The organism is Nostoc sp., assembly GCF_036917375.1.
GTDB lineage: Bacteria > Cyanobacteriota > Cyanobacteriia > Cyanobacteriales > Nostocaceae > Nostoc.
In genome coordinates this window covers 1-115,343 of sequence record NZ_JBALDN010000017.1, presented here as the reverse complement: position 1 = coordinate 115,343, position 115,343 = coordinate 1, and the positions used below count along the sequence as shown (strand labels likewise).

The window sequence follows — 115,343 nt, the reverse complement described above, 5'->3', positions numbered from 1 at the left end:
AAAGGCAGTTTTCAAAGCGATGCCGCTCATGCCTGACTTGGATGCAAGCTGTCCTTCAATCATGTTGCAACAATCATCTATGACCATAGCCTTTTTGGTCGGGTTCAAAAGTCCGTCGCTAAGTCCCATTTCACTCTTCCTTATCTAAGTACTTAATTCTATTCGACTAATTTTTTTAGCAAGCAGGAAATTACAGAAAATGGTATCAGAGTTAGACGATGTTGTGGATAAGCTGATACGTTTTTAGGCTGCATAGTTGAGAAGGGGCAGAGGGGCAGGGGAGCAGAGGGGCAGAAGAGCAGAGGAGCAGAGGAGCAGAGGAGCAGAGGGGCAGAGGGGCAGAGGGGCAGAGGGGTAGAGGGGCAGAGGAGCAGAGGGGAAAGACCTCTTATCTGCTGCCGTGAATCAGAGCGGAACATGGGGCTGAGTCCATCCACTTCTTAATAAGTGGTTCTTCGTACCCTACGGGAAGCTAGCGCAACAGTGAGGTTAATCCATTTTCTGTTTTATCCCCCCTGCTCCCCTGCTCCCCTGCCCCCTTGCCCAAACTTAGGTTATCCCATCCTCCTGAGACCTAAGTTGCGTCTCTGGCTGACTTGAGCCAGCAGGTAGAACTTCATGTCTAGTTCCCGAAGCTCCATTTGGTGAATCTGGAGGATTTGAACCTCCTCGCTTCCGAGGTAATATAGCCTGAGCCAAGCTCTTAACCAAAATATACAAAATTGGCACTAAGAACAAACTCAAGAACGTGGAAAGCATCAGCCCCCCAAACAGCGCTGTTCCTAAAGACCAACGGCTGCTGGCTCCAGCCCCTTGAGAAATCACCAAGGGCAAAAATCCTAACAACGCTGCAAAGGATGTCATTAAGATCGGTCGCAAACGTTCTTGCCCCGCTTTGACTGCTGCGCGCGTGTAGCTCATACCCTGCTCGTGCAGTTGATTGGCAAATTCCACGACTAGAATCGCGTTCTTGGCAGCTAGACCAATTAAAGTTACCAAACCTACCTGGCAATAGATATCATCCACCACTTTAGGGAAGAGGCTACCTGCCATGAAAATATTGGAGCGCAGCCAAATCGCTGTCATTGCTCCCAAAACTGCTAGGGGAACTGTCAGCAAAATAACGATCGGGTCAATGTAGCTTTCATACTGAGCCGCCAGCACCAGAAAGACAATAACGATCGCTAAGGCAAAAATCAAGCCTGTAGCTCCCCCAGATGTCTTCTCTTGGAGATAAGTGCCTGTCCACTCATAACCAAACCCTTGAGGTAAGTTCTCTGCTGCTAGTTGCTCCATTGCTTTAATCGCCTGTCCAGAACTAGCACCAGGAGCCGGAGCGCCCTGTACTTTGATTGACCTGTACAAGTTGTAATGGGCGATGGTTTTCGGCCCCACAAAGGGAGTAATTTTCACCAAACTGCTCAACGGAATCATCGCCCCACTGGCAGAGCGAACATACAGCTTGCCAATATCATCTGGATTAGAACGGAACACCCCGTCTGCTTGGACATATACCCGATACTGTCGCTGTCCCTGCACGAAGTTATTCACATATTGCGACCCCAGATAAGTTTGCAACGCCCCAAAGATGTCGTTAATTTCGACATTGAGAGCTTTGGCTTGGTTGCGGTTTACCTGAATGTCAAATTGGGGAGTATCTGCGGTGAACTGAGTGAAGACTCCTTGGAGAGCAGGATTTTTACGTGCCGCCCCAATCACTTTTTGAGCAGCCTCAATTAGGGTTTCAATCGGCGCACTGCCGGTTTTGTCTTGAATGATAAACTCAAAACCACCTGTAGTACTTAATCCTCTCACTGGAGGAGCATTGACTGCGATCGCTCTGGCTTCTGTAATTGTAGAAAGTTTTTTGTTCAGCCTCTGAAGTATGCCGTAAACAGATTGAGATTCTTCAGTTCTCTCTTTCCAGGGTTTCAGGTTAGCAAAGGCAATACCTAAATTGGAAGCATTGCCATCGAAACCAAAGCCACTGATCATAAAACTAGCTCTAACTTCGGGAGCCGATGTGACTTCTTTGACCACCTTGTTCATCACAGATTCGGTGTATTTCAAAGAAACCCCGTCAGGCCCCTGGACAATGACAAAGAAGTAACCTTGATCTTCCTCTGGTATAAATCCGGTAGGTACTGCTCTGTACATCAAAACTGTTGCTAATAAACCAGTGACAAAAACGCCAATTACAATCGGTTTTACATGGGTAAGGTAGCTAACAAACCCGACATATCGCCGTGTGAACCAGCTAAATCCCCGATTAAACTGTGTAAAAAACCACCCCAAAGGCCCCCGTGGAGTCTGAGCAGGGCGCATGAGGATGGCTGCCATACTCGGAGAGAAGGTTAAGGCATTGAAGGTGGAGATGCCAATGGAGCAAGCAACGGTTAAGGCAAATTGTTTGTAAACAATCCCAGTAGTGCCTGGAATGAAGGCAACTGGAATAAATACTGCCATGAGTACAAGTGAAGTGGCAATGATTGCCCCAGTTAACTCCTTCATGGCTTCGACAGCCGCCTGAAAGGGCTTCATGCCCTGCTCTAGTTTGACTGCAACTGCCTCGACCACAATAATGGCATCATCCACGACGATCCCGATCGCCAGAACAAAACCAAATAAGGTCAGTGTATTAATTTGAAATCCTAAAACCAACAGAGCCGCACACGTGCCAATCAAGGAAACGGGAATCGCCACAGTCGGAATGATCGTGGTACGCCAGTCTTGTAAAAAGACAAAAATTACCAAGACTACTAGGATAATTGCCTCAACCAGAGTGTGTAGAACTTCTTCTAAAGAAATTTCTACAAACGGAGTGGTATCAAATGCCAACTGGGCTTTGAGTCCAGGTGGAAAACTTTTCTCTAGTATCTTGATCTGTTCTTCAACAGCACGAGCAACGTTGAGAGCATTACTACCCGGAAGTTGATATATCCCTAAACCCACGGCTGCCTTGGGAGCATTTCCTGGAATAGTGAATTTGGCATCAGCCAGATAGTTCTCTGCTCCTAGTTCAACTCGACCGACATCTCTGACTTTAACTAAAATGCTACTAGTGGGGTTATTAGTAGTGTTATTACTGGTGCTATTAGTGCCAGCTGGAGTCACCTTCAGCACCATATCCTCAAATTCAGCCGCATCTTTAAATCGACTGGTTGCCCTTAAAGCAAATTCAAAGCTTTGATTATCTGGTGCTGGTTCCTTACCAATCGCCCCTGCACCCACTTGAATATTTTGTTGTTGCAGGGCAGCTGTCACATCTTGCGGAGTTAGTTGATGTTGGGCAAGCTTGTTGGGATCGAGCCAGAGACGCATGGCATATTTGCGTTCTCCAAAAACCCTGGCACTTCCTACACCAGGGAGCCGTTTGATCTGATCGAAAATATACAGATCGACATAGTTACTGATAAAAATGTTGTCATACTCATTATTTTCTGAGTAAAACCCATAGACAAGTAGCAAACTGCTCGATGCTGTTTCAACAGTCACACCTGTTCGTTGAACAGTATCTGGCAATTGAGGTGAAGCCAGTGCTTCTTTATTTTGAACGTTTACTTGAGCAATATCGCTATTGACATTAGTTGGAAACGAGACAGTTATATTGCTCGAACCATCATTACCCGTATTAGAAGATATATAAGATACATCTTTAACACCATTAATTTGTCGCTCAATAATGTTGGTGACAGTATTTTCTGTTGTTTGAGCATCAGCACCAATATTGTTGGAGCTAACGGTGATTTGCACTGGGGCGAGATCCGGTAGCTGAGAAATGGGAAGAATCGGTATACAGATGCTTCCCAGCAGCAAGATGATGAACGTGCAGACCGTCGTCAGCACTGGCCGTCTGATGAAGGTATTGACAAACATAAATCAAGGAATAAAAGAAAAGTTTCAGACTGGTTAGGAACGTAGGAGCTTTTTATTAATATAAGGATTTATTAAGGCTTAATGTTAAATATTTTCTTTTTCCTATACTCCGTATGGGAATGCATACATTTATGCTGATGACTCACACAAGTCTGAAATAGCTGATTAACTGAGGTTTTAGCGTCAGTTTTACCCCACCCTAGCCCTGCCCTTATAAAGGGGAGGGAACTAGATTTCTTGTTTCCCCCCAATACATCGGGGGGATTAAGGGGGGTAATTCGACTTGTGTGTACACCGTAGCCCTTAATAAAGGGGGTAATTGGACTTGTGTGTACACCGTAGCCGATGCTTTGGGGAGGGGAGCGTTTGCTTTACTCAAATGCGGGATGGGGTTCTTTATTTTTGATTTATGCAAGAGACTTTATGAGCTGCGCTCACAAGAAACAATGAAAATGTCTTTTCCTCCTGCCTCCTGCCTGGTTGTTGAGTTTCGACTACGCTCAACTGCCGCGTAGTCGAAACACTGCTCCCTGCCTTATTTTCAAGGCAGGTTTAATGTAGCTCGATCGCGGGAGAGTTAAAATTTAGTCTCATCAACTGAAAAATGCGGTAATGAATCTAAATTTCTAATTATCTTTGCCATTACTCGAAAAATTTAACAATTGATCCTCATTGACCCAAATTGCTTGTTGAGGTACAGAGATGGAAATTCCCGCTTCGTCTAGGGCAATTTTTAGGCGGCGGCGAAATTCCCGTGCCACATCCCATTGTTTGAGAGGCAGTGTTTTAATCCAGACACGAATAATCAAACCGCGATCGCCAAATTGATCTATTCCCAAAACTTGCGGGGGTTCCAAAATTTGACTCTGCCATTGCATTTCTTGATTCATCTTATCGGCAATAGTTGCAATCAAGTTCAAAGCCTTTTCTGTATCGGCTTGGTAGGCGATGGGAATTGTTAAATCGGCTCGCGACCAACGACTAGAAAGATTGGCAACAACTTTAATTTCACCATTGGGAATTGTGATCAAGCGTCCTTCAGAATCCCGCACTTGGGTCATCCGCAGATTCAGAGTTTCTACTAAGCCTCCCACATCTCCCACGTTAATCACATCGCCTAAAGCATACTGGTCTTCTAAAATGATCAAAAAACCGTTAATCGCATCTTTAATTAAGTTTTGCGATGCCAAAGACAATGCAACACCAACTAAACTGGCACCCGCTAGCAAGGGGACGATATCTATCCCCAAGGATACCAGTGCGATCAAGAAACCTACTCCTACCCAGATAACAGTAGTGATACTTTTAGTTACACCAGAAAATGTGGAAACTCGCAGTTGCAACCGTGCAGAACTTTCTGGGGTGAGGAAAGCACCACTGCTAATCAGGGTGGAGGCGAAGCGGTCAATCAGGGCGTAAGTCAAACGAATTGCTACATAGGTTGCCAGGCATACGACACCTAATCGCACAGGAAATTGGGCAGCTATGAGAATTGCTACCTGAAAACCTCGTGTATAGGGAAATAGACCCAAAATAAAGAAGGTTCCACCTCCCCAAATTCCGGCTTGACTGAGCTGAAACAATCGTCTCTTGGCTTCTTGGAGATGTTGCTGTTGCCGTTGATTTAGTTGTGTTGTAATTGCTCGATCTGCTGGTTTTGCGTAGTTGAAGAGTTCCTTTTGGGGTTGGGAGGCAATGGAGCGTTCTAAATTCTTTTGGGAACGCCGCTGCCAGCTATATACCCCCCAACTCATGACAATCATTGCTAGTCCGATACCGCCAGCAATTTTACCCTGGTCGATTAAAGATTGAATTTGCCTTTCTTGCTTGGCTTGTTGCAAGTCTTCTTCTAACGATTCTTTGACTTGATTTGCCGATGTCGATACATCTACCTGTCGGAGTCCCGCATCTTCAGAAGTAACGGTCATCAGATATTGACCGTTGACATAAATTACTGGTAATTCGTTTACTTTGCGAACATCTACCTTGACTGGTGTGTTTGCTGGTGATTGAAAGTAATTTTGACCAATTTTCTCCAACTTCTTTTGAATATCTTCTGAACGCTCAGGAAAGTTGGTTCTTGTTGCCGCTATTTGAAATAACCGACGACCATCTAAATAAATCCAGCCCGAAACAACTCTGTTATCTGAATCATTACTAATACTGCTGGGAGCTTGCAGTTGCGGTACAAAAGGAATCTGGGCTGTGGCTTTTGGCACAGATACAACGCCTATGGCCATTGAACTGGCGATGCCTACGGCGGGCAAAGCCAACGCCAAAAATTGAAAGCGCACTCAAACACCTCCTTGAGTAAAATCTATTAATTACTACTTTAACTATCCTGCTTAATTCCTTTGGGTAGATGTACCTATCTAAAGTTGAGGTTTTCTCTTGAGTTGATGAAAATTTGATGTTTTTTTCTTTGCCTTCTATCTTTAGACAGATGACAAAATACTGAAAATCAGTATTTAAGTCGAAAAAGAGTCTTACTCTTACCAAAGATAAAACAAAAAGGAAGAAGCTAGAGAGGAAGTTGACATTCCGGCGATCAAACGTCAAGCTAGTTTTGAGGATTATTAGCTAGTGATTTGCTTTCATACAAGCAAAAATCGCCAGTAGTAGAATAACCTAGTAGAGTGCGTAAAACTTACGTAGCTTTTTTAATTTTTTGAGGTAATTTTTGATGACCGCAACTTCTCCCCGATTAAAGCACGAGGTTAAAGACCTCGGCCTAGCTGCCTTGGGAAGACAGCGCATTGAATGGGCTGGACGCGAAATGCCAGTTTTGAAGCAAATCCGCGATCGCTTTGCTATCGAAAAGCCCTTCGCTGGTTTACGCCTTGTAGCTTGTGCCCACATTACAACCGAAACAGCACATTTGGCGATCGCTCTGAAAGCCGGTGGTGCAGACGCGCTTTTAATTGCTAGTAATCCTTTATCAACCCAAGATGACGTAGCCGCTAGCCTCGTCGTCGATCATGAAATTCCCGTCTTTGCTCAAAAAGGCGAAGATAACGCAACTTATAACCGCCACGTCCAAATAGCTTTAGATCATCGCCCCAACATTATTGTTGATGACGGTAGCGATGTGGTTGCAACTTTGGTACAAGAACGCCAACACCAAATTGCTGATTTGATTGGTAGCACCGAAGAAACCACAACTGGGATCGTGCGGTTACGCGCCATGTTTAGAGAAGGCGTTCTCACCTTCCCCGCAGTCAACGTCAACGACGCCGACACCAAGCACTTCTTTGATAATCGCTATGGTACTGGGCAATCAACCCTAGATGGCATTATCCGCGCCACCAATATTTTGTTGGCTGGTAAAAACATTGTTGTCGTCGGTTATGGCTGGTGTGGTAAAGGTACAGCCCTCCGCGCCCGTGGGATGGGTGCTAACGTCATCGTCACCGAAATCGATCCCATCAAGGCAATTGAAGCCGTAATGGATGGCTTCCGCGTCCTACCAATGGCTGAAGCTGCACCCCAAGGTGATATATTTATCACTGTGACAGGTAACAAGCACGTCGTTCGTGGCGAACACTTCGATGTCATGAAAGATGGTGCGATCGTTTGTAACTCCGGTCACTTTGACTTGGAACTTGATTTGAAATACTTGGCTGCACAAGCTAAAGAAATCAAAGAAGTTCGTCCTTTCACCGAAGAGTATAAATTGAAAAATGGTAAATCAGTTGTCGTTCTCGGACAAGGACGCTTGATTAACCTAGCTGCGGCTGAAGGACACCCCAGCGCGGTAATGGATATGAGTTTTGCGAACCAAGCTTTGGCTTGTGAATTCCTGGTGAAGAATAAAGGTAAATTGCAACCTGGTTTGCACTCAATTCCTGTCGAAGTCGATCAAGAAATTGCTCGGTTGAAGTTGCAGGCTATTGGTATCACGATTGATAGCCTAACACCCGATCAAATTGAGTACATCAATTCTTGGACAAGTGGAACTTGATACATTGATTAATTGATTTTTTGAGGGATACGCTTTTGGGCTTATCCCTTTTTTTATTAGTAAAATATCAATTACTCATCTTCCAATCAGATGTACTTAATTATTGAGTTAAACAACAACCTTCAGTAAACTTAGAACTGTTTGCCATTCCTTCATGTAATACTACTTTCCAGTGATTGTTGGAAAATCTATCCCTTAAACGTTCAGCTTCTTCTGATAAAAATTGTCTCACTCGCTCAATGGATTTTGCTTTTATGTGTGTTTTAATACTAGATTGTGTTTCTGATAATACTTCTGGTGAAGCCTTCCGAAATCTTTCTAGCAATTTTAATTTAGTATAATGTGATTTGATTAAACAAAATTGACTATCAGAAATACCACTTGTTTGCATTAAAGAATATTCTGCAATTGGGACATCATCCTTGTAAGAAATAGAAACATTTAAATAACGCTCAGATATCAAATTATCATAGTATAAATTAATTTGTCTGTTGCCTTCTAAATTATTAATAAATACGTTAGATTTGTGCTTATTACAGGTATCGCAGCAAGGCAATAAATTTAAAGAGAAAACTGCAAATTCAGGAAAAATGCTTCTTGGCAAATCACCAAAGATCCATTTATTCTCAAATGGGGTACAAGAGATTTATATATAGACTTAGGTGCAGAAAAACTCATAGCCGCCGAAAAAAGCGGAGAGAAAATAGCAGTCGAAATTAAAAGTTTTATAGGTGCTTCTCCAGTCACCGACCTAGAAAATGCTTTAGGACAATATATCTTATATTACGATATTCTTACTCGCTTAGAACCTGACCGCCGCTTGTATCTGGCTATTCGTCAAGAAACCTACTCAGAACTATTTCAAGAACCAATTGGTAAAATATTATTAGAGAATCAACGCCTTTGTTTACTTGTCTTTGACTCAAAACGAGAGGTGGTATTGCAATGGATACCTTAGATAACTATCGCCAAATAATTCAAAAAATATTAAACGAATACGCCCAACTACCCTACGCCTACGGAGAACTAGAAAGACAGCTAATTATAGACCAAACCGCCAACCATTACCTACTACTAACATTAGGCTGGGAAAATAATCAACGGGTGCATGGTTGTTTAGTCCATATTGACATTATCAACGATAAAATCTGGATTCAAAGAGACGGTACAGAATACGGTATAGCGAACGAACTTGTTAACGCTGGTATTCCTAAAAATCAAATTGTTCTCGCCTTCCAACCACCCGATATCAGACAGCATACTGAATTTGCTGTTACTTAATTAAGCCTAAAAACTACTGCTAAAGCTGCAATAGTAGTTGCTACAACTTAAAACCCTATGAACATGGTGTGCCCCTACTCTTATCCTTCATTTACCTGAATACCCTGTAACTAATTCGTAATTGGGCATTGCTTGTTTCTCCTTGTCCCCCATTCCCTTTAATTTTAATTTGCTCTAAACTCGACCTGAACGCACCTTTATCAGATCATGAAGAATGATTAATTTATCATATAATCATGTATCTAAGCTTTTTTTAGACCTAGATAGTAAATTTTTGAGCATGGAATGAGCATTTATGGTTAGCAGTCTAAAAACCTCCACTAGTAAAGCTAAAAAGGGGCAAGTATCTGTACGGTTGGATTCTGGGAGTATCAAAGCTTGTTTCCCTCGGTCATACTGCAACAAAGGTCAGATTAAACTAGCCACTGGGATATCGGTGGTTAGTGGTTGGGAGTCAAAAGCCAGTCAGTTGCAACGAAGATTACAGATAGAACTAGAGGATGGTAAGTTAGATGACGGTCAAGGGAATTTTGACTTAGGACGCTATCAGGATATTTTGAGAGAGTATGGGTTACAAGCAAAGTTAAGGATATCTAGGGAAGTTTCAAGTTCAGATGACCAACTCCCACCTAAGCCAGAGCTATCCATCCTTGAGGTTTGGGATATGTATTGTGAGTATCGTAAGCCAGGATTAAGAGAAACCACCTTTAAAAATACTTATCAAGGTTCGTTTAAAAATTTTCTTGAAACTGCTATCAAAGAAACCAAGTCAAGTGATGCGATAAAAATTAGAAATTGGTTGGTTGAAAATAGAAATCAAAAGCAAGTTAAAAATATTTTATCTAATCTTTCAAAAGCTTATAGATTGGGTATGAAAAATAAAATATTGACTCACAATCCTTTTGAAGGTATGGCGGAGGAGATAGTTAGTAAAGGAGTGCAAGGCAAAACACAAGATGAAATTGAATCAGAAAATGACGATGATGTGTTGGATAAAAACAAAGCTTATACTTGGAGCGAGGTAGAAACAATATTAAATTATGTCCAGAAAAAAAGTCCTCATTAGTTGAATTTTCTTAAATTTAAATTCTTTACTGGATGTAGAACGGGTGAAGCAATAGCGCTGATGTGGTGTGATATTGATTGGGACAAAGAAAGAGTTTTAATTCGTAGAACGCATGATAGGCAAACTAAAAAGTTTTATCCGCTTAAAAACGATAAAACTTACAAGGGCGAAGAGGTAAGAAGATTCCCAATGCCTAAAGACGGTGAATTGTGGAGTCTTATGAAATCAATTCCACAAGGTGAACCTAACGAGGTAGTTTTCAAAAGCAAACGAGGAAAAATAATTAACAGAATAGGATTCTCTATTGCATGGAAGGGTATAGACAAAGACTCAAGCAATAAACAACGAGGAATAATTACGGAACTAATCAATCAAGGCAAACTTGCAAAGTATTTAAAGCCATACAACACACGACACACTTTCATCACTCATGCAGTTTTTGACCTGGGTATTGATGAAAAAATAGTAAGCAAGTGGTGCGGACATAAGGTAGAAATTTCAAACAAGCATTATCAGGATGTAGCGATATTTGCTGAAAGAATTAACCCAGAAGTACCTCAGCAGCAATCAGAAATTGATTTACTTAAGCAACAAAACAAGTTGCAACAAGAACAGATGGAAGAGATGAAAAAAATGATCGAGAAATTGACTAAGAATGTCTAACTATTTTTAGTCAAAATTAATAATTAATACTCTCTACTTAGAGAGTATTTTTTTATTTAAAAGTATTGAAAGATTTTGATTAAATAGTATTATTAATTTAGTTGAATATAAAACATTAATTAAATAGATAAATTAGAGCGATAGGTTTCATCCCTAATCGTTCAGTAAAGGGCATGACTGAAAAAATAAATATATAAATATGTATAAATATAGTTAATAGAAAATAGAGATATGTAGAGAGATATTCTCGACTCTACTCTAAGTAGAGACTCCAAATAAATTAAAAACCTCTAGGAATAAACCTTCTAGAGGTTTTTTTGTGTATGCCACCTACACTAAATAGCTGCTCAACAACTAAAATCACACTCACCTTTGAGAGTCTTTTTTCTGAAAGGTCTGTGTAGCAAGCATTCTAGACACTGCAAAACTGTAATTTTATTTTTGTTGGCATAACCCTCTTGTTTCACCTTAGTAGAAACCAATCGCTGTAAGCCTTTTGGAGCTTTAATTTCTGGGTTTTGGCTATAAATTCTAGTTTCTGTTAGTAAATAAAGTCTCAAAGCTTGATTCAATCTAAGGTTGAGAATTTTGCTTCGATTATTGTTTTCCAAAAATGACATAACAGGGATAACGACGTAGCGCACGTACCTTGTTCTTGACACTGCGATATTGAAAACGGCTCATCAAGTCCTAGCGTGTAGCTTTCGGTATCACTGCTCAAAGAGAAGGTGTGTGTTCCGGTTCTGGGTCTGGTAACTCTGGTAATTCAATCCCTCGGCTTTGCAATGCTTCAACTATCTGAGATACAGATTTATTTCCCAGATTTTTCAGCGTTTGCAAGCCTGTGACACCATATTTCTTTAAATCTTCTATTGTGTTGACTTGTGCCTCTTTAAGTGCCGTATAAGTATTTCTTTTCAAATTCAATGACTCAATACTGTTTTCATCAACAACATTTATTTCCTGTACAGGATGTACATTACTGTTGGCAACCTCTACAAGCTGATTATCTGGCGAGATTGAGTCTACGCTTTCAGGGATGCTAATTTTGTCAACACTGTCTACATTGTCATCAATAATGCCATTTGGCTTATTGTCCTCAAGTATTTCTAGAACTCTATCTATTTTTGCTAGTTGCTCATAAACAGTATTTACACTCACAGTCGGTTCTACACCAGCATCAACAGAGGCTAACCAGTCATTTTTTATTAGGTTGGATAACTCTGACTTTATATGGTTAGGCTTTAATCTGCCTTCTGTAATTAACTTTTCGATAACAGAATGTGGTACACGGAAGCTTACAATAGGCGATTCCTTGCTTTTTTTCCCCATCTCTATCTCCACGTCGTCAACAACGTACACAGTAAATATAGCATTGTGTATACACTGTTGACAATTATCAATTAACGTCTTTTTGATCAATTCCTAGCGCCTTAAAGCTCTGTGTTAACTGCTGCCATAGCAACTCAATTTCCTCATAGCACTCCTCTGAAGAAATTTTACCCAACGTCTCTTGATTAGAGAGATAACAGACACGTTGAGAAAATTCTTGAAGATTAGCATTGAATAAAAAACTCTGAGGCGTGTACTTACCAAGATATCGATAGCGTGTGTAAGTACCAGAAGCTAATAACGCCGTAAACGAAAAGCTATCATTCAGTGCAGCAGGGTTTTGCTGCCACATAGTAGAATAAAAGCTTGCGGCAACTTGCACGGGGGATAGTGCATTACCGACTAGCACCTTACTTGTATCATGAAAGTGTTGGACTCCTTGAGGTAATAGCTTTTGCAAAGCAATCAACTGTGTTTGCAAATCTTGGATCTGAACTCTTTGATTAGCATTCTCGTTGTTAACATAAGAAATTATTGAGTCTTGGGAATCAACCGCTTGCTTCAATAAATTTACATTTGAAACAAGACCATTAAAATTACTCCAAAGACTATTTTCGGCTACCTCTATATTACCTAGCCTTGTGTTTTGATTAGCCAATTCAGTTGCAATACTTGTGATTGACCCTTCGTTATCTTCTACTGTAGTCTGAAGCGTTGCCAGTGCATTTGTTATTGATGCAATAGCAGCATTTAGTTCTGTAGCGTTAAAGTCAATATTTATACTCGCTGGATATAACGGCATATTGTTTAAGCTTGTTAGACAAGTTACCAAAAGAATCAGACAATTAAAGTTTACTTTATCGCAAATTCAACGCCATCAACTAATGTTAACAAATCACTCTATTTTCAATAGCTAAATTGCTATTTTCTTCTATGCAGTGAGATAATATTCGTTTTACTTAGAGTATTACTTGGAGTATTCCGAGAAACATCTTACTAGAAAGGTATTATGTCGTCAGCACTTATCCAAGTGGGAACAAGAATTAAAGAATCTTCTGACAAAGGCAATACTTTAACACTGTTTGAAATTTCATCTATTTCTAATACTTCACCTTCTCCATATATTCCTGTTTCAGAGTAATATTCAATTGTTTCTCCAATCGACAAAAAAACCGTAAAACTTTCCTCATTTTCCTGTGTAAACAACATTTCTCTTCTTTCCTGTTAAATCAACTAAATTAATCGGTGGAACATTTACCCCAACATTTAGATAAGCGTGTTGAAAGGTTACGACTCCTTCTTTTCCTCTAACTGGTAGTTTTTCTACTTTGCCCCTAATAGTTACCTTTTCAGGGGTTGCACTTATCCCATTAATCGGTTTACTTCCTATTCTCAATAAATCATCATCAACCTTGTGCCCTTGGATGTCTAAAACTTGTTCTACTATCCTCCTAGCCTCTGCTTGGGTTGTCACATCTAATTTAAGTTGATATCCTTTCTCAAAATCACAATAAGTGTAAACCTGCTTTCCTTTGTTTACCTTGAAAGGTGGTGAAGCAAATTTACGATAAATTACATCAGCAAGAGTTTTTAAATAAAAATCATCTGCAAAATCAGTTTTACTTTTATTCATCAATCTGAAAGATATTTGCATTGATAATTTGTCTGTAATTTCTCCTTTTAATGGGTCTTTATTTTGCTTTCTATAAAATTTTAAAACTACCTCTGGTTTATATCTTCTTTCCGGCATATCATCGGCTGGAACTCCATAAACTACCCCTAAATCTCTATCACCTAGTTGGTTGTAAGTAGCAAGAGTTTGGATAATGACAGGTTTTAGAAGTTCTTCACTTCCACCAAGTACAATCTTTTCATCAGGATTATCCCGATTCGGTGTTATTTCTACATATCGCGTATGCCCTAGTGGAGGTACACTTTGCTTTGCAATCATTTGCGCTGATAAATATGTATCAACTGCGTTTGCGACAACGTACCCCGCCTCTACGCAAGCTTCGTCAGCTTCCTCTAAAAACTCTTCTGCAAACTCACGCATTGCCCCATCTGTACCAAAGGTATTGTCGAGAAAATCTTCAGTAGCACTTGCAAAAGACCACGGTTTACTATCCTTGCTTCCCCATGCCTTGACAGCTTTCTCAGCATTTGCACCAAACAACTTCTTTACTAAATTACTATTGCTTTTAATAAGCTTTCGGACATTCTTATATGTTTCTGTAAATAATATTTGAGTACCAAGCCTCAATGCGCTGTTAAGCAATGCTCCTAAATTTTCGAGGAATTCCTCTAAAAATTCCTCACCCACTTTTGCTAGCACCACCGCTCCCAGTGGTTCATTAAATACTGCAATCGCCGCACCGGGAAGAATACCGCAAGCTATATAACCAAATGCATTACCAAGCGTTCCACCAAGTTGACCTGCTAGCGCTGTCCATTGAGAATTGATAGATGCTTCCAATTGTTCATCTGTAGCATTCCAGTTAAAATTCCAGATAAACTGCTTCGCTGCAACGAACCACCCCCAAAAAGTAGACCAAGAAAATTTAAAAAAACCAGTAAGCTTACCTACCAAAAACCCAGTAAGTGACCACGATGCATTAAATACCCATCCTACAAAACTGATAACACCGTTGTCTTCTTTCTTCTTAATTCCCTCCTCCATTCCTTTGATGATTCTAGTACCAACTTTGCTTCTAACAACCCTTGATGTTAACTCTGATAACTCAAAACTTATAGCCATATATTCTCCCCAGAATATCGCCGTGAATGACATACACGATTGTTATTACAACAAAGCTATTTAGCCGTTTCCTTTCCGTCATTGTCGTAGCGTCCTTTCTCGCTTCCTATTTCTCGTATTTTTGGGCGTTCTTTGTAGGGTCTACCCCAAGGATTAACAGTATCGGTAATTCCAGATACTTCGATAAAACCGCGCTCTGCTTGTTCTGTGAAATCATTAAAATCGCCTTGTTCGCCATCCTTGTGAACTTCCTTGATGGCATCAGGATTACCAAACAATTTTTGTTTCAAGGCTTCTACTGGATCTCCTGTAATCTGTCTCCAGTTCTGAGCATTCCACCGAGCAGCCATAGTTTTAAGGATTTTTAAATCATCTTGTAAATCATTTTTATCAGTATTTTCATAAGAAACAATCTCTACATTTTTCTCTTGCAATGTTTTGCTGAGATTTTCACCACCAGGAGTAAACAATGAAGGTACTTCCTTCTTTTTTTGTTCTAGCTTGTACCCCAAAAATTCAGCATTTGCTAAAGCAACATCAAGTGTTTGTACAGCAAGATTTTTTGTCATTCCAGCTTCACCCATAGCCTTGAGTGCTGTAATAAGTGTTGCGTGAGTATCGCGTTTTATTGTAGTTATTAATCCTAAAAGTTCTGCCATTGCTTCTGCTTGATTCGGCAGTGATATTTTTTCGTTTTGATTTCCTTCTTTTACTAAGTCAGAGTCTTCTATCTCTATTTCAATGGGGTAAGCACCCATAAGGGCATCAAGTTGCTTTGTCTGCCAGAGCATAAGTTCTGCTAACGATTCAATATCTATCATCTTGGGACTCTGCTTTGTAAAATTATCAGGAACTTTAGCAGGTAAATCACCAAGTCTTTTTAAAACAAGTTTCAATAAATTATCATTACAAGCCATACAATCACATTTTTCCAATTCTATTTTAGGTGGTGGTGGATTATCGGGTTTAATATAATCACTACAAATAAAATGCCATCTATTTATGCTGTATGCATTTCTCGTTCTTGCAAGAGTAGAATAATTATCAAAAGAAGCCCGATTAATTTTAGTGTTGTAAGTTTCCTTATCAAGAGGTGTTGCACGAGGATTAATAGGATAGCCAGGAAAAACACCTTGCGATAACACTTGAACTATAGGAGTTCCTGACGCATAAGTTGCCCAAAAAAAGCGATAAGTAGAAACACTATTAAGAGTCCACTCTGATTCATCATCGTTCCAGTCGCCAGCAATACCGCCCCTTCCTTCCCAAAAAGTGTAAGCTTCCTCGCAGTCGTAATTAACAAACTCTTTTAAATGACGTGTATTACTAATTTCTGTTACTGTAAATATTGCTTCAAGCATTAAATCAGCTAAATTACCTCTTACATACACATTGTTTTCTAATATTGGATACTTCCAGTTAGTTACTTCTATTCGTCGTGTACCTTGTGATTCAGACGGAGTTTCAGAACCATATCTAGTAATGTCATACCATTGCTCCTCTGCTCCATTTATTTGTAGCCAAACACCTGAATTACATAATGCTGGAGGATTAGGAACAATATTTTCGCCCGTCCATCTCGGAAGGTCTACAGCTTTAATAAGTGGCTGACATTTAGGATTACGATAAACAACTTGAAAAGGAGGTAGTTTAACAAATCCAAGTGTTCCACTAAGTTGAACACCAAAGTTACATTCATCTTGAACAATATTGATATCAAGTGAAATAGGACTGCTTACATCAAAAGGGTTTTTACTACACCAAGGACTATCAGGATATCTATCGCAATCCATTGGATCAGCAGGTGTGTTAGGTGTTGCGTAAATACCACCAAATACAGGTACTAAACTCTCCTGTGGTTCTTCAGGTTCATAAGTGTAGAAAGGAGTATTTTTCTTTTTTCTAGGTGGCTTGTATGCAATTGGTTTATCAGAAAGCATCAAACAAACTCCCTGATATCTATCGCTGTACTTCCATTTTCTACAATTCCATAGTAAGCACCTGTGTACAGTGGGTTTGGTGCTTCGTAATAATCTCCTGGCTCTAATTTCACTAAATGACTAGTAATTGAAACACCTTTAACAGTATCTAGAAAAATATTTTTATTGCTTGAATTGAAAAATATAATTCCTTTTCTGTTCGCATTACTATTTACAATCGTGCTTGCAATTGCGGTAATGTTATTAACAATTTTTACGCTAGTGTCTATTAGTTTTTCTATAATTACGTGCCGAACTAAATTACCGCAAGCTGTAACTTTATCTTGACCCTTAACGCTATTTTGTAATAGTCCATGTCCTACGGCTCTTATTTGTAAACCCAACATTGAATTATTCCCTAACGAATGACTTCCTAACGAATATTCTCTGTATGGGTAAGGGTCACTATTTAGTAAAGAATAAGCCGCTATTCGTTGCCAATTCAAAGTACCGTCAATATTCACAACTATATCAAGTTGAATTCTCGGAGACTTCCACTCTAAGTTAATCGCTGTTAATAGTTGCTTTGATTCGCTATCCTCCAACTCAAAAACAGGAAACGGAACCGGAGGCAGTGAGTAAATCCAGCTAGTTGCTCTTAGGTTTTCCACTTCTAAATATTCATCAATCAATCTGTACCCAGTTTTTGAGTACGGCACATAGTTAAAAATCGGGACAACACTAGCCCCGGAATTAGGGTCAAGCGTGATAGCAATTTTTTGCTTGATTGTTAATTCCTGTATCGTCATATAGCGATAATAATTTTCTAACATCTTAACCTATTAGAAAAAGGTTGTTAAAAAATTCTTTTTAAGGAACTTGACAAGCCCTTAAAAGCATTGCTAGATATTAGCTACATTCGTTTTGATAAAAACTAAAAAACATGGCTACTGTTAGCGATTTAACTTTTTCTGAAATCTCCGCTAAAATCACCGACTCTGCATTAAAAACTTGGTGGGATGGACTTGATTCTCTACCTGCTGGTGTTGACACTGCTGAAATGTTTGCAAAATTATTGCAAGCTGCATACACCGCACAAGTTGCAAAAAACACCGCAGCCGGAACACTTGCAACGGGTGAAGCGTTAAATGCTTATCCTGCTCCGACAACCGGAACAGTCCAAACTGAGCCTACTAGTGGATTGCAATTTTATAACGCCAGTTATGGAGTAAATATTGTTGCGGCTGTAGACCTCAATACCACTGCACCAGCGCGAGTTTAATTCTGATAAGTAGGGTGGTGTTAAATTATTCCCCTACTTATTAAAAATTATTTGGATGAAATAAGATGACAAAACGTTTATATTTCCCACTCAAAAGAAGTACTAGCAATGATACTCAAAGAGAGAACCCCGACCCTCTCGGCAATTTCTCGTGTCTTAGTGTCACTGCAAAATTTCTTGATATAGAGAAGTTTGCAGTACCATTTTTGAAGTCAAAAACTGTTAAGCCGACGAAAGCGAGAACTTTGGTTAGGGCTGATGGTTCTAGCGTTAAGCGTGGAGAAAAAAATGCTGATGGTATTCCTGTAGAACATGAAAGACCCGGCTCCCTCTCAAAAGGGACAAGACGCGTTGTTCTTACAACAGGTAAACAAATCGGAAATTCATCTACTTATCACACTATTTCCTTTCGGTTCCCATCTTTCGCAACGATTATTGTAATTGCTGACGCTCTCGGTACTTTAATTCCTGCGAATAAAATTAAAGCAATTCCGACTGCTAACGATATTTCCCCTTACTTTAAAGTAGTTGGCGGAAGACAATATCCAATCATGCAGAAAGCTGCTGCTGAATCGAGTACTCAAGCACAAGTCCCATTGACTGCTGCTCAGTTAAAACAACTAGCTGGTGCTGGGATAGAAGTTTATCCCGGATTCAATCTTCCTTAGTAAATAATTGATTGTCAAAATGTTTCAACTTGCTAGCGAATGGAAGCAAATCATTAATGAATATCGTTTTAATGAAAAGGCTTCCATTCCTGCAATTGAACCAAAAATAAATTTTACTTCAAACATAATAGGAATTTTTGCAACCTCACCGTCATCTCCTAGCAATTGGTATTCTGCTGGAGACTTTCTACAAATTTATCAAGTAGGGTTTGGTACGGCTGGTTACGCTCAAGGTGAATTTTTAAGGGTAACTTTAAACCGTTATCAGGTTCACCGATTTAACAAGCTTCCATCTGATGAGAATAAATACTTAATATCGTTTATCCCTAAGTTCTACCTGAAAGACATTGATTTAAAGGTTTGGGAGTATATCGGGAATCAAGGAGCAAGCTTAGATTCACTTGAGGCAAGCATTAAGGCTGTACATCAGAGAGTGATATCTGAAACCGCAAGTATCAAAGCACTCTTAATGAAATTACAGCAGACACCATAAGTTCTATTCATTGCAGTATTAACACTGATAATCTACATCAGTGTTAATACTGCAAATACTACATTTTGCATAAATCCACACATTGTCTTAGTAAAACTACATATAAACTTATTTTGTAGTTTTTAAATTGCGTATATACACGCATTTTAAACAGCTTATTACAATTCGTTAACCGATCGGTTGTTAGAAAATGAAATAAGTACTATGCTGAAATTGTTGGAGAAACACTGTAAAAACAAGGGTCAAAAATGAAGGCAGCTAAATCAGACGTAAAAAAATCACTTGTAGCTCAGTTAAGACACGTAGGACTAGAATTAAATTCCCTGGCGACGGAAATTGAAGAATTAGGACAATTGCCTAAAGTAGAATCACGGATACGGGATTTACCAGGACTGCTTGATATCCTGCAAAAAGCTGCATGGGAGATTCAACAGAAGCGATTTGAGAAAGCTTCGTCAATTATTGAGCAAATAAATATTGGTATCGCTCAAGAACAACTCGATGAACTGCAAGTTAGTTAATGTTTGGTCTGGAAGACTTGGAGTAGTACTCCAAGTAAAATCAACTTAAGAGGTGGAGACATGGAAGAGAAGCGCATACACTGGACAGAAATTTTCGGAAATCCTTACAGATTCTCTCTTCACCCTTCAATGCTGACAGAGCAAGGTTACGAGATGAGATTAGTAACCAAGATTAAAGGTGAAAGCAGATACATTGACACTGCTGTGGTCGTGAAATTTGATGAAAGCTATGTGATTGAGTACATAGCGAGAACTTTAGAAAAACTGCAACCACAGAAATACAATGATTGGCAAAAAATTGTCAGCAAAGCGTATAGCTTCTGGGACAACAAAAAAAAGCAAGTGCAACAATAAACCATTTTGGATTAATCCTGCTACCGGGGAAACTTTTCTTGCTGGTTCTCCTCTAACTACAGCACAGAAAAAAAAGCTTCAATTTTGGGATAGCATTCTTGAGTTTAAAGTTTACGGGGAACTTTGCAAAAAGTACGGTGCGGAAAACGTCAAGCGACAACACACGATAGAGATTTTACCAGCAAACTTTTTATTCCCTGCTTTAACTTGGAATATTGATTTTATGGTTGAGACTAGCAACCTGACAGTATTTTATGAAGTTAAAGGACGATGGATATTAGCAGACAAGGAAGCGTTAAGCAATTTTTGTAAGTTGCTTAGAATATTTCAGCGAACATTACCGGGAAGATTCCAAGAGCTAAGAATCATTAGCGATAAACGCTGGAAGATTGGAACCGCAAACATTTACACAATCCCATTTGCAGAGATAAAAGAGTTGAAAGATGAATATTATCTCAATGTTCAATCGAGATGAGTTATGGGATGACTCAACGGTTAAATATGTTGGTCGTTCAGGCAAAGCTTTAGGGCTTGGTAATCCTTGGAGTCACAAAAATGGTAGGCAAGTAAGGTATTACACAAGTACCCCACAAGCTGCACTCGACAATTACAGGCATTGGTTACTCGAAAAGCTTGTTCCACACTACAATTCTGGGTTAAAGTTCATCGGGCTTGAAGATTGGGAGAAAGTGTACTTATCGAGAGTTGTTTTGCTTTCTCAGGAAATTGAATCAGGTAAATATACTTCTCTTGGTTGTTGGTGTATTAATGTCCATGACTATGTACCTGTTCCCGATGGATATGAAAAGTGTCATGCAGAGATACTTTACAAAGCTTGCTTGCAGTTAGTTGAGAAAAAGGAAGGAGCGATAAAACAATGAAAGATTTTTACTACATTGAACCGAAGAAAGATGATAAATTTGCTCTCGTTGGCAATACTGACTGGACACAAGCTTACAGTATTTTTGAGTTTGCAGAATTAGGTTTTTGTTCGGATGATACTTTTTACCACTTGTTCGCGTATGCCACGGGGTTTACTGGGATTAACAAGTTCAGTGAAAAAAATTGGAAGTTTGAACCGCAACTTATAAAGATGAAGGTTGCACGGAAGAATTACCAGAAGGAAGACAAGGAAAAAAATAAGGTTGATGTTGCACAATCCAGGCTTGAAAAGTGGATATGTTGGTTACTCGATAGCATGGACTCAAGCTTGATTTATTCTGGTTTTATCAAGCTGCAAGATGATGCTATGTGCGACATATTTATTTCTGGGATAGGTATATCAGGGGAACAAATTGACCCTACTACTTTAAACCAGATGTTGAAAATGTCAGCAATTTTCAACCCAGTAGCAGAACCACAATATATAAAACCTGAAGATGTACAACTGCCAAAAGGTTTTAGTAACAAGGGTGGTTACAGTGGAAAACCAGCACAAACAGAGCTTGAAAGGTTGCGAGATAGATTAGCTTTTGTTTGTGAGCAAATCAATAAAATGGATGACAGCATTCCTGTTGAAAATCTAGCACAACTAGCTGATGTTCTCTCTATTGCTAAGAACAAAGAAGAAGTACAAGTAGTATTTGACCTTTGTACCTCCTTAATGTCTTAGTCTTCTCCAATCTACTTGGAGTAGTACTCCAAGTAGAATCAACATAAAGGATACACATAATGACTCAAGAGACAGCAATCTATCTCGACCCAAATGATTTTTATAAGCAAGAGATGGAATCTTGGGAAGAGTTATGGAATGATGATTTGACGCTTTATCAAAATGTACGCAGCATTTTATCTCAGTCTGTTTTACTTCCTCAGCGAGATTTAATGCTCCCAATCCTTGCAACTTACATCTTAATCCCTAGTAAGTGGGCGTTAATTTTACCGATACTTTTTAGCTGGGGTGGAAAAGGTAGTGGTAAGAGTACAACAGCAATATTCGCTAATAAATTGCACGGGAAAAATCAAACTTTCTCTTCAACTGATACATTCTCAGCTATTCGTAATGCATTGGATAGCATGAGGTGGATTGACCCCGCAGAAAAAGAGATGGAGAAAGAAGGGGCAATACTGGCATGGGATAATTTACACATTTCTACCCTCAAAAGAGATGAGAGAATTTATCAGTTACTCCTTTTTGGTTATTCAAGGGCAAGTGATAAAATTTCAATTGCTCAACCGGATGGAACTAACAGAGAATTTTTTGTTTTCTCACCTAAGATAATTAGTTCTGTTGATGATATTCATCTTTGCCCTGACTTTGAAGAATTACATAGAAGATTGCTAGTAATCCCTCATAAATCTTTTGAAGAATTTAATAGTGAAGAGAGAAAGCTGTATCAAGATTTTGATATCTTCACTGATAAATTAGACATCGACTCTATCCACTGGGAAGGAATAGAGGAGAAGTTTTACTCTTTCTGGAACAATACCGATAATTGCAAACTTTATGCCAAATATCGGTCAATGCTTACCAGAAAAGGTAAGAAAGAATTTACTCATGAGATGACTAGCAATCAATGGGTAATTACGGTGGATTTGATGGTAACTGGCTTAATTCTTGGTACTTGGAAATCTCCGAGTGAAGCTATAAGCCACATGGATAGTTACTGGAAATATACAGATAAACACATATTTTCGCAGTTAGGAGCAACAACGGAACACTTAAAACAATTCATTGAGGAAGAAGTAGGGACACAGCGAATACTTAACCAGCAATTAATTGAGAAGGGGAAACCAGGGATAAGTTTAGTTATCAGTCCACAAAAGCTAAAAAACAGAATTGCGTATCATCACGCCAGAGGGGAGTTAGAAATTAACCCACGACAACAAGACATCATTATTATCATGTCAAGACTTGGATGGAGGTTAACAAGCAAGGGATGGATGGAGAAAAAATAACAATAGACTTGATGCTTTATTGTCGAGCGTTAATATCTTTGTATGACGCCACTTGTTTGCTAGAAGCAATATCTAGCCGTACAAGAGATGATTGGATGAGTTTTTTACAAAGTAACGCTAGCAATCAATTGCAAGACTTAACAGACGATGAAAAGCAAGAATTGACAGTTTTTTTAGCAGAGGTGAGTAACCATGAATAGTGATAAGAACGAGAATTTTGTACAAGTTACAAAAGAAGAATATGTACTCAATGTAATTGGTTTAGGTTACGCCATTGAGATATTGTCTGGTTGTTCTAAAATGCCGAAAGAATTATGGGCACTAGAGATAGCAACACACGCTAATGATGTACTGGAGGGAATGCCGAAAGAAATAATTGATGCAATAGTCACTAAACACGCTGCATCTTATCAACCATACGAAATTTTTTCATCTTCAACTGTAGATGAAATAAACAATGCAGAAAACAATTGACGAATTAATTGTTGTCCATAGAGAGGACGTTCTCAAGCGAACAATAGCTACTGAGATTATGACGATAAATAAATAATCAAACTTTCTCCCAGAAAAAAGACCTCTAGTAGTTAGGGGTCTTTTATTATTGAAAGTTATTCAAGTAATACTTCAAGAGCTTAGAGATAAAAGAGGGTATAAGATGTAAGTTTGAAGTGATTAGCAGAACTGAATACGCTGGTATTCCACTCAGGAATATTTGGAAGTGTCTGACCAACCAGGTGTTAGGGGTGGCGGCGAGTTTGGCTATGTTGTCACCTGTGACTAGTAATGGTTTAGAGCTAGACACAGATAAAAAACTTGAAATTGATATACAGTATCCCCGTTAGCAGAAACCCATTAATTTCCAACACAGTTAGGGAAATTTACTCTTGTGTTCACCCCCTTTATCTATCTTTTCTCTTTCTCTTTCTTTTCTCTATATTGCCAGAAACTCTTTAAAAGTAGACGTAGACCATATATTAAAAACCCACTGAAACCTATTAAAATTGGGATTTTAAAAAAACTACTAATCATTAGTTTTGAAGGTATAAAAAGTATAATAAATGCAAAAAAAAGATATATTAACCCAGATTTTAATTGATCTCCCCACTCCTTTCTATAATAGATATGTTTATAATGATGTTGTATTTTATGCTCTATATCTATAATTTCAATATTGCTTAGAGGATGTTCACCTAATAATAATTTCTCTCTCAATTCTAAATCCAACTTAAGTGTTGCTCGTGGATTAAACCCATTCTGATATGTAACAGCTATTCCTAATGAAGTAAGAATAAGTGCAATAAGATCCTTTAGCTGTATAAATGATGACTCGGAAGATTTTGACTGTATAGGTGATGATGCAGATGATGGAGATGGTGTACTACTTAATCCAGTTTCCGTATAAACTGTAATTGATAATAGTAAAACTACTAAGAAGGTAGTAATAAATACTATGAAATTTATTTTTTTTTTCATGATGTTAGAAACCGAGTTGAATTGCACAAAAATAATTAAAGTAATATTTTACATTTAATATCTGATAACCAATGATAAGTAATAAGATCAAATTACTTAGTTTTAATAGTCACTACGAGTATTCAACATAGGACTTCCTTTTATATTAAATGTCGGGAAATATGTTATTCACATCAAGCATTGACAAGTTCGCAACCGAAGCTTCTATCTGGCTGTGTCTGGCGATTCCCTGAGATAAGCTTGTCACAACTCGTGTGTTTTGATCAGGCTTTCTAAATTCCTCTGCAACAACTTCACCATTAGACATCTCTTATGCTGAACACGAAAATTCTGCACACTTTACAGCTTTAAGTTGCTCTAATGGCCAAACGAAAATACTGTCTTGGTTATTTTTTATTTCTTGTAATTCTAGTATCATTGCGTCTGGTAATGATGGTGTAATTCTTTCCAGAGCAATTAAAGCTGGAGCGGCACTTAGCAAAACTTCAGTAATGAAATCAATAAAATCTGTCCTCTGTGACATATTTTTAGTTCTGCCATCTAAGTAAAGAGGAATATAGTCAAGAGTAGTTTCAGAAAAACCGGACTGCAATGCCAAGTTAGAGAGTTTTACTCCCACGTTTGGATCTCCGTTTAATTGCTCTTGGTAGCGATTGAAGATTTCCCAGTAAGTTTGAAAAGCTAGACAAGTTGGATGGATATATAAACCTGTATTAAACGCTTCTGTGCAATAAAGATTAGTACCTGATTGCATTATCCGTTTTACCTCTTTGAGGAGGTAGAGGGGATTGTTGATATGTTCTAGAACAAAGCAGATCAACGCACCATCGAAGGATTGATCTGGGAAAGGAAGTACTTCCCCATGAGTAATATGTAGAGATACCCGTCCGGCTTCAATATGCGGCTTGAGAAATTCGCCAGCACGGCTAATCTGCGCTTCGGAAATATCAACACCAGTAATTTTTAAATGCGGAAAATGATTTAATAAAATTTGTATTTGCGCTCCTACTCCACAACCTATTTCAATAATGTGATTGCAATTAGAAAAATCAATCTTATTGTAAATGTAAGATTCTAAAAAAGCGCTTTGTCGGAACAGGCGGTCTTGTTCCTTTCCAGTATAGCCGTGAATATATTTGGTCATAGATAACACGTTAACACTATTTTCAGCTTAATAAAAATGTTGGGAAAGTTAGCTCAATTTATTCACCAGACTTGTGGTTGTAATTTGGTGTTTGTCGGCTGTGGATTACAGGGTCTACAGAGGCACAATGAAAATAAATCGGCACTTAGCGCCAAAGTTCTAACGCAGTCAGAGATACAGCTATAAATTTAAGACTAGAGTCAATTTCCTAACCTAGCCTTAAATCTGTTATGTATATTGCTTTTCAACTATCTGTAGCTTACACAGAATCTTAGAAATAAAGCTCTAATTACTGTTGCCTTCCTTTCTTTTCATCTAGTGCTTTTTGAATAGCTTCTCTACAAAATTCAGGAGGGTCATCTTGTGCTTTGACCGCTTCTTTCATGGATTCTGATACTCGAAAACTGAGGTTAGCCGTTAACGGTTCCTCTCCTTTACGTTGACCAGGTTCTAAATTTTCAGGAGTTCCTCTAGGGTTAGGCATTTATGTAGAAACGTAACTATAGCTTGAATCGATTGCGCGCAACCAAATAGAGTTTTAAGTCGGTAGGTAATTCACCGTGGAAAGTTGTTACCTACCGATACCACTTTTAGAAAATGGCTACTCTATGTTTACACGAACGGAACTCGAAATCAAAACTATCCAGGAGTTACGCGACTTGTGTCGCCGCTACGGTCTTAAGCCGACTGGGAACGCTGGATATAAAACTAGCTACGTTACTTCACTTATAGCCTTCCCTGCGATCGCACTTAACCAGATGCAAGAAGGTAGAGGATTAAGACGGTTAAGTTTTGAAGCTTTCCAAAATATCGGTGCTGCACTCGATCAAATGAATTCTCCAACTGATGAACAAGCAGCGCTTATCAAAATCACGATGGAAAGACGTTCACTTCATCCGCCTCAGTCATGGGAACAGCAAAAGCTTCTCAATCTCTATATAGCTAAACAAAAGCTAGAAGAGGTGATGTATTTATTGGGGGAATAGTTAACTCAAAAGCTTAGTTAATAGCAAGGACTCTAGATAGAGTCCTTTTTTTGTGCATATTTTGGAAATACTTAGAGTACTACTTGGAGTTTTCAGAAGATAACAAGCAGATAGATATCAAAATAATATTTTTGTACTACTTTTTTACTCATTCTCAATAGTGAGTGATAATGACTCTCACGATACTTTGATTAATGCCTAAAATGCTCTATAACCTAGTACTGGTAAGGGAATGATGCAATGTACCAGGAATTAAGAATAGATGCCCTAATGACAGAAATGGCTGCAATGCTTGTATGGTAAGGTGTGAGATAGACTTAGAGCTGTACTTGGAGTTTATACGAGATGATTAGTGTGTGAGCATATATTGAGCATCAATAATTAGTAATAATTTATACCTACTACTGTTAATTTATTACTTAATTTATAATGTTTGAGCATTAAATGAGCATTTTTTATAATTTATGAGCTGAAAGTATTAATTTTCCGTTTATTTTATCAGATCATGAAGAATGATTAAGAAAACAAGTATAGACAAACATGATAAAAATGCTAGCTGAAAACTTGATGGGAATTGAGACAAGCTTACAAATTAATTGGGTTTGGCTAAATGCCAGCTTACAGTTTGCTAGTTGGGCAGTCTTCTCGCTTTTACTTGCTGAGATATTGAGAGACAGCTACCATGCTTTGTGTCACCAAGTCAGTTGGCTTGCTAAATGGCACAACAAGCACCACATGGCTTATCGCCGCGATTTATCAATAGTTTCCCTGAAAATTTATCAAGAATCCCAGCTTTATCACGACATTTTAGAGTCGAGTCTACTGCTGGTGGTATTGGTAGCCGTTGCCTTAATTGTTCAACAACTGGGGTTATGGCTGGGAGTAGCTTATGGTTGTACCTTTTTGTATGGCGCATCTGTGCGATATTTTCAGGGAAAAATTGATACAGATTACAACCACCTACCCGGCCCTTTAGAGACAATTCCATCCATTTGGTGGGTGAATCGGTCTTACCATTGGCGACATCATTTTGATGATGTTAACGCCTACTACAGTGGTGTCTTTCCCCTAGTGGATAAAATTCTGGGCACAGGACTGTCTCTTAAAGGTAAAACCATCGCTTTAACCGGAGCATCAGGAGCGTTGGGGCAAGCGTTGGCGGCTGAACTTGTCAAGAATAATGCTAAAGTCGTAGCATTAACCACTAATCCAGAAAAATTAGTAGAGCAAGTTGGAGTAAAGGTAGTTTCCTGGCAGTTGGGCAATGAAGCCAATCTGAAGGATAGTTTAGAGAAAGTAGATATTTTAATTATCAACCACGGAACCAATGTCTACGCCAGCCGCACACCAGAGGCTATCAACTCCTCTTATGAGGTGAATACCTTTTCAGCATTACGGTTGATAGATATATTTTTGACAACTGTAACAGGCCCACAAGCAAAAGCAACCAAGGAAATCTGGGTAAACACTTCTGAGGCTGAGGTTTCTCCAGCACTGAGTCCGCTTTATGAACTCAGCAAAAGAGCGCTGGGGGATATTGTTACGCTGAAGCGTTTGGATGGGGATTGTGTAATTCGCAAGTTAATTCTTGGCCCATTTAAGAGTCAACTGAATCCTTATGGTGTGATGTCTGCACAGCAAGTTGCACGTGCGATCTTATTTTTGGCACGGCGCGACTTCCGAAATATTATTGTGGCAATAAATCCTCTCACCTATCTGCTGTTTCCCTTAAAAGAAACTAGTACGTCACTATACTATCGAGTCTTCAGCCGGACAGCAAAAAGTAAATAGGAACGCAAACAATAGTCGAAAAAATGATTTTCAGGTAGTATGTCAAGTTCAAATTCATAGGTAAGCAAGTTTGTAGTAAGGACTTTAGTCCTTGTTTTCTAAGCACTAAAGTGCTTACTACAAACCCTCAAAAGTGAAAGTGAGCGCCTTAGCCTTGCAATAGTTTTGACAAACAAGGGCGCAGGCGATCGCTAAATTAAAACAGAATTTGGATAAACTTGAGAAAGCGATCGCTACGGAAGTTCTTACCCAGCAAGTTTATCGTTTTTTAATAGTCATCATCCGAACTTTACCATTAGGAGCAAGGGTAAATCCACGTCGTTGCAGTTTAATTGGTTTATTTTCCACTAAGGTAAGTTGATAATTAGATAAAACTGTTGCCAGGACTAATTTGATTTCTAACTGAGCCAGGGCATATCCTAAACAGCGCCGACTTCCACCACCAAAAGGAATGAACTCCCAAGGGGAATACTGGCGTCCTAAAAAACGTTCGGGATTAAATTGTTGCGGATTAGGATACAAGTCTTCCCGGTAATGCAAGAGGTAGATACTTGCCATTAAGGTTGTGTCAGGAGGAAACTGATATCCTGCAATATTTATGGATGATTTGGTAATGCGTGGGAAAAGCCCTGGAAGGACTGGATACATCCGCAGGGTTTCAAGGCATACTGCGCTTAAGTAAGGAAGTTGGGCAATTTCCATCGGGTTTGGATTTTCTCCCAAGCTGTCGAGTTCCTGCTGCAATTTTGAGAGGACATCTGGATTTTGGTGAATTTGATAGAAAGCCCACGCTAGCGTTGTTGCAGTAGTTTCATGTCCAGCAAATAAAATTGTGAGCAATTCATCTTTTAATTCATTGTCGGTCATTGCTTGCCCATTTTCATCCCGTGCTGCCATCATCAAGCTCAGAACATCGCCTTGGCTGTGATTGTTCTTTGTTCTTTTCTCTTCAATTTCTGCTTGAAGTAGCTGATAAATATAGTTTTGTCTACTTCTCATCTGCCCCCAAGGAGTCCATTTTCCCCAATCTTGTTGTAGGAATCGGAAAAATAGCATACTAGAGCGCAAAGGAGAATCAGTCATATCCAACCAACTAGTAAGTAGAGGTAAAATTAGTTGATAGCGTTCCCCTTCACTCAAACCAAAGACAATTTGTAAAATTACTTCTAGACTAACTTTCTGCATAGCAGACCGAACCACAAAAGGTTGATCGATTTGCCATTGACTGGCGATTTGCTCGGTAATTAAGCAGATTTGTTGAGCATAAGTCTGTAGCCTTTCTCCATGAAAGGGAGGCATTAATAATTTTCGTTCTCGTCGATGGCGGGCACCATCTATTAACATGAGAGAATTTCGCCCAATCAAAGGTTCTGCAATTTTATTACCACGACCAATATCAAATTTAGAATCTTGACTGAAAATTTCTTGAATGGCTTGGGGATGGCTAAGAATTACATAAGAACCGAGTCCACTCAGTTGCATGGAAAAAATATCTCCATACTTTTGACTATACTTTTGCTGAAATCCAATCGGATCGGCAATCCATCCGATCAGTTGCCACCACGAAGGGCTAGTAATGCAATTCGGTAATTGACTAAGCATAATATTTACCTGTGATTCCACTTCACAATCTCAAACAAATACACCTATTATCTCTGAGCGTTGAAGGTTGTCGGGTATACAACTGTTGTTTATTCAACGGTATTTAGAGACTGGCTCATGACCGCATTTATTAAGCTGTCTAGCAAGCGATCGTGCGATCGAGATGTATTTTCTGTGCAAAAAATACTTTGAAAACAAGCGAGGGTCAACCGTTCTATCAACGCTTTAAATAGCCCTTCTTTATCTTGAAAGTGACTGTATATTGTTTGTTTAGATACTCCAGCCGCCGCGCTAACACGATCCATACTTGTTTTAGCGTAACCCTTCTTCAAAAATACCTGTATAGCTCCTTGCAAGATTTGCTTCTGCTTGGGAGCGATCGCAGGTAAAAGATTTTCTAGTTGAAAAGTAGGGTTTATAAGTATGAAGAGTAAACTTTTTGACTTATATCTTGTATTATCATACTAGACAGTCTAGTATATGACATCAATTCTCTTAGACAAAATATTTTCACAATCCAGGGTGATACCATGACTCAGACTATCCCAACATCCCCGGAAAATCTCAAAGATGCAGTATCGAAGCAGCAAAGCCGCAAGAAACCCATCCTTTTAACGATCGGGGTGCTGTTGGTGGCGGGTGGTATTGGCTACGCGGTGTGGCGCTCTCAACCGCAAGTATCAGCAAATGTACTGCAAGTTAGCGGACGGATTGAGGGTTATGAAACCGAGATTGGGATCAAGCGTTCTGGAAGAATTGAGACAATTGCCGTGCGGGAAGGGGCAGCAGTTAAAAAGGGACAAGAGTTAATTAAGTTAGACGACACAGACGATCGATTGCTGCAACAACAACTACTTGGTAGTCAAGCGAGAGTGACATCTGCTAGGTATGATGAACAGCAAGCAGTTTCAGATGTAGAGCGAGTCACCAGAGAAATTCAAGAAATTAACAGCCAAATTAACGAAGCCAAACTGAATTTACGGCAGTCCCAAGGAGATACCCAAGGAAGAATTGAGCAAGCACAAGCAAATGTCGCAGCAGCCAAAGCCACATTAGTGCAAGCACAAGCGCAAGTTAAACAGGCAGCAGCAGAAGTTAATTTAGCAAAAATCAACCGCGATCGCTATGCCCAATTGGTAAAAGAAGGGGCGGTAAATCAACAACAATTCGATCAAGCCCAAACTACTCTAGATACCGCGATCGCAACCCTAGAAGCACGACAGGCAGCAGTGAATGCCGAACGCCAGCAATTAAAGGCTACATCAGGAGCGTTAACTCAAGTTAATACTACAGGTTTTAATCCTGATATTCGCAATGCCCAGTTAACAGCATTAGTCAGAAAGCAGCAGCAAAGTTATGCTCAACTTAAATCTGCACAAGCGAAAGTCAACTCTGCCCGTGCCAAAGTGAAAGATGCCCAGGCATCAAATCAGCAAATCCTCACCCAGATTGCAGACTCCAAAAAAGATTTAAATGTAGTTAGTCCTTTAGATGGAGTAGTGACAGCCCGTAATGTCGAACCAGGTGCAATAGTTAGCAATCAGACTAATATTTTGACAATTGTTGACCCCAAAACAGTCTATTTTAGAGGTTTTATTCCCGAAGGCGATATTGGCAGAGTGCGTCTAGGACAAACAACAAAAATCTTCATTGATTCTGCGCCGACAAAACCATTAGAAGGTAAAGTAATTGCCATCGATCCGCAAGCTTCATTTACACCAGAAAATATTTACTTTCAAAAAGATCGAGTCAGACAAGTAGTAGGAATTAGGATTAAAGTTCAAAACCCTGATAGCTGCTTTAACCCCGAAAAACCTTATAGGGAATCAGATTTACCCTGCGCCAAAATGGGGATGCCAGCAGATGCCGAAATTAATTTGAAGGCAGGAGGCAGGACAATACGGTTCGGTTAAAGAGCAAAGGGAAAAGGGGAAAGGTTTTCAATACATCCTTTACCCTTTACCCCTTACCCTTTCCCCAGACCACACTCGATTGTGAAAAATGCTTATCCGAACCGTATTGGGAGGCAGGAGGCAGGGGGCAGGAGGCAGGAGGCAGAAGGGAATGAAAGAGTAAATTACTACTTTCTCTCCAAACTTACCTCCATCATCTAATCTGCCAACCACTTAACCGGACATAATATCACAGGTCACTTTTAGGAATTTCCTCACGAAATTCTATGACCAATTGCATAGTTTCTACTACCAAATCACGTAAATCTCGATTGAGCGCTACAGCGCCTTGAGGGCCAAACCAACGGTCAAAAATAGTGACATATCGCTGATTCCCATTGACGAATCCTTGCATGAACTTTACCAGAGAATAGTTAACTGTATCCAAGAATTTGGAGTTATTTTCTGGCACCATGCAAGCGATGCCTTCTCGTGAATAGGGACGATCGGGTACGATCGCAAAAGCATCTGGATTTTTTTGCTGTTGCAGCCATCCCTCTAAAAGAATGCTATCGGATGAGAAAGCATCAATAGTATCTTGCTGCAAAGCTGCGTATCCCTCTGCCCTAGTTTTAAAATATACTAGCTTAACCTTGGGTTGTACATGAGCGATCGCCTGTTCATTTGTAGTTCCCGCCAGCACACCAATTCTTTTACCAATAAGTGATTCAGGAGAACCTAGATTACTTCCTTTCTTAACTAATAATTGGGTTCCAGTCGCACCATAGCTGACAGAAAAATCTACTTTTTTATCTCGCTTCCATGTAAAACTACTAGCATCACAAACAATATCAACTTGTTGATTAACTATTTTTGGAATCCGCTCAGAGGGGCTAAGACCAACTAATTGCAGTTTAATTTTTTTTCCTGTATCTTTTTCTAATTGCTCTTTAATCAGAGTCAGCATATCTACAGAATAGCCATTTAACTTTCCTTGACTATCCACATAGGCAAAAGGTAGCGCATCTCTACTAGTACCAGCTGTTAATACTCCTGTTCTGGCTACTTTTTTCATTACAGTCTCAGCAGCTACCACATTCGACATGAGCGTTGCAAACATGAGACTTAAAATAGGGATAGCAATTTTTTCATACATAAGCTTTAAGAGTAAGTAATTTTTTCAAAAATCAAATCTGAGTTACAGCGTATTTCTGGTACAAGCGATCGCACTAGTAGAGCATGGCGTAAATAAACATACCATTTCAAACGGTGCAAGAAGCTGGGAATATAATTCTTTTGACTTCCGCCTTGCGGTACTAGGCTCAGGCTGGAGAGATTTCACCGTCTCCAAGACGCTACGCGATAGTGCCAAGCACCCGCCAAAGGCGATCGCAAAACTACATAATTCGGTAAAATTGGGTAAAGCAATTTTTGCGCTTGTTAAACAAAGGTATCAGCAAACCCATGCAACTGAAACTCAGTGCATCTCGACTTCCCTTCGCCCCCCTCTTGTTAATCGCCCCCTTTTTCCTATGGGGGACGGCAATGGTAGCCATGAAAGGTGTGATACCCCATACCACACCGCTATTCATGGCAGGTGTGCGTCTGATACCAGCAGGGATGTTAATTCTGATTGCAGCAGCATTTATGGGTAAACCCCAGCCGAAGGGTTGGGCTACATGGCTGTGGATTGCCTTATTTGCCCTAGTAGATGGAACGCTGTTTCAAGGCTTTTTGGCAGAGGGATTAGTCAGAACTAGTGCAGGGTTAGGGTCTGTGATGATTGACTCGCAACCCTTGGCTGTTGCCTTGCTGTCGTTGTGGCTATTCCAAGAACAGATTGGTTTTTGGGGATGGCTGGGGCTAGGCTTGGGAGTCACAGGTATTAGTTTGATTGGCTTACCTGATGAGTGGATTTTACATTTTTTCGACTCAGGCGCAAATATGACAATCAGCAACTGGCAAGATTTGTTTGCTAGTGGCGAGTGGTTAATGCTGTTAGCAGCACTATCAATGGCAGTGGGAACAGTGTTGATTCGATTTGTGTGCCGATATGCTGACCCTGTAAGCGCTACGGGATGGCACATGATTTTGGGCGGATTGCCACTATGGGGAATTTCATCAGTTGTTGAATCCCAGCAGTGGGAAAATCTGGGAGGATCTGATTTCATGGCCTTGGGTTATGCTACCGTATTTGGCAGTGCGATCGCTTATGGGTTATTCTTCTACTTTGCTTCTAGTGGCAGTCTCACGAGTCTTAGTTCTCTTACCTTCCTAACACCCGTCTTTGCGCTACTATTCGGCAATCTTTTCCTCTCAGAAGTCCTCAGTCCGTTGCAGTGGGTAGGAGTATTTCTCACTTTAATCAGCATCTATCTCATTAACCAACGTGATACTTTAGGAGGACAAAACGACACAGTTACTGTCGGCGAGATAGCTAACATACAGCAACCAGTTTTAGAAGCATCTGCTAAAAAATTGAACCCCATCAGCCTAGCAGTTAGAGAATCTGAACCAGAAATATTACCCTAACTTGTTAAAATAATTAGTAATTTGTAATTAGTAATTCGTAATTCGTAATTCAGTGGGGAGATGAGGGAGCAGAGGAGAATAATGAATAACCAATGCCCAATACTTCGGCTCCTTTCGACTCCGCTCAAGGCAAGTCGCTCAGTACAAGTGCCCCATGCCCAATGCCCTATTTCCAATTAAAAATGATAGTTAACATTTGGTCGTCTAGAAGCTATTGTGGTATCGAAGATTTGAAAAGCACGTTCAGGCTGGAACTTGCAATATGAGGCTATGCCGTTCCTCAATTCTGATATTTACCTGTTTTTCTTGCGTGGGTTTTTACCCAAATCGCTCAAGTGCAGCTACACCTAACCTAGCACCTGAAATTTTAGAACTTGCACAAGCTCGTTCGACAGTTACTGCTAGTCCGGCTGTTTTGAGATATGGTAGTCGAAAATCAGATGTGCAGAGACTACAAACCCAATTAAAGCAGTTGGGGTACTACAGGGGTGTAGTAGATGGACAGTATAACGCCAGTACGGAAATCGCTGTAGCTAAATTCCAGAAAGTAAAGGGTTTAAAATTAGATGGGATTGCTGGCCCGGCGACTCAGGTGAAACTGCAAGCAGCAATAGAGGCTAAAAAGCAATTTTTCACCTCTCCAATAGTTACTTCTCCAAAAGTTACCTCCCCAATAGTTACCGCTATTGCTCCGACTTCTGCAAATCCCCAAGCATCCGAGAGAGGTTTTGTCTGGTGGTTACTATTTACCATTGGAGTTTTAGGATGTAGTGGCGCACTTTTTTATCTGCTGAGGTCGTTTCAGAAGAAAAAGCAAGTGCAAAAGTCCGAAATATCCGAGCCTAAAAGTTTGAGTGAAGCTAACAAAGAACTGATTACACCACCTTTGCTGGAGACTGTCACTAGTCTACAAACACCACCACCACCACCACAATTTTCTACACAATTACTGCTACCAGAAAAAACTTCCCGTCTTGCTAAACTCAATATCGTGGAGGAATTAATTCAAGATTTACGCAGTTCTGACCCAACGAAGCGGCGCAAGGCTATTTGGGATTTGGGTCAGCAGGGAGATTCGCGGGCAATTCAGCATCTGGTTGACCTGATAATTGATGCTGATTCTCAAGAAAGGAGCTTAATTTTGGCAGCCTTGTCAGAAATTGGCATCCGCACACTCAAACCAATGAACCGTGCTTTAGCAATTTCAATTCAAGATGAAAGTCCACAAGTGCGGCAAAATGCGATCCGTGACCTGACGCGCGTTTATGACATGATGGGTCAAATGAGTCAGATGTTGCACCATGCGCTACAAGACCCAGATGCCGATGTGCAAGCAACAGCACGATATGCTTTAACTCAGATGAATCGAATACGAATACGTGACTTGCCGGAGCAACAGAGTCTACAGGAAGATTCCGACCGTGATTCACAAGCATAGAGATTGGTAGTGTACTTAATACTGTTCGCTTTGTGCATTTTGAACTTTAAATTGGGTTTGGGGAAAAGGTTAAAGGGTAAAGGTTAAAGGTTTTTCTTTTCCCTTTTCCCCAAAACCCGATAAGTAAGCTGTTATGCATACAAGTTGCACAATTTAAATTGTGGGTAAGAACTTCAAACCCTCTCCCCTGCTCACCTGCTCCCACTTCGGCTACGCTCAGTGACCACCTGCTCCCCTGCGGTCTCAACGTGTAAATTAAGTACTTAACAGCTTATTGGCAGTGTACCAAGCTGAATCTGCTATCAGCTTAAAAGTATTTCAACTGGATGTGGATATTGGTATCTGGCCCTGCCACTAAAAATGCTGCTTCGCTAAATTTGGGCGCTCTTGTGCGAATTTCTGGGTTGCTGGAAAATCCAAAACCTTCGCTTGGTATACCAAAAATATTGCTATTGAGAGTGCGGTCATTATTTTGGTCGTGAAAGACAGCAACGGCGTAACTACCTGCTTTCAAGTTATCAAAGGTAATTGGTAAGGGATTTTCAGTAATCTTGGTACACTGCTTTTGTAAGACGCGATCGCCATCGCTAGGAAATCCTTCACTGCTAGCAAATATACTGGCACAGACTTGTCCTTTTTTATTCTTCAAGCCATCAATTTCCACGGTGAGTTTGCCGTTAAAATTTGCTTTGGCACTAAATGACCATGCCAAACTTCCCATCACTGCTAATAGCAGCATACTAACTCTTAAGCCTTTAAGCATAAAATTTTCACAAGGTAAAATGCGATCGCTAAATTATTGAAGGAGGCAGAGGGCAGGAGATTTTATACCCCCTACTTTTCCCCACTTGGGTAGAGAATTTGGCAAAATCAGTTCAATCAACTAATGGTGTATTGGTAGCTCAAATTTAAGAATATGCCAGAGGGTGAGCTAAGGAAATATTCTCCCTAATATCTCCCAATTGAGCTTTGTTCATCAGAAAATACCGTTGCATCACCTTCTTTGAGAAATCCACTGTAGGCTTCCATACCGTGTTCGCCGATATCCAAACCTTCTAATTCCTCTTCTTTGGATACTCTAATACCTAAAGTCGCTTTTAGTGCCAACCAAAAAATACTACTGAGTAAAACAGTGAAGCCAGCTACTGAGACAACGCCCAGCAACTGAACACCAAACTGTCCAAAGCCACCACCTGAAAATAAACCTTTTTCTGGGCCAAGTGTATACCAAGTAAAAACACCAGGGCCAACAGACCATAGACCAACTGCTAGGGTTCCCCAGATACCACAAACTAAGTGAACTGAGGTAGCTCCCACTGGGTCATCAATGCCAAGTTGGTCAAAGAATGTTACAGAGAAAACTACCAGTATCCCAGCAATGAAACCAATTACTAAAGAACTAGCGACACCTACGTAAGCACAAGATGCTGTAATCCCAACCAAGCCAGCCAAAATACCATTGATAATCATTGACAGGTCTGGTTTACCTAAGTACAACCAAGCTGTGATGGTGGCGGCAATTCCACCGCCAGCGGCAGCCATGTTAGTAGTTAGAGCAATATGAGCGATCGCACCAGGATCGGCAGCCATTACAGAACCGGGGTTGAAACCAAACCAACCCAGCCACAAAATCAAACAGCCCAACGTAGCAATACTCATGTTGTGACCGGGCATTGCTACAACTTGCTTGTCTTGATATTTACCAAGACGGGGGCCAAGAAATGCTGCCCCCATCAAAGCTGCCCAGCCACCTACAGAGTGAACCACCGTAGAACCGGCAAAATCCCAAAAGCCTCTATCTGCTAGCCAACCACCACCCCAAATCCAATGTCCGGTAATCGGATAGGCAATACCTACAAGTAAGAGGCTGAAAATTAGGAAGTCAACAAACTTAATCCGTTCGGCTACTGCACCAGAAACGATTGTTGCAGCCGTTCCAGCAAACACTAACTGGAATAAAAACTTGGCTGCTAAAGGTACACCAGCCCAATTAATGGCATTGAAGACACCTTTATAAGCTTCTCTTGTAGCGGGACTGTTATCTACTCCTTTTAAGAAAAACCCATTCAATCCAATGAAGTCATTGCCATCACCGAACATTAAGGCAAAACCGATTGACCAAAAGGCAACGGTAGACAGAGCAAATACAATCAAGTTTTTGGAAAGAACATTGACAGCATTTTTCTGGCGACAGAAGCCAGTTTCTAACATACAAAAACCAGCGTTCATGAAGAACACTAAAAAAGCAGCGATCGCTACCCACAGGGTGTCAATAGCAATTTTGAGTTCTGCTGTCGTTGGCGCTGCGGCTGGAGTTTGGGCAACTGCGGCATAACCCCAACCCAACACAATCAAACAAGCGATAGGTAAACAAGCTTGCCAACTGGGAGAAAGTCGCTTAATCAGATTAAATAGCTTGACTTTAGAGTTGGATTGTGAGTTGATAACGTAATTTCTTGCAGACAAATGCCTATTTTTTGTTTTCGATTTTTGTTTGTACATGAATTTGAGCATCATCCTCCAAACCATCCTTAAAAAAGGGAAAAAACAGGTTAAGCAGAAAAAACTACCGTCCGAATAGTGGGAGGATCTGCCACCTGTACAATTATGGGGGCAAAAACTGCAAACATCATTAAAGCGATCGCTAACGCCAGTAGGCGATGCCAGGCACAAATGCGTTTATTCAATGGTTTTTTTCTGCTGTCAAAGTAATAATTGATGTTAGTAATATACTTAGCAACATCAAATAATTTAATAATTCAGCTTTTCTTCAACACTTTTAAGAAATCATCATCTCATTCTCCGTATCAGTTATTTATTTTTTTGGAAACACACTTTGTCTAATATTAAAAACTCTGACTAAATCAAAACATAAACATTCCTTCACAGAAATTATGAGACGAGTTGCTGATTTCACTTTGGTAAATTTATACCTAAACCGATAAATTTGACTGATTGTCTATTTACTCAAACAAAAAAAACTGTATCATAAAACACATTTTTTTGGTTTTTGTGATGAAATATAACTTATGATGCAACAAAAAAGCAATTATATCTTTTATAGCTACGTATTTTCCGATACGATCGATTGGAAAATTCTAGATATTGTTAACTTTTTATACAAATAATTCATTCTTTCTGACTTTAGAAGGTATATCATTTCACAACTACAATCAAAATTTTGTATTAAAAGCAACGCATATTTCCCACACTTATGCTGAGATAGTAGCTTGGTAGAGCTATTTATCCAAGATACAGCGTTTTGCAACTACACGACTCACATAGAATTGTTACAACAAGGCTAACAAACCTAATTTCCTTATCCTTAAAGAAACCGAGTTTACAGTACCTGTAATATGGGAGACTTGGCAATATTCCCTATCAATCAGATTTCAGATGAATAACACAATTTCGGATATTGCAGTCAAGACCATCAACGGTGAAGATAAGCAATTAAAGGACTACACTGGTAAGATACTCTTAATTGTAAATGTGGCTTCCTTCTGCGGTTATACTTCGCAATACGAGGGGTTAGAAAAGTTGAACCAAAAGTATGCAGAAGCAGGTTTACGCATTTTAGGGTTTCCTTGTAACGATTTTGGAGCGCAAGAACCAGGAAGCAACGAAGAAATTGTGCAATTCTGTACGAGTAAATATGGTGTTACCTTTGAACTATTTGATAAAGTTCATGCCAAAGGTTCACAGCAGCATCCACTTTATGAGCGACTTACTAAAGCTGTTGAGCCAACGGGAGCTGTTGCTTGGAACTTTGAAAAATTTTTAGTTAATAAGCAAGGTGAAGTGGTAGCTCGATTTAATAGTAGTGTCCAGCCAAATTCACCAGAAATAATTGCCATAATTGAGAAAGAATTAGCGAAATAGTCATTAGGTAAAAATTTCTGTCCTGTTAATTATTGACTGTTAGCTCTGGGCTGTTAAAATTATTTACTTCCAGACAATTAATTGAGAAGATCCTCTCAATCAGTAGTTTAATTTATTTGTGTCTAATTTGTCATGAACGTTGCAATCATTGGTTGTGGTTATGTTGGTTATAAAGTTGCTCAATATTGGCAGCAAGATATGAATTTTGTTGTCAGTGTAACCACAACTTCGCCTGAGCGTGTACCCGCCCTCCAATCAGTATCTCAAAGAGTTGTAGTTACCTATGGTAATGACATAGATGGTCTAAAATCAGTTTTGCACAATCAAGATATTGTACTTTTGAGTATTGGGGCAAAAAGTGGAGAAGTTTATGAAAAAACTTATCTACAAACTGCCCAAACTTTAGTTTCGTGCTTACAGCAGATTAAGAGTGTAAAACAATTAATATACACAGGTAGTTATGCCGTGTATGGTGACAGAAATGGTGTATGGGTAGATGAAGAAACACCGCTTGCACCTGCTAATTTAAATGCCCAAATCCTCTGCAAAACAGAAGAGGTGTTGCTATCGGCATCTAGCGAAAATCTCCGTGTTTGTATATTCCGCTTAGGAGGGATTTATGGAACTGGTAGAGAACTGTTGAAAATATTTGGTAGATATTCTGGTACAACCCGTCCGGGCAATGGTGAGGACACCACAAATTGGATTCATCTAGATGATATTGTTGGTGCGATAGAATTTGCCCGTCAGCGTCGTTTGCAAGGAATTTACAATCTGGTAGATGATGCACATCTCACCAGCCGAGACTTGCTAGATAGCTTATTTGAAAAACATAATTTACCCAAAGTAGAATGGGATACATCTATCAAGAGTACTCGCCCCTATAATGCTTGGGTATCGAATGAAAAGCTCAAAGAAGCTGGATACAAATTTATTCATCCACAGATGATTTTTTAGCACGTATTAAAAACTAGGAATTATGCAAACATCTGCTGTAGCTAACACAACCAATTTGACAGCATCTCCTAGCCAGTTTTACAGTTGGCAGAATTATCGTTGTGCTTACGAAGTTCATCAACCAATTAATACAACATCTGAGGGCATTCCTTTACTATTAATTCATCCGATTGGCGTGGGATTGTCGCGGCGATTTTGGCAACGATTTTGTCGCGAGTGGTATAGTACAGGTCAGCGTAATTCAATTTACAACCCTGATTTACTAGGATGTGGTGAAAGTGATATGCCCCGTGTAGCTTACACTCCTAGTGATTGGGCAGAACAGTTGCAGTTCTTTTTACAAACAGTAGTCCAAAAACCGGTTATTCTAGTAGTACAAGGCGCTTTATTGCCAGTTGCTATCCAATTAGTCCAAAAGGAATCAAATTTAATTGCCGGACTGGTACTTTCTGGGCCGCCAACGTGGGCTTTGATGACAACTAAACCACCAGAATGGCAAGAAAAATTCCTTTGGAATGTGTTAGATTCGCCTTTTGGCAGTGCTTTTTATCGGTATGCACGCACCCCAAAATTTTTACGTTCTTTTTCGATTCGCCAACTTTTTGCTTCTGAAACTGCTGTGGATGCAGAGTGGTTAAATACATTGCTTGCAGGTGCAGAAAATCCTGCTAGTCGCCATGCAGTATTTTCTTTTTTAGCAGGGTTTTGGCGAGATGATTATACTAGTTTTATGGCCTCAATTCAGCAACCAACATTAGCAGTTATGGGCGAAATTGCATCCAGTATTAGCCAAGACAATAAAAAAGAAACGCCAGATGAACGCTTGGCTCACTATCTTGCTTGTTTGCCTGAAAGTCGAGGTGTAAAAATAAATGGGCGTAATGTTTTACCCTATGAATCAACCGCTGAATTTGTAGCAGCGATCGCTCCATTCATTAATGAAGTTTCTTAGACGATTGATAGTTAGATTGTACCAGTTCTCCCATGATAGGTTATGACTGGAATTGATTACTAAAGGCAAGCAAAATTATGTTACCCAATCGCCGAGGACAAAGAGTACCCAATGTCACTTTTCATACTCGCAATGACAACCAGTGGGTGGATGTGACAACCGATCAACTATTTGCTAATAAGACAGTAGTTGTCTTCTCTTTACCAGGTGCTTATACTCCGACTTGTTCATCTACTCATCTTCCTGGCTACAACGAATTAGCTCCAGTTTTCAAACAGAATGGTGTCGATGACATTATCTGTATTTCTGTTAATGATGCCTTTGTGATGAACGAATGGGCAAAGGATCAAGAAGTGGAAAATATCACACTAATTCCTGATGGAAATGGTGAATTTACTGAAGGCATGGGTCTATTGGTAGATAAATCAGACCTGGGGTTTGGCAAGCGATCGTGGCGCTATTCTATGCTGGTGAGAGATGGTGTAATTAATCAGATGTTTATTGAACCAGAAGAGCCAGGAGATCCCTTTAAGGTGTCGGATGCTGAGACAATGCTCAGATACATTAATCCCCAAGCAGTTAAGCCCGAAGTAGTTTCCCTGTTTGCGAAAGTGGGTTGTCCTTTCTGTGCCCGTGCTAAGGCGATGCTTAAGGAACATGGCATCAACTACGAAGAAATTACCTTGGGTAAGGATATCACCACACGGTCGTTAAAAGCAGTTGCGGGTGCAACAACAGTTCCCCAAGTATTTATCGATGGTAAATTAATTGGTGGTTCTGAGGCATTAGAAGCCTACTTCGCTGCTAAATAGGGTTGAGTAGAATTGCAATACTACGTAGGTTTTGACTAAAAAATAGAAATCTTCTCTTCACTGGGACAAGGGGACAAGGGGACAAGGATAAGAAGGACAAGAAGAAATTTCTTCCTTGTCTCCCCCCTTTCCCTTGTTTCCTCCTAACCCTTGTCTCCTTTAACTGAACCGTATTGCTATATAAGCAACAGATACCTCGAAGTCGTGTTGAAGTACTTGAAAGTCGTGTTGAAGTACTCCGAAGTCGTGTTGAGGTACTTGAAAGTCGTGTTGAAGTACTTGAAAGTCGTGTTGAAGTACTCCGAAGTCGTGTTGAAGTACTTGAAAGTCGTGTTGAAGTACTTGAAAGTCGTGTTGAAGTACTTGAAAGTCGTGTTGAAGTACTCCGAAGTCGTGTTGAGGTACTCCGAAGTCGTGTTGGAGTACTCCAAAATCGTGTTGAAGTACTTCAAACTTTGTCGCACCGCGATCGAGTACACAGGTGCGTAGGCGTAGCCCGCCGTAGGCATCGTTTTCATAAATCTCCACAAACAAAGCAATGTCTACGAACAGTCATCAATTGTGCCAACTCCAGGTAAAGTCATGATATTTTTGACCGCAGCCTGATTTGGGAGAATTGAAAACTACAGATCCCCGATTTCGTAAAAGTTGTTGGGGATTTTTTTTCGTCAGCAGTTAACAAATCTTCAGATGGGTAGATGTATTTTTATCCAGCTATTCACTAACGATCGCATAAAATTGAGTCGGATTAAATTTACATTTATTTAAAAGACAATATGTTTGCCAGAATTCGCCGAATTTTAAGTCAATTTTTTAGTAATTCAAGAACAATCAACAACGAACCACTGAATAAAGTAAGTTTGATTGTCATTATTATAGTTGATATTTTTATCTTAATTAATGTTTTTACCGGACTCGATGATATTAGCAGATGGCATATCAGTCCGACTGAGGCTTATCCATGTTATTCCGAGTGGCAAAATTACCGAGCAAAAACTACTAAAGATAAAGACTATGAAATTGTTAGCCTTTCATTGCCATCTGACACGAACAGTCAATTTAGTTTCCGGCAAAACTATCAACAAGCCGAAGCAGGACATCTAGGTAAGGTTTCTCAAACGTGCTTGCAATATGCCGATTACAAAGATAAGATTAACAATCCTGAAAAGCAGCAAATCATTAGAAATATCGCTCAAAAACAAGCGAAAACCAGTAGGCTTGAACAAGCCAATAGCACTATTCAATCTCAATATGACTCAACGCTATTAGAAAAAATTGCAGGTCAGAGTCGAGATCGCTCAATTAATCAAGTTAGTGCTGAAAAAGCTAAACAGACATTAGAAGAAAATAATCGTCAAATTTCTACTCTGAAACAAGAAACTTCTACTCTGAAAAATGAACTGCTTGCCAAATCAGAAAGCATTAGTTTTATAACATTTATTAAAGATGATAATCGATTTCAGGAAGTTGACAAAGGCTATCATCAGGCATCATTTTGGTATCCAAGTATCCAACTTGGTTTTCAGTCCCTCTTTCTTTTACCACTAATTCTCATTGCCTTATCAGTTCATAAATTTGCCCAAAGAAGAGGATATGGACTTGTTTCGCTAATTAGCTGGCATTTACTAGTTATCTTTTTTATCCCATTAATCGTTAAAATATTTGAATTTCTCCAAATAGGTGCAATATTCAAATTTTTATTTGATATAATCAGCGCCATTTTTGGTGGTTTACTTTTCCTGATAAATTATGTTTATATCTTGCTGATTCCAGTTATTGGTTTTGGAATCATCCAGTTTTTTCAAAAATTTGTCTTTAACGCTAAAGTCCAAGCAGCTAGCAGAGTTCAAAAATCAAGATGTGTCAATTGTGCCAAGAAAATTAGACATCTTGATACTTACTGTCCACACTGCGGTTATTATCAGTACATTGAATGCCATAACTGTCATAATCTTACTTATAAGCATTTGTCGTACTGTAAACATTGTGGAACTTCTCAAGTTTCCAGTAATTTGTAATCAGTGAAGTCGTCGATCGCCTTTTTAATTTAGATATGGAACAAGAGAAACAAATCAATAAAGAGAGTCAATCACCGCTTGATTTTCTCAAAAACCTGTTAATTGCTCGTTGGCGATCGCTATTACTCCTTTTGATCGGAGTCTATTTACCTTTGCAGATTTTTGAAATCCTGACAGTAAATATATGGGAGAATCAAGCGGGCTTTCCGTGGGATGTACCGATTTTGTTAGCAGTTCATTCTACAGAAAACCCACAGTTAGATGTTTTAGCTGTCACCCTAGCTACAATTGGGTTGCCTTGGATGGCGATGCTGATTTTGGGTGCGATCGCACTGATGTTACTACTTCAAAAACGTTGGCGATCGCTAGCTTATTTACTCACTGCCTCAGCAGGAAGCGTCATCATCAACCGCACCGCAAAGCAATTAATGCATCGAGTGCGTCCACAATTGTGGCAGTCAATTGCACCTGAGTATACTTTTGCATTTCCCAGCGCTCATGCGATGACGAGTGTAACACTGGTAGCAATTTTACTATTCTTAACTTGGGCTACCTCTTGGCGCTGGTTGGTTCTCATATTCGGCAGCTTATACATCATCGCGATTGCGTGGTGTCGTCTCTATCTAGGGGTTCATTTTCCCAGTGACATTCTCGCAGGTTGGATGGTTTCATTAGGTTGGACAATCGGTGTCAGTCTAATTATCAAACCGTATATAACTATAGCCAAATCCGTAGATGACGAACGTCCTAAAGATGAAACTACCTTACTACCAGAAGAAATAAAGTCGATAAGTGAGGAGTAATTTTAGCCCTCACCCTAAATCCCTCTCCCAACCTTGGGAGAGGGACTTTGAAATTGGGAGAAGGGGTTGGGGGATGTAGCAAGATCCCGCAGTGTGGGCAAATTTTGCATTTGTGCAAGATGATTAAAAGACCTTTTGCAAAAAAGCTTTGTGATATATTAAAGGGTTGAAATTGCCAAAATATTAACTAACATTTTAAAAAAAAATTGCCATTTTTGCATTATTAAAGCTTTTGTATAGGATGCAATCGCCAGATTTTTTTCTGATAACTATAAAATCTCTAAAATTAATTGAGGATAGAAAATTAAAGTCGGACGCTCGCCAACATTAATATCAGTTTTTCAATCACTTTTCTATATATTATGTTCCTATTTAATCGCTTCCTCCATTCAACAATTCGGTTTGTGCTGGTCAGTGTGATGACGATCGCAATGGTGCTTGGTTGGAGTGCGATCGCTCACAAGGAACAATGAAAAGTTTTTTCCTCCTGCCTCCTGCCTCCTGCCTCCTGCCTCCTGCCTCCTGCCTTATTTTCAAGGCAGGTTGATTCATTTATTTGATAAAGGTAGGCAAATAGTGAAACAAGTTCTACCTGACTGCGATTCAAATGAAAGCGTACCGTGATGCCGATTTTCTACAATTCGGCGAACGGTTTCTAAACCAAGTCCTGAACCATGTCCTACTGATTTCGTGGTAAAGAAAGGTTCAAAAATACGGGTTTTAATTTCAGGTGGAATTCCACTGCCAGAATCAATGATGTCTATATGAGCATAGCGATCGCAATGATGTGTTGTAATTTCTAGCAATCCTTTACCCTCCATTGCATCAATGGCGTTGTCAATTAAGTTTGTCCACACCTGATTCAGTTCGCTGCCATAGGCAAGGATTTTTGGAAGATTTCGATCGTAATTGCGTTGCACTTGGACACCGCACTTGAGTTTATGAGCAAACAATCGCAAGGTATCTTCCAAGCCTTGATGTATATCTACTTCTTGCTGAGTGCCTTGATCGAGGTAAGAATAAGACTTCATCGCTTGCACAAGTTCGGAAATCCTCTCAGATCCTCGCAAACCATGTTTAATCATCGACATAACTTCAAAGGAAAGCGCTAGCCAGTGCAATCCCATTTCTCGCAATTCTGTGTCGTCGTTGCGCCAACGTTCCATGAGTTGCTCTAGGGTTTCAACCTCAACGCCACCTTCTGCTAAAGGTTCTGCTAATTTCCATGCTTGGTTTACACCATAGTCTTCTAACCATTCCAGCAATATCTCTTCGCGATCGCTTAGTGTCACCGGATCTAGGCGATTATTCAAAATCGCATCAAAGCCTAGATCGCGTACTCTCAACCAGTGTTGAGTATGGGCTTCCTCAACATTGCGTTGCCCATAAACTAAGTTCATTCGTTGTAACTCTAGGATGGCGGCTGGCATTTCTTTTAAAGTCCGAACCAGGGCTGCGGCTGGGTTGTTGAGTTCATGAGCTAGACCGGCGGCAAGTGTCCCTAAAGCTGCCATCTTTTCTCGCCCACGAATGAAAGACTCTAGCCCCCGGACACGGCGTTGCATAATTCGGAAGACCATCCGCTCAAAATCACGACATTCATGCAGCAGTTTGCGGAAGTCTTCTCCCTTCATTTCATAAAGGTGGCAATTTGAAAATGCCCGCATTGTCACAGGTGCAGGTTCATCTGTGAGTACTGGAATTTCGCCAAAAAAGGATGGGGCTTCGTGCTGCCCTATAGGAATTTCAACTCCTTCACTGCGGCGGGTGATGTTGATTTTACCTTTGACTAAGATAAATAAGCGACATACAGGGTCTCCCTCATGGGACAACACTTCTCCGACAGAAAGTTCAACTGTTTGAGCGCGATCGCAAACCCACTGCAATCGCTCTTTGGGAAGTTGTTGAAATGGGTCTAAGTTGATTAATTCCTCAACGCATAACATCGATTAACCTCCTTGAGGGGGTAGGGGGCAGAGGGGCAGAGGGGCAGAGGGGCAGAGGGGCAGGGGGCAGGGGAGCAGGGGGGATAAGAAAGTAGGGTTATATAGGTGTGTTTTACTATGGAGAATTTTGGCTTAAATAGTTGAAGAAGGCTTTGTATCAGTTTATCAGAATGCGCAAAAAACCCGATCCGTATATACGGTGGGGATGGATAGCGGTCTCATGCTCGGGTTTTGGATTTTTAACTCGGAATTGGGTTTAGGGAAAAGGTTAAAGGGTAAAGGTTAAAGGTTTTTTCTTTCCCCTTTCCCCTTTCCCCTTCCCCTTTTCCCCTTCCCCTTTTCCCCTTAACCGACAAGTATTGCGGTTCGATCGCTCAAAATTTATTAAACCCAGCAGAAGAACGACGATAAAGTAACCAGATAAACAGGGGTGAACCCAGCAAGGCAGTAACGGAACCTACTGGTAGTTCTACTGCTCCTAATCTAGAGAGTAAATCTGCAAAAGTGAGTAACCATGCACCTGCAAGGGCGGAAAGTGGTAAAACAAAGCGATGATCTGTACCAACAATCAGGCGGACACCGTGAGGGACAACAAGACCGACAAATCCAACCAAGCCACTGATGCTGACTGCACCTGCGGCTAATAGAGTGGCGACACCACCAATTAACAAGCGCGATCGCGTCAACGAAAGCCCTAAACTCACAGCTAAATCATCTCCCAAAGCAAGTATGTTTAGCGATCGCGCTAGCAAGCATCCCCCGATCAACGCAACGATGATATAAGGGCCAGTCGTAGCAATTTCTTGCCAACCCCGTCCATTAAGACTACCAACCAGGAAACTGAGCGCAACTTGAATTTGCCCATCTTCAGCTAAAAGCAGCAATGTACTTTGTACAGCACCAAATAAAGAACTCACCGCTACTCCGCCTAAAATCAACCGTTCAACAGAAATTCCCGACCCCGAACGACCCAGTAAAATAACGATCGCGGCAGTTAAAATTGCTCCTATCCATGCTGCTAAAGGAATTGCGATCGGGAATATGTGGCACACAATCATCAGAATTACAAGTAGTCCTGCACCTGCTGAAATGCCCAAAATAAATGGATCGGCAAGACTATTACGTAACATTCCTTGCAGCAACGCTCCTGACATTCCCAAAGCTGCACCGACAACGATCGCAGCTGTAATGCGCGGGAGACGTAAATCCCAGAGAATCGTCTGTTTAACCGGATCGCCTTTGTGGAGTATGGCTTGCCAAAATTCCGACATACTTAAAGGTACTGCTCCTTGAGAAAGCGACAGTGCTAGCGTTACCACCAGTGCTGTACCAAAGAGTAAAACAGCCCAAAATACGCGGTGTTCAGTAAAAATCGTCTGAAATGGTCTAGTCAAATTTAAATATGTATTTTTTTTAAATATAATCCGTCCCAAACAAAGCTGCATTTTAAAGACAGTTTTTCGATGAGGGAGGAGAAATCTAAAAATTTGACCCTCAGAAGGTGAAAGTTGACCCTCAGAAGCTCAATGTTGACCTTCAGAAGGTGAAAGTTGACCCTCAGAAGCTCAATGTTGACCTTTAGAAGGTGAAAGTTGACCCTCAGAAGCTCAATGTTGACCTTCAGAAGGTGAAAGTTGACTCTCAGAAGATGGAAGTTGACCCTCAGAAGGTGAACTTTGACCTTCAAAAGCTCAATTTTTAAGTTTTAACTCCCTCTTCTTCCCCTGCTCCTCTGCTCCCCTGTCCGTGCCCTTACGTTAGTTCCAGTCCACCTTGATAGCCAGTGACAATGCGTCCACCATCCTTGAGGATGTGGATTTCTATCTGGTCGCTAGCCCAAGTAATCTTGTCTTGGAAAGCCGGGTTCAACACCCGAACCCGTTGATTGCTAGAAGAAACTGGAGAATTGGGAGAATTAATTGCCAGAGATTGTACAAAAGGCCCGTCAATTAAAATATCAAGTTGTTCTAACAATGCTTGGGAACCTGGCGGCGCAGATTGTGACTGTAGCTGCTTAAGAGTGAACCCAGAAAAAGACATTACATTTAAACCAGCAGCTTTTACCTTCCGGGCTAAAGAAGCTAGTGCAGTTGCTTGCCAAAATGGTTCTCCACCTGAGAATGTTACACCTGTGTTGCGGGGATTGCTGAGAATATTTTCGGCAAGAGCATCAACAGCAATCAATTGGTTAGGTTCAAAAGACCAGGAGTTAGTATTAAAGCAGCCAGGACATTCACGCAGACAACCTTGTACCCAGACAACTGCACGACAACCAGGGCCATTAACTTCTGATTGATCGACGTAACCCATAATATTGAGATAGCCTGGGGGAATTTCCATGAGTGCTAGCGATGGGTCAGTTGGCTTAATTTCCATCTCTTTAACTCCTTTTAGCCGTTAACTATTAAATATAGCGAATCTCCACTTATATAATCGTGACAATAGTTATATAACTAGGGATTTAATTGATAACCAATCTCTCAAAAACTTTTGGCGCTTTGGAAAAGTCCGCTTTAACTTACTAAACTGAATTTTTGAAGATTTTTGTTAAATTTATTACACAATTGCTACAAAAATAATAATGAGAATTTTCTCATCAACGTTTTATAAAATACTCATGTAACTTTGGGAAGCTACTTAAGTTAATAGTTATGTTGCCAGTATTACTTTTGCTGATGTTGTCCGACTGTTAAATGACGGTTTTTTGACAACAGTCGGTTTTATAGGTATCGCTCTGTGCGCGATGGCTACGCCCGCCGCAGGCATCGCAGAACATTTCCGTCTACTGAAGTAAGTTCGTAATTGTATTGATTAACTCTTCTGGTGCTGCTTCTAAGTCAATTGTTTGTAGATGACCAGATGCTGCTAATTCTTTGGCTTGCAATAATTTAAGTATCTTACGTAAGAAATCTCAGTTTGATGTCCATTCTGCAATTCAGAGCCTTTATAACAAAATGTATTTAAATTGACCTTACAGCAGATTGTAAGTAAGTGAGGTACAAAATGCAGGACTGATTCATCAGATATAAAGAGTTTCTACCTTCTGCCTCCTACCTCCTGCTTGGTTGTTGAGTTTCGACTACGCGGCTAGTTGAGCGTAGTCGAAACACTGCCTCCTGCCTCAAAACCCGTAACTTTGTGCAATGGTATCGAGACTATTACGGTAAATAAAAAACATTCCTGACTATATCTTACTCATAGCAATAGTCTCAATACCAGAATTGGTAATTACTTCAGAAAATAGTCAATCTATATTTACCGCGTTCCTGTGGATTTTTGGAAGTAATAACTATATAGTATGTATCATCTTCAGGCAACCTAGCTCGGTCAATTAAAGCACTATAGACACCACTTTTGTCTTTGTCTTTATCGATCGCGATCGTCTGTCCTTTAGAATTTAGCAAAGCTACATAAGGAGAAAACTCTTCATCAACACTATCTACACGAATACTTATCAGCTGATTTTTTTTACCTTGAAAATTAGAAACATTGTAAGCGCCTCCATTTTGTTTCAAGGTTGAGCTTTTAGCAGTTAGTTGATCTGATTCATCTAAAGTATAGCTAGCTCTATCATTCCTAAGAGCCAAGCTATAGCGACCTGTATCTCCAGGATCTTGACTAGTAACAGCAATCTTATAAATGCCATTTTTAGGCAGTCGCGCAAAAATGAATGCATCATCGCCACTACTGCTTTTATCCAAAGCACCTTTTTTAACAATGATATTATTATCAGGATCGTGCAGAAACAACAAGGGTTTTAAACTCAAGTTATTGGATCTGCGTGTATCATTACTGCCAATCAATCTAATTTGAACTAATTGATTTTCTCTGCCCTCAAACTCATAGAAATGAAAATATCTACCTTCAGATTGAAAGTCACCTTTACTCAGAATACCTAATGCAACATCTACAAAGTTGATCTGTTTATAAGTTGGTGTTGCAGGTGAAGAAATCGCTGAATTATCGAGATTTTGGTTCCCATTTGTAGCGACATTATAACTTGGCTTGCGAACTCTCCCAGAGCCACCATTAGAACGATTGGCGTTTGAGTTAGCAATTCTAGCTCTAGACGATCTAGATGCAGAGCTACCACCATTGGAACGATTAGAATTTGAGTTAGAAGTCCTACGTCTAGATGCTCTAGGAGTAGAGCTATTATCTGAAACCCTGGAAGTTCGCTGAGAAGTTTCTCTATGAGACGAGACACGAGGAGCCTGTTGTACTGGTGACTCAATAGATATCTTCCGTCTTGGAGATATTGATGCCTGAGAAGCAGGAATTTGCTCAATTCCTTTTTTTACTGCTTCTGGTTGTCTCTCATCTGGTGATTTAGCAATTATGAAGTCTTGATAACTTTGAGATTTTACCAAAGCACTTATAGGCAGCACATTACTTGTGATTAACAAACTACTACTCACGCAACCAATTAAAACATGACTTAATTTGCGACGATAGTTTTTGTTGTCTAATAGCATAATTACGCTCCTAATTTTGCTGATAATTTTGTCTTTTCCAAAAGACAAAATTAATACTAGTTGCTGTTTTAGCCACAGCAGTTATGTAAACGAAAAGGGAAATTTAGCGTATATACCTTAGCGGCTTGCTAAAGGCATCGCCTGTAATCAAATGAATTCGCATATCCTACATACCCAAATTTTTGCCTCAATCAAATCGGAAAAATTGTATTTTCAATTTAGACTACTAGAGGAAATCTCAATTTCATAGGTATATACTGAGCTACAAACTTAAATTGTTGCTTTTCGGAATTTTGCTCAGATATTTTTGTAACCCTGACTAAATTGCTCATACAGATGTAATACACAAGCAGACCTGACTCCTATCAATTCGTCAAAAGGCATCGCTCAAACACAATTTTTTGCAATTTATCTAAATTGTTCAATACCTGATGAGGTAAGGAAATTGGGGATTTGTATGGTGTCTCAGTGATATTTACTAACAAGAGAGATTATACTGCATGACTTAAGATGAATATATACCCCAACTGAAATGGATTCCCAGTATGCTCTGTTGTGTGAATCCCGATTGCCCAAAACCCTTAAATCCTGATAAAAACAACTATTGCCACAGTTGTAGAGCGGAATTGATACCCCTGCTAGGAGGTCGCTATCGTCCCACTCAGGTTTTATCAGACGAGGGCGGATTTGGTAGAACCTATCTAGCCAAAGATGTACACAAACTGAATGAATGCTGTGTTGTTAAGCAATTCGCGCCAAAACTTCAGGGAACTGGGCCGTTAACCAAGGCCGTTGAACTATTTAAACAAGAAGCGAGCCGACTGCAAGAACTGGCAGAACATCCGCAAATTCCAACTTTATTGGCTTATTTTGAGCAAAATAGCTATCTCTTTTTGGTGCAGCAGTTTATCGATGGGCAAAACTTGCTCAAAGAATCGGAAACGCGGGCAAACTATAACGAAACGGAGATTCGCCAACTTTTGCTAGATTTACTGCCGGTACTGAAGTTTATCCATCTGCGGGGAGTGATTCACCGAGATATCAAGCCACAGAATATTATTCGCCGTCAAAGTGATGGGCGATTAATCCTCATTGATTTTGGAGCTTCCAAGCTGTTGACAGCAACAGTGCAGACTAGAATGGGCACTGTTATTGGCTCACACGGTTACACTGCACTTGAACAAATGCAAGATGGAAAAGCTTACCCAGCCAGTGATTTATTCAGTTTGGGGGCTACTTGTTTTCATCTCCTGACTGGAGTTCGCCCATCTCAACTGTGGATACATCAGGGTTATGGTTGGGTTGCATCTTGGCGGCAACATTTAACCAGTTCAGGTAGAGACGGGATTTCTATATCTGTAGAGTTGGGTGAAGTTTTGGATAAGCTGTTGCAACTAGATATCCAAAAGCGTTATCAATCGGCTGATGAAGTCATCAATGACTTGACACCTCAAATATCACCATTGTCATCAGTACCCCCAACTATACTGACACCAACATTTACAGCTTCCCCAGCAAACAAGGTGCCAGTTTCACCAAAATTAAATAACAATCTAAAAAGTCAACTGCTGTTAGGTTCTAGCATTTTAGTGTTGGGATTAGGGGGAGTCTGGTATTTTCAGTCTCGTCCCCAGACAGTCAGCGAGGCTCCTCAACCTATTTCTCAGCCTATTTCTCAGCCTATTCAGCCCCAAAAAAACGTCTCAGAAAATTCTTATTCACCCAAACCCTTTAATGGGCATTCTAGTGACGTGAATTCCGTAGCTTTCAGTCCTGATGGTAAAACCCTTGGCAGTGCCAGTGATGATAAGACAATCAAGCTATGGAATCTGACAGGTGGACAGGAAATCCGCACTTTAGAAGGACATTCCAATTGGATTTGGACTATAGCTTTCAGTCCTGATAGCAAAATCCTCGCTAGTGGGAGTGCGGACAAGACAATCAAACTGTGGAATCTGGAAACAGGAAAGTTAATCCGCACCTTGCAGGGAAATAGCGATGGAGTTACTTCTGTGGCTTTCAGTCCTGATGGCAAAACCCTTGCGAGTGGCTGTGCTAGTAAGGATATGAAAATCAAACTATGGAATCTGGAAACAGGAAAGTTAATCCGCACCTTAGAGGGACATACCAGTGGTATTGCATCTGTAGTTTTCAGTCCTGATGGTAAAACCCTTGCCAGCGGTAGCTGGGATAAAACAATTAAATTGTGGAATCTGGAGACAGGAAAGTTAATCCGCACCTTAGAGGGAAATTCAGAGTCGATTCTTTCAGTCGCTTTTGCCCCCGATGGCGTCATCCTTGCCAGTGGCAGTAAAGACAAGACAATTAAATTATGGAATCTGAAAACAGGAAAGTTAATCCACACCTTAAAAGGACATAATGATAAGGTTAATTCTGTCGCCTTTTTGCCAAGCAAAAGTTCAAATGGTATTACCCTTGTAAGTGGTAGTAGTGACAAGACAATCAAACTTTGGAACCCAGTAACAGGAAAGGAAATCCGCACTTTGAAGACAGGTTCTGGATATATTTATGCCGTTGCCATTAGCCCAGATGGACAAACCATTGCCGGTGGTGGAAGTGGTGAGAACATTCTCAAAATTTGGCAGATGATTAATTAAAAATATCTGATAGTGTACATTCGGAATAGATTGCGACTTTTTTGGGTTCTACCTAAGAAAGAATTTTTAGCTGTGTAAAAAGATCAAATTAATCATAGCTTCAAAAGATGATATTAGCGAAGACTGTATTATGGTAATATTCTCTACATGTTCAGAATTATAGCTTAAAAAAATCTCAAAATCTATTTCTAAACCTACAAAAGTTGGTTGATATAAGTTTTATATTTCCAAAAAATATCTTGAAATAAAAGTTATGATTAATGTATTTTTTATACTCATACTATTTTCTTCACTTTTAGGGCGAATTAAATTTCCAGGAATAAATATTGGGATTCATTATTTATTACTTCCTGCATTTAGTTTTGGAATCATTAGTTTATCTTTAAAATCTATACCAGAAGTTGTTAAAAAGCATAAAATAATTGTGATATCTATAAGTCTGATGTATTTGTGGATGTGGTTTTCCTCTTTAATGAGCGATTTTCCACATATTGCTATTACTTATAGTCTAAAATACTCAACTTATTACATATTATTTTTTGCTTTTTTAGTATTAACATTTAAGAATATAACCGCCCCATATTTAACATTTTATTATCGTTGCATATTGTACTTACTACAGATAATTGCAGCTTTGGGTTTTTTAGAGCTTTTACTTCCTAATAACTGGATTTTTAAATTATTAAAGTTCCCCAGCTTTTATCCTGAGATTGGTTCAATTATGCAAAACCCTAATCAGTTTGGGGTTATAGTCGCCATTGGATTATGTTTAAGTCTGATTTTAGAAAAACAGAATAAAATTTCTAAAATTGAATTACATATAAGCGAATTCATTTTTATAATTCCCTTAGCTTTGTCTGCCAGCGGGAATGGTTGGGTAATTTTTATAATTGGGATGTTTCTTTTACTGATATATAAAATTATTAGTTTGAAAAAAATGATTTATCTAATGAGCTTGTTGTTTTTATTCATTGTAACTGTACCAGTTTCTACACGGAGAATTGGTTTGACAGATAGTAAAATATTTCCTTTAACTAATATATTTTTAGAAAATTCAAGTTCAGTCGATCCAAATAAAAAAAAGATTCCTACTCTTGTAGGAGCAGGTTTTTCAAGGTTTCAAATGTGGCAGGCAGCTATTAATGAAACTATTAAAAGACCATTTGCTGGTATAGGCATAGGAGTTTTTCCAGACCAGATAGGAGTGAAAGTTTGGGGTAAAAAAAGTTATCACGCACATAATATATTTTTAAATGTGTCAGCAGAACAAGGAATTCCTGGATTATTGCTATTTACTAATTTTTTAACGAGAATAGCATTGAAAGTTAAATATGCTAATCCTTTAATTACTGTTCCAATTATTATGTTTTTAGTGTCTCAAATTCCAGATGTTTTTACTGAAGACTATACTTTTACAACTATTGAGTTTTATTTTATAGCAGCGGCTATCAATTATCGAAAAGATGTTGTCACCCAATTAAAACCTGAAATTATTGAAAATGCCAAAAAAATATGAGTGCTAAACCTCGTCTCTACTTAATATTTCCAAACATATTTGATTTCAAGGGAGGTATTCAAGTTTACTCTAAATTTTTGCTAAAAGCTTTACAAGATATATATCCTGAAGCTGATTATGATGTGTTTCTTAAATATGATAAGTATAGTTTAAAACAGCCAGATAAATTCCAGTTTTTAAGTTCAACAATATTTCATTATTTTGGAGATTTACCAAAATTATTGCAACCAATTTTATTTGCTACGAAAATAATTATTTTAGCTATTCTTCAACATCCCGTTATAGTGATTTCCACTCATGTTAACTATGCGATTGTTTGTTATATTGTCAAATTTTTCACTGGAACTTCTTACTGGGTGGTTGCTCATGGCTTAGAAGTTTGGGACATTCAAAATAAGGCAACAAAATTTGCTTTAGAAAAAGCAGATAAAATCATTAGTGTTAGTAATTATACTCGTCAGCGCTTGCTTCAAGATACAAATATTGATTCAGAAAAAATAGTTGTTTTACCTAATACATTTGATGCTAGTAAGTTTCCAATAAATTCTAAACCTACCTACTTACTCAAACGATATAATTTAACAGATGAACAGCCTGTAATTTTAACAGTAACGCGGCTAGGAAGCACGGCAAAATACAAGGGTTATGACCAAATCCTTCATGCTTTAGTTAAAGTGCGATCGCATCTTCCTAATGTTCACTTTATTCTTGCAGGTAAAGGAGATGATATACCTCGAATCAAAGCTTTAGTTACCAACTTAAATCTCCAAGATTGTGTGACAATTGCCGGATTTGTTCCAGAGCAAGAATTGTGCGATCATTACAATCTCTGCGATGTTTTTGCTCTGCCTAGTAAAGGAGAAGGATTTGGAATTGTTTTTCTAGAAGCTTTAGCTTGTGGTAAACCTGTCTTGGCGGGTAATCAAGATGGTTCTATAGATCCCTTGGCTGACGGGAAGTTGGGATGTTTGGTCGATCCTGATAATGTTGAAGAAATTGCCGATAATCTAATTCAAATCCTGCAAGGTGATTGCTCTAATCCAGTAATTTACCAACCAAAATATTTACAACAAAAAACTATTGAAGCTTTTGATTTTAGCCAGTTTCGTGCAAGTCTAGCAAAGTTAATTAGTAGTAATTAGTTACAATTTAAGAAAAATTGGGAAAAAATGGACGATTCAGTATTTGTTATATTTCTTGCCTTTGGCTTTCTTTGGGTTTTGATGGGAGTTGTAGGTTGGATTGCGTTTCTCAAATCTGAGGGTGAGGAAATTAAGTTTGGTAAGTGGGGACTTATAGTTGCTATTCCAATCTTAATACCAATAATTGTTGCTCTAATTATTGGTGTATTTTATCATTAAAAAACTCACTAAAATCTATGTTTTTTACTTTTGAATTGCACCCCTGACCAAAATCACTGTACTTTCTACACCAGAGGCGATCGCTTCGGGAATATTACCTTGAATCGCTTGCTGTAGCAATCCCTCGCGGGATGCGCCCAAAACTACAACGTCATAACCTTCGGTTTGCACTAGGTTAATCACACCTTCTGCAACTGAATTAGCTTGCACGGGGAGAGCAACTACAGTACTGGACAATTTGCGCCGCCGCATCAAATGGCGGATGGCTTGTTCTGAAATTGACATATCTGGCTTGAGTTCAGATGGCTTAAACACCTGTGTCAGGCGAATTTTCGGATCGTTTCCTAATGTAATTAAAGCTGGTAGCAATTTAATTGCCAGTGGGGAATTGGGGCCACCAGCCATTGGAACTAGCCAACGGTTAAAGGAGTGCTGAGTGCTGAGTTCTGAGTGCTGAGTGGGGAGTGTTGAGTGGGGAGTAGTGCCTAATTTTACTAACACGACTTCGCAGGTGGCTTGGCGAATAATGGTGTCAACAACGCTGCCAAAAATCCGACCAGGGGTAGATGTGTTACCTTTCCATCCCATTAAAATTAGGTTGATGTGCTGTTCGTTGATTGTCTCCAAAATTGCCTGCGCCACATCGTGGGTAACTCGAATCTGCGTGTGCAAAGGAATTTTCCATTTTTTTGCTAAGACTTCTGCTTGTCGTAACAAGCGGCGGCTTTTTGCCGTTCTTACCTGTGTTTCTGATGGAGAACTGTGGCGGGGTATCAGCATCACTTGCACGCAATCTATTTCATAATGGCGATCGCGGGCAATAGCTGCTGCCATTTGTAATAAAACACCTGCTGTTTCGGGATTAGCTACGGGTACTAATAATCTACCTCTACCAGTGCTGGGCGATCGCGTCTGGTAAACTATGTATGAAGGTTCTGGTCGCAGTTTCGGTGTCGCATTTTCACAATTGAGATGATCTGCTTCCGCCCGAATAATATCTGCACGGGTAATAATCCCAATCAGTTTTCGTCTATCTACCACCGGTAAGCGACTGATTTGATAGCGATCGAGTAAATATAGTACATTACTGAGGGTGTGAATTGGTGATACTGTCATCGGGACAGATGTCATAATTTCTTTTAAGAAAATATCGGCTAGATTGCGATCGCCAAGTGTGTGGTTTGTACTCTCGCGGATTTTTAACAAATCTGATTGCGTTACAATTCCCACTAACTTGCTATCTTCTACCACAGGGAAACCGCGATGATGGGAACGAGCAAAAGCTTGCATTGCTTCTTCCAAGGTCATCTCTGCATCTAGAGTTTCTACCCGTTCTTGCATCACATCTTTTGCAGTTAACTTGCTTAATGCTCCTTCCATCGCAACTTCATTGGTGAGAGTAATACCTTTTAACTCCAAAAGTTTCTCATAAAGCGAACCAGGCACTACCTTATCCGCAACCAGGTAAGCTGCTACAGAAACAATCATCAAAGGTAGCACTAAGTTGAAATCTGTAGTCATCTCAAAGACAATCACAATGGCTGTGATTGGCACTTTCGAGACAGCACTAAAAAATCCACCCATACCCGCTAAGGCGTAAGTCGTAGGAGAACCAACTCCGGTGATATACAACTCAGATACACCGATGATGTGTCCTAAGCAAGAACCCAAAATCAGACTAGGAGCGAATAATCCTCCCGGCGCTCCCGAACCAAATGCAATCAGTGTGAGGATGAACTGGGCGGCAAAGGCGATCGCTGCGACGCTAGGATGGGAATCTCCAGTAATTAATGACTCACGCAATCCCGTATTATCACGGAAGGAGGGGGGGAGCATGGCTACGACAACACCAGAGATGAATCCAGCTAAAGCCACCCGCCAAGGTAAGCTGATGTGTAATCTTCGATAAAATTTAATACTAAATATAATGCCGCGATTAAACAATGCACCAAACAAGCCTGCCAAAATACCTAACAGGATGAAAAAGGGAATTTCTGGGATGGAGAATTGGCTGGAAGATTTTACTAATTGCAAGTTAAGGTCAAGAGAGCCACCACCCAAAAGTCGGGATATCACCCCACCAATAAAGGAGGCGATAATAGCAGTTCCGAGAGTCAATCCTGATAAATCTTGGAGTAATTCTTCAACGATAAATAATACACCTGCGATCGGGGCATTGAAAGCAGCAGCCAAACCTGCACCCGCACCAGCTGCAATCATTTGCCGTCGATGATCTGGGGAAGTGGGAACCCAACGACTCATCCCCGCTGCCAAACCTGCCCCCACTTGGACAGTAGGGCCTTGCCGTCCCAGAGTCATGCCAGAACCGATGGCGATGATTGCACTGAATAACTTCACACCTGCTACCCGCCAAGATAATGTCACAGGCACATTGGCAAGAGTTGCTTTGACTTGCGGAATACCGCTACCAGAAGCCTCTGGTGCTAATCTATCCACCAACCATCCAGACAGAAATCCCAGGATAAGACCAATTGCAGGTAGTACCAGCCATGCCGGCAAAAGGTGGGTAGTATGCACTCGCCATGTCCCCAGCCATCCCGATCCGACTTTCAGGAATACCGCAGATAGGGCAGCAACCAGACCGATAATACAGGCTTCGGCGATCGCTAAACCTCTTCTAGGCTGCCACCAGGTGCGAAAACGCTGATTCATACCAGTTTTGGATTTTAAATTTTGGATTACAAATCTTTTCTAAAAAGCTGTTTAGTGGAATCTTAGAGGATGGTTTAAAAGTCTATATCAAGGCTCATATCCCCGACTTATTTAAGAAGTCGGGGATATTGTTATTCACAAATAATTTAGGATCGCTATACAAAAGCACTCTCCCCAATTACGAATTACGAACTTGTACTGAGCGTAGCCGAAGTATTACGAATTAATTGCTTCTTCCCGTGGTAGATAGCCCTTCTACTATCAGAGACGGAGTATAACAAGAACCATTCCAATCAACATCGTTGCCTAGTGTAACCAATTGCTTCAGGGCTGTGTAAACATTACCTGCAACCATCGTATCCTTAACGCGCCCAATTACTTGACCATTTTGGACGCGGTAGCCTAAATCGACGTTGATCGAAAAATCTCCAGAAATACTGCCGCCACCACCCAACATTTGATCCACAATCAAGCCATCATCTAGTTGTTGAATCAAATCTGGTAGCGATGCCGAACCTGGCTGGATGAGAAAATTAAATAAACCAGGGGTAGGATAGCTACCTAAACCAGGGCGAAAACCATTTCCAGTGGTGTTAGTACCCAGTTGGGAGCCAGTAGTGCGATCGCTATAGAAATGCTGTAAAGTCCCATTTTGGATAAATACCAGAGATTGAGTCGGAGTGCCTTCATCATCAAAAGGGCAACTGTAAGGGCCAGCTTCTGGATCTTGGTAGATGGTGAGACTAGGTGCAACTACTTCCTTACCCAAACGTTCTGCCCAAGGTGAAGCTGCTTCTAAAACTCGTTTGCCATTCAAAGCGGCTTGTACAGTACCCCAAAGCATATCGGCGGCTTTAGAAGTGAATAAAATCGGGACACGACCAGTAGGAGGTGAGATATTTTCACTCGACCAAATTAACCGTTGTAAAATTTGGTTAGCTAATCTCTCTGGATCGAGTTCCCCGCGCTTGGTTTGACCATCAGCAACACTTAAAAAATCATCACCACGCACCCATTCTGCTGATATATAGCAGCTAAGGGTAGTGTCTGTATAGTGACAATCTAAACCTTTGGTGTTGACTAGTCTGGTGGTTTCAATATCACATTCCCAGTCACCATTACATACAACATCGGGATAGGCATCACGGATGAGTGCGATCGCTTCTTTGCCCCAGTCCACCAAAACCTCTATCGGAAAACTTTCTCCTAAATCGGGGTAGTCAGGCTGAAAGTTAGAGCCTAATTCTACAGTTTCCGGTTGATTTAGTTGACTCAGAGCCAGAGCTTTTTCCACCATTACTTCAGCTAAGACAGAACCGTAAGCCACCGTTAGTCCCGGACGCCCGTTTCGCCAAAGCCGTAGTGCTGTGCCTTCAGATTGGTTAGTTTCTAGCTGTTTGAGTCGGTTTGCCTCAAAAAACACTGGGCGAGAAAGCGATCGCGACTGATACACTTCAGCAGCTTCTGCTCCAGATTTTATAGCTAGTTCCAGCAACTGTTCGGCGAGTGTATCTTGTGACAAATTTTCAGAACCCATGACCCTTAGTGAATTGTGGATTTTGAACCGCATATCAACGCTGTCTCAACAGAAGTGCGATGTCTACGACGGGCTACGCCTACACACTTTCCAGTGATGAACGCAGATAACTATCCAAAAATCATCAGTGTTTCTTTACAGTTACGATTTGGAACCGCAGATCGACACTGATGGACGCAGTTAATTATCCCAAATCATTGTCATGTCTCAACGGATCTAGTCATTTGTCATTTGTCATTTGTCATTAGTTATTGCTTATTGGTCATTGGTCATTAGTCCCAATACGGTTCGGTTAAAGGGAAAAGGTTTTGAATACATCCTTTCCCCCTTACCCGCAAACCCATTCCCCAGACAAGAAGGAAAGTGAAAAATGCTTATCCGAACCGTATTGTCATTAGTCCTTTGAAAATTCCCCATGCCCAATGCCCAATGCCCATTTTCACAGATTAACCTCTTGCAACAGCCAAAAACCAGCAAAAGATTCTGCTTTGGGATCGGACTGTACGCCGATAAAATGTACTCCATTCGCTTTTTGCTTGGCTGCTTCAAAACCTTTGGCTTCCGCTAAAATTTGAGGTTTTTTGATATTTGCCACAATCCAGCTTTCAGTTACACCAGTTTCTAAAAGCAATCTCGCCTCTTCGCTAGCGTCAAATCTTAAGAAAGCCAACTCCAAACCAGACATCCAGCCAGCTAAGGGCAACGCTCTCGATGAGAAAATCAAAATACCAGGAATACGAGCTTCAGGTGAAACTTTCGCCAACTCTAAAGGGAAAGCCTCACCAAAGCCAATTTCCCACTCTGGCATATCAGCAAAATCCGCGGCATCTAAAGTCACAAATACCCACTGCTGTCCTTCCAAGGCATCTGGTAAACGTTGCGGCAAAGGTTTCTCCAAGCGGACTGAGGGATTAGTTCCCCCTTGATACCCTGCCTCTTGAGGATACACTTCTTCCATCCGCTGTTCTAACCATTGGTTGAGAACCAAAGTCCGGCGGCTAGGCTGGGCGGGAATGCCTATATCTTGGCAAGCTTTAGTAATCATATTGTTCATTTGGCGGCGGAAAAAGCGGATTTTAATTGGTGCTTTTCCAGCTTGGTCAATAGCCTCCTGCAATGCTGTCCGCAACCAGCCCGAATTTACCTGGGTACTGGGACAATATTGAGCATAGCGAAACAAAGAGTCTACTTTTGCGCTGATATCCAAGGGGCTTTCGCAGACTAAGACTTCCCAAACTTTTTTTTGATTATCGTCCAAAATCGGACGAGAGTAAAAATCGATTTCCCAAATACTGCCCATGTTTTGCGGTAAAAATCTGGCTGTTATGTTTTCCTGATATCTCGATCATACGAGTGTTGGGGCAGCATTGGGCATTGAGAATGGGGCACTTGTACTGAGCGAAGTCGAAGTATTGGGCATTGGGAATTGGGAATTAGGATGAACGGAGTTCTGAGGAGGAACAAAACCCAACATTTAATCCTTGTTCATGTTGGGTTTAACCCTGTTAGCCTTATAATCGACGTGAACTAAAACCATGATTTTCCCGAAGGTTTATGAAAGTTTGCGATCTAGTGACGATTGATCCAAACGCCTCTGAGTCCAGCTGCTTTAGCTGCATGATAATCTTCTACAATGCTATCGCCGATATGCCATGCCGCCTCTGGGGAACATTTATGTTTATCTAAGGCAATAGCAAAAATTTGCGGGTCGGGTTTAGCTGCACGTACCTGGGTAGAAATGGTGACGGAGGTAAAAAACTCTCTCAATCCCAAACTTTGCAATACTGAGTAAATCCGAGAATCAAAATTGGACAGCACCCCCAGGCTAACTCCCAACCGCCGCCAGTTGATTAAAGCTGGTAAAACATCGGGATAGACAAACCACGGTTCGCCAGTGCCAAAGTGAATGTAAAGTTCGCTAAAAAAAGCCGAAAAGTCAGAAAATTCCTTGAGAACACCTGCCCTTTCAAAAGTGTTCAAGGCAATTATCCGCCACCAATCAAACTCACGCTGGGGAATATCTTGCAGTTCTGCATCTGGAAATATCGGCGGCGGCGCTGTTTTAAAGCTTTGGATGAAAGCTGTATTCAATGTTTCGCTTGAAACTGTAACGCCAAATTCCTGGGCTATCTGACTATAAACTTCGCCCACACCACCTTTGACATCGAAAAGTGTCCCCACAGCATCTAAAAAAATAACTTTCGGTTGTTCCATTAAAGTTTGAAAATTTTGAATGTTGAATTTTAGATTTTGGCTTGTTAAGAGCTTCTGTGGGTAGAGTCTAGCATCTGCTAAGTAGATTGGCGGAAATTAAACAAATCATCGCAAATGTATTGGTTTTTTACCAAAGAAAGGCCTCCTTCCCCCTCCCCCCTGCCTCCCGATCAATTCCCAACCTTGAAAGTTATCGAGAAAGTGTTTCTATAATCGGACGGAATAGCCAATTAAAACCAACTTTCAGCTGATGGTCTAAAGTTGGCAATCTATATAAATAAGCAGCACGGCGGGCGACGTATGCCAAGGGGCCATCTAGTTTAATTCCCAAACCAGTGAGAGTGGCGTTGTCTATTCCTAGTGCCATCATTTCTCCTAACTGTTGGTAGTGGAAGGGAAGGAGGGGGCGATTAGTCAAAGTTGCCCAGATATTCCAAGCAGTATAATCAGCTTGTTGAAAAGCTGCTTGTGCGGTGGCAGGAACTTGCTGTCCTTCAGCATCATGACAGTCTGCTAAATCTCCCAAGGCAAAGATTTCTGGACGATCGAGGACTTGCAGATTGGATGTAGTGGTGATTTGACCGCGCTGATTTTGCTTGAGAGGAAGAGATTTTACTACGGGCGCAACCTTAGTTCCTACAGTCCAAATTACTAAATCCACGGGAATCGTGTCTAACTGGTTTTTGTACTCTAGGGAAATGCTATTTTGCTCGATTGATTCTACTTTGGTTTCTAAGTCAATAAATACACCACGGGCATCTAATGCTTTCTTTGCTGCTTCCCGATTAAACTCTGGGGAAGTTCGCAAAATTTGGTCGGCGATTTCAACGATCCGAAAGCGTCCTCTTTCGCCTAGTCTGTCGGCTAACTTACAGGCTAACTCTACACCACTGTAGCCAGCCCCAACGATCGCTACCCGAATTTTATCAGCATCCGATTCTTCTAAAAATCGCAGGCGTTCTTCTAAACGATAAGCATCAGATATGGTGCGGAATGTGTAGGCGTAGGCTGCCGCACCAGGGACTAAATCTAGTGGTGTCTCTCCTCCTAGCGCCAGCACTAATCGGTCGTAAGGAATTTCCGGGCCTTCTTGGATATTTACCCGTTGCTGGTCGATGTCAATTCCAGACACAACACCTTGATAAAAACGCACCCCTGTGCCTTGTAAAATTTCTTCAAAGGGTGGGGCAATTTCCCAGGTTTGTAGTTCGCCAGTCAGTAATTCGTAAAGTAAAGGAGAGAATAGGAAGCGATCGCTTTGATCTACTAGAACAATTTCGGGTTTTTGCGTAGATTCCCAAGGTAATTGGCTTAACCGCAGGGCTGTGTAGAGACCACCAAAGCCTCCACCAAGGATACAAATTCTAGAAGTTTGTTCAGTCATCTATTCTATGTTATGGAACAATCAATATTAATTAGGCAACTAACTTCAGGGTAACTGAAAGTTTAGGTTTCAAAACCCTCCATTTGTATGAATGGTTTAACATCGCTAACTCAACACTGCTTCGATGAGAAAATTGGACAGCTTGCAGTCTAACAATTGGATAAACTTGTTAGAAAAGATTAAGGTTTTATTTCCATGAGTTGGTTTTTTTCGACGCTGGGAGTTTTCTTGGCACTAATGACGATTTTGCTAGCGTTGTATCTAATCACTGCGAGGCCTTATCAATCATCTAACTCTGTAGCCAATTCCTATGACGAATGGACTGAAGACGGAATTTTGGAATTTTACTGGGGTGAACATATCCACTTAGGTCATTATGGTTCGCCACCACAACGAAAGGATTTTCTCACTGCTAAATCTGACTTTGTGCATGAAATGGTACGTTGGGGTGGTTTAGATAAATTACCCCCTGGCACCACTGTCTTAGATGTTGGCTGTGGAATTGGAGGTAGCAGTCGCATCTTGGCACGAGATTACGGTTTTGCAGTCACAGGTATTACCATTAGTCCCCAACAAGTCCAACGCGCCCAGCAGTTAACCCAAGAGGAACTTGATGTGCAGTTTCTTGTGGATGATGCAATGGCACTTTCTTTCCCAGATGCTAGTTTTGATGTAGTTTGGTCGATTGAAGCTGGGCCACACATGCCAGATAAAGCCATTTTTGCCAGAGAGTTGATACGGGTGCTAAAACCCGGTGGAGTGATGGTTTTAGCCGATTGGAATCAAAGAGACGATCGCCAAAAACCGCTCAATTTTTGGGAGAAACGGGTAATGCGGCAACTATTAGATCAGTGGTCGCATCCGGCTTTTTCCAGTATTGAAGGCTTTTCCGAGCTTTTGGCAGCAACGGGATTAGTCGAGGGGGAAGTGATAACGACAGACTGGACGGAACAAACACTTCCCTCTTGGCTAGATTCCATCTGGCAAGGAGTGACCCGACCAGAGGGATTGGTGCGTTTTGGTCTATCTGGTTTCATTAAATCTCTGCGAGAAGTACCTACCCTCTTACTGATGCGGCTAGCATTCAGTACTGGTCTGTGCCGATTCGGAATGTTCCGCGCAATCAGAGCTAAGTCGTTGCAGAAATCAACTAAACAGTATAGTTTGGTTAGCAGTTCCTGATAGCCTCGTTAGTTTTAGAGGTTATTTATAAATCAATATGGTTTGGATAACCACTCTTTACTTTCCTTGTATTCTGGGAAAAGGTTAAGGGGTAAGGGGTAAAGGATATATTTAAAACCTTTTCCCTTTCCTTTTTCGCCTTTAACCAAACCGTATTGGGGCATAAGCACTCATCCGGGTGCGTGCTTTTCAAATACTTACTGCTAACCTGAAAACAGCTTCGTTATTTTAATCCCAAACCTGCGATCGCGGCGATGGTTGGTGATGCTGCTCATTATTACCCCTCCCCATTTGAGACAGTTTATCGCAATTGGGGATCGTGGGCTGGAGACTGGGGAATGGTTTGAGATTCAAAGGTAGATGAACGTAGTTCAGAGGTGGATTCATCCAGTGCAAAGGTGGATTCATCCAGTTCAGAGGTGGATTCATCCAGTTCAAAGGTGGATTCATCCAGTTCAAAGGTGGATGAACGGAGTTCAGAGGTGGATTCATCCAGTTCAAAGGCAATACGGTTCAGATAAGCCCAAAACCCTCATGTAGAGACGCGATTTATCGCGTCTTAAAGACCAATTACCTACACCAATAACCCTTAACTGAACCGTATTGAGTTCAAAGGTGGATGAACGGAGTTCAGAGGTGGATTCATCCAGTGCAAAGGTGGATGAACGAGTATTTGATCTGGATTCATCCAGTTCAAAGGTGGATGAACGGAGTTCAGAGGTGGATTCATCCAGTTCAAAAGTGGATGAACGAGATTCCAATACCAATTTGAAAAATGATTGCGACAGATGGGAAACTGAAACACTTATTCAATGGATGTTTCACAATCCAAAATCTAAAATCGTTCGACTGAGCGTAGCCGTTCGCGTAGCGTTCCGCAGGAAAGTCTAAAATCCAAAATGGTATAACTTTCCTTCATCCCCAATCCTCAATCCCTAATCCCCACTCACTGAGACAACCGCCAAATCTTAATCGTGTTATCTTCACTACCGCTAACAAGGGTTTTGCCATCAGGAGTGAAGGTAACGGACGTTACGGTGTTGGTGTGCCCCGCCAATGTGAGAATTTCTTCTCCTGTAGCTGTATTCCACAGTTTGATAGTGCGATCGCGGCTACCACTAGCAATAATTTTACCATCGGGACTGAAGGCTACGGATGTGACAGTGTTGCCATGTCCCGCTAGGGTGCGAAGTTCTCTACCGGTAGCTAAATTCCAAAGTTTGATGGTGCGATCGCGGCTAGCAGTGGCTAAAGTTTTACCATTTGGGCTAATAGCCACAGTTGTCACTGTTTGAGAATTTCCTTCTAGTGTGCGGATTGGGTATCCTTTTGCTAGATTCCAGATTTTGATCGTCTTGTCAAAACTGCCACTGGCCAGAATCACACCATTAGGACTAATAGCTACTGACCGCACCCAGAATGTATGTCCTGCTAGTGTCCGAATTTGCTCTCCTGTTGCCAAATCCCAGATTTTTATTGTGTTGTCATCACTAGCACTAACTAGAGTCTCGCTATCAGCACTGATGGCTAGGGCATGAACTGAGTCAGAATGCCCTATAAGAGTGCGAATTTGTTTGCGCGTTGCCAAATTCCAGATTTTAATGGTGTTGTCATCACTGGCACTAACCAGAAGTTTGCCATCTGGACTAATTACTACGACATTCACCTGCTGAAAATGCCCGTTGAGTGAAGCGATTAGTTTTCCAGTTGCCAGATTCCAAAGTTTGATTGTGCGATCGTCGCCACTGCTGGCTATGGTTTTACCATCAGGGCTGATGGCGACAGATAAAACTGAGTTTTCGTGTCCTTTGAGGGTGTTATCCAAGGAAACCTTACCCAAGCTAATCTGACTCAAAATCGCGTCATTTTTACCAGGACTATTTTGTTGAATCAACCTAGAGACCAAACTGGTTTGAATCCGGCGAAAATTTTTATACCAAGATTCGCTGAATCCAAATAACAGAATGAAAGCACTTACCAAGATTAAAATTCTTAGCAAGGGATAACTTTTTGGTAAAACTGGTGCTTTAGTTGGTGGTAATTTCCCAGATGACTTACCCGCAGGTGGCAGGGCGAGGAGTTGTTTGGGAGTCAAGTCTCTCAGGACTTCTTCGGCTGACTGGTAACGTTCCTGGATATCTTTTTTTAAAAGCTTGTCGATGACAAAATCCAACTCAGGATTTAATGGACTCCGCAAATATTCCCGCCAATTGCTTACCCAGGCGTACCCAGATTCCATCCACAACTGAAACGGGGAATTTCCCGTTAGTAGATGAAAGCAGGTAGCCCCCACACCGAACAAGTCGCTGGCGGGGAAAGCTTTGCCATCTCTAATTTGTTCTAGGGGAGAATAACCATGCGAGCCAATGGATGTGCCAGATTTCTGCTGAACTTTGGCGGTAAATTGCTTTGAGGAGCCAAAATCAATCAGGCTTAATCGTCCATCATTTTTATTGCGGATAATATTTTCTGGCTTGATGTCTCGGTGAATAACTTTGCGATCGTGGATAAATTTTAGGATGGGTAATAAATCTAGCAAAATAGATTGAATGTCTCTAGCGTTATAAGCCTTGCGCTGTTGCAACTCCTTTAACAAATTATCTCCATTGATAAACTGCTGCACCAAATATAGGCAGCCGTCTTGCTCAAAGTAAGCTATCAAAGTCGGAATTTGGGGATGTTCCCCCAGGTCTTGTAGTCGCTGCGCTTCTTCTGCAAACAACTCCATCGCCTTTTTTTGCGACCAAGTTCCTTGGAATTTTGGAGCTAATTGCTTGATAACACAGCGTTCATTAAGTTTATCTACGTCTTCTGATAGATAGGTTCTGCCAAATCCCCCCTCATCTGAAAGGACTCGGATCACACGAAAGCGATTTCTTAAAAGTGACACCAGCGGGGTGCTACAACTTTGGCAAAACTTCTTTCCATTGGGATTCAGGGGATTTGAGCAATCGGGATTTAAGCAGCAGATCATGATCTGACAGGCGCGACTGCATGACAACTTAGGCTAAGTTTGCCCCGAACTTTCCCTTAAGATAATTGACTCTCGCTTACTTGTGGTAGATAAACCCTGTTTTGGGGATTGGGGAATTACTTATATAGTTAGCTTTTGTAAATAGTAGTCAGTCTTCCTCATCTGTGGAAAACTACGAGAGCCATAAGATTAATTATTCTATCGATTATATAATAATCTGAATAAAAATATTTTTAGGAACTTTTAAACCTAGTAATTTTGCTTGTATCTTAGCAAGCGATAACTTACTGAGTATTGAAGATAAATCCCGATTAATGAATCATTACTGACTATCAAATATAGTTAAAATGCTTACTAAATTTGTTTTGGCTATTTTAAATTACCCATAATTAATTATTCATTTGATACTTGAGCAAAAAAAAGCTGCAACTTACAGCAGATTTCAAGTTGGTGCGATACACAAGCTAAGTCTGTTAACCAGGTATCAAGCATGTTTTACTCCTGAATCCTGAATTCTGAATTCTGCTGTATGTTATCTTGTTTCCTTGAATCTTGCTCTCCATTTCCGAATGGCGCTAGCAGTTCTAGCTACAGGTGGCATGTATACATCATAATTTTCGTGTTGTGTAATTTCATGTTGTGTAATTTTGTTTTGTGTAATTTCGTGTTGTGTAATACTTTTATTATTTAGTTTTTGGGTAGTTAAACAGTTAGCCAAAGTAGGCAAATAACTTTCATTACTTAAAGCTTTTATAACTTCATCGGCACTCTTAAATCGCTCCTCCAAGGTAATTTTCACCATTTTTCCTAAAATCTGGGCGAAACTGTTGCTGATATTGACCTGTTTTTGCCAAGATATTTCACCAGTCTTTGGGTCATAGTCCAATTCTAAAGGACTTTTAGCAGTCAACATATAAATACAAGTTACACCCAGTGCATAAATATCACTGGCATAAACTGGACGTAAAGAAAACTGTTCTGGTGGTGCAAATCCCTTAGTACCGATAAAGTTGGTCTTTGCAGCTTGATTGATTGAGTTTTCACAAGCATCAACTAATTTCTCTTTTACCGCACCAAAATCAATCAGCACTATGCGCCCATCATATTCACACCGCAATAAATTCTGAGGCTTAATATCCCGATGAATTACATGATGTTTATGAAGATACTGTAATACAGGTAATAATTCCTGTAAGAACTGCTTAACTGAGGCTTCACTTTTGGGCCCAGTTTGCCGTACTTCTCGCGCCAAAGTCAAACCCGGCACATATTCCTGAATTAAAAAAAACTCCCCATTTGCCTGAAAGTAGTCTAATAACATGGGAATTTGCGAATGACTACCGAGTTGGCCCAAAGTTCTTGCTTCTTTTTCAAAGCGCATACATGCCCTTTGCCAACTTTGGGGACCAGTAACTTTTGGACAAAGCTGTTTAATCACACACAGTGGATTCCCAGGTAATACGGCATTTTTGGCTAAAAATGTTACACCAAAACCACCTCTACCTAGAATTTGCAGTATTTCATAGCGATCGCGAAATAGCCGTTTGGAACCACACATCTGACTCAACTGAGTTTGTTGTGCAATGCTCTCTTGAGAATTCGTTGTTTTTTGAGGAAAACGATTCATTAGTATAAAGTATCTGCTTTTAAATGTCTCTAATTCTATGACAATTCTGTTTTGGCAACAGTAAGATTACTGAATCTTTGCCAAATCCTCATTACTCTTCAAAAAGTAACAATAAATTTTTATAGAACTAGCCTTTTCACGGATGTGTGACGAGCTAATTTGTAGTTTGGTAGAGGTGAAAGTCTGTTACGTGGGTACTAATAACAATTTTGTATGAAGATGCACATAATAAAACCCCTCTAGTTTAGCAAAAGGGGGACGGCGTAGCCGGGGGTAAAAATATGTAGTTTCACGCTTAGTACATTTATAGAGATGCAAGGACTTGCATTAGACCTTTTGCAAAAGTGCTTTTTGCATTCTTGGGGAAAAGGGTAAAGGTTAAAGGGGAAGGGGACAATACAGAACCTTTTCTCCTTCCCCTTTTCCCGACAAATGCCAAGAAGTCTATTTTTACGTTCGCGGAGCGTCCCGCAGGAATGGGATGTTTTTTTGACTATACAGCAGATTTCAAGTTAGTGAGGTACACAAAGATTCGTCTGTTACCCAGGTAGAAAGCGTATTTTACTTTTGAATTCTGAATTCTGCTGTAAGTCCCTAAGCTGGTGGAGTTTGTGAAGAGAAAATATCTGTGAAATTATCCTCAACCAGCAAATCCGGTGTTTGCATAATAAATGGGAGTTCGGCTCCGACAAGACCTCTTTGGATGCGTTCTAAAGTATCACTAAAAACGATAAACAGAGGATATACAGTATTAGCTCCCTCACTCAAAATATGACTGTGACGCAGAGGCATCAACCACTCATAATCATTGTCTAGATAAACTTGGGTTTGTCGCCAACGTCCTAACAAATCAGAAAAGTCTTCCTGAGCGCGATGAATAAAGACTAAAATTTCTGCTCCAGTTTTGATTTTCCACTCTGGATCGCACATCAAAATTGCCACATCACAGGGTAAGCAAATCGTTTGTAGGGCTGTTGTAGCAGGATTGCGAAGCCGAACAATTGGCAAGGGTATAGTGATGACACTTTCATCAGGACGGCGCAGACTGGGAATCATCTCCAAGTATGGCCGATATTGCTTTAGTAAGGCGATCGCAGCTAGATGATTGCTGTACTCTGCCAAACTCGCTTCGTACTGAGATTTTTGCACAGTCATAGTTTATTAAATAGTGAGGAGTAGAGACGCGATTAATCGCGTCTGTACAGGAGTTAAGAATACAATTAATCAGTTAGGAGTTAAAAGTTATAAATAAAATGTTTCTATTCCTAACTCATAACTTCTAACTCTTAACTATTAATCCTTTATCCCAGCTTTTCAAATACCGCAAACATAGGCAGATACATCGCTAGCAAAATGGTTCCCACCATTCCCCCTAGAACTACAATCATCACCGGTTCTAAAATACTGGTCATTGCTTTTACTGCTTGCTCGACTTCATCTTCATAGAAATCGGCAACTTTCATCAACATTCCATCTAATTCTCCAGTTTCTTCTCCGATACTAATCATCTGAATTGCCATAGCCGGAAAAACGGCATCTTTTTGTAAAGCAATGCTAATCATGCCTCCTTGTTGAATCTCCATACGGGCTGCGTCTATGGCATTGGCAATCACTTGGTTTCCTGATGTATCTCGGACAATTTCTAAGCAAGTTAAAATTGGTACGCCTGAACGAGTCAAAGAACCAAAAGTTCGGCTAAAGCGGGCAACTGAAGATTTTTGAATTAAGTCACCAAACAATGGCATCTTCAGGGAAAAACGATCGATTGTGATGCGACCAACAGGAGTTTTACTGTATTGTGTAAAAGCAAATTTCAGTCCGATAAGAGCAGCAAGAAGGACGATAGCACCCGGACTTCTCAGAAATTTGCTAGCATCCATCAAGAATTGTGTTAAAGGTGGTAATGTGATTCCAAGTTGTACAAATATCGTGGCGAAAATTGGAATCAGAAAAATAGTCATACCAAGAAAGATAGCAACTGCGATAAAACCCACAACCGTTGGATAAGACATTGCTGATTTAATTTGGTTTTGTAATCGGGCAACATCTTCTAACAACTTGGCTAAACGATTTAATACTTCGTCTAGAACACCACCAACTTCGCCAGCTTGAATCATACTCACGTATAATCCATCAAAACAGTCAGGATGCTTTCGCATTGCCTCGGAAAGATTCATTCCACTTTGAACATCGGTGCTAATGTCTACAAGGGCTTGTTTCAATTTAGTATTACTACACTGTTCGGAAAGCACCCCCAGACTTCTAACGATCGCAACTCCCGCATTCATCAAAACGGCAAATTGACGCGAAAAAACGGCTTTGTCTTTTACAGAAACCTTAACCAAGGAATTCTGGAAATTTTTCAAGGCAACATCTGGCTGAAATCCCTGAGATTGCTTGAGTTCTTGGATTACAAAACCTTGATCTCTGAGATTAGTACGAGCTTGCACCAAGGATTCAGCAACAATTTTTTCTGTTCGAGATTTTCCTTGCGAATCCCGAACGCGGGCAACAAAGTTTGGCATAAATAAATTCAAATTCAAATTTCAAAATTCAAAATAGTCAAGGAGATGAAGCATATTTCATCTCCCCTATCCCCAATTTCTTTAATGTGCTTTGGCAGCCGCACCAGGTTTCGCACCTGCTGCCTGCGGTGGTACAGAAGTACCGATGAGACGTTGAATTTCATCAGGCTTAGAAGTCTTAGACATCGCCGCTTCAAAAGAAATCGTTCCTGCTTTGTAAAAATCAGCTAAAACCTTCTCCAGAGTTTGCATTCCCAATTTGCCGCCAGTTTGAATCGCTGAGTAAATTTGAGATGTTTTGCCTTCTCGAATCAAGTTAGAAATAGCAGGAGTGACAATCAGAATTTCTTGAGCCATCACCCGGCCATATTCACCGGGTTTAGGGTTTTTCTTGGACACCAAGGTTTGACTAAATACCCCCACCAATGAGTTAGACAATTGCACCCGCACTTGGGTTTGTCTTTCATGGGGGAAAACGTCAATAATCCGGTCAACAGTTTGGGCGGCGGAACTAGTGTGTAGCGTACCAAATACCAAGTGTCCTGTTTCCGCTGCGGAAATCGCCAAAGAAATCGTTTCCAAATCACGCATTTCCCCCACCAGAATAATATCTGGATCTTCCCGCAAGGCTGCCTTCAAAGCATTAGCAAAGCTCTTAGTATCTTCTCCTAGTTGGCGCTGGTGAACCAAGCTTTTAATTGGTTCATAAACAAATTCAATCGGGTCTTCCACCGTTAAAATATGCTCTGCTTTGGTGCGGTTAATCAAGTCAATCATTGCCGCTAGAGTAGTTGTCTTACCAGAACCTGTAGGGCCTGTCACCAGAATAAGTCCTCTGGGCTTATCGCACATTTCCCGCACGATATCTGGCAAGCCTAATTTTTCAAAGTTAGGAATCTTGGAACTTAATGCTCGTAAGCAAGCAGCATAAGCACCACGCTCTTTATAGACATTGACCCGAAAACGAGCCAAACCCTTAACACCATAAGAACAATCCAACTCCCAAGTCTGCTCTAAGGTTTTACGCTGGGTATTGTTGAGCATACTAAAAATCAGCCTTTGACATTGATCGGCTGTCAATACATGCTCACCTATAGGGGTAAGTTTGCCACTGATGCGGAAGTAGGGAGGCAAACCTGCGGATAAGTGCATATCCGAGCCACCCATTTCAATCAACTGCTCCATCAAGTCTTCAATCATCATTTCCATAGTTTTGCTTCCTTTTAATGTTTTTTATTTGTCATTTGTCAGTTGTCCTTTGTCCTTTGTTTAAAGTTACTAAGCATCAACTAATGACCAATGACTAGTCTTAAAACCGAGCTGTCATACAGTAAGGACAATCCAGCCATTCTTGTTTCAATGTGGCATCGCAACTCCGACAGGTAAGACCAGTCTTGCGTTTGGCTTTTAACTCTGCTTCCAAGCCAGTATCAGTAAACGTCACTCGTTCTACTTCTTCTAGAGTGGTGGAACCTTCACGCACTAAGTCCAAACTGTAAGCCAGCAAGGTTTTCATGCCCTCTTCTATTGCCACTTCTTTGATGCGTTCTGTGGGTGCATCTTCGTTGATCAGAGTTTGTAGGTTTTCGGTGACTCGCATGACTTCATAAACACCACAACGCCCTTTGTAGCCGACACCATTACATTTTGGGCAAAGGTGATTTTTGGCTTTGGCATCTGCGATCGCATCTAATGTCAAGGTGTTAGCTTTATAGAAGGTGACTCCCACATCAGAGGAAGCTGATAGACCATAACGAGCTAGTTCCTCAGTTGTGGGAGTGTAGGGGACACGACATTCAGAACATACACGCCGGACCAAACGTTGAGCTAGAACGCCAATTAGGGAACTAGAAACCATGAAAGGCTCAATTCCCATTTCTCCCAAACGAGCGATCGCTCCTGGGGCATCATTGGTATGTAAGGTAGTTAATACTAAGTGACCGGTCAAGGCAGCCTCAATCGCTGTTTTTGCCGTTTCCTTATCCCGCGTTTCACCCACCAGTAGTACGTCTGGATCTTGCCGCAAGAAAGCCCGCAACGCAGTAGCAAAATCTAATCCTTTTTCCCGAATCACCTGTACTTGAGTAATCCCTGGAAGACTATACTCAATTGGGTCTTCTACAGTACTGATATTAATTCCGGGATCGTTCTTTTCAGAGAGTGCAGAATACAGCGACGTTGTTTTCCCAGAACCAGTTGGCCCAGTTACCAAAATTAGCCCAAAGGGACGGCTAACCATATCCTTGACAATATTCAAAGTCTCTGGATCGGTAATTAACTTATCTAATCCCAATTGGGTGGAGGAGTTATCTAAAATCCGCAGTACCACCTTTTCCCCGTAGCGACTGGGTAAGGTATTCACCCGGAAATCCACCTTACGTCCCTCAAACATCCGCCGGATGCGTCCATCTTGGGGTAGACGGCGTTCAGCAATGTCTAGATTGGAGATGATTTTAAATCGGGCTGTCACCGCTGGGATGATTTTTTTGGGTAGGGGATCGAAAGCTTCGCGCAGTACCCCATCCTTCCGAAAGCGAATGCGTAAGTTTTCTTCTTGCGGTTCGATATGAATGTCAGAAACACCCTCATGCAAAGCTTTAGCCAGGATTCTGTTGACTAGGTTGATGACTGGGGCATCCTCCGCACCCTTCATCGCTGCCCCTAGATCGGCCTCCATTTCTTCAGGAGCATCTGAAATATCGAGATTTCCGAGGTTTTCTAAATCCTGATTAATATCTGTAAACTTTTCTTGTTCCAGATGCTTCTGCTTAACAGCCATTTCATCCAAATATTGGTTGATGAGCTGTTGGTAATCTTCCTGAGTAATCACCATACGCTGCAAGGCCAAACCTTGAGGGCGCAAGATGCGGTTCAGGTCATCGGAAGCTTCTAGATTATCTGGAGCGACCATCGCCACTAAAACTGAGGGCGGGGTTTGGTCTTCGTGTTTCGATAGTGGTACTAAACGATGGCGACGGCAGATATCTACTGGGATGAGGGTTTCAATCAGGTTCCCCATCATCGTGTTGCCAACGGAATTGACTTCTGGATCGAGGAATTCAACTCCGTATAATATTTTCAGTTCAAATAGCTGCTGTTTTTTGTATTGCCTGAGTAACTCAGGCGATAGTTGTTGCCCAGTGATTGACTCTAATACTTCTGTTAAGGGCCTGCCAGATTTGCGGCTTTCAATTAATGCCTGCCTCATCTGTTCGGTATTGACATAGCCAGATTGCACTAGCTTGTTGCCGAAGGGCGAAAACTCTGTTCTAGTAGTTAGAGCGGTACTGCGCCGTTGTGGTGACGAGTAAGTCATAAATGAGCGAATGAGTAGGGGGAACCTCTGCTTAAAGTATTCCCCTACTGTGAGACAGAATTCTCATTTGCCAAAAAAGTCCTCAGTCACCTAAACAGTGCTGAGTAACGAGTGCTGTTAGCGGAAAGCTAAGGTTTAGCCCGTGCTGAGTCAAAAAAGTAATAATTGCACTGGCTCAACGCCCTGCTAACGGCACTCATCACTCCTGAAGTCGCTTTGCTCCGAATTCAAAATTAAAGATATTTTCAAATAAGATGAGGGGCGAGTCTTATTCAGCGCTACTATTGCAAATTACTCGTTCGGGTTCCCGCCTTAGTAGCGTCTGGGCTAACGTGTTCACCATTTGTCACAATAAGAGGACGGTTATATCACTTCCAGAAACTTCTCGGCAATAAAATCAGCCTCAGTGGCACGTCGTGGATGACGACGGTTGCAAGCTGTGGAGATACACTGCCATAAATAGGATCTGGAATGAATAGACAATGATCGATGAAAATAAACAGATAAACAATACAAGCCAGCAATTGGGTGAACCAACAGAGGTAAAGCAAGCAATGAAGAGTGACTTCCCAGCCCAAACTAATTTCAATGAATCTGGCAGCGAGGTGACAGAGCAAGTGGCAGCCCAAACAAATATATCAGGTGATACTGCTGTCAATTCAGAAAATAGCGTCGCTGCAACTGAGAAAACTGGAGTGGAAACAGCAGCTTTGGCAGAACTGACTCAACAAATCGAGTCCGTCAAAACGCAATTAGAAGAGCGTAGTACTCAATATATGCGGATTGCCGCTGATTTTGAGAATTACCGGAAACGCACTAGCAAAGAAAAAGAAGACCTAGAGTTGCAGGTGAAGCGGAATACGATTTTGGAATTGCTACCAATAGTCGATAATTTTGAGCGGGCGCGATCGCACCTCAAACCGCAGTCTGAGGGCGAAATGACCATGCACAAAAGTTACCAAGGCGTTTACAAACAATTAGTAGATAGCTTGAAACGCTTGGGTGTATCACCAATGCGTCCCGAAGGTCAAGAATTCGATCCTAACCTGCACGAAGCAGTAATGCGGGAACCTACGGATGAACATCCTGAAGGAACAGTGTTAGAAGAGTTAGTGCGCGGATATTACTTGGGCGATCGCGTGCTACGCCATGCAATGGTCAAAGTAGCTGCTGCCAAGGAAGATACACCTTTTGCACCAGAAGATCAGTCGAGTTCAGCCAGCAGTTAAGCTGTAGTCGCTCGCCTCACTGACCTCAAGTGCCTGGGTTATAGCAAGGACGAGCATCGCGTACCTAAACTTAGACAAGGCTTTGGATAACTCTCTGTGTTTCAATTTCTTGATTGCTACCAGCAACAGAGGTTCCACAGACGTTATCCGCTAGCCTTTGTTCTTAGCAAAAAAGTTATTCCGCGACATATTACAGCAGAAATATTCAGTAAAAATACTGGCAAATATGGGAAAAGTTATTGGGATCGACTTAGGCACTACTAACAGTTGCGTCGCAGTTTTGGAGGGTGGTCAACCACTTGTGATCTCCAATTCTGAAGGTGGACGAACTACTCCAAGTATTGTGGGATTTGGGAAGAGTGGCGATCGCTTGGTTGGTCAATTGGCAAAGCGCCAAGCCGTAACCAATGCTGAAAACACAATTTACAGTATTAAACGATTCATCGGACGGCGTTGGGAAGATACTGAAATAGAACGCGATCGCGTCCCCTACAACTGCATCAGAGGTCGAGACGAGACTGTTGATGTCCAAATTCGCTCAAAAAATTATACGCCACAAGAATTATCTGCGATGATCCTGCAAAAGCTGAAGCAGGATGCGGAAAACTTTTTGGGTGAGGAAGTCACTCAAGCAGTGATCACCGTACCAGCATATTTTACAGATGCCCAAAGACAAGCAACTAAAGATGCTGGCACAATTGCTGGACTAGAAGTCCTGCGAATCATTAATGAACCAACAGCTGCGGCTTTAGCTTTCGGATTGGAAAAGCAAGACCAAGAGCAGCTAATTTTAGTATTTGACTTGGGAGGCGGTACTTTTGACGTATCGATCCTGCAACTTGGGGATGGCGTTTTTGAAGTTAAAGCGACTTGTGGTAACAACCACTTGGGTGGAGACGACTTTGATAATGCGATCGTCCTTTGGATGATGGAACGTTTCCAAGAACAAGAGAAAATCGACCTTTCCAAAGACAAAATGGCGCTGCAACGCCTGCGGGAAGCTGCGGAAAAGGCAAAAATTGAACTCTCCAGTATGGTGAATACCTCCATCAACTTGCCCTTTATCACAGCTGATGACACCGGGCCAAAGCATCTGGAGATGGAACTCAGTCGCTCTAAATTTGAAGAACTCGCCGCGAAATTAATTGAAGCGACCATCGAACCACTGATCCAATCACTCAAAGATGCGGATCTCAAACCAGAAGCCATTGATCGAATTATTTTGGTAGGTGGTTCTACCCGTATTCCCGCAGTTCAAAACGCGCTAATTAAGTTTTTCAACGGCAAAGCTCCCGATCGCTCCATCAACCCTGACGAAGCTGTAGCATTGGGAGCAGCTATTCAAGCAGGTGTGTTGGGTGGCGAAGTCGATAATCTCTTACTACTGGATGTCACCCCTCTGTCCTTGGGAATTGAAACTTTGGGTGAAGTGTTTACCAAAATCATTGAACGCAACACCACAATTCCTACAAGTAGATCGCAAGTTTTTTCCACCGCAGTTGATGGGCAAACCTCAGTGGAAATTCACATCCTCCAAGGTGAACGGGCGATGTCACGAGATAACAAGAGTCTCGGCAAGTTTCTGCTCGCAGGAATTCCCCCATCTCCCCGTGGCGTACCGCAAATTGAAGTATCCTTTGAAATCGATGTCAACGGCATCCTGAAGGTTTCTGCCCAAGATAAAGGTACAGGTAGAGAACAGAGTATCAGGATTACCAATACAGGTGGTTTGAGTAGCAACGAAGTCGAACGGATGCGCCAAGAGGCCGAACTTTTTTCCGAAGAAGATAAAAGACGTAAAGAACTGGTTGAACTCAAAAACCAAGCAGATAATTTATTGTTCAGTTATGAATCTACGATCAAGGATAATAGCAACTTTATCGGCGAGCAGATGAAAACCTTGGCCAGTGAAAAAGTTGAACAACTCCAAGCAGCAATGATTGACTCCAGCATTTCCACAGTGGAATTCAAACAGCGCTTAGATGACTTCCAACAAACCTTGTTTGCAATTGGTGCTGATGTTTACAATCGAGCTAACAGCCAAACTGATGAGATTGAGGGGAGTTCATCTGGTCACTTTACCCCAGAAGTAGACTCACCAATGAATGGCACACTAATACCACAATTCAACTTTGATTTTGATGAAGAAAGTACAGCTCAGGCTGATTATGAGGCGATAGATTAGGGTTTGGGCATTGGGCACAAGAGGCAGAGGGGCAGCACTTCTCTACGAGAGGCTTCGCCAACGGCTACGCTCAGTGACCGAGGGGCAAAGGGGCAGAGGGGAAAAACTTACTGCAACTTCTCCTCTGCTCCTCTGCTCCCCTGCTCTCTTCATTTGCAAATTTTTATTAAGATATTTTAATATATTTAAATATTTCACGAAGTTTCACAAGACCCCAGTCGTTTGCTAGATTGTAGAAGCAAATTACTTTGGGCTAGGCAATGTGCAAGTTCAGAGCCAATCCAAAGCTAAGGGTGGTTTTCCACACCTAATGGTGCGGCTAGCCCCTCTGGTTGATGGGCGAGGTTTTCCTCTCCTACGTAGCACAATTGTAAAAGAGACAGCCGACTCGGCAGTGAGAAGTCTGAGCAGAGGCTTCCCCTGTTCCTAACTTCTATAGCTTTTGTCGTCTCCCACGAGGAAAGCACCTGTTGCTCAAGATTTGTCGGTGATTTTTGTAAAAGGTAAAGGGTAAAATCAGTTATTAACAAAAATTAATTTTATCTTCTGCCTACCTTCCGGCAAGCCGCCCTCTAACAGGATAATGTGTTGCTCTATCTGTAGCCAAAACACTTAATCCATAGGGTAGCAAGTGACCGTGAATGACGTTCTACTGACTTCAGCTTTCTTCCTTCTAACTTTTACCTTTGCTATATGGCCCGCGACTATTATGAAATCCTGGGTGTCTCTCGTGACACTGACAAAGAAGAAATCAAACAAGCCTATCGCCGTCTAGCCCGGAAGTATCACCCAGATGTGAACAAAGAACCGGGGGCGGAGGATCGCTTTAAAGAAATTAACCGCGCTTATGAGGTACTCTCAGAACCCGAAACCCGCGCTCGTTACGATCGCTTTGGTCCAGAGGGTGTATCGGGTGCTGGCGCGGGCTTTCAAGATGTCGGCGATATGGGTGGTTTTGCCGATATCTTTGAAAGCATTTTTAGTGGCTTTGCTGGCGGTATGGGTAATCCCACCCAACAAAGACGCCGCAGTGGGCCTGCGAGGGGTGATGACCTGCGGCTAGACCTGAAGTTAGATTTTCGGGAAGCGATATTTGGCGGCGAAAAAGAAATTCGCATTTCCCATCTAGAAAATTGTGAAGTTTGTAGCGGTTCTGGTGCTAAACCTGGAACCCGCCCTCGGACTTGTTCGACTTGTGGCGGTTCGGCTCAAGTACGGCGTGTGACTAGAACACCCTTTGGCAGTTTCACTCAAGTATCAACTTGTCCCACCTGTAATGGAACAGGGATGGTAATTGAAGATAAGTGTGACGCGTGTGATGGTAAGGGCGCAAATCAAGTCACAAAGAAACTCAAAATTACCATTCCAGCAGGGGTGGATAATGGCACGCGTTTGCGGATTTCTAGTGAAGGAGATGCCGGTCAACGTAGTGGTCCTCCTGGGGATTTATACGTTTACTTGTTCGTAAATGAGGACGAGGAATTTCAACGAGATGGGATTAATATTCTCTCGGAAATCAAAATTAGCTACCTGCAAGCGATTTTAGGTTGTCGGTTAGAGGTAGATACAGTAGATGGGCCAGTAGAACTAATCATTCCAGCTGGAACTCAGCCGAATACAGTGATGAAGTTGGAAAATCGCGGTGTACCGCGCTTGGGTAATCCCGTAAGTCGTGGGGATCACATGCTGAACGTATTAATTGATATTCCCAATAAAATCACCCCAGAGGAGAGGGAACTGCTGGAGAAGCTAGCTAAAATTAAGGGCGATCGCACTGGTAAAGGCGGCCTAGAAGGATTCTTGGGAAATTTATTTAAGTGATGATGCCCTCTGTTTTAACTCCCGATGCTCAACTTGATTTACGCGGCACCCCTTGCCCGATTAATTTCGTGCGGACAAAACTACGTTTGGAGAAAATGCCATTGGGAGGTTTGCTAGAAGTCTGGTTAGACCCTGGCGAGCCGATTGAGCAGGTTCCTGATAGTCTGACAATGGCAGGTTATCAGGTGGAACAAATTACAGACTGCACTAGTTATTTTTCTCTGTTAGTGCGCCGTCCAGTTGCTAGCCAATGACAGGGGAAATTTTTGCTGCAACTGGACAGTTATTGGGTACGGTGGTGGCTGTACAAGCTAATTTTTACCGAGTACAGATGGATCGAGAGGCAGGGGAGCAGAAAAGCAGGGAAGCAGAGGAGAAACTGGATTTAAATGCCTCTTTGCCCTCGCCTCCTCTGCTGCTTTGTACTCGGCGAACACGCCTGAAAAAAATTGGACAACAGGTGATGGTAGGCGATCGCGTTGTGGTAGAAGAACCAGATTGGGCTGGGGGACGGGGTGCGATCGCTGATGTTTTACCTCGCCAAAGTGAGTTAGATCGTCCGGCGATCGCCAATGTCAACCAAATCCTCTTGGTATTTGCCGTTGCCGATCCACCTTTGGAACCTTATCAGTTGAGCCGATTTCTGATTAAAGCTGAGTCTACTGGTTTGGATGTGCTTTTATGCTTGAATAAAAGTGATTTAATTTCATCGCAGGAACAACAACAAGTTAGCGATCGCTTGCTAGGTTGGGGCTATGAACCGATATTTATCAGCGTTAAAGATGGTATTAATACCGACCAAGCAGCCAGATATTTGAGCAATAAAATTACTGTAATCGCTGGCCCTTCCGGTGTGGGTAAATCCAGCCTGATTAATACGCTGATTGACTCTCTTCAGCTGCGAGTCGGAGAAGTTTCTGGAAAACTAGCTCGTGGTCGTCATACCACTCGCCATATAGAATTATTTGAGTTGCCTAGTGGTGGTTTACTGGCTGATACTCCCGGTTTTAATCAGCCTGATATGGATTGTATCCCAGAAGAATTAATCCATTATTTCCCAGAAGCCAGAAAGCGGTTAGCAGTTGCTAGCTGTCGGTTTAGTGATTGTCTGCATCGAGACGAGCCTGAGTGCGTTGTGCGGGGAGACTGGGAACGATACGAACATTATTTAGAATTTTTGGACGCTGCGATCGCCCATCAAACACAGCTACACCAACAAGCCGATCCAGAATCCACCATGAAGTTAAAAAGCAAAAGCAAAGGCAAAGGGCAGAGTCAATACGAACCCAAGTTAGAAAGTAAAAAATATCGCCGGATTTCCCGAAAGACTCAGTTACAAGACTTGCAAGAGTTATATCGGGATGAGGAATAAGGAGTGCGATGTCTAGGGTGGTCACTGAGCGCAGCCGAAGTGCGGGCTGCGCCTACACATTGATAATGCAAAGGTTGGTGACGATAGCATAGATACGGGTTGTGTGGCAAGAAGACGGCAAATACCCCAATGTGATTATTGAGCTATTATCTAATTCCACTGCCTCGGTTGATAAAGGTTTGAAAAAGCAAATATACCAAAATACATTTCGCACTCCAGATTACTTTTGGTTTGATCCAAATAACCTAGAATTACAGGGATTTCACTTAGTTGATGGGCAATATCAAGACCTTGTACCCACTGATTCAGGTTGGTTGTGGAGTCAGCAATTAGGGCTGTATTTGGCAGTATATTTGGGCAAATTACGCTTCTTTACACCAGATGGACAGCTGGTAATGTTGCCAGAGGAAGAATCAAATCAACAGTTAGAGCAGGTAAATCAACAATTAGAGCAAACAAATCAACAACTAGAACAAGAACGTCAACGAGTCGCAATATTGGCAGAACGTTTACGAGCCGCAGGTATTGATCCTGAGCAATTATTCTAAAAAATAGAATTTTATCTCTAAACTAGGCATGGAAAAATAATGCTATGAACCAAACAATATCTAAATAAAGTCCGTTGGACAATCTCAGACTTAGAATTACGAAGCTACGCAATTAAATACCGATCGCAACTTTGCTGGCCGATCGCAAAATCACATCATCATTGTTTCTAGGTTTCGGCGTTCGAGTTCAGCATTTTTTGTATAATTCTGGCGTAGGCGTAGCCCGCACTTCTCTACGAGACGCTCCGCGTAGCTTGAGGGGTACGGCTGCACTCAGCGATCGCCGTAGGCATCGCTCTAACAACTCAACTTTACTGGAGAAGGCAAAATTCATGCATTCAAAATTGTTCGCATAGCGTCTCGTAGAGAAGAGAATTTCAGGGGTAGATTAAAACCTTTCGACTGAGCGCTCACGGCGAAGCGCGGACTGAAACTGAAACTACTCGAACGTGGCTCAAAAATAATTATTAAACTGTCAAGCCGTAAAGGTCACAAAAAGACTGTAACTTAGAAACCTGATTTTTCTACTGCAACAAGCCAACCAAAAACTAGAACAGGAATGCTAACGGGCTGAAAGATTGGCATAAGGCTTTTAAATTAATTGAAAACTGCTATAAATCTACTTTACGATCCCCATAAAGTCTTAAAATATTGTTAATTTCTGCCAAACCTCTCGACCTTCAACTTATAAGTATCACCCCAAAATCACTATGGCTATTGGCTACGTCGCGCTTGTACTCCACGCACATCTGCCCTTCGTTCGTCACCCGGAAAGTGACTACGTGCTGGAGGAAGAATGGCTCTATGAAGCCATTACAGAAACCTACATCCCTTTATTGAAAGTATTTGAAGGCTTAAAGCGAGACGGTATCGACTTTAAAATCACGATGAGTATGACACCCCCTTTAGTGTCGATGCTTCGCGATCCTCTGCTTCAAGAACGCTATGAATTACACTTAGCTCAACTAGAAGAACTTGTAGCACTAGAAGTAGAACATAATGTCAACAACGGGCATCTTCGTTATTTAGCCGAACATTACGCGACTGAGTTTAGCGAAGCGCGTCAGCTATGGGAACGCTACGGCGGTGACTTGGTGACAGCTTTTAAGAAGTTCCAAGACAGTAACAACCTGGAAATCATCACTTGCGGGGCTACTCACGGCTATTTACCGTTGATGAAAATGTATCCACAAGCAGTGTGGGCGCAAATTCAGGTAGCCTGCGAACATTACGAACAAACCTTTGGACAAGCACCCAGAGGCATTTGGTTGCCGGAATGTGCCTACTATGAAGGTTTAGAGCGGATGCTAGCTGATGCTGGGTTACGCTATTTCCTCACTGATGGGCATGGCATCCTTTACGCTCGTCCCCGTCCACGCTTTGGCACTTATGCCCCCATTTATACAGAAACTGGTGTTGCTGTCTTTGGTCGAGATCATGAATCTTCCCAACAGGTATGGTCTTCTGAGGTGGGCTATCCTGGGGCAGCTGAATATCGAGAATTTTACAAAGATTTGGGTTGGGAAGCAGAATATGAATACATCAAGCCCTACATTATGCCCAATGGCCAGCGTAAAAATACGGGTATTAAATATCACAAAATTACGGGGCGTGGCTTAGGTCTATCAGATAAGGCACTCTACGATCCTTATTGGGCTAGGGAAAAGGCAGCAGAACACGCCGCTAACTTTATGTATAACCGAGAGCGGCAATCTGAACATCTTTATGGTATAATGCAGCGTCCGCCAATTATCGTTTCGCCTTATGACGCAGAGTTATTTGGACATTGGTGGTATGAAGGCCCGTGGTTCATCGATTACCTATTCCGCAAGTCGTGGTATGACCAAAAAACATATCAAATGACCCATTTAGCAGACTATTTGCGAGATCAGCCAAGTCAGCAAGTCTGTCGTCCTTCGCAGTCGAGTTGGGGTTTCAAGGGTTTCCACGAATATTGGTTGAATGAGACGAACGCTTGGGTTTATCCGCATTTACACAAAGCTGCTGAACGGATGATTGAAATCTCGCAACTGGAACCAGAAGATGAGTTGGGGTGGAGAGCATTAAACCAAGCAGCGCGGGAATTGTTATTAGCACAATCTTCCGACTGGGCATTTATTATGCGGACGGGAACGATGGTACCCTATGCAGTTAGACGGACGCGATCGCACCTAATGCGGTTTAATAAGCTCTATGAAGACGTTAAAGTTGGCAAAATTGATAGTGGTTGGCTGGAAAAAGTCGAGTTAATGGATAATATCTTCCCCGAAATCAACTATCGCGTCTACCGTCCGCTATAGTCTCACAAAAAATAATTAACAGTAGTAGGGTGGGCATTGCTCACCCTATATTATTAGCTAAAGGCTATCTGGATCGATATTTAATTCTCGGAGTTTAGCAGCTAATCTTTGCGCTTTCTCTTCTGCGACTTGTCGTGCAGCTGCTTCTTCTTCATGAGTTAGGAGTATTTGACCCGTAGCTGGATTGTAAAAGCGCAGTTTTCCTGCCTCTAAACGCAATTCTAGCCCTAAAACTTCACTGGATAGGGACACTATACCATCTGGCAAGATATTGGTTGCCACTGGGAAATAATTTCCATCAACCAACTGTAAACCCTGAAGTTGGGGATTGAGATAATCGCCTGTGGGGTCATATTGAAAATATTCACGCACTCCCAGAAAGGCGTAAATTCCTTTCTTTGCACCTTGGTCTTTGCTGCGGGTGGTTTTTGAGGTAATCTCTAGAACAAAATTTGGGGTTTGATTATTTTCTTCCCAGGTTTTGTAAGAGCGTCTGTCACGGTTTTCCACTCCAAACACCACAAATACATCTGGTGCGACAACCGATTCTGGATAACCTTTTTCGTAGTAAATAAATAGATTACCAGCGACGTATACATCTGGGTGATTTTGAAAATAAATTTCCAGCACAGTGGTAGCGTATACGAGGCACTTGCGCTGTAAATCACCTTCAGCCATCGGCTTACCATCCTCATCTGGGTACTCAATCGGGGTAATGGGGATATACTCTACTGAGGCTGTCATTGGTGGTACCTCAACTCAACTAGGGCTAGATTCAATAATATCGCTCAAAATGCGATCGCCATGACTGGGAGGCCGAGAAATCACGAGAAATTCCAGATTGTAACCGCTAGTTAGTCCGAGTTCCTGTCGTTCAGCACCCATAAAACGCTACCAGTGCCATCCACCGAGGTTCTACGGAATCAACCGATCTGCGCGTAGTTGCTCGAACAGGTCAAAAAACGACTCGTCTGTTTTCTGGTATATGGAGAATCCGAGTTTCCGGCTCTTCGACATATCGGTCATGACTTCAATCGGACGCCCAAGATCGAGATCGGTGTGCCATGCAGACGATAGACGGCTCAGATCCGGCTCGGCGAGGCCATGCTGCTTTGCGATCTCGCGCCAGACAGCACCTTCATTCGCCATTTCGGCTTCGAGCGGATGAATTGTGCCGTCGAACCCGATGGGATCGATGCCGAACCAGTCAGCCAGCCGCCCCCACAACCATATCCAGCGGAAGATGTCGCCATTGACGACGTTAAACGCCTCGTTGTGGGCCGCTTCGGTCTTCGCCGCCCAGACTAGGTGCTTCGCCAGCACCCGCGCGTCGGTCATGTCGGAGATGCCCTTCCACTGCGCTTCAGAACCTGGCCAACGGAACGGGCGCCCGGTTTCCTTGCAGATCGCGGCATACACGGCCAGCGTCGTGCCGAGGTTCATCAAATTGCCGACTGCCTTTCCAATGACAGTGTGAGGGCGATGAATGCTCCAGGTGAAACCGTCACGGGCGGCGGCAGCATAGACCTCATCTTCCTGAGCATAATAGAAATTTTCGATGTCGAGCCGGGGCTGCTCCTCGCGCAATGGAGTTTCTGGCAGCGATCCGCCCCTGGCGTATGCATCGAATGGGCCGAGATAGTGCTTGAGTCCGGTGACGAGGGCGACGTGCTGCACTGAGTCCTTCGGTGACAGAACATCCAGCAGATTGCGAACCATCGTGCCGTTGACCCTGATATTCTCGGCCTCGGTCGCATTACGCATCCACGTCGTGATGAAGATGTGCGTCGGGGCGATGTCTGACAGCGCAGTTTTCAGGCTAGCTAGATCGAGCAGATCGGCAGCAACAGGATGTAACCGTTCCACCCCTTTTTTAAGATTTCGGGCTAACCCATAGGTCGTCCATCCATTCGCGATCAGTTCTCTCGCAAGATTGCTGCCGATGATGCCGCTCGCGCCTACAACTAAGGCTGTCTCATCCATGTCGTGTCTCCAGTAGGGAAATTTTCTATAACAATCCTAAGCCCCAAATTTCTAGGCTTATTTCTAGGCTTAGTATAAATAACATATAAAAAAGACAGGCATTTTGCCTGTCCTATAAGTAATGATTTAGCAAAGAATTTAGAAATTCATCTCAGCAGCTTGAACTTTTTCAACCTGCTTCTTCTTCAGCACAAGCATAACTTGAGCCAACATTACAAGAGCGATGAATGCAATCATCCATTTGACTCTGGAAGCGTCTTGCAGTACGATTTCTGCATCTATCTGACCGAATCCACCGACGTTTGGATTGCTGGTCAAAGCATCACCAGTCTTAACTGCTTGCCCTTCGGAAACAAGCAGGTCTGGCCCTAAAGGAATCGTATCAACGACAACATCACCCGATTCAGGTTGGATGTTTACTAAATATTTAACGTTACCGTCTCCATCTTCCTCTTTGGCAATCTTAGTAATTGTGCCAGTAGCGGAAGCGTTGTAAACAGAGTTGTTGCTCTTTTCGCCTGTGGGATAAACTTGTCCGCGTCCCCGATTACCACCTACGTGAACTGAATATTTACCGAAGTGGATGTTTTTGTCGGTTGCGGGGTTGGGAGAAAGAACTGGGAAGACGATTTCCTGATACTGTTCGCCAGGTAAAGGGCCGACGATGACGACGTTATCTTTGTCTTCGCTGTAGGGTTGGTAGAAAGTGTCGCCAACTTCTTCTTTAAGTTCTTCGGAAAGACGGTCTTCAGGAGCAATCTTAAAGCCTTCGGGTAGCATCAGTACTGCACCGACGTTCAAGCCAACCTTAGAACCATCAGCACCAACTTGCTGGGCGGACAGATCGTAGGGGATTTTCACCACAGCTTTGAATACAGTGTCAGGTAGCACCGATTGGGGAACTTCCACTTCTGTAACCTTGGCGGCTAGGTGACAGTTGGCACAAACAATTCGCCCTGTTGGTTCGCGGGGGGTTTCGGGATAGGTTTGCTGTGCCCAAAAAGGATAGGCGGCAGCTGACTGGGGAAGAGCTAGATCGCTGGTGAAGTAAAATGTCACAGTAGCGATCGCTATGAGCAATGTTTTTACAATCGCTCTAGCACTGCGAGTTAACCTCGCTGTTAGGAAAACATTTCTCATCTCTATAAGGGCGACAATTGAATTAGTCATTAGTCATTGGTCATTAGGAGTGCTGAGTACTTAGTACTTAGTGCTGAGTGCTGAGTGCTGAGTGCTGAGTTAGGAGTTAGGAGTTACTATTATCTCCTCTGCCCCTCTGCTCCTCTGCTTCTTCACTCCCTTACTCTGCACTCAGCACTCATAACTCAGCACTGATTAACCCCACCAAGGTGCATCACCTGTACGGAAGTCGGTTTCAGTCCAAGGGGTTAAAACGATTTTGTCGTCGTTGACGCTGGTATGGGCTAAAGCCAGAGACAGAGGTGCTGGCCCCCGAACAACTTTACCAGTTTCGTCATACTGAGAACCATGACAAGGACACTTGAATTTGTTCTCAGCAACGTTCCAAGGGACGACACAACCTAAGTGGGTGCAGATGGCGTTAATGCCATAATCTTTGATCGCCTCTTTGCTGTCTACCACAATATATGTAGGATCTCCCTTTAGTCCTTGGACTAGGTTGCGATCGCCTGCATTCCGGTTTTCTAGAAATTTAGTGACACTAACATCGTTACCTAACTCGTCTTTTGCCGTTACACCGCCACCAGCGCCACCTGCTGCTGGTGGAATAAAGTACTTGACAACGGGATACAATGCACCCAGAGCTACTCCAGTGACAGTCCCAAAAGTGAGCAGATTCATGAACTGACGACGCCCCATATCGGGCACGTCTGCTGATTCAGAAAATTGAGCCATAATCTACGCGCTCTTTGTGTATTTTGTTAAGCATTTTGACAAAAGTACTAATACTTGAGCAACTCTTGTCTAAGTCGAAATGCTAGCGCTCACAACGATGCCATAATTCTTTGTTCCAAGATATAAAAAGCATCTTTTCTGTTAGCATTACATTTCTTTATATCCTTATCATACTGGAGTCACGGAACTTAACATCATAACTAAATGTAAAATCTGATTGAGAAAAGCTATGACAGGACAGGAATTACGCCAGATGTTGCTTGATAAGTGGGGATATTCTTACGATGTCCAGTTTCGACGGGCACAGGGAAAGATATTTTTGCAAGTAATGTGGAAATATCTGGAGCAAGCTTCTTTTCCCTTGAGCGAGGCGGAGTACCAAGAACATCTCGATAGCATTGCCAATTATCTTCATGCCTTGGGTGGGTCAACACAAGTACAAACATTTATTACCCAAACACGCGATCGCCCCCGGCTCGGCAAAGCTGTTAGCATCCCTCTAGATTTGGGCGAACGTTCTTCGGAATGGATATTGTGACCGATTATTGCATTAACGTTAATAAATTTCTAAGTATTTTCTAGTATTTTTTATTCAAAAATACCATATCGTCCTGTATAATCCTTTTACCTTATTGGTAAGGTAAAAAACATACACGTTTTTAAGGGAAAAACAAATGGCTTTTATCTCAACATTTGAAATTCTTCTTAAGCCTCAACTTCCAAAGAGCATTACAAGTACAAGACCTGAACTTAGCCCACTAGCGAGAACAGTTCTCCAAGGCTATTTCCTAACGATTTCTAATGTCACTAATGAACTCGTATCTCTGGCCCTTGTGGTTACAACCAGAACGCCCGGACTAGAGCCTGACAAAATTCTCACTCGTCTAGATACTACTGGTATAAATGGCCCTGTAAGCAGTGATTTTGACTCTATTGACCCTAAAGGAGAGATAAAAAAGTCGCGCTTTACATTTCCCCTCAATGCTAATGATACAGGCTTATTTATTCTGCAACCGGATGCTACTAATGAGCAACTTGTAAAAGAGGCTAATTTTGAGTTGCGGGGTTATGTCGAGATATCCATTAGTTTAGTATCAACTCCTAAAACGGCTCAGTTGCTAATCACTCCTGAGCATCGAGGTACATTTTTTGGCACAGAGAGAGCCGAGCTAGGTGAGATAGCTTATGCTTTGCCTCTTGCTAATGGAAAAAGTCTATTTGAGTTAAGTAAAGATAGTTAACTCTATTTAATAGAAACTAGTTTAGAGGTTGTTTGAAAAGGGTCAGTTCGAGCCTTAAATGCAACTCAGAGAAGCGATCGCAAGTCCCTAACCCTCACGATCTCGTTCAACTTCTCGATAGCCAGAGTAGTCAAATATACCTTGGATGACTTTTCAAACATCCTTTTAGATTAAAGAGCCGACAAAAAAGAAAAAATAGGAGGTGTGCTTGAACACAGTCTCCTGATTAGCAAAAAGTGAGAGAACTCCCGGTTTGCCCATTTTTAGAGTAGTTACAAAAAAGCCTACTCAGGTTTAAAAAATTGACCAACAAGTTGGGTATGAATATATACTTATTTATTATTTAGTGTTTGTCTACAAACTCTACTATACGTTTCATTAAATTGGGTGCACTGGGAACTATTTGCAGCCTATCAAGAAGTGAGAACTAGTGTTTGAATATTATAAAAACGGAATATTCATTACGTAGTATACTCAATCCGTCTACTAAAAAGTTTGAAATCCTTGTTAGGTAAAAATAGCAGTGATTATTAATAGCATTTTATGCTTCGGCGCTAAATTTAGCCTTATGGGCTAGATTTTAAGTTTTATTTTTTGGAATTCTCTAATGCTTTTAAATCATCTAAAGTACAGAGCAAACGAGGCTTTTCAGGGTCAGTCAAATCTAGCTGCTCCCAAGATATTGTATAGCCATTGTGGATCTTGTGTGCCCCAAGGAAGTGTAAGATCCTCAACCCAATTGTCCAAGCCGATAGTCTTTCTAACACAGCAGTGGTTCCAATCAGATATTCCTGAATAACCCATTCTTTACCTTGCTGTTCGGCACGTACTTCTTCAATGCGTCCGGCGGATTTGCCAGTTGAATCCAATACTTGTTTGCCCAGTAGTAATTCTAGATGAATTTCACGAGTTGCCATGTTCTGCCCCTGGAATTCGGCTAATAATGTTTTCCCGAAGCCATTTTTCATAAGCTAATGCCGGAGTTGTGTCAGCTTCAATCTCGACTTCGACATCAATACCAACATCTCGCACTTTTGACCACGGAATTCTAAAGGGTTCACTTTGTTTAGCACCCCAGCTACTTTCAATTGCTGCTACCCACCTTCCTAAACGTGGATGAATGCGTCGTGCAAGAGTTGTCATCCCAGTTTCGATATAAGCAAGTCGTGGCGGTTCTCCATCGCGCAACTCTATGACAATTCCATCGACTTTACCCAGATGGCGGCGATCGCTGTCAACTAATTGGTTATCGAGTACATCTCTAATAATGTCCATTTTCTTTCACTTCCAGTTGATTATTAACTAGAACCCACAGCAGCGATCAGCCTCCAAGAATTTCTAGGGGAATAGCAACGATCGCTAACACGAATGTCAGCACGATTGTAAAGATCACAACACTATTACTTATCCAACCGTTGCGATACTTGCCGACATATAATTCATCGTTCATCAATACCAAAAATGGCACAATCACAGGCGGCAAAATCACTGCTGTAATCGCCATTGAAAACAAAGTCAATTGCAATGGATCGATGCCAAATACCATTAATAAAGAAGCGAGAAAGACAAACACAGTGTAGACCAAACTAAAGCGTGCGGCATCTTTTGGTTTCAGATTTTCGCCCCAATTCCAACCAAAGGATTGAGCAACAATATAAGCTGTGTCGAGAGTCACCTCCAGTGCTGCACCAAAGCAAGCAATGCCCAAGGACACGGCAAATAGTACAAAGCCCCAGTAACCAAAAGTTTCTGTCAACATCAACGCCGCTTGTTCGTAGCTATCTACTTCAACGCCTTTGGGTTTGAGTACTAGTGCTGACACAATCAGCACCCCTAGCGATACAACGCTACCAAAGCTCATCCCTAAACCGGCAACTGCGCGATTTACACCGATATACCCTTCATCCCATTTATCTTCGACTGCCCCAGATGAGTAAAAGTAAAATAAATAGGGACTAATCAAAGCACCCAAAATGCCAACTCCAAGATATAAATAATGGGCAGTATCTTGTTGTGGCAGAGTTGGCAACAAACCACTGCCAAGTTGTGTTAAAGATGGATGCAACTTGAAAGTAGCGACAACAAAAACTAGTGTCACCAAGCCTAATACGGAAATACCATTTTCAATAATGCCAAAGTTGCCGTACCAAATGAGCAACCAAATTGCAAAGGCAACGGGTAAAGCATACCACTGAAAGCTAATACCCGTTAGCAGTTGTAAGGCGATGCAAACACCACCAATTTCCGCTGCTAAAACTAGAAAATCAACTATGACTTCGGCAATCAGTGGAATAATATAAAAATTAAACCCAAAACGTTCGCGCACCGCAGCAGCTAATGTATGTTTGCTAACTGCTGCTAACCGCCCAGACATTTCTACCAAAAAAATCACACAAATTGTACCCAGGATAATCGCCCAGATTAGTTGAAAGCCGAAAATAGATCCAGCCTCTGCTGCTGTAGCGATCGCACCCACATCTAAGAAGCCACCTATACTAGTCACAATGCCCAGCGCGATTTCCAAAACTTTCTTCATGGTTTATTCTGCTGTGGTAGTTGCGAGTCTAGCGTTCGTCCTTCTAGCGATAAATCCTCAAGTCTTTGTGCCACTACAGAATAATTTTCTTGTTCGACTGCGGTTGACATTTGCTCTGTGATTTTTGCTAACCGTTTAATATGACCCAAAAGTGCTAACTTGTAAGGCTGGGGAATAGCTGTAGATGATTCTATTTGGGCTATGTTGTCGGTTTCTGTTTGGAACTCTTGCTGTGCTTTCTTGAGTGTTTGTTTCGCATAGACCTTTGGTACAGCACCTCGTACCCAAGCATCAGCAACCATTTTGCTTGTAGCTCTCCATGATTTTACAGTTTGTAGTTCTTGTGTAAGCCTATCTGTGGCTGCTTTGCTACAAGCGGTTAATAATGTCAACGCTAATAAATAACCTATAAATATCTTTTTCATCAGATGTCCGTCTTCGTAGCCCTCCTGAGAACCTATTCCAGATGTTACCAGATGTTATTTACCTGTAAGCTTTACCAATCCCACACCACCGAAATAAAGCGCTAAAACTGCTCCCGCTAAGAGACTTTGAGTCAAGGGGTCAGTAGAAGGTGTGAGGACGGCTCCTAAAACCACTGCTCCCATAATCACATAACGCCAACCAGAAACCATTCGTTCTGACGAGACAATGTTCAAATTACCGAGCAACAGTTGAATAATCGGAATTTGAAATGCTAAACCTGTGCTGAATAACAGTAGCAGCACAAATTCAAAATATTTATCAATTGACCAAAGTTGTTCGACTACATCTGCTCCATAGCTGATGAAAAATTTCAAGGCTGCGGGGATAAGAAGTAAATAGGCAAATACTAAACCTGCTCCAAATAGCACACTCGAACCCAAAACCACAGGCCCCAGTAAACGGCGTTCGCGGCGAGTCAGTCCTGGAAGCACAAACTGGATAATCTGGTAAAGAATGAAAGGACTAGTAAGTACGATGCCAGTGTATGCTGCAACTTTCAGGGAGACAAAGAAATATTCTCCAGGTGCAAGTTGAAGAAATTTTACTCCTTGTGCTGGAACCTCAAGTAACTGGACAATCGGCTTAACGGCAAAGAAACAGCCAATAATGCCCACTGCTACGGCAATCAACGAATAGAAAATCCGTTGCCGCAATTCTTCTAGATGGTCGAAAAGGGACATTTCGACTTCATCAGGCAACTCATCAAGAGGATCGGTGTCTGAGTTGTCATATCCTTCTGAGTCAAGGTTAGGAACGTTTACAGTATCTACGTCTTGTGAAGGCGTCACGTCGCTTCGCTCCGAATTTAAAATTCAAAACTTGTACTGAGCGCAGTCGAAGTATTCAAAATTAACAATGCCATAAATAAATTTAGGGGATTGTATCTTTTTTTGTCGGTCATCGACCATTTTGGTGACTCAGCACTCTTCATTATTTTATCTGGGGAATGCAGCTACTAAGATATGTTTTTGGGTGCTGTGGGTTTTTTGTCCTGTTTTTTGGGTTTGCATCTGCATAAGTTAGTAGGAAGACATCTTGTAGGCAATGCCTAACCTAAAATAGAAAGGGTGGAACCGATAAATTAGAAATCATGTCTCTGCGGCTAGTAGTCTGTCCGATTAATTCTGATGAGTTTGTAAGTAAGCACTTCAGTGTTTAGAGAATGAAGGACTAAAGTCCTGACTACGAACTGGCTTACCCATCAATTTAAACTTGACAGACTACTGCGCTGAGTAAATTAGTACAACATCAACATTTAATACTCAGTTTTAAAAATCCGGTTCATCTAGGTGGCATCTATACAGATGGTAATCGGAAATTGTTAACTGAGGTTGGGTATGAACCGGATAATTTGCATTGCCCTGATGGCATTGCCTGTTTATTTTTACAATGTTGGGCTAGGCAATACTTCTAGTAGTGACGTGACAATTGTTAAAAACCAGTATCCCACAATAGCTGCTCTAATTGCTTACAGTACAAATGCTCAGTTACGCATCTTGCCGTGGCAAATATCGGCTAGAGATGACCAAACCGAAGATTGCCTTCGGGCTGGCACTTGCAAAGATTAGACTTCTTGGCATTTGTAGGGGAAAGGGTAATGGGTAAAGGGGAAAGGGATGGAATTTCCTCTTACCCTTTAACCTTTTCCAACCGGAAAGCAAAAGTCACTTTTGCAAAAGGTCTATTGATACTAATTTGTAATTCGTAATTACGGCAGCCCCATCATCAAAGAAAATTAATGGTTGTAGAAAATCAACGTACAGTGGTGGTTACAGGAGCCTCAACGGGAATTGGTCAAGCATGTGCTTTGCTTTTAGACCAATTGGGCTTCACTGTTTTTGCTGGAGTGCGTCAAGATGTTGATGCTCAAACACTCAAACAGAAAGGGTCGCAAAGGCTGATTCCGATTTTTTTAGATGTTACTGATGCTGAATCGATCGCAGCTGCGGTTGATCTGGTAACAAATGCAGTTGGTGGTGTGGGGATTTTAGGTCTGGTGAATAATGCCGGAATTGCTGTTCCTGGCCCGTTAGAATTATTAGCGATCGCTGAATTTCAACACCAGATGCAGGTTAATGTCACCGGACAATTAGCTGTGACACAAGCATTTCTTGGTCTTCTACGCCAAAGTCGGGGTCGAATTATCAATATGGGTTCCATTGCTGGTAGGAGTCCAACGCCGTTTTTGGGTGCTTATAATGCTTCTAAGTTTGCTTTGGAAGCACTCACTGATGTAATGCGCATGGAGTTACGACCTTGGGGAATCTCGGTTTCAATTATTGAACCTGGTTCTATTGCTACCCCAATCTGGGAAAAGTCTCTTAGTCAATCGGAAGTAGCACAATACGATCTACCACAATCGGCACAAAATCTCTACGGTCAAGCGATGAACATTGTCCGCAAGAAAATGCAGATTCTCGCATCTAAGGGAATTTCTGCGGATATTGTCGCTCAAGTTGTTGTCCATGCGCTGACTGCAAAAAACCCCAAGACGCGCTATCTTGTTGGACAGGATGCCAAAATTGGAGCGCTGATCAAGCATATTTTGCCTGACAAGCTACATGACAGGATAATTTTATACTCAATGGGGCTGTAGATTCCTAATTGTCAATACTTCAGAGGTCGTCACTCTGAATGCAAAGGCTGTCATTAACAAAATCATGATTTTCATCACAAAATCATGATTTTCATCAATAAAATCATATTTTTATCAACAAAATTATAGTTTTCATTAACAAAATCATATTTTCATCAATAAACCTCTTGCAAAAGTGACTTTTGCTTTCCGGTTGGGGAAAGGGTAAAGGTTAAAGGGTAAGAGGAAATTCCATCCCTTTCCCCTTTACCCCTTACCCTTTCCCCTACTATTGTGCTGATTTCAGAATGAGAAGCAAAATTTAGTTAAAAAGTGACTTTGAACTCAAGTTGACTTAACCAATGTTTTTGTTAAAAGCTTTATGCTATAAGGATTTTAGATTATTTTTTTGTAAAAATAATGAAAGCTCGTCAATAAATCAAGCCGATGATGAGTTCAAGAGAGCGACAAAATTGTACTTAACAGTACCTTTTTTTGTGTTGGATATTTTTAATATTCATAAGAGTACCTTATTTAATCTTAGATATTTTTGCTATTTGTACTTATAGTAGTATTTTTGCTTATTTTAACTAAAATATCACTATTAAGATGTGCTATATCGAACTATAGATATAATCAATTATCCTGAATGCTGCTAGTTTAGTTAGTAGTTTGATTAAAATAAGGCATAAATTACCTAAAATCAATATATTTATCTAGTAAATTTTTGTATCCCCATTCCTGAGTGAACTTGATTAGTTATGCTCCTAGATTTAGAAAGATTTTATCAGGCTTGCAATCCCAGCAGACCTCTAATTATAGGAAACCCTAGCGATCGCAGGTACTATATTGATTTTGCTGCGGTACGGGGTGGCAAAATTATCGAAGCTTTGCAGCGCACGATCGCTAAAATATCGCCGGATATGCCAACTTGTCAACTATTTACCGGACATCTTGGCTGTGGAAAATCAACGGAGTTGTTGCGGCTCAAAGCTGAGTTAGAAGTGCAGCAATTTCATGTAGTTTACTTTGAGTCTACCCATGTCTTAGAAATGGCTGATGTGGATGTGACTGATATTTTATTAGCGATCGCTGGACAGGTGAGTGAAAGCCTAGAAGCGATGAAAATTAGGCTCAAGCCTCGCTACTTTAGCAAGTTGTTTGGTGAAGTTGTGGATTTTCTGCAAACGCCAATTGACGTTGGGGTAGAAGCAGAGTTGTCTGTAGGGATTGCCAAAATTACAGCTAAAACAAAAGAAAGTCCTCAATTGCGGCGACGGTTAAGAGATTATCTAGAACCGCGAACCGCAAATATTTTACAGTCAATTAATCAAGAATTACTAGAACCTGCCAACAAAGAACTCAAAGCCAGGGGTAAAAAAGGATTGGTGGTGATTGTTGATAACTTGGATCGAGTTGCAATTCGACCTTTACCATCGGGGCGATCGCTGCCAGAATACTTATTTATTCAACGTGGCGAACAGTTACGCAAACTGAATTGTCATGTAGTCTACACTATTCCTTTAGCCTTAACTTTCTCCAACGATAGCGCCGAACTTCAGCATCGTTTGGGCGGTGGAGTTGCCCCAAAAATGTTACCGATGATACCTGTGCGTTTGCGCTCAGGCGAGATTTTTCCCCAAGGACTAGCACTGATGCGGCAAATGGTTCTAGCTAGAGCTTTTCCAGACATTTTACCTAGCGATCGGTTAGGCTTAATTACAGAGGTGTTTGATAGTTTAGAGACCTTAGACCGATTGTGCCTTATGAGTGGCGGTCATGTCCGCGACTTACTAGGTTTACTGTTTGACTGTCTGCGAGAACAAGATCCACCCTTTGAGCGGGAATGTGTCGAACTGGTAATTCAAAGACAGCGGGATTACCGAGCCAATGCTATCGACCCCCATGAATGGGAATTAATCTTTCAGGTGGTGCAACAGCAACGAGTTAGAGGCGATATAGAATACCATACCCTCTTGCGAAGTCTATTTGTCTTTGAATACCGCGATCATCAAGGAGCTTGGTTTGCCGTCAACCCAGTTTTAGCAGAGACGGAAAAATTTAAATCATGGTTGAACGACACGCACAAGTAGATATCAGAGCAGCTAATGAGCGTGCTCTGCGGAGTTTGGGGAGAGCAATTACCCTTTCTAGCGGTCAATTTTCCCTGGTTTTGGTGTGCTGCAATTATCGAGTTTTGCAAGAACTTATGCTGCAACGACTCGAAGAACTCTCTTCAGGAGTACACCGCATTCAAAAGGTAGTTCTGCCGCATAATGCCAGAAGTCTTTATACAAGTATTCATTTACAACTGCTAACCGAAGCGAATCCGCCATCGGCGTTGATGATTTTGGGTTTAGAGTCAGTAGATGGACTCGACGATTTCTTGAGGTCTATCAATCATATTCGGGATGAATTTCGCAAACGCCACCCATTTCCGATGATTGTATGGGTGAATGACGAAGTGTTGCAAAAGGTAGCGCGTTTAGCACCAGATTTTGCTAGTTGGGCGGCGACACCAATTCGGTTTGAAATGACAACTCAATCGCTGCTGCAATTTCTGCAACAGGAAACTGACTCTTTATTTGCCACAGTGTTAGCAAACGATGCTGCCCAACACCAATCTCCTCAAGTTGCAAAGCATTATTCCACTGTCGAGCAAGTCTGGGAACATAGTTATGAACTCCACTTTGCGATTAGAGAGTTGCACAATCGTGGTATTACCTTAGAGCCAGAACTACACGCTAGTTTAGAATTTGTTTTTGGTCTAGATAATTATATTAGCGATCGCATCAATACAGGTTTAAGTCATTTTCAGCAAAGCTTGCAAGTTTGGCAAAAATTGGCAGAGAAAGGGGAAGCGGAGGAGCAGAGGGGCAGCACTTCTCTACGAGACGCTACGCGAACGGCTACGCTCAGTGACCGAGGAGCAGGGGAAGCAGAGGGACATCAGGGGGATAAAGAAGTATTTTCTTCTTCATCTCCTCCATCTCCTCCATCTCCCCTACTTTTGCGACAGGGAATTTTGCTGTTTTATATTGGGTTGTGTTATTGCCGTTTTGCAGAGCAGAATCAAATAGAAAATCGCCGTCATTGGTACACTGCTAAATCTTATTTTCAGCAATGCTTGCATATTTTGCAGGTAGCTGGGCGTTTAGATGTAGTTGCTGGATTTATTAATCAACTTGCAGAGGTTTTGCAATATCTGCAAGAGTGGGAAGAATTGCAGACAGTTGCTCAAAAGTCTTTGGAGTTACATCAAACCTATGGTAGTCAAATCCAATTAGCTTGTGACTACGGTTTTTTGGCACAAGTGGCTGTGGAACAGTCGCGGTGGGTACAGGCGAGTATCTTAGCACACGTATCACTGCTGAAATTAGGTGAGGCGCAAAAGCAGAACGACCCTTATAACTGCTTATTTCCATTATTATTGGCACAAATTTACTATTTAGTGTTGGCGAAAGCACAGCGAAATGTCGGCGAGCTAGAAGTTGCTCGTGAATACTTAGATAAGGCGACAAAAGAACTGCCAGCAGCCTTAGAAAGCAGTGCCCATCAATACGATGCCCATCGTTATATTCGCTTATTGCGGAGACTGCGATCGCTCTACTTTGAAGAAGGGCGATATTTAGAAGCCTATTACATTCGACAGAAACGGCGTTCTGTTGAGCAACAGTATGGTTTTCGGGCTTTTATTGGGGCTGGGCGTTTGCAACCCCAAAGACAGGCGACAAATCCAGCATTAATGTCACCTTCTGGGAGTAGTAGCGTTGCTTTAGAAATTGCGGCTTCTGGTCGAGAGCGTGATATTAATAACTTAATTGGCAGAATTAGCCGCGCCGATCAAAAGTTGACGGTGATTCACGGTCAATCGGGGGTGGGTAAGAGTTCTACCGTCACGGCGGGTTTAGTTCCAGCGCTGCAAAATCGAGCCATTGGCGATCAAATAGCCGTGCCTGTGGTACTGCAAGTTTATACCGATTGGGCACGGGAATTAGGGAAATCTTTAAGTGAGGCGATGTCTAGTGACGCATCCCTGGCGATTTATGTTGATATTAAGCTAGAAGCAGCCATTGAATCGGAGGCTTTACCTTACTCTGACACACCGTTTACCATCGGTGGTATTTTACAACAACTCCAAGAAAATGCCGATCGTCATTTGATTACAGTTTTAATTTTTGACCAATTTGAAGAATTTTTCTTTGGTTATAGCGATCGCAATCAAAAGCAAGAGTTTGATAAATTTATTAGCGATTGCCTGAATATACCCTTTGTCAAAGTCATCCTTTCCTTGCGAGAAGATTATTTACATCGTTTATTAGACTTTAAACATCTTTCGGCTCTGGAAGCGATTAATAATAATATTCTCGACAAGCATATTCGCTACCAATTAAATAATTTTTCGCCGGAATATGCAAAAGCAATTATCCAAAAATTGACGGAGCGATCGCAGTTTAATTTAGAACCCGCTTTAATTGATGCCTTAATCGAAGATTTATCCACAGAATTTGGAGAAGTCCGCCCCATTGAGTTACAAGTTGTGGGAGCGCAAATTCAAGATGAACGCATTACTACACTAGAAGAATATCAGCCATATAGACCGAATAAACTCATCGAACGATATATTAAGGAACTAATTAAAGATTGCGGCCCAGAAAATGAACGAGCCGCGTTACTTGTCTTATACTTATTAACAGATGAAAGTAACAACCGACCTTTTAAAACTCGTGCTGAGTTAGCGTCGCAGCTATCAGAATTAGAAGATGCCGACAAATTAGAGTTAGTCTTAGAAATTTTAGTTAGCTCCGGTTTAGTGGTACTATTCCCTGATGTACCAGAACGCTATCAACTGATTCACGATTATTTAGTAGACTTGATTCGCTACCTGCAACAACAAGAATCGAGCTTACAGGTACAACTAAATCAGTTACGCTACAAAGTAGAACAAAGTAAAGCTGAGATTGAGCGGCTGAAAAGCGAACTTAGTCAAAATAAGCAGCGTTCCAAATTGGTAGCTCCTCATCCCCAACAGGGATTAGACTTGTTAACAGAATTGCGAGAATTACACAAGCGGGAAGAATTAAGTCAGTTAGAAATTGAGCAATTACGAGCTGAACTTAAAGAAAAAGAGTTAACAGCTAAACTTGCAGAAAGTCAAAAGAAACAAAGACTTAGTGAAGCTCAATTAAATCGTTCGCTGAAAATTGCTCTCACCGCTTCCGTTCTCGCCATCTTGGGATTAAGTGTTTCTATCGTGACAGCGGTAGATAGCGAAATTAAAACCCTGAGTGCATCCAGTGAAGCCCTCTTTGCCTCGCAAAAAGGTATCGATGCCTTAAAAGAAGCTTTAAAGGCAGGGGGAAAATTACAACAAACAGTCTGGGTAGATTCCTATACAAGAGAGCAAGTACAGACGGCACTTTATCAAGCAGTTTCAGGGGTAAGAGAATATAACCGCTTGGACGGGCATATATCTGGGGTAAATAGTGCTACATTTAGCAGCGATCGCTCTTTAATTGCCTCAGCCAGTGCGGATACTACAATCAAACTCTGGCGTACCAATGGTAGTTTGGTTAAAACCTTGTCGGGGCATGAGGATGTAGTTAATAGCGTCAGTATCAGCCCAGATAGTCAAATCATAGCTTCCGCCAGTCAAGACAAGACGTTAAAACTTTGGAGTCGAGAAGGTCAACTGCTTGCTACCTTATTAGGACATCAGGGTGTGGTGAATAGTGTGAGTTTCAGCCCAGATGGTCAGCTTATTGCTTCTGCGAGTACAGACAAGACAGTGAAACTCTGGAGTCGGGATGGTAAGCTGCTCAAAACTTTGCAGGGACATGATGGTGCAGTCTTAAGTGTCGCTTGGTCAGCCGATGGTCAAACCTTAGCTTCTGGAAGTGCTGATAAGACGGTGAAACTGTGGAGTCGCGATGGTAAACTGCTCAAAACCTTGCAGGGACATGAGGATGCAGTCAAAAGTGTAGCTTGGTCGCCTGATGGGAAAATAATTGCATCTGCTAGTTTAGACCAGACAATCAAACTGTGGAATGTTGAGGGGAAGCTACTGCGAACCTTATCAGGCCATAGTGCTGGAGTTACCAGCGTCAGTTTTAGCCGCGATGGAAATACGATCGCTTCTGCAAGTACTGATGAAACAATCAAACTCTGGAGTTCTGAAGGCGTACTGCTGGGAACCCTAAAGGGACATAATAATTGGGTTAACAGTGTTAGCTTCAGCCCAGATGGTCGCACCCTTGCTTCTGCCAGCCGGGACAAAACTATTAAACTTTGGCATTGGGACGATGTGTTACTGCGAAAGCCGAAAGCTGATATTGATGACTGGATAACTAGCATCAGTTTTAGCCCAGGCGATCGCACCTTGGCAGCAGCAAGCCGAGACAAAACTGTAAAACTTTTCAGTCGAGACGGTAAACTACTGCGTATATTAACGGGGCATCAGGGTCAAGTTTGGGGTGTAGCTTGGTCGCCCGATGGTCAAGTAATTGCCTCGGCTAGTAAAGATAAAACAGTAAAACTTTGGAGTGGTGACGGTCAAATACTAAAAACCTTACAGGGTCATAATGATACCGTCTTGAGTGTAGCTTGGTCGCCTGACAGTCAAGTAATTGCCTCGGCTAGTAAAGATAAAACAGTAAAACTTTGGAGTAGCAACGGTAAACTGCTCAACACTTTGCAGGGACATCAAGAAGCGGTGAATTGGGTAAGCTTTAGCCCAGATGGCAAGTTGCTAGCCTCAGCCAGCGATGATAAAACCGTGAAAATCTGGAGTTTAGATGGTAAATTGCTATACACATTAACTGGTCACAGCCGTCGAGTTAATGGAGTTGCTTGGTCGCCTGATGGTCAAAGTCTTGCCTCAGTGAGTATTGATAGCACAGTGAAGATTTGGAATCGAGACGGTAATTTGCTAGATAATCTTACGGGCGATGGCGATAGTTTTATCAGTGTCAGTTTTAGCCCCGATGGCAAGACTCTGGCAGCTAGCAGTGATGACAAAGTGAGGATTTGGAACCGAGAAGGAACGTTGCTGATTGCTTTGAAAGGCGATAAAGATGAGTTAACCAGCGTCAGTTTCAGCCATGACGGCAAGACTCTGGCTGCGGGTAGTGGTAATGGCACAGTAATTTTCCGAGATTTAGCAGATATCCAACTGGATAAATTACTGGCGCGGGGTTGCGATTTGCTACATGATTATTTGCAGACTAACCAGAAAGTAATTAAGAGCGATCGCGCCTTGTGTTCAAGTAGGTAATTTGAAATTAATCGACTTCATGAATGATTTTCGGGCTTCCTCGCTCAGTTTTTCTCTTGCTAGTTGAATATTTTATTAATTTTTCTCCCTAAAGTAACAAAAGCCCCACTCAACCGAGAATAGCTATAACTATGTTAAATCGATCAAAAAATGAGCTATTAAAGTATTTCTTTCGTAGGATAGCAAGTAAAGATGCAAAAGATTTGAGTTATCTTTATCAAGGTGCATTACTGAACCATCAACTGCTAAGTGGTGATGATCTATCCATCGCCCCTGTGAATCTAGTAAAAAACTGAAATAGGGGCTGACATCTGGATGATTTTTAGTTAATTCTTCATAGCTTTGATAAAAAGGAGGTATCCCAATTCCCATCGGCATATATAAACCTTTGGAATAATCTGTTATAGGCAATTGAGGAAGCGTTTTTAGATTAATGCCACTAATGAATAATCTATTTTTTTCGCCAGTCTTAGTATCTGTGAATCCTAACTCAATTTCCTGTAAATTTTGTTCCACGCCAATCGGTTTAATATTCCTTAAAATGGCTTTGTCAAATTTGCCTATTCTCCAGTATTGATTTCCCCAAGGCTTATTTTGATCGTAAAATCCTGGCGCTCGAAAACTTGCAAACTTAACTTCATTTTTAACGTCGTAAAAATCTCTCCATTTGGTGATGTTGGTTACTAGCGTAGTTCTAACTTTTCTACTTTGCTCTCCTGATACAATTATCTTTTCATCAAGGGGGAACTGAGTAACAACTTCTTTTTGATCGATGACATTTCTTAAAAGATTAGTTTTTACTATTGTGCCACTCGGATCTTGCCAGTGTTCTAATTTCCACCAATGCTGCCAATATGAAATCTTATTAATTTTTTCAAAAATATTTTTGTAATGTCCAATTGGGAAAGTAAACCAACTTTGATAATAAAGGGTTTTGTTATTATCCTCTTTAGTAAAAAGTAAAATTTCCCAAAATCCAGCATTTAAGCAATTATTAGCCAAAGCTATCTCTACAATATTTTGTTTTTCAAAACCATCTCCTCCTACAATTTCTATATTTTTGGAATTAGCAGGAAAACTAATCTGTTGTCTGTTCCACTCCCTATCTGTAAAAGCGATTATTTCTAAACCTCGATCTTTTTTAACCCATTCAGGTGCTTTAGGAACCAATAGCTCTAAATCAACATTTTTTATAACTATTTTTGCCGTGTTTTTATCTGTTGCTTCCAATACGAAATCGAAATGCGTATCATCTTTCTTAATCAGTGTTAATTTTCGATTAGAATATCTTTTAAAATTTTTTCCTAATGGTGCAGGATTGGCTGGATAATCGACATTAGATAATTCTTGTAGTTTTACACTCATCTGATTATCAAATTTATATCTGGATTTAAACCAGAAACCACCTAGTCCCAGCAAACCAAGGCAGAGAATAAGAGTACTAAATAAAATCTGTTTCTTCGTGACTTTGAAATTAATTTTGCCAAATTGGGAAATGCCTGCAATTTTTTCTTTCGCAGAGATGTTTTTCATCAGACAATTTTTTTATGATAATGCTGATTAACAGCATAGCATTCTGCAAAGCGGATGTCTTATTTCTATTTTTAACAAAAGTGTTAATAAACGGTTATCTGCAATTAAGGGTTTAATACCAATTCTTATTTTTCCTTGATTGCATTTGTAGCAAACCGCTAAAGCGCCTATGCATAAGCTGAAACGTATATTTATTAAGAAATTTTACTTTTTCAATTTCAGCATAATTAGTTACAATAGAACAAGTTTCACGCCTCAAAGCAAAACTTTTACCTAACTACGTCGTTTAGTTTTCTTAATTAGATAAAGTCGGACTAAGCTGTTGAAGAAACTCAATATTTAAATCTAGCTTTTCTCCTAACCATAGGGAATGAACTGCATGGTCTGCCACAGCATCCCCTGTCTCAGGATGAACGAGAATATCCAATCCCTCACGATTGAGCATTAACCAAGGAACGACTTTCTCAAACTGATTCGGTAAGAAAGCAACTTGATACATCGCTTTTGGATGGGGGCCGATGGGCTTGTCAAACCAGCGTCCGAGTTGCACCTCAAATCTAGCGCCTAATCCTTCACGTACACGCGCAGCTGCATCCCGACTCGCAGGATCGAAGTAAACATGAGCATGAAAACCAACGATCTTGATAGTATCTTCTTCCATAGATCCACTTTTCGCTCTCAACTCTAATTTTGTATAGCGGGCTTTTTATTTCTTACTAAAAGCGATGTCTATGACGGGCTACGCCCACGCTCAATTTTAGCCCAATACAGTGTAGTTAGGGAGCAGTTGTGGAGATTCAATTTACAGAGATCGTTGATTAAGATAACTAACTTTTATGGGGTAGGCGGCATACTGAGCGTTATCGTTAGCGCAGTCTCTTGCAGAGAAGTAGCGATCGCGCCGAAGTCTTGCCACCCTAATTATGCAAGTTAAATGTGGAACAGCTTAGTAGTTAGTTAACGCTAAAAGCGTTTGTAGTTTTTTTGACAACTTCATCTCCTTTAGGAGTAACTGAAAGATGCACAACATGCACTGAACAAGGAGCATGGTGAAGAACGTAGTTACTCACACTACCGAGAAATAGTTCCATCAGCCGAGAATGACCCCGACGCCCCATAACAATTAAGTCAGCGTCACAACTATGGGCTAAATCACAAATAATGCGACCAGGATTACCAACATTTTGTGTAAATTCCGTGGTCACACCTGCTGTGTTTGCTTGGGCACAGAAAGATTGCAACATCTGGATTCCTAGATTTTTAAAGGTATCCCACTGTTGTTGGTATAACTCAAAGCTTTGACTGGTTAATCCTGGATAGTAGTCCATATTAGACAGCATAGGTACATAAGGACTACCCTCTTCTTCGGAAGACAGAACATGAAGTAACATTAAGCTAGCTTGTGTTAACTTTGCTAAATCCAATGCTTCCTCAAAAACTTGTTGCCCTATTTCCGATCGATCTAATGCAACTAGAATCTTTTTAAACATCATATAGACCTCCGATTTCATTGGTAATTGGTCTTTACGGTTTCGGGTTTCCAGATGCTGGATTGTCAAAAATGACTAATCCCTCAACTATGTTTAGCGACTTTTAAATCTTAAATCTCTTAAAGGTTTTCGCTGTATATCTATATTTATAGCAAAACAATTTGAGGAACTCGTGAGGAAAGGCAGCATTTATCTTTGAGCATGAGGGAGCATCCCATTTCGGAATAAATATCTTTGGGGACTGAGCCTAAATCCCTCTTTGAAAATTGCTATGCATTAGTCACATTTTTCTTAAGATTGCTGTAAATAAGCCAGGAACAGGATTGTAGAACAAAGCGATATGTGAATATTTGACAAAAGCAGAAGATGTAAATTACAAAAATTTTCTAGGCGATCGCTAACCACAAACTGGAGATTTTGAGTGGATAACTATCAATGCTTTTGCTCTAGTTTTAAGTAAGTTATATTTTTGTTGAGAAAGATTCGGGTAATGGATAGCCTAAAAAAAGAGAAGTGAATATATTGCATACCAACGCAAAAACTAAAGCATTAAACAATCCGGTTGACAATTGTCCACACTTCTCCATCAGAGCGGACATAGGGAACAGAGATTGTCTTAAAGCCAGTAATAAAGGGCTTGTAATAAATCTGCCAATACATTGGACTCAGTTGATTGGCACAAGCCTTAAGAAAACGGACTTCTGCGGCCAGTTCACTTGCTAGTTGATTGATGCGTTCAGCATGAACCTGAGCCACTTCTTTCGCTTCCTCTAGCTGCTGCTGTAGGATAAGTTGTTTGGATTCACCTTGCCAACGCACTAACTTACCTTGTTTTTGTTTGATCTTGCCTTCTAAAGCGGCGATCGCTGCATCTATGCCTTGGAGTTCAACTGATAATTGGGCATTTTCTCTGGCTTGACGGCGGTAAGCTTCCACCATCGCCTGGGGTGAATCATTCTCGCCAGAGATGACATTATTTTTTATAGTAAGTGCGGCGCGTTCTTCTAAAAGAGCTTGAATTTGAGAGTTAAGCGCCGCTATTTCAGCCTGAGTTTGCTCCATAAATCGAGTTATTAAGTGCTGAGTAAAATATTAAAAACTTTTTGCGCCTTGGGTATCTAAAGAAAGCGATCGCACCTCGGCTGTAATTCCTTCTTCTTGCCAAGCAGCTAACATCGCCGCCTCCACTTCCTTTGAGTGTAACTTATCCGCCAAAGCTAACAGTGTCGGCCCCGCACCACTAATCACCATACCATAAGCACCGGCACTAACGGCTGCGATGTTGACAGCATCATAACCAGGAATCAAGGCTTTGCGATACGGCTGATGCAATCTATCTTGCAAAGCTGTCTTTAACCATTGTCCGTTACCAGTTTCCAAGCCGCGCAACAATAAGCCCAAATGGGCGGTATTGAAAATCGCATCAGCACGACTTACCTCAGTTGGCAGAACGCCTCGCGCCTCTGAAGTGGAAAGTTCAAAATTAGGAATAGCTACAATTGGCACAACATCTTTATGCCAGGGAACATCACAAATTTCCCAACCTGCGCCACTAGTAGCAGCGAGACGACATCCTCCCAACAAGGCTGGAACTACATTATCAGGATGTCCTTCCATTGCGATCGCTAACTCCATCACCTGCGACTGAGACAGAGTAGCACCCTCAAGTTGATTAGCCGCAACCAACCCACCAACAATTGCTGTCGCCGAACTACCCAAACCCCGCGCCAACGGGACGCCTAACTTAATCTCTATTTTCACAGTTGGCGGTGTTTGCTCTATGTGTTGATAGAACTTGACAAACGCTTGGTAAAGGAGATTGCTTTCATCAGTTTGGACTCGTTCAGCTTCGGTACCAGTGACATGAATAATTAACCCACTTTCTTCCAGGCGAGTGAACTTGAACTCGTTGTACAGCTTTAAAGCTGCACCGATGCAATCAAAACCTGGCCCCAAATTCGCAGTTGTGGCGGGAACGCTAACAGTGATGGTAGAAACAACAGACATTGGCAAAACTCACTAATCATCAACTAGCATCCCATGTAAAGGGTTGATTTGCTCATGAATTATGGTAGTTTTTTGTATGTAAGTTGCTAAATTGAGGTTCAAGAATACTGATTGAATGCAGTGTATCAGCCTAAAGCTGTTCTAAACAGAGAAAAAGTCGATTATATCTGCTGCTAAACCCAACTTAAAGTATCCTCATTGATGGTTTAAAATGTATTTAACACGGTTAAAAAATCATCTGAAGAGTAAAAATATTCGCATTTTGGCAGTCATAAATGATTTTTAATCACAAAGACATAAATAACGTTAGTAAAAATATTATTTTTACACTTGCACATTGATAATAGTTTTAATTACTATTTTTTCTAAAATTCAGCAAGCATATATTTTAATATCAAGTATTATGGCTTTTTACGTATTGATTCTAAAAGAAAAGGAGGATGATATCGGCGTCACTTACCGCTTTGGCCCACATGAAGATCGTCTCGGCTCTTTGTGGATAAATAAATTTAGTGGAGAAATTAAGGAACTTCAAGAAGCACCAGAGCAAAACTCGCAGGCGTTTTTTCAACGAGCAGCAGTAAAGGTTTGGCAAGATTGGAAAAAAGGATCTTTCCCAGAAAAAACATGTTGGGCATCCTGAGATTGATTGGGGATTGATAGCCTATCCACAGTGATAGGCTATCAATACTTTGTTCTTCCTCAGAAAGATACCTAGAAGTTCTCGAAGTTAGCTATTGCTGTTTCCACAGAAGAAAAGATTACTTCAAAGTTCCTAAAACGGGCGCTACCTCAACCTCGGAAATTTGCGGAACTAAAAGTCCTTTAGCATAAATCTGGGGATTGCTTTGCGAGACTATGGCATAAGACTGGCGAAGATTAGCATTGACTGCAACGGTCTTCACGTCGTACATCTGCATCGCCATCTTGGGATAAAAACCAATACCAATAATCATCAGCAGAAAACAGGCGGCGATAAATACCTCACGAGGTCTAGCATCCTCGTAGACTGCATCTTCTGGCACGAGACAGTCTGTACCAAAACAAACTGTTCCCTCATCTTCTCGATTTTCCAAGCCTGCATTATTAATGTCGCATAGCAGCGCTGCGTCTTTACCATAAAATACTTCTCGCAGCATGGAAAGTAGATAAATCGGTGTGAGGATAACTCCAACTGCGGCGAGAAAAACTGTGACGGTGCAGAAAGTCGAACTGTAAACGTCACTGCTTGTCATCCCAACAAATACCGAGAGTTCGCCAGCAAAACCGCTCATACCGGGAAGTGCCAGGGATGCCATCGCTCCGATTGTAAATAGGGCAAAGACTTTGGGCATGGCTTGACCAATACCGCCCATATCTTTCATTACCATTGTGTGGGTGCGATCGTAAGTAACACCTGCTAAGAAGAACAGCACCGATGCAATCAAACCATGCGAAATCATTTGCAACATCGCACCGTTGATTCCCAAATCAGTGAAGGACGCAATCCCAAGCAGTACAAACCCCATGTGAGAAATCGACGAATAAGCTAAACGCCGCTTCATATTGGTCTGAGCAAAGGAGTTCAATGCACCATAAATAATGTTGACAACACCCAAAATGGCTAGAACTGGTGCAAAATAAATGTGCGCATCGGGAAGTAGTTCCAGATTCAGGCGAATCAGTCCATATCCGCCCATCTTCAGCAATACACCAGCTAATATCATTGATACAGGAGAAGATGCTTCGCCGTGGGCATCGGGCAACCAAGTATGCATGGGGAAAACAGCAAGCTTGACACCAAATGCAATCAACAATCCTGCATAAAGTAGTAGTTGTAGATTAAGGGGATATTCTTTGCTGGCGAGGGCGGTGATGTCAAATGTCATATCACCGCCGCCGTATAGCCCCATTGCTAGGGCTGCCACTAAAATAAATATAGAAGCTGCTGCGGTATACAACAAAAATTTTGTCGCTGCATAACGACGCCTTTGCCCACCCCAAATGCAGACTAGTAGATAGACGGGAATCAACTCTACTTCCCACATAATGAAAAATAGCAGCAAGTCTTTGGCAACAAACACCCCTACTTGTGCCGAATACAGTACCAGCATCAAAAAATAGAAGAGGCGGGGTCGGCGATCGACTTGCCAAGCGGAAAATATCGAGAGTGTGGTGACAAATCCGGCTAAAAGCACAAGTGGCGCTGAAAGCCCATCGACTGATACCGCCCAGTTAAAACCTAACTGAGGCACCCAGGCATAATTTTCCACCATTTGAAAACTAGCACTGCTGGCATCGTAATGCTTCCAAAAGGCATAGCACATTAATGCAAAATCTGCAATACCTACACCTAGTGCATACCACCGCACGCGCTTACCATCTTTATCAGGCAACACAGGGATGAGCAGAGAAGCAACAAGCGGCAGTAAGACAATCGCGGTAAGCCAGGGAAATTGATCCGCTATCATGTATGTATAGAAAAATACTTATCTAGTCAATTATGTCATTCTACTAAACTTTGTAACAATTTCTTCATAAATCTTTGTCCCAGTTAACTGCTTTGGCCAAAAAACAATTTACTGGAGACTGGGAAAGAAATATTTTTATTTGTTAAGTGTTCTTGTGTACGCAGTTGATGATGGTTACTTACTTGCTTACGGTACTAATCCCGCCCGCAAAGCACGGACAGCAGCTTGTGTCCGGTCAGCAACACAGAGTTTATTGAGAATACCTCGAACATGAGTTTTGACAGTACCGACTGTCAAATAGAGCCTTTTGGCAATTTCTGCATTGTCACAGCCAGCGACAATCAACTCTAAAACATCCATTTCTCTATGAGTTAAAGGATAGCTGACTATACTTTTCTCAACATCTGGGTCAATACCTTCAATCAAAACTCTTTTTCCAGATGCACCTCTGTTGCCATCGGGGAAATCTTGACGTATTTGTTGTAGTACAAGGTCTGCGATCGCTGGATCGATCCATGAGCTACCTGCATAAGTAGTTTGCACAGCCTCTACTAGTTTCTCTGTTTCTATATCCTTCATGCAATAAGAATCTGCACCTGCTGCAAACGCTGCTAAAACTGCTTGTTCGCTATTTTGCATCGTTAAAATTAGCAGCTTTGTTGTGTAGTCCTCATTCTCTGCCTGATGTTGCCTAAATGTGCGTGTTAGCTCAATGCCATCCATATCAGGCAAACCAATGTCAATAGTAGCAACATCCGGCTTGAGAGTTTTCAGAAGCTTGATACCATCAGCTGCATTGGCTGCTTCACCAACAATGTTAAACTCTGGCTGAGTTTGTAAGGCAGACCGCAAGCCGATTCTTGTCAGGTTGTGATCTTCAATCACAAGGATCTTGATTTCACTCATAGTTGCTTAACTTTACTGTTATTTATCTAAAGTACAGATTAAAATAATCTCGTTCTTCTATTCGGGATCTTATACAAAAAGCAATGCGTTTGGCATTATTACCTGAAGTTCATCTACCATTAGACATAAATAACCTTATCTTGTAAGCCTTTCTAAGGCAAGAGTTCCGATATGACAATATAAAAATTTAATCAAAAAATATTTTTATACATTAACCTAACGCTGGATGTTTTATGCTAAACAATTTTTCATAAAAAATCTGGTAGCAAGTAGAAACAGGTGATTATTAAGTAGTTAGCCTTACTTTAAGCGGTATTATGCACATAAAAGGGACTAAAATAACTCACTTTAGCACCCAGGCACTCATATTAATTGGATAATTCAGGCGGCTAATATACTTATAAAAAAGTAATTTATTGAATAATATAGTACACTCAACAAAGTAGAAGTAAGTTTAATTACGTATAAAATAGTTATTTAACTCAGGAAACTCTAAAAGAAAATGTTAATCCTTAATAATCTCAGCGCTGGTGAAGTAAGCTATTACTAGATTTGCTAGGGATAGCCAAGCACTTCTTTTTTATTTAGCCATGTCTTTACCTAAAACTGTCAAAAAAGATAAAATTCTCGTTGTCGATGATATTTTTGACAATCTACTGGTCTTAGAAGCAGTCCTAGAAGATGAGGACTATGAAATTAGCTTGGTAGAAGATAGTAAGATTGCTCTGGCTATGGTTGAAGAGTCACCGCCAGACATAATTCTCTTAGATGTGATGATGCCGGAGCTAGATGGTTATGAATTTACTCGGCGCATCCGACAAAATCAGGCGTTGCCCTTTATCCCGATTCTGCTGCTTACGGCTCACTATGAGTCTAGCGTTGTTGAAGGATTAGACGCTGGTGCAGATGACTTCATTCGCAAACCATTCGATCCTGATGAACTACATGCAAGGGTGCGATCGCTCCTGCGCCTCAAGCATAGTATCGACGAACGAGATCAGATGGCGAATCTCCGAGCGGATTTTGTCTCCCGTTTTACTCACGACTTACGCATTCCCCTAGTAGCCTCCAACCGCGTCTTAAAATTATTGCTGGAAGGCAGGTTTTGCGATGTTTCGCCACAATTGCAAGAAATAATTAATACCATGATTGGCAGCAATCAAGACCTGCTGGAAATGGTAAATACCTTGTTAGAAGTTTATCGTCATGAAGCGGGCTGTAAAACATTAAAGATTTCTCCCTGCAATATTCAGGAATTAGTTGGTGAGGTTGCGCAAGAATTAACTCCTTTAGCTGAAGAAAAAGGATTAGCTGTAAACATCGATCGAGATGAAACTGCAAGCACCATTATGGGCGATCGCGTAGAACTGCGGCGAGTTTTGACAAATCTCATTGGCAATGCTATCAAATTTACAGACAAAGGCTCTGTAAATATTCACTGTTATCTGACTCCGCTAGCTGTAAATATTGATATCCAAGATACAGGGCCAGGAATTTCTAAACCAGATCAGGCAATATTATTCGAGCGATTTCGTCAAGGAAAACACCAACGTTCTGGTAGTGGCTTGGGACTATATCTTTCTCGCTGTATTATCGAAGCACATCAAGGCACAATCGATGTGACATCTGAACCAGGTAAGGGTAGTACATTTACTATCCGCCTACCTTTAGATAACAAAAACTAAAATTAGGCTGACAAAAAATTATTACCGATCGATTTCTGGAACAATCTCAGGACGTTCTTTATCTTCCCAACCTACAGGACGTTTGGAATTGTACCAGGCAATTGATCCTATAGTCGTAGCAGCGAGAAAGCCTAATCCTAATAAAGCTGTCAGTATAATAGAATAAGTAGAGTTATCTTGTGACGTGAACGAGATGTCTGTTAAAAGATAGGTAAATATAATATTAATCATAAATTAGCACCTTTGAAAAATTCAGTAATACATTGATAATTTTTTGGCGATCGCTATTGTGAAAATGCCTAAAAATCTTAGTTAAAAAACAGAATTGATAAAGGGAGAAGGTTCAGTAAATAATTATTTAACTTAAACCTTCTTCCTAAATAAAATTCCACCTATTACACTATCGCCAGAATCTAGTTATTTAAGCAACTTGTTACAGCGAGAAAAACCTCGATCGCGCTGTACTATTCTAAAGTCTTTTTAACTTCATCTTTGATATTTTCAGCGGTGTGGCGGACTTGGGATTCAGCTTGTTTAGCTTTACCTTCAGCTTTATCTTTAGGATCGCCAGTTACTTCGCCAACTGCCTCTTGTACTTTACCTTCGACGTTTTTAGCAAAAGCTTTTGCTCTATCTTCGATACTCATATTATTTGCTCCTAAAAGATGTTACGTAGTTGTTAGTTATTGCTTGCTTGAAAAGCCCTGCAATATCTATACATTAGTTTTAAATAACTTTTGATTCTTCTATCTGACGATGTTTTTATGATAAATATTTGTGTCCATTGTACATAGTTATTTAACCTTGAAATTCATCTTTAGAAATTTAAGTAATATCCAAAAGAGGGAAAGGTATCATTATATTGTTCTATCTTGAGACAAAATAATTTATAACTTAAGGTAGATAGTGATGCTGATAACCTACAACTTGGCTTATTACCGCTGGATATGGTAAATATGTCAACAGGGTGCGGAGGCTTTCAACTTGGTGTAGATAGTGCAGTATTAGCGAGTCCGTGTATTCAATTCTGGGTAAATGAGAGGAGATGGTTCAAAATAGACATCTCCGAAAACAGTTAAAGCCTTTGTGTGGCTAGGCTGTAGCCCGTAAATGCAATCATCTTAAATTAGTTAGTCTGTACGATAAAAT

Annotated in this window: 102 protein-coding genes and 3 pseudogenes (1 of these 105 running past the window's edge); 48 read left to right on the top strand and 57 right to left on the bottom strand. The window is 41.3% G+C overall.

All coding sequences use genetic code 11. The annotated features are described in order from the left end of the window. The 3 genes from V7K45_RS04950 to V7K45_RS04940 form a co-directional block, all read right to left on the bottom strand. Positions 1 to 129, bottom strand: the 5' end (the start) of a protein-coding gene (locus tag V7K45_RS04950; RefSeq protein ID WP_335000956.1) for a DUF6918 family protein. Its footprint begins 309 nt before the window's first position; only the first 129 of its 438 coding nucleotides appear in the window; it begins with the start codon at positions 127 to 129; the stop codon falls past the left edge of the window. Between the two features lie 420 nt (positions 130 to 549). After that, a complete protein-coding gene (locus V7K45_RS04945; protein WP_335000954.1) occupies positions 550 to 3,876 on the bottom strand; it encodes an efflux RND transporter permease subunit in 3,327 nt (1,108 codons plus the stop codon). Between the two features lie 626 nt (positions 3,877 to 4,502). Beyond that, entirely contained in the window at positions 4,503 to 6,170 is a 1,668-nt protein-coding gene (locus V7K45_RS04940; RefSeq protein ID WP_442941959.1) for a mechanosensitive ion channel family protein, read from the bottom strand. 389 nt (positions 6,171 to 6,559) lie between these two features. Between V7K45_RS04940 and ahcY the strand changes: the two genes are divergently transcribed. Continuing rightward, a complete protein-coding gene (gene ahcY, locus V7K45_RS04935) occupies positions 6,560 to 7,837 on the top strand; it encodes an adenosylhomocysteinase (protein ID WP_335000952.1) in 1,278 nt (425 codons plus the stop codon). Between the two features lie 100 nt (positions 7,838 to 7,937). On the opposite strand, the gene V7K45_RS04930 is transcribed toward ahcY, so the two are convergent. After that, entirely contained in the window at positions 7,938 to 8,441 is a 504-nt protein-coding gene (locus V7K45_RS04930) for a hypothetical protein (protein WP_335000950.1), read from the bottom strand. Here V7K45_RS04930 and V7K45_RS04925 point away from each other — a divergent pair, their 5' ends adjacent. The 4 genes from V7K45_RS04925 to V7K45_RS04910 all read left to right on the top strand — a co-directional run bounded on the left by V7K45_RS04925 (position 8,442) and on the right by V7K45_RS04910 (position 10,847). Continuing rightward, entirely contained in the window at positions 8,442 to 8,795 is a 354-nt protein-coding gene (locus tag V7K45_RS04925; protein ID WP_335001041.1) for an element excision factor XisH family protein, read from the top strand. Further along, on the top strand, positions 8,783 to 9,118 hold the full coding sequence (locus V7K45_RS04920; RefSeq protein WP_335000948.1) for a XisI protein: 336 nt from the start codon (positions 8,783 to 8,785) through the stop codon (positions 9,116 to 9,118). The genes V7K45_RS04925 and V7K45_RS04920 overlap by 13 nt, the downstream gene beginning before the upstream one ends. 436 nt (positions 9,119 to 9,554) lie before the next feature. Then, positions 9,555 to 10,184, top strand: coding sequence for a hypothetical protein (locus V7K45_RS04915; RefSeq protein ID WP_335000946.1), 630 nt, complete (start codon positions 9,555 to 9,557; stop codon positions 10,182 to 10,184). Further along, positions 10,185 to 10,847, top strand: coding sequence for a tyrosine-type recombinase/integrase (locus V7K45_RS04910; RefSeq protein WP_335000944.1), 663 nt, complete (start codon positions 10,185 to 10,187; stop codon positions 10,845 to 10,847). 717 nt (positions 10,848 to 11,564) lie between these two features. Here the strand turns inward: V7K45_RS04910 and V7K45_RS04905 are convergent. The 6 genes from V7K45_RS04905 to V7K45_RS04880 form a co-directional block, all read right to left on the bottom strand. Next, positions 11,565 to 12,179, bottom strand: a complete 615-nt coding sequence (locus V7K45_RS04905; RefSeq protein WP_335000942.1) for a DNA-directed RNA polymerase subunit alpha C-terminal domain-containing protein — start codon at positions 12,177 to 12,179, stop codon at positions 11,565 to 11,567. Between the two features lie 67 nt (positions 12,180 to 12,246). Next, positions 12,247 to 12,981, bottom strand: coding sequence for a DUF7219 family protein (locus V7K45_RS04900; RefSeq protein WP_335000940.1), 735 nt, complete (start codon positions 12,979 to 12,981; stop codon positions 12,247 to 12,249). A gap of 194 nt (positions 12,982 to 13,175) precedes the next feature. Then, positions 13,176 to 13,388: a hypothetical protein gene (locus V7K45_RS04895; protein ID WP_335000938.1), complete on the bottom strand. Its 213-nt coding sequence runs from the start codon at positions 13,386 to 13,388 to the stop codon at positions 13,176 to 13,178. After that, the gene (locus V7K45_RS04890; protein WP_335000936.1) at positions 13,366 to 14,934 is read right to left on the bottom strand and encodes a hypothetical protein; all 1,569 of its coding nucleotides are present in this window, start codon (positions 14,932 to 14,934) and stop codon (positions 13,366 to 13,368) included. Before V7K45_RS04890 ends, V7K45_RS04895 begins: the two co-directional genes overlap by 23 nt. Before the next feature lie 56 nt (positions 14,935 to 14,990). Then, positions 14,991 to 16,874, bottom strand: coding sequence for a hypothetical protein (locus V7K45_RS04885; RefSeq protein WP_335000934.1), 1,884 nt, complete (start codon positions 16,872 to 16,874; stop codon positions 14,991 to 14,993). Continuing rightward, positions 16,874 to 17,686: a hypothetical protein gene (locus V7K45_RS04880; RefSeq protein ID WP_335000932.1), complete on the bottom strand. Its 813-nt coding sequence runs from the start codon at positions 17,684 to 17,686 to the stop codon at positions 16,874 to 16,876. The genes V7K45_RS04885 and V7K45_RS04880 overlap by 1 nt, the downstream gene beginning before the upstream one ends. Positions 17,687 to 17,796: 110 nt before the next feature. Between V7K45_RS04880 and V7K45_RS04875 the strand changes: the two genes are divergently transcribed. The 12 genes from V7K45_RS04875 (at position 17,797) to V7K45_RS04820 (ending at position 23,911) form a co-directional block, all read left to right on the top strand. Further along, positions 17,797 to 18,135: a hypothetical protein gene (locus V7K45_RS04875; RefSeq protein WP_335000930.1), complete on the top strand. Its 339-nt coding sequence runs from the start codon at positions 17,797 to 17,799 to the stop codon at positions 18,133 to 18,135. 65 nt (positions 18,136 to 18,200) lie between these two features. After that, complete coding sequence (locus tag V7K45_RS04870) at positions 18,201 to 18,803, top strand: hypothetical protein (protein WP_335000928.1); 603 nt, start codon at positions 18,201 to 18,203, stop codon at positions 18,801 to 18,803. 19 nt (positions 18,804 to 18,822) lie between these two features. Continuing rightward, the gene (locus V7K45_RS04865; RefSeq protein WP_335000926.1) at positions 18,823 to 19,296 is read left to right on the top strand and encodes a hypothetical protein; all 474 of its coding nucleotides are present in this window, start codon (positions 18,823 to 18,825) and stop codon (positions 19,294 to 19,296) included. A 248-nt stretch (positions 19,297 to 19,544) separates the two neighbouring features. After that, positions 19,545 to 19,817: a hypothetical protein gene (locus V7K45_RS04860; protein ID WP_335000924.1), complete on the top strand. Its 273-nt coding sequence runs from the start codon at positions 19,545 to 19,547 to the stop codon at positions 19,815 to 19,817. A 60-nt stretch (positions 19,818 to 19,877) separates the two neighbouring features. Then, entirely contained in the window at positions 19,878 to 20,171 is a 294-nt protein-coding gene (locus V7K45_RS04855) for a hypothetical protein (protein WP_322697003.1), read from the top strand. After that, positions 20,101 to 20,646, top strand: a complete 546-nt coding sequence (locus V7K45_RS04850; RefSeq protein ID WP_335000922.1) for a hypothetical protein — start codon at positions 20,101 to 20,103, stop codon at positions 20,644 to 20,646. The genes V7K45_RS04855 and V7K45_RS04850 overlap by 71 nt, the downstream gene beginning before the upstream one ends. Continuing rightward, the gene (locus V7K45_RS04845; protein WP_335000920.1) at positions 20,615 to 21,052 is read left to right on the top strand and encodes a DUF4326 domain-containing protein; all 438 of its coding nucleotides are present in this window, start codon (positions 20,615 to 20,617) and stop codon (positions 21,050 to 21,052) included. The genes V7K45_RS04850 and V7K45_RS04845 overlap by 32 nt, the downstream gene beginning before the upstream one ends. Continuing rightward, the gene (locus V7K45_RS04840; protein WP_335000918.1) at positions 21,049 to 21,783 is read left to right on the top strand and encodes a hypothetical protein; all 735 of its coding nucleotides are present in this window, start codon (positions 21,049 to 21,051) and stop codon (positions 21,781 to 21,783) included. The genes V7K45_RS04845 and V7K45_RS04840 overlap by 4 nt, the downstream gene beginning before the upstream one ends. Before the next feature lie 59 nt (positions 21,784 to 21,842). Further along, on the top strand, positions 21,843 to 23,069 hold the full coding sequence (locus V7K45_RS04835; RefSeq protein WP_335000916.1) for a hypothetical protein: 1,227 nt from the start codon (positions 21,843 to 21,845) through the stop codon (positions 23,067 to 23,069). Beyond that, positions 23,051 to 23,269 (top strand): hypothetical protein, encoded by a 219-nt coding sequence (locus V7K45_RS04830; RefSeq protein WP_335000914.1) that lies wholly within the window; start codon positions 23,051 to 23,053, stop codon positions 23,267 to 23,269. Before V7K45_RS04835 ends, V7K45_RS04830 begins: the two co-directional genes overlap by 19 nt. Next, positions 23,262 to 23,543 carry a hypothetical protein gene (locus V7K45_RS04825; RefSeq protein WP_335000912.1) on the top strand — a complete coding sequence of 94 codons (282 nt, stop codon included), beginning with the start codon at positions 23,262 to 23,264 and terminating at the stop codon, positions 23,541 to 23,543. Before V7K45_RS04830 ends, V7K45_RS04825 begins: the two co-directional genes overlap by 8 nt. Positions 23,544 to 23,737: 194 nt before the next feature. Continuing rightward, positions 23,738 to 23,911: a hypothetical protein gene (locus V7K45_RS04820; RefSeq protein WP_335000910.1), complete on the top strand. Its 174-nt coding sequence runs from the start codon at positions 23,738 to 23,740 to the stop codon at positions 23,909 to 23,911. Positions 23,912 to 23,972: 61 nt separating this feature from the next. On the opposite strand, the gene V7K45_RS04815 is transcribed toward V7K45_RS04820, so the two are convergent. From V7K45_RS04815 to V7K45_RS04805, 3 genes are all read right to left on the bottom strand, one after another. Continuing rightward, positions 23,973 to 24,542: a hypothetical protein gene (locus V7K45_RS04815; protein WP_335000908.1), complete on the bottom strand. Its 570-nt coding sequence runs from the start codon at positions 24,540 to 24,542 to the stop codon at positions 23,973 to 23,975. 310 nt (positions 24,543 to 24,852) lie between these two features. Beyond that, positions 24,853 to 25,686, bottom strand: coding sequence for a class I SAM-dependent methyltransferase (locus V7K45_RS04810; protein ID WP_190965498.1), 834 nt, complete (start codon positions 25,684 to 25,686; stop codon positions 24,853 to 24,855). A gap of 289 nt (positions 25,687 to 25,975) precedes the next feature. Beyond that, entirely contained in the window at positions 25,976 to 26,170 is a 195-nt protein-coding gene (locus V7K45_RS04805) for a hypothetical protein (RefSeq protein ID WP_335000902.1), read from the bottom strand. A 124-nt stretch (positions 26,171 to 26,294) separates the two neighbouring features. On the opposite strand from V7K45_RS04805, the gene V7K45_RS04800 reads away from it, so the two are divergent. Together V7K45_RS04800 and V7K45_RS04795 are read left to right on the top strand one after the other, a co-directional pair. Then, the gene (locus tag V7K45_RS04800; protein WP_322690609.1) at positions 26,295 to 26,672 is read left to right on the top strand and encodes a hypothetical protein; all 378 of its coding nucleotides are present in this window, start codon (positions 26,295 to 26,297) and stop codon (positions 26,670 to 26,672) included. Positions 26,673 to 27,212: 540 nt separating this feature from the next. Continuing rightward, positions 27,213 to 28,463, top strand: coding sequence for a bifunctional sterol desaturase/short chain dehydrogenase (locus V7K45_RS04795; RefSeq protein ID WP_335000899.1), 1,251 nt, complete (start codon positions 27,213 to 27,215; stop codon positions 28,461 to 28,463). A 258-nt stretch (positions 28,464 to 28,721) separates the two neighbouring features. On the opposite strand, the gene V7K45_RS04790 is transcribed toward V7K45_RS04795, so the two are convergent. Next, positions 28,722 to 30,065 (bottom strand): cytochrome P450, encoded by a 1,344-nt coding sequence (locus tag V7K45_RS04790; protein WP_335000897.1) that lies wholly within the window; start codon positions 30,063 to 30,065, stop codon positions 28,722 to 28,724. Between the two features lie 170 nt (positions 30,066 to 30,235). Next, positions 30,236 to 30,484: pseudogene (locus V7K45_RS04785) on the bottom strand (TetR/AcrR family transcriptional regulator); the annotation flags it as partial. 111 nt (positions 30,485 to 30,595) lie between these two features. Here V7K45_RS04785 and V7K45_RS04780 point away from each other — a divergent pair. Further along, positions 30,596 to 31,978, top strand: coding sequence for an HlyD family secretion protein (locus V7K45_RS04780; protein WP_335000895.1), 1,383 nt, complete (start codon positions 30,596 to 30,598; stop codon positions 31,976 to 31,978). A 229-nt stretch (positions 31,979 to 32,207) separates the two neighbouring features. Here the strand turns inward: V7K45_RS04780 and V7K45_RS04775 are convergent, their stop codons facing one another. Further along, complete coding sequence (locus V7K45_RS04775; protein ID WP_335000893.1) at positions 32,208 to 33,113, bottom strand: amino acid ABC transporter substrate-binding protein; 906 nt, start codon at positions 33,111 to 33,113, stop codon at positions 32,208 to 32,210. Between the two features lie 308 nt (positions 33,114 to 33,421). Between V7K45_RS04775 and V7K45_RS04770 the strand changes: the two genes are divergently transcribed. Continuing rightward, complete coding sequence (locus V7K45_RS04770; RefSeq protein ID WP_335000891.1) at positions 33,422 to 34,489, top strand: DMT family transporter; 1,068 nt, start codon at positions 33,422 to 33,424, stop codon at positions 34,487 to 34,489. Positions 34,490 to 34,751: 262 nt separating this feature from the next. Then, positions 34,752 to 35,927 carry a peptidoglycan-binding protein gene (locus V7K45_RS04765; protein WP_335000889.1) on the top strand — a complete coding sequence of 392 codons (1,176 nt, stop codon included), beginning with the start codon at positions 34,752 to 34,754 and terminating at the stop codon, positions 35,925 to 35,927. A gap of 307 nt (positions 35,928 to 36,234) precedes the next feature. Here the strand turns inward: V7K45_RS04765 and V7K45_RS04760 are convergent, their stop codons facing one another. The 3 genes from V7K45_RS04760 to V7K45_RS04750 all read right to left on the bottom strand — a co-directional run bounded on the left by V7K45_RS04760 (position 36,235) and on the right by V7K45_RS04750 (position 38,614). Then, a complete protein-coding gene (locus tag V7K45_RS04760) occupies positions 36,235 to 36,690 on the bottom strand; it encodes a DUF2141 domain-containing protein (RefSeq protein ID WP_335000887.1) in 456 nt (151 codons plus the stop codon). A 185-nt stretch (positions 36,691 to 36,875) separates the two neighbouring features. Next, positions 36,876 to 38,429 carry an ammonium transporter gene (locus V7K45_RS04755; protein ID WP_335000885.1) on the bottom strand — a complete coding sequence of 518 codons (1,554 nt, stop codon included), beginning with the start codon at positions 38,427 to 38,429 and terminating at the stop codon, positions 36,876 to 36,878. Positions 38,430 to 38,479: 50 nt separating this feature from the next. Continuing rightward, positions 38,480 to 38,614, bottom strand: a complete 135-nt coding sequence (locus tag V7K45_RS04750) for a hypothetical protein (RefSeq protein WP_335000883.1) — start codon at positions 38,612 to 38,614, stop codon at positions 38,480 to 38,482. Between the two features lie 709 nt (positions 38,615 to 39,323). Between V7K45_RS04750 and V7K45_RS04745 the strand changes: the two genes are divergently transcribed. The 4 genes from V7K45_RS04745 (at position 39,324) to V7K45_RS04730 (ending at position 42,530) form a co-directional block, all read left to right on the top strand. Then, positions 39,324 to 39,809 carry a glutathione peroxidase gene (locus V7K45_RS04745; protein WP_335000881.1) on the top strand — a complete coding sequence of 162 codons (486 nt, stop codon included), beginning with the start codon at positions 39,324 to 39,326 and terminating at the stop codon, positions 39,807 to 39,809. A 132-nt stretch (positions 39,810 to 39,941) separates the two neighbouring features. Beyond that, complete coding sequence (locus V7K45_RS04740) at positions 39,942 to 40,766, top strand: SDR family oxidoreductase (RefSeq protein ID WP_335000879.1); 825 nt, start codon at positions 39,942 to 39,944, stop codon at positions 40,764 to 40,766. A 22-nt stretch (positions 40,767 to 40,788) separates the two neighbouring features. Continuing rightward, positions 40,789 to 41,718, top strand: coding sequence for an alpha/beta fold hydrolase (locus V7K45_RS04735; protein WP_335000877.1), 930 nt, complete (start codon positions 40,789 to 40,791; stop codon positions 41,716 to 41,718). 77 nt (positions 41,719 to 41,795) lie between these two features. After that, positions 41,796 to 42,530, top strand: a complete 735-nt coding sequence (locus V7K45_RS04730) for a glutathione peroxidase (protein WP_335000875.1) — start codon at positions 41,796 to 41,798, stop codon at positions 42,528 to 42,530. Positions 42,531 to 42,689: 159 nt separating this feature from the next. On the opposite strand, the gene V7K45_RS04725 is transcribed toward V7K45_RS04730, so the two are convergent. Next, positions 42,690 to 43,058 carry a hypothetical protein gene (locus V7K45_RS04725; protein WP_335000873.1) on the bottom strand — a complete coding sequence of 123 codons (369 nt, stop codon included), beginning with the start codon at positions 43,056 to 43,058 and terminating at the stop codon, positions 42,690 to 42,692. A gap of 248 nt (positions 43,059 to 43,306) precedes the next feature. Here V7K45_RS04725 and V7K45_RS04720 point away from each other — a divergent pair, with 248 nt between their 5' ends. Both V7K45_RS04720 and V7K45_RS04715 read left to right on the top strand, forming a co-directional pair. Next, positions 43,307 to 44,548, top strand: coding sequence for a hypothetical protein (locus V7K45_RS04720; RefSeq protein ID WP_335000871.1), 1,242 nt, complete (start codon positions 43,307 to 43,309; stop codon positions 44,546 to 44,548). A 35-nt stretch (positions 44,549 to 44,583) separates the two neighbouring features. Continuing rightward, on the top strand, positions 44,584 to 45,351 hold the full coding sequence (locus tag V7K45_RS04715; RefSeq protein ID WP_335000869.1) for a phosphatase PAP2 family protein: 768 nt from the start codon (positions 44,584 to 44,586) through the stop codon (positions 45,349 to 45,351). A 548-nt stretch (positions 45,352 to 45,899) separates the two neighbouring features. On the opposite strand, the gene V7K45_RS04710 is transcribed toward V7K45_RS04715, so the two are convergent. The 4 genes from V7K45_RS04710 to V7K45_RS04695 all read right to left on the bottom strand — a co-directional run bounded on the left by V7K45_RS04710 (position 45,900) and on the right by V7K45_RS04695 (position 51,772). Then, positions 45,900 to 47,297, bottom strand: a complete 1,398-nt coding sequence (locus tag V7K45_RS04710; protein ID WP_335000867.1) for an ATP-binding protein — start codon at positions 47,295 to 47,297, stop codon at positions 45,900 to 45,902. A gap of 374 nt (positions 47,298 to 47,671) precedes the next feature. After that, complete coding sequence (locus tag V7K45_RS04705) at positions 47,672 to 48,742, bottom strand: FecCD family ABC transporter permease (RefSeq protein WP_335000865.1); 1,071 nt, start codon at positions 48,740 to 48,742, stop codon at positions 47,672 to 47,674. 307 nt (positions 48,743 to 49,049) lie between these two features. Next, positions 49,050 to 49,673, bottom strand: coding sequence for a 4Fe-4S single cluster domain-containing protein (locus tag V7K45_RS04700; protein WP_335000863.1), 624 nt, complete (start codon positions 49,671 to 49,673; stop codon positions 49,050 to 49,052). Between the two features lie 857 nt (positions 49,674 to 50,530). Beyond that, on the bottom strand, positions 50,531 to 51,772 hold the full coding sequence (locus tag V7K45_RS04695) for a peptidase (RefSeq protein ID WP_335000861.1): 1,242 nt from the start codon (positions 51,770 to 51,772) through the stop codon (positions 50,531 to 50,533). Positions 51,773 to 52,317: 545 nt separating this feature from the next. Between V7K45_RS04695 and V7K45_RS04690 the strand changes: the two genes are divergently transcribed. From V7K45_RS04690 to V7K45_RS04675, 4 genes are all read left to right on the top strand, one after another. Then, positions 52,318 to 54,390, top strand: coding sequence for a serine/threonine-protein kinase (locus V7K45_RS04690; RefSeq protein WP_335000859.1), 2,073 nt, complete (start codon positions 52,318 to 52,320; stop codon positions 54,388 to 54,390). 253 nt (positions 54,391 to 54,643) lie between these two features. Next, positions 54,644 to 55,906, top strand: coding sequence for an O-antigen ligase family protein (locus V7K45_RS04685; RefSeq protein WP_335000857.1), 1,263 nt, complete (start codon positions 54,644 to 54,646; stop codon positions 55,904 to 55,906). Then, positions 55,903 to 57,048 (top strand): glycosyltransferase family 4 protein, encoded by a 1,146-nt coding sequence (locus V7K45_RS04680; RefSeq protein ID WP_335000855.1) that lies wholly within the window; start codon positions 55,903 to 55,905, stop codon positions 57,046 to 57,048. The genes V7K45_RS04685 and V7K45_RS04680 overlap by 4 nt, the downstream gene beginning before the upstream one ends. Positions 57,049 to 57,075: 27 nt before the next feature. Further along, complete coding sequence (locus V7K45_RS04675) at positions 57,076 to 57,267, top strand: hypothetical protein (RefSeq protein WP_335000853.1); 192 nt, start codon at positions 57,076 to 57,078, stop codon at positions 57,265 to 57,267. A 24-nt stretch (positions 57,268 to 57,291) separates the two neighbouring features. Here V7K45_RS04675 and V7K45_RS04670 read toward each other — a convergent pair whose 3' ends face one another. The 5 genes from V7K45_RS04670 to V7K45_RS04650 form a co-directional block, all read right to left on the bottom strand. Beyond that, positions 57,292 to 59,940: a chloride channel protein gene (locus V7K45_RS04670; RefSeq protein ID WP_335000851.1), complete on the bottom strand. Its 2,649-nt coding sequence runs from the start codon at positions 59,938 to 59,940 to the stop codon at positions 57,292 to 57,294. Between the two features lie 223 nt (positions 59,941 to 60,163). Then, entirely contained in the window at positions 60,164 to 61,477 is a 1,314-nt protein-coding gene (locus V7K45_RS04665) for a TldD/PmbA family protein (protein WP_335000849.1), read from the bottom strand. 439 nt (positions 61,478 to 61,916) lie between these two features. Continuing rightward, positions 61,917 to 62,777 carry a Tab2/Atab2 family RNA-binding protein gene (locus tag V7K45_RS04660; protein ID WP_335000847.1) on the bottom strand — a complete coding sequence of 287 codons (861 nt, stop codon included), beginning with the start codon at positions 62,775 to 62,777 and terminating at the stop codon, positions 61,917 to 61,919. A gap of 269 nt (positions 62,778 to 63,046) precedes the next feature. Next, positions 63,047 to 63,691, bottom strand: a complete 645-nt coding sequence (locus V7K45_RS04655; RefSeq protein WP_335000845.1) for an HAD-IA family hydrolase — start codon at positions 63,689 to 63,691, stop codon at positions 63,047 to 63,049. Between the two features lie 190 nt (positions 63,692 to 63,881). After that, positions 63,882 to 65,075, bottom strand: coding sequence for an NAD(P)/FAD-dependent oxidoreductase (locus V7K45_RS04650; protein ID WP_335000843.1), 1,194 nt, complete (start codon positions 65,073 to 65,075; stop codon positions 63,882 to 63,884). A gap of 195 nt (positions 65,076 to 65,270) precedes the next feature. On the opposite strand from V7K45_RS04650, the gene V7K45_RS04645 reads away from it, so the two are divergent. Next, on the top strand, positions 65,271 to 66,257 hold the full coding sequence (locus V7K45_RS04645) for a methyltransferase domain-containing protein (protein ID WP_335000841.1): 987 nt from the start codon (positions 65,271 to 65,273) through the stop codon (positions 66,255 to 66,257). 228 nt (positions 66,258 to 66,485) lie between these two features. Here V7K45_RS04645 and V7K45_RS04640 read toward each other — a convergent pair whose 3' ends face one another. The 8 genes and pseudogenes from V7K45_RS04640 to V7K45_RS04605 form a co-directional block, all read right to left on the bottom strand. Next, a complete protein-coding gene (locus V7K45_RS04640) occupies positions 66,486 to 66,749 on the bottom strand; it encodes a hypothetical protein (protein ID WP_335000839.1) in 264 nt (87 codons plus the stop codon). A 5-nt stretch (positions 66,750 to 66,754) separates the two neighbouring features. Continuing rightward, entirely contained in the window at positions 66,755 to 67,018 is a 264-nt protein-coding gene (locus V7K45_RS04635) for a hypothetical protein (RefSeq protein WP_335000837.1), read from the bottom strand. A 185-nt stretch (positions 67,019 to 67,203) separates the two neighbouring features. Continuing rightward, positions 67,204 to 69,231: a serine/threonine-protein kinase gene (locus tag V7K45_RS04630; protein ID WP_335000835.1), complete on the bottom strand. Its 2,028-nt coding sequence runs from the start codon at positions 69,229 to 69,231 to the stop codon at positions 67,204 to 67,206. A 532-nt stretch (positions 69,232 to 69,763) separates the two neighbouring features. Further along, positions 69,764 to 70,858, bottom strand: coding sequence for a serine/threonine-protein kinase (locus V7K45_RS04625; protein WP_335000833.1), 1,095 nt, complete (start codon positions 70,856 to 70,858; stop codon positions 69,764 to 69,766). A 594-nt stretch (positions 70,859 to 71,452) separates the two neighbouring features. Next, on the bottom strand, positions 71,453 to 72,013 hold the full coding sequence (locus V7K45_RS04620; protein WP_335000832.1) for a hypothetical protein: 561 nt from the start codon (positions 72,011 to 72,013) through the stop codon (positions 71,453 to 71,455). 146 nt (positions 72,014 to 72,159) lie between these two features. Further along, positions 72,160 to 73,383, bottom strand: a complete 1,224-nt coding sequence (locus tag V7K45_RS04615; protein ID WP_335000830.1) for a type II secretion system F family protein — start codon at positions 73,381 to 73,383, stop codon at positions 72,160 to 72,162. Between the two features lie 81 nt (positions 73,384 to 73,464). After that, positions 73,465 to 74,595 (bottom strand): annotated as a pseudogene (locus V7K45_RS04610) (type IV pilus twitching motility protein PilT); the annotation flags it as partial. A 97-nt stretch (positions 74,596 to 74,692) separates the two neighbouring features. Further along, on the bottom strand, positions 74,693 to 76,699 hold the full coding sequence (locus tag V7K45_RS04605; RefSeq protein ID WP_335000828.1) for a GspE/PulE family protein: 2,007 nt from the start codon (positions 76,697 to 76,699) through the stop codon (positions 74,693 to 74,695). A 482-nt stretch (positions 76,700 to 77,181) separates the two neighbouring features. On the opposite strand from V7K45_RS04605, the gene grpE reads away from it, so the two are divergent. The 6 genes and pseudogenes from grpE to V7K45_RS04575 all read left to right on the top strand — a co-directional run. Further along, positions 77,182 to 77,928 (top strand): nucleotide exchange factor GrpE, encoded by a 747-nt coding sequence (gene grpE, locus V7K45_RS04600; protein ID WP_335000826.1) that lies wholly within the window; start codon positions 77,182 to 77,184, stop codon positions 77,926 to 77,928. Positions 77,929 to 78,154: 226 nt separating this feature from the next. Next, complete coding sequence (dnaK, locus tag V7K45_RS04595) at positions 78,155 to 80,113, top strand: molecular chaperone DnaK (protein WP_335000824.1); 1,959 nt, start codon at positions 78,155 to 78,157, stop codon at positions 80,111 to 80,113. A 693-nt stretch (positions 80,114 to 80,806) separates the two neighbouring features. Continuing rightward, the gene (dnaJ, locus tag V7K45_RS04590) at positions 80,807 to 81,934 is read left to right on the top strand and encodes a molecular chaperone DnaJ (protein ID WP_322668135.1); all 1,128 of its coding nucleotides are present in this window, start codon (positions 80,807 to 80,809) and stop codon (positions 81,932 to 81,934) included. Then, complete coding sequence (locus V7K45_RS04585) at positions 81,934 to 82,188, top strand: sulfurtransferase TusA family protein (protein ID WP_442941958.1); 255 nt, start codon at positions 81,934 to 81,936, stop codon at positions 82,186 to 82,188. The genes dnaJ and V7K45_RS04585 overlap by 1 nt, the downstream gene beginning before the upstream one ends. Then, positions 82,185 to 83,306 (top strand): small ribosomal subunit biogenesis GTPase RsgA, encoded by a 1,122-nt coding sequence (gene rsgA, locus V7K45_RS04580; RefSeq protein WP_335000819.1) that lies wholly within the window; start codon positions 82,185 to 82,187, stop codon positions 83,304 to 83,306. Before V7K45_RS04585 ends, rsgA begins: the two co-directional genes overlap by 4 nt. A gap of 98 nt (positions 83,307 to 83,404) precedes the next feature. Then, a pseudogene (locus V7K45_RS04575) lies at positions 83,405 to 83,854 on the top strand (Uma2 family endonuclease); the annotation flags it as partial. A 187-nt stretch (positions 83,855 to 84,041) separates the two neighbouring features. Here V7K45_RS04575 and V7K45_RS04570 read toward each other — a convergent pair. After that, entirely contained in the window at positions 84,042 to 84,188 is a 147-nt protein-coding gene (locus V7K45_RS04570; RefSeq protein WP_335000817.1) for a hypothetical protein, read from the bottom strand. A gap of 376 nt (positions 84,189 to 84,564) precedes the next feature. Here V7K45_RS04570 and V7K45_RS04565 point away from each other — a divergent pair, with 376 nt between their 5' ends. After that, complete coding sequence (locus V7K45_RS04565) at positions 84,565 to 86,154, top strand: glycoside hydrolase family 57 protein (protein ID WP_335000815.1); 1,590 nt, start codon at positions 84,565 to 84,567, stop codon at positions 86,152 to 86,154. Between the two features lie 57 nt (positions 86,155 to 86,211). Here the strand turns inward: V7K45_RS04565 and V7K45_RS04560 are convergent, their stop codons facing one another. The 5 genes from V7K45_RS04560 to petC all read right to left on the bottom strand — a co-directional run bounded on the left by V7K45_RS04560 (position 86,212) and on the right by petC (position 90,012). After that, positions 86,212 to 86,898: a Uma2 family endonuclease gene (locus V7K45_RS04560; RefSeq protein WP_335000813.1), complete on the bottom strand. Its 687-nt coding sequence runs from the start codon at positions 86,896 to 86,898 to the stop codon at positions 86,212 to 86,214. Between the two features lie 15 nt (positions 86,899 to 86,913). Beyond that, positions 86,914 to 87,039: a hypothetical protein gene (locus tag V7K45_RS04555; protein WP_335000811.1), complete on the bottom strand. Its 126-nt coding sequence runs from the start codon at positions 87,037 to 87,039 to the stop codon at positions 86,914 to 86,916. A 30-nt stretch (positions 87,040 to 87,069) separates the two neighbouring features. Next, complete coding sequence (locus V7K45_RS04550; protein WP_335000809.1) at positions 87,070 to 88,137, bottom strand: SDR family oxidoreductase; 1,068 nt, start codon at positions 88,135 to 88,137, stop codon at positions 87,070 to 87,072. Positions 88,138 to 88,275: 138 nt separating this feature from the next. After that, entirely contained in the window at positions 88,276 to 89,277 is a 1,002-nt protein-coding gene (gene petA, locus V7K45_RS04545; RefSeq protein ID WP_335001039.1) for a cytochrome f, read from the bottom strand. A gap of 195 nt (positions 89,278 to 89,472) precedes the next feature. Beyond that, positions 89,473 to 90,012, bottom strand: a complete 540-nt coding sequence (gene petC, locus V7K45_RS04540; RefSeq protein ID WP_292816980.1) for a cytochrome b6-f complex iron-sulfur subunit — start codon at positions 90,010 to 90,012, stop codon at positions 89,473 to 89,475. 229 nt (positions 90,013 to 90,241) lie between these two features. Here petC and V7K45_RS04535 point away from each other — a divergent pair, with 229 nt between their 5' ends. Both V7K45_RS04535 and V7K45_RS04530 read left to right on the top strand, forming a co-directional pair. Next, positions 90,242 to 90,550 carry a DUF3067 family protein gene (locus V7K45_RS04535; protein ID WP_185585129.1) on the top strand — a complete coding sequence of 103 codons (309 nt, stop codon included), beginning with the start codon at positions 90,242 to 90,244 and terminating at the stop codon, positions 90,548 to 90,550. A gap of 136 nt (positions 90,551 to 90,686) precedes the next feature. Continuing rightward, entirely contained in the window at positions 90,687 to 91,253 is a 567-nt protein-coding gene (locus tag V7K45_RS04530) for a hypothetical protein (RefSeq protein WP_335000807.1), read from the top strand. 587 nt (positions 91,254 to 91,840) lie between these two features. Here the strand turns inward: V7K45_RS04530 and V7K45_RS04525 are convergent. The 5 genes from V7K45_RS04525 to tatC are packed head-to-tail and all read right to left on the bottom strand — an operon-like array spanning position 91,841 to position 95,063. Further along, positions 91,841 to 92,170 (bottom strand): hypothetical protein, encoded by a 330-nt coding sequence (locus V7K45_RS04525; RefSeq protein WP_335000805.1) that lies wholly within the window; start codon positions 92,168 to 92,170, stop codon positions 91,841 to 91,843. Beyond that, complete coding sequence (locus V7K45_RS04520; RefSeq protein ID WP_335000803.1) at positions 92,157 to 92,528, bottom strand: hypothetical protein; 372 nt, start codon at positions 92,526 to 92,528, stop codon at positions 92,157 to 92,159. Before V7K45_RS04520 ends, V7K45_RS04525 begins: the two co-directional genes overlap by 14 nt. A gap of 46 nt (positions 92,529 to 92,574) precedes the next feature. Further along, on the bottom strand, positions 92,575 to 93,789 hold the full coding sequence (locus tag V7K45_RS04515) for an Nramp family divalent metal transporter (RefSeq protein ID WP_335000801.1): 1,215 nt from the start codon (positions 93,787 to 93,789) through the stop codon (positions 92,575 to 92,577). Continuing rightward, a complete protein-coding gene (locus tag V7K45_RS04510) occupies positions 93,786 to 94,214 on the bottom strand; it encodes a hypothetical protein (protein WP_335000799.1) in 429 nt (142 codons plus the stop codon). The genes V7K45_RS04515 and V7K45_RS04510 overlap by 4 nt, the downstream gene beginning before the upstream one ends. 54 nt (positions 94,215 to 94,268) lie before the next feature. Beyond that, positions 94,269 to 95,063, bottom strand: coding sequence for a twin-arginine translocase subunit TatC (tatC, locus tag V7K45_RS04505; protein WP_335000797.1), 795 nt, complete (start codon positions 95,061 to 95,063; stop codon positions 94,269 to 94,271). Positions 95,064 to 95,612: 549 nt separating this feature from the next. Between tatC and V7K45_RS04500 the strand changes: the two genes are divergently transcribed. The 4 genes from V7K45_RS04500 (at position 95,613) to V7K45_RS04485 (ending at position 104,123) form a co-directional block, all read left to right on the top strand. Continuing rightward, positions 95,613 to 95,843 carry a hypothetical protein gene (locus tag V7K45_RS04500; protein WP_335000794.1) on the top strand — a complete coding sequence of 77 codons (231 nt, stop codon included), beginning with the start codon at positions 95,613 to 95,615 and terminating at the stop codon, positions 95,841 to 95,843. Positions 95,844 to 96,013: 170 nt separating this feature from the next. Next, positions 96,014 to 96,871, top strand: a complete 858-nt coding sequence (locus V7K45_RS04495) for an SDR family oxidoreductase (protein ID WP_335000792.1) — start codon at positions 96,014 to 96,016, stop codon at positions 96,869 to 96,871. A gap of 740 nt (positions 96,872 to 97,611) precedes the next feature. Continuing rightward, on the top strand, positions 97,612 to 98,943 hold the full coding sequence (locus V7K45_RS04490; protein WP_335000790.1) for a P-loop NTPase fold protein: 1,332 nt from the start codon (positions 97,612 to 97,614) through the stop codon (positions 98,941 to 98,943). Continuing rightward, the gene (locus V7K45_RS04485) at positions 98,919 to 104,123 is read left to right on the top strand and encodes an nSTAND1 domain-containing NTPase (protein WP_335000788.1); all 5,205 of its coding nucleotides are present in this window, start codon (positions 98,919 to 98,921) and stop codon (positions 104,121 to 104,123) included. Before V7K45_RS04490 ends, V7K45_RS04485 begins: the two co-directional genes overlap by 25 nt. Positions 104,124 to 104,252: 129 nt before the next feature. On the opposite strand, the gene V7K45_RS04480 is transcribed toward V7K45_RS04485, so the two are convergent. The 5 genes from V7K45_RS04480 to thrB all read right to left on the bottom strand — a co-directional run bounded on the left by V7K45_RS04480 (position 104,253) and on the right by thrB (position 109,153). Beyond that, on the bottom strand, positions 104,253 to 105,656 hold the full coding sequence (locus V7K45_RS04480; RefSeq protein ID WP_335000786.1) for a hypothetical protein: 1,404 nt from the start codon (positions 105,654 to 105,656) through the stop codon (positions 104,253 to 104,255). A 295-nt stretch (positions 105,657 to 105,951) separates the two neighbouring features. Next, the gene (locus V7K45_RS04475; protein WP_335000784.1) at positions 105,952 to 106,317 is read right to left on the bottom strand and encodes a DOPA 4,5-dioxygenase family protein; all 366 of its coding nucleotides are present in this window, start codon (positions 106,315 to 106,317) and stop codon (positions 105,952 to 105,954) included. 292 nt (positions 106,318 to 106,609) lie between these two features. Beyond that, positions 106,610 to 107,146, bottom strand: coding sequence for a universal stress protein (locus V7K45_RS04470; RefSeq protein WP_335001037.1), 537 nt, complete (start codon positions 107,144 to 107,146; stop codon positions 106,610 to 106,612). Positions 107,147 to 107,695: 549 nt separating this feature from the next. Then, complete coding sequence (locus V7K45_RS04465) at positions 107,696 to 108,208, bottom strand: hypothetical protein (protein WP_335000782.1); 513 nt, start codon at positions 108,206 to 108,208, stop codon at positions 107,696 to 107,698. 30 nt (positions 108,209 to 108,238) lie between these two features. Continuing rightward, entirely contained in the window at positions 108,239 to 109,153 is a 915-nt protein-coding gene (gene thrB, locus V7K45_RS04460; RefSeq protein WP_335000780.1) for a homoserine kinase, read from the bottom strand. Positions 109,154 to 109,490: 337 nt separating this feature from the next. On the opposite strand from thrB, the gene V7K45_RS04455 reads away from it, so the two are divergent. Continuing rightward, complete coding sequence (locus V7K45_RS04455; RefSeq protein WP_335000778.1) at positions 109,491 to 109,796, top strand: hypothetical protein; 306 nt, start codon at positions 109,491 to 109,493, stop codon at positions 109,794 to 109,796. 118 nt (positions 109,797 to 109,914) lie between these two features. On the opposite strand, the gene V7K45_RS04450 is transcribed toward V7K45_RS04455, so the two are convergent. Both V7K45_RS04450 and V7K45_RS04445 read right to left on the bottom strand, forming a co-directional pair. Further along, positions 109,915 to 111,603, bottom strand: coding sequence for an NAD(P)H-quinone oxidoreductase subunit 4 (locus V7K45_RS04450; RefSeq protein WP_335000776.1), 1,689 nt, complete (start codon positions 111,601 to 111,603; stop codon positions 109,915 to 109,917). Positions 111,604 to 111,789: 186 nt separating this feature from the next. Then, the gene (locus V7K45_RS04445) at positions 111,790 to 112,509 is read right to left on the bottom strand and encodes a response regulator transcription factor (protein WP_335000774.1); all 720 of its coding nucleotides are present in this window, start codon (positions 112,507 to 112,509) and stop codon (positions 111,790 to 111,792) included. A gap of 590 nt (positions 112,510 to 113,099) precedes the next feature. Between V7K45_RS04445 and V7K45_RS04440 the strand changes: the two genes are divergently transcribed. Beyond that, entirely contained in the window at positions 113,100 to 114,194 is a 1,095-nt protein-coding gene (locus V7K45_RS04440; RefSeq protein WP_335000772.1) for a hybrid sensor histidine kinase/response regulator, read from the top strand. 21 nt (positions 114,195 to 114,215) lie between these two features. Here the strand turns inward: V7K45_RS04440 and psb35 are convergent, their stop codons facing one another. Both psb35 and V7K45_RS04430 read right to left on the bottom strand, forming a co-directional pair. After that, positions 114,216 to 114,425, bottom strand: coding sequence for a photosystem II assembly protein Psb35 (gene psb35 / locus V7K45_RS04435; RefSeq protein ID WP_335000770.1), 210 nt, complete (start codon positions 114,423 to 114,425; stop codon positions 114,216 to 114,218). Between the two features lie 233 nt (positions 114,426 to 114,658). Beyond that, positions 114,659 to 114,841, bottom strand: a complete 183-nt coding sequence (locus tag V7K45_RS04430) for a CsbD family protein (protein ID WP_094351326.1) — start codon at positions 114,839 to 114,841, stop codon at positions 114,659 to 114,661. Positions 114,842 to 115,343 lie beyond the last annotated feature (502 nt).

Coding starts and splice junctions, on each gene's coding strand:
- petA (WP_335001039.1), bottom strand. CDS start 89,277: ATGAGAAATGTTTTCCTAACAGCGAGGTTAACTCGCAGTGCTAGAGCG.
- V7K45_RS04770 (WP_335000891.1), top strand. CDS start 33,422: ATGCAACTGAAACTCAGTGCATCTCGACTTCCCTTCGCCCCCCTCTTG.
- V7K45_RS04500 (WP_335000794.1), top strand. CDS start 95,613: ATGAACCGGATAATTTGCATTGCCCTGATGGCATTGCCTGTTTATTTT.
- V7K45_RS04855 (WP_322697003.1), top strand. CDS start 19,878: ATGGAAGAGAAGCGCATACACTGGACAGAAATTTTCGGAAATCCTTAC.
- V7K45_RS04675 (WP_335000853.1), top strand. CDS start 57,076: ATGGACGATTCAGTATTTGTTATATTTCTTGCCTTTGGCTTTCTTTGG.
- V7K45_RS04510 (WP_335000799.1), bottom strand. CDS start 94,214: ATGAAAAAGATATTTATAGGTTATTTATTAGCGTTGACATTATTAACC.
- V7K45_RS04875 (WP_335000930.1), top strand. CDS start 17,797: ATGGCTACTGTTAGCGATTTAACTTTTTCTGAAATCTCCGCTAAAATC.
- dnaK (WP_335000824.1), top strand. CDS start 78,155: ATGGGAAAAGTTATTGGGATCGACTTAGGCACTACTAACAGTTGCGTC.
- V7K45_RS04865 (WP_335000926.1), top strand. CDS start 18,823: ATGTTTCAACTTGCTAGCGAATGGAAGCAAATCATTAATGAATATCGT.
- V7K45_RS04755 (WP_335000885.1), bottom strand. CDS start 38,429: ATGTACAAACAAAAATCGAAAACAAAAAATAGGCATTTGTCTGCAAGA.
- dnaJ (WP_322668135.1), top strand. CDS start 80,807: ATGGCCCGCGACTATTATGAAATCCTGGGTGTCTCTCGTGACACTGAC.
- V7K45_RS04555 (WP_335000811.1), bottom strand. CDS start 87,039: ATGGGTGCTGAACGACAGGAACTCGGACTAACTAGCGGTTACAATCTG.
- V7K45_RS04945 (WP_335000954.1), bottom strand. CDS start 3,876: ATGTTTGTCAATACCTTCATCAGACGGCCAGTGCTGACGACGGTCTGC.
- V7K45_RS04795 (WP_335000899.1), top strand. CDS start 27,213: ATGATAAAAATGCTAGCTGAAAACTTGATGGGAATTGAGACAAGCTTA.
- V7K45_RS04535 (WP_185585129.1), top strand. CDS start 90,242: ATGACAGGACAGGAATTACGCCAGATGTTGCTTGATAAGTGGGGATAT.
- V7K45_RS04490 (WP_335000790.1), top strand. CDS start 97,612: ATGCTCCTAGATTTAGAAAGATTTTATCAGGCTTGCAATCCCAGCAGA.
- V7K45_RS04640 (WP_335000839.1), bottom strand. CDS start 66,749: ATGAATCCACCTCTGAACTCCGTTCATCCACCTTTGAACTGGATGAAT.
- V7K45_RS04775 (WP_335000893.1), bottom strand. CDS start 33,113: ATGTATGAAAAAATTGCTATCCCTATTTTAAGTCTCATGTTTGCAACG.
- V7K45_RS04625 (WP_335000833.1), bottom strand. CDS start 70,858: ATGAATCGTTTTCCTCAAAAAACAACGAATTCTCAAGAGAGCATTGCA.
- V7K45_RS04560 (WP_335000813.1), bottom strand. CDS start 86,898: ATGACAGCCTCAGTAGAGTATATCCCCATTACCCCGATTGAGTACCCA.
- thrB (WP_335000780.1), bottom strand. CDS start 109,153: ATGTCTGTTGTTTCTACCATCACTGTTAGCGTTCCCGCCACAACTGCG.
- V7K45_RS04440 (WP_335000772.1), top strand. CDS start 113,100: ATGTCTTTACCTAAAACTGTCAAAAAAGATAAAATTCTCGTTGTCGAT.
- V7K45_RS04530 (WP_335000807.1), top strand. CDS start 90,687: ATGGCTTTTATCTCAACATTTGAAATTCTTCTTAAGCCTCAACTTCCA.
- V7K45_RS04735 (WP_335000877.1), top strand. CDS start 40,789: ATGCAAACATCTGCTGTAGCTAACACAACCAATTTGACAGCATCTCCT.
- V7K45_RS04660 (WP_335000847.1), bottom strand. CDS start 62,777: ATGGGCAGTATTTGGGAAATCGATTTTTACTCTCGTCCGATTTTGGAC.
- V7K45_RS04780 (WP_335000895.1), top strand. CDS start 30,596: ATGACTCAGACTATCCCAACATCCCCGGAAAATCTCAAAGATGCAGTA.
- V7K45_RS04850 (WP_335000922.1), top strand. CDS start 20,101: ATGATTGGCAAAAAATTGTCAGCAAAGCGTATAGCTTCTGGGACAACA.
- V7K45_RS04515 (WP_335000801.1), bottom strand. CDS start 93,789: ATGAAGAAAGTTTTGGAAATCGCGCTGGGCATTGTGACTAGTATAGGT.
- V7K45_RS04870 (WP_335000928.1), top strand. CDS start 18,201: ATGACAAAACGTTTATATTTCCCACTCAAAAGAAGTACTAGCAATGAT.
- V7K45_RS04890 (WP_335000936.1), bottom strand. CDS start 14,934: ATGGCTATAAGTTTTGAGTTATCAGAGTTAACATCAAGGGTTGTTAGA.
- petC (WP_292816980.1), bottom strand. CDS start 90,012: ATGGCTCAATTTTCTGAATCAGCAGACGTGCCCGATATGGGGCGTCGT.
- psb35 (WP_335000770.1), bottom strand. CDS start 114,425: ATGATTAATATTATATTTACCTATCTTTTAACAGACATCTCGTTCACG.
- V7K45_RS04670 (WP_335000851.1), bottom strand. CDS start 59,940: ATGAATCAGCGTTTTCGCACCTGGTGGCAGCCTAGAAGAGGTTTAGCG.
- V7K45_RS04730 (WP_335000875.1), top strand. CDS start 41,796: ATGTTACCCAATCGCCGAGGACAAAGAGTACCCAATGTCACTTTTCAT.
- V7K45_RS04450 (WP_335000776.1), bottom strand. CDS start 111,603: ATGATAGCGGATCAATTTCCCTGGCTTACCGCGATTGTCTTACTGCCG.
- V7K45_RS04605 (WP_335000828.1), bottom strand. CDS start 76,699: ATGACTTACTCGTCACCACAACGGCGCAGTACCGCTCTAACTACTAGA.
- V7K45_RS04700 (WP_335000863.1), bottom strand. CDS start 49,673: ATGGAAATTAAGCCAACTGACCCATCGCTAGCACTCATGGAAATTCCC.
- V7K45_RS04745 (WP_335000881.1), top strand. CDS start 39,324: ATGAATAACACAATTTCGGATATTGCAGTCAAGACCATCAACGGTGAA.
- V7K45_RS04815 (WP_335000908.1), bottom strand. CDS start 24,542: ATGAAAAAAAAAATAAATTTCATAGTATTTATTACTACCTTCTTAGTA.
- V7K45_RS04645 (WP_335000841.1), top strand. CDS start 65,271: ATGAGTTGGTTTTTTTCGACGCTGGGAGTTTTCTTGGCACTAATGACG.
- V7K45_RS04740 (WP_335000879.1), top strand. CDS start 39,942: ATGAACGTTGCAATCATTGGTTGTGGTTATGTTGGTTATAAAGTTGCT.
- ahcY (WP_335000952.1), top strand. CDS start 6,560: ATGACCGCAACTTCTCCCCGATTAAAGCACGAGGTTAAAGACCTCGGC.
- V7K45_RS04760 (WP_335000887.1), bottom strand. CDS start 36,690: ATGCTTAAAGGCTTAAGAGTTAGTATGCTGCTATTAGCAGTGATGGGA.
- V7K45_RS04615 (WP_335000830.1), bottom strand. CDS start 73,383: ATGCCAAACTTTGTTGCCCGCGTTCGGGATTCGCAAGGAAAATCTCGA.
- V7K45_RS04665 (WP_335000849.1), bottom strand. CDS start 61,477: ATGGGTTCTGAAAATTTGTCACAAGATACACTCGCCGAACAGTTGCTG.
- V7K45_RS04885 (WP_335000934.1), bottom strand. CDS start 16,874: ATGCTTTCTGATAAACCAATTGCATACAAGCCACCTAGAAAAAAGAAA.
- V7K45_RS04765 (WP_335000889.1), top strand. CDS start 34,752: ATGAGGCTATGCCGTTCCTCAATTCTGATATTTACCTGTTTTTCTTGC.
- V7K45_RS04680 (WP_335000855.1), top strand. CDS start 55,903: ATGAGTGCTAAACCTCGTCTCTACTTAATATTTCCAAACATATTTGAT.
- grpE (WP_335000826.1), top strand. CDS start 77,182: ATGATCGATGAAAATAAACAGATAAACAATACAAGCCAGCAATTGGGT.
- V7K45_RS04705 (WP_335000865.1), bottom strand. CDS start 48,742: ATGCAGCTTTGTTTGGGACGGATTATATTTAAAAAAAATACATATTTA.
- V7K45_RS04790 (WP_335000897.1), bottom strand. CDS start 30,065: ATGCTTAGTCAATTACCGAATTGCATTACTAGCCCTTCGTGGTGGCAA.
- V7K45_RS04520 (WP_335000803.1), bottom strand. CDS start 92,528: ATGGACATTATTAGAGATGTACTCGATAACCAATTAGTTGACAGCGAT.
- V7K45_RS04655 (WP_335000845.1), bottom strand. CDS start 63,691: ATGGAACAACCGAAAGTTATTTTTTTAGATGCTGTGGGGACACTTTTC.
- V7K45_RS04710 (WP_335000867.1), bottom strand. CDS start 47,297: ATGTTATGCGTTGAGGAATTAATCAACTTAGACCCATTTCAACAACTT.
- V7K45_RS04475 (WP_335000784.1), bottom strand. CDS start 106,317: ATGGAAGAAGATACTATCAAGATCGTTGGTTTTCATGCTCATGTTTAC.
- V7K45_RS04835 (WP_335000916.1), top strand. CDS start 21,843: ATGACTCAAGAGACAGCAATCTATCTCGACCCAAATGATTTTTATAAG.
- V7K45_RS04845 (WP_335000920.1), top strand. CDS start 20,615: ATGAATATTATCTCAATGTTCAATCGAGATGAGTTATGGGATGACTCA.
- V7K45_RS04905 (WP_335000942.1), bottom strand. CDS start 12,179: ATGGGGAAAAAAAGCAAGGAATCGCCTATTGTAAGCTTCCGTGTACCA.
- V7K45_RS04720 (WP_335000871.1), top strand. CDS start 43,307: ATGTTTGCCAGAATTCGCCGAATTTTAAGTCAATTTTTTAGTAATTCA.
- V7K45_RS04480 (WP_335000786.1), bottom strand. CDS start 105,656: ATGAAAAACATCTCTGCGAAAGAAAAAATTGCAGGCATTTCCCAATTT.
- V7K45_RS04430 (WP_094351326.1), bottom strand. CDS start 114,841: ATGAGTATCGAAGATAGAGCAAAAGCTTTTGCTAAAAACGTCGAAGGT.
- V7K45_RS04570 (WP_335000817.1), bottom strand. CDS start 84,188: ATGAATTTTGCCTTCTCCAGTAAAGTTGAGTTGTTAGAGCGATGCCTA.
- V7K45_RS04630 (WP_335000835.1), bottom strand. CDS start 69,231: ATGATCTGCTGCTTAAATCCCGATTGCTCAAATCCCCTGAATCCCAAT.
- V7K45_RS04800 (WP_322690609.1), top strand. CDS start 26,295: ATGTTTACACGAACGGAACTCGAAATCAAAACTATCCAGGAGTTACGC.
- rsgA (WP_335000819.1), top strand. CDS start 82,185: ATGACAGGGGAAATTTTTGCTGCAACTGGACAGTTATTGGGTACGGTG.
- V7K45_RS04650 (WP_335000843.1), bottom strand. CDS start 65,075: ATGACTGAACAAACTTCTAGAATTTGTATCCTTGGTGGAGGCTTTGGT.
- V7K45_RS04825 (WP_335000912.1), top strand. CDS start 23,262: ATGAATAGTGATAAGAACGAGAATTTTGTACAAGTTACAAAAGAAGAA.
- V7K45_RS04465 (WP_335000782.1), bottom strand. CDS start 108,208: ATGGAGCAAACTCAGGCTGAAATAGCGGCGCTTAACTCTCAAATTCAA.
- V7K45_RS04880 (WP_335000932.1), bottom strand. CDS start 17,686: ATGTTAGAAAATTATTATCGCTATATGACGATACAGGAATTAACAATC.
- V7K45_RS04485 (WP_335000788.1), top strand. CDS start 98,919: ATGGTTGAACGACACGCACAAGTAGATATCAGAGCAGCTAATGAGCGT.
- V7K45_RS04830 (WP_335000914.1), top strand. CDS start 23,051: ATGGATGGAGAAAAAATAACAATAGACTTGATGCTTTATTGTCGAGCG.
- V7K45_RS04810 (WP_190965498.1), bottom strand. CDS start 25,686: ATGACCAAATATATTCACGGCTATACTGGAAAGGAACAAGACCGCCTG.
- V7K45_RS04470 (WP_335001037.1), bottom strand. CDS start 107,146: ATGTTTAAAAAGATTCTAGTTGCATTAGATCGATCGGAAATAGGGCAA.
- V7K45_RS04620 (WP_335000832.1), bottom strand. CDS start 72,013: ATGACTGTGCAAAAATCTCAGTACGAAGCGAGTTTGGCAGAGTACAGC.
- V7K45_RS04900 (WP_335000940.1), bottom strand. CDS start 12,981: ATGCCGTTATATCCAGCGAGTATAAATATTGACTTTAACGCTACAGAA.
- V7K45_RS04920 (WP_335000948.1), top strand. CDS start 8,783: ATGGATACCTTAGATAACTATCGCCAAATAATTCAAAAAATATTAAAC.
- V7K45_RS04685 (WP_335000857.1), top strand. CDS start 54,644: ATGATTAATGTATTTTTTATACTCATACTATTTTCTTCACTTTTAGGG.
- V7K45_RS04805 (WP_335000902.1), bottom strand. CDS start 26,170: ATGCCTAACCCTAGAGGAACTCCTGAAAATTTAGAACCTGGTCAACGT.
- V7K45_RS04860 (WP_335000924.1), top strand. CDS start 19,545: ATGAAGGCAGCTAAATCAGACGTAAAAAAATCACTTGTAGCTCAGTTA.
- V7K45_RS04565 (WP_335000815.1), top strand. CDS start 84,565: ATGGCTATTGGCTACGTCGCGCTTGTACTCCACGCACATCTGCCCTTC.
- V7K45_RS04695 (WP_335000861.1), bottom strand. CDS start 51,772: ATGCTATTAGACAACAAAAACTATCGTCGCAAATTAAGTCATGTTTTA.
- V7K45_RS04895 (WP_335000938.1), bottom strand. CDS start 13,388: ATGTTGTTTACACAGGAAAATGAGGAAAGTTTTACGGTTTTTTTGTCG.
- V7K45_RS04690 (WP_335000859.1), top strand. CDS start 52,318: ATGCTCTGTTGTGTGAATCCCGATTGCCCAAAACCCTTAAATCCTGAT.
- V7K45_RS04525 (WP_335000805.1), bottom strand. CDS start 92,170: ATGGCAACTCGTGAAATTCATCTAGAATTACTACTGGGCAAACAAGTA.
- V7K45_RS04585 (WP_442941958.1), top strand. CDS start 81,934: ATGATGCCCTCTGTTTTAACTCCCGATGCTCAACTTGATTTACGCGGC.
- V7K45_RS04715 (WP_335000869.1), top strand. CDS start 44,584: ATGGAACAAGAGAAACAAATCAATAAAGAGAGTCAATCACCGCTTGAT.
- V7K45_RS04550 (WP_335000809.1), bottom strand. CDS start 88,137: ATGGATGAGACAGCCTTAGTTGTAGGCGCGAGCGGCATCATCGGCAGC.
- V7K45_RS04495 (WP_335000792.1), top strand. CDS start 96,014: ATGGTTGTAGAAAATCAACGTACAGTGGTGGTTACAGGAGCCTCAACG.
- V7K45_RS04840 (WP_335000918.1), top strand. CDS start 21,049: ATGAAAGATTTTTACTACATTGAACCGAAGAAAGATGATAAATTTGCT.
- V7K45_RS04445 (WP_335000774.1), bottom strand. CDS start 112,509: ATGAGTGAAATCAAGATCCTTGTGATTGAAGATCACAACCTGACAAGA.